This window comes from Propionivibrio limicola, assembly GCF_009469695.1.
Classification (GTDB): domain Bacteria; phylum Pseudomonadota; class Gammaproteobacteria; order Burkholderiales; family Rhodocyclaceae; genus Propionivibrio; species Propionivibrio limicola.
Genome location: NZ_SSSR01000002.1, coordinates 171,524 through 284,942, shown reverse-complemented (window position 1 = coordinate 284,942; position 113,419 = coordinate 171,524). Strand labels below are relative to the sequence as shown.

General features: G+C 61.1%; 110 protein-coding genes and 2 tRNA genes (2 of these 112 cut by a window edge). 65 read left to right on the top strand and 47 right to left on the bottom strand.

Features of this window, described 5'->3' with window-relative positions; translation table 11 throughout:
- Both secD and secF read left to right on the top strand, forming a co-directional pair.
- Positions 1 to 859, top strand: the 3' portion of a protein-coding gene (gene secD / locus GH659_RS03310; protein ID WP_153109319.1) for a protein translocase subunit SecD. 1,013 nt of this gene lie to the left of the window's left edge; the window shows 859 of its 1,872 coding nt (coding positions 1,014–1,872); the start codon falls outside the window, past its left edge; its stop codon occupies positions 857 to 859.
- A gap of 11 nt (positions 860 to 870) precedes the next feature.
- Complete coding sequence (gene secF / locus GH659_RS03305) at positions 871 to 1,815, top strand: protein translocase subunit SecF (RefSeq protein ID WP_153109318.1); 945 nt, start codon at positions 871 to 873, stop codon at positions 1,813 to 1,815.
- A gap of 99 nt (positions 1,816 to 1,914) precedes the next feature.
- Here the strand turns inward: secF and GH659_RS03300 are convergent, their stop codons facing one another.
- Together GH659_RS03300 and purB are read right to left on the bottom strand one after the other, a co-directional pair.
- Positions 1,915 to 2,235 carry a DUF2322 family protein gene (locus GH659_RS03300; RefSeq protein WP_153109317.1) on the bottom strand — a complete coding sequence of 107 codons (321 nt, stop codon included), beginning with the start codon at positions 2,233 to 2,235 and terminating at the stop codon, positions 1,915 to 1,917.
- 125 nt (positions 2,236 to 2,360) lie between these two features.
- On the bottom strand, positions 2,361 to 3,728 hold the full coding sequence (gene purB, locus GH659_RS03295) for an adenylosuccinate lyase (RefSeq protein WP_153109316.1): 1,368 nt from the start codon (positions 3,726 to 3,728) through the stop codon (positions 2,361 to 2,363).
- 171 nt (positions 3,729 to 3,899) lie between these two features.
- On the opposite strand from purB, the gene GH659_RS03290 reads away from it, so the two are divergent.
- Positions 3,900 to 4,508 carry a glutathione S-transferase gene (locus GH659_RS03290; RefSeq protein WP_153109315.1) on the top strand — a complete coding sequence of 203 codons (609 nt, stop codon included), beginning with the start codon at positions 3,900 to 3,902 and terminating at the stop codon, positions 4,506 to 4,508.
- Between the two features lie 81 nt (positions 4,509 to 4,589).
- On the opposite strand, the gene mnmA is transcribed toward GH659_RS03290, so the two are convergent.
- From mnmA to GH659_RS03275, 3 genes are read right to left on the bottom strand one after another with little or no spacing between them, the layout of a single operon-like run.
- Positions 4,590 to 5,702 (bottom strand): tRNA 2-thiouridine(34) synthase MnmA, encoded by a 1,113-nt coding sequence (gene mnmA / locus GH659_RS03285; protein ID WP_153109314.1) that lies wholly within the window; start codon positions 5,700 to 5,702, stop codon positions 4,590 to 4,592.
- Positions 5,689 to 6,270 (bottom strand): hypothetical protein, encoded by a 582-nt coding sequence (locus GH659_RS03280; RefSeq protein WP_153109313.1) that lies wholly within the window; start codon positions 6,268 to 6,270, stop codon positions 5,689 to 5,691. The genes mnmA and GH659_RS03280 overlap by 14 nt, the downstream gene beginning before the upstream one ends.
- Entirely contained in the window at positions 6,267 to 6,713 is a 447-nt protein-coding gene (locus GH659_RS03275) for an NUDIX hydrolase (protein ID WP_153109312.1), read from the bottom strand. Before GH659_RS03275 ends, GH659_RS03280 begins: the two co-directional genes overlap by 4 nt.
- 168 nt (positions 6,714 to 6,881) lie before the next feature.
- Here GH659_RS03275 and GH659_RS03270 point away from each other — a divergent pair, with 168 nt between their 5' ends.
- The 4 genes from GH659_RS03270 to GH659_RS03255 all read left to right on the top strand — a co-directional run bounded on the left by GH659_RS03270 (position 6,882) and on the right by GH659_RS03255 (position 9,988).
- A complete protein-coding gene (locus GH659_RS03270; RefSeq protein ID WP_153109311.1) occupies positions 6,882 to 7,067 on the top strand; it encodes a zinc-finger domain-containing protein in 186 nt (61 codons plus the stop codon).
- Positions 7,068 to 7,139: 72 nt separating this feature from the next.
- Positions 7,140 to 8,183 carry a lipopolysaccharide heptosyltransferase II gene (gene waaF / locus GH659_RS03265; RefSeq protein WP_281349705.1) on the top strand — a complete coding sequence of 348 codons (1,044 nt, stop codon included), beginning with the start codon at positions 7,140 to 7,142 and terminating at the stop codon, positions 8,181 to 8,183.
- Positions 8,180 to 8,626 (top strand): YybH family protein, encoded by a 447-nt coding sequence (locus GH659_RS03260; protein ID WP_153109309.1) that lies wholly within the window; start codon positions 8,180 to 8,182, stop codon positions 8,624 to 8,626. Before waaF ends, GH659_RS03260 begins: the two co-directional genes overlap by 4 nt.
- Before the next feature lie 99 nt (positions 8,627 to 8,725).
- Complete coding sequence (locus GH659_RS03255) at positions 8,726 to 9,988, top strand: EAL and HDOD domain-containing protein (protein ID WP_153109308.1); 1,263 nt, start codon at positions 8,726 to 8,728, stop codon at positions 9,986 to 9,988.
- 46 nt (positions 9,989 to 10,034) lie between these two features.
- Here GH659_RS03255 and queD read toward each other — a convergent pair whose 3' ends face one another.
- Positions 10,035 to 10,478 (bottom strand): 6-carboxytetrahydropterin synthase QueD, encoded by a 444-nt coding sequence (gene queD, locus GH659_RS03250; protein WP_153109307.1) that lies wholly within the window; start codon positions 10,476 to 10,478, stop codon positions 10,035 to 10,037.
- A 95-nt stretch (positions 10,479 to 10,573) separates the two neighbouring features.
- Between queD and GH659_RS03245 the strand changes: the two genes are divergently transcribed.
- Positions 10,574 to 11,407, top strand: coding sequence for a radical SAM protein (locus tag GH659_RS03245; protein WP_153109306.1), 834 nt, complete (start codon positions 10,574 to 10,576; stop codon positions 11,405 to 11,407).
- Between the two features lie 42 nt (positions 11,408 to 11,449).
- Here the strand turns inward: GH659_RS03245 and GH659_RS03240 are convergent, their stop codons facing one another.
- Positions 11,450 to 11,755, bottom strand: coding sequence for a helix-turn-helix domain-containing protein (locus GH659_RS03240; protein WP_153109305.1), 306 nt, complete (start codon positions 11,753 to 11,755; stop codon positions 11,450 to 11,452).
- A 286-nt stretch (positions 11,756 to 12,041) separates the two neighbouring features.
- Between GH659_RS03240 and GH659_RS03235 the strand changes: the two genes are divergently transcribed.
- Together GH659_RS03235 and GH659_RS03230 are read left to right on the top strand one after the other, a co-directional pair.
- Complete coding sequence (locus tag GH659_RS03235) at positions 12,042 to 13,268, top strand: aspartate kinase (protein WP_153109304.1); 1,227 nt, start codon at positions 12,042 to 12,044, stop codon at positions 13,266 to 13,268.
- A 49-nt stretch (positions 13,269 to 13,317) separates the two neighbouring features.
- Positions 13,318 to 13,411: transfer RNA gene (locus tag GH659_RS03230), tRNA-Ser, on the top strand.
- Positions 13,412 to 13,775: 364 nt separating this feature from the next.
- On the opposite strand, the gene GH659_RS03225 is transcribed toward GH659_RS03230, so the two are convergent.
- Positions 13,776 to 14,384, bottom strand: a complete 609-nt coding sequence (locus tag GH659_RS03225; RefSeq protein WP_153109303.1) for a trimeric intracellular cation channel family protein — start codon at positions 14,382 to 14,384, stop codon at positions 13,776 to 13,778.
- Positions 14,385 to 14,926: 542 nt separating this feature from the next.
- Here GH659_RS03225 and amrB point away from each other — a divergent pair.
- The 10 genes from amrB (at position 14,927) to GH659_RS03180 (ending at position 27,862) form a co-directional block, all read left to right on the top strand.
- On the top strand, positions 14,927 to 15,751 hold the full coding sequence (gene amrB / locus GH659_RS14765; protein WP_343030083.1) for an AmmeMemoRadiSam system protein B: 825 nt from the start codon (positions 14,927 to 14,929) through the stop codon (positions 15,749 to 15,751).
- A complete protein-coding gene (gene amrA, locus GH659_RS14760; RefSeq protein WP_170285809.1) occupies positions 15,741 to 16,289 on the top strand; it encodes an AmmeMemoRadiSam system protein A in 549 nt (182 codons plus the stop codon). The genes amrB and amrA overlap by 11 nt, the downstream gene beginning before the upstream one ends.
- A complete protein-coding gene (gene amrS, locus GH659_RS03215) occupies positions 16,286 to 17,386 on the top strand; it encodes an AmmeMemoRadiSam system radical SAM enzyme (protein ID WP_153109302.1) in 1,101 nt (366 codons plus the stop codon). Before amrA ends, amrS begins: the two co-directional genes overlap by 4 nt.
- Positions 17,387 to 17,390: 4 nt before the next feature.
- Complete coding sequence (locus GH659_RS03210) at positions 17,391 to 18,128, top strand: dienelactone hydrolase family protein (protein WP_153109301.1); 738 nt, start codon at positions 17,391 to 17,393, stop codon at positions 18,126 to 18,128.
- Entirely contained in the window at positions 18,073 to 19,443 is a 1,371-nt protein-coding gene (locus tag GH659_RS03205; protein ID WP_246167673.1) for an NAD(P)/FAD-dependent oxidoreductase, read from the top strand. The genes GH659_RS03210 and GH659_RS03205 overlap by 56 nt, the downstream gene beginning before the upstream one ends.
- Before the next feature lie 11 nt (positions 19,444 to 19,454).
- Positions 19,455 to 19,847, top strand: coding sequence for a DUF5368 domain-containing protein (locus tag GH659_RS03200; RefSeq protein WP_153109300.1), 393 nt, complete (start codon positions 19,455 to 19,457; stop codon positions 19,845 to 19,847).
- 43 nt (positions 19,848 to 19,890) lie between these two features.
- A complete protein-coding gene (locus GH659_RS03195; RefSeq protein ID WP_153109299.1) occupies positions 19,891 to 22,434 on the top strand; it encodes a diguanylate cyclase domain-containing protein in 2,544 nt (847 codons plus the stop codon).
- Positions 22,435 to 22,597: 163 nt separating this feature from the next.
- Positions 22,598 to 26,029 (top strand): transcription-repair coupling factor, encoded by a 3,432-nt coding sequence (gene mfd / locus GH659_RS03190; RefSeq protein ID WP_246167691.1) that lies wholly within the window; start codon positions 22,598 to 22,600, stop codon positions 26,027 to 26,029.
- 167 nt (positions 26,030 to 26,196) lie between these two features.
- Positions 26,197 to 27,438, top strand: a complete 1,242-nt coding sequence (locus GH659_RS03185) for a DUF1015 domain-containing protein (protein ID WP_153109297.1) — start codon at positions 26,197 to 26,199, stop codon at positions 27,436 to 27,438.
- Positions 27,439 to 27,460: 22 nt separating this feature from the next.
- Positions 27,461 to 27,862: a DUF4186 domain-containing protein gene (locus GH659_RS03180; RefSeq protein WP_153109296.1), complete on the top strand. Its 402-nt coding sequence runs from the start codon at positions 27,461 to 27,463 to the stop codon at positions 27,860 to 27,862.
- Positions 27,863 to 28,026: 164 nt separating this feature from the next.
- Here GH659_RS03180 and GH659_RS03175 read toward each other — a convergent pair whose 3' ends face one another.
- Positions 28,027 to 28,812: an energy transducer TonB gene (locus GH659_RS03175; protein WP_153109295.1), complete on the bottom strand. Its 786-nt coding sequence runs from the start codon at positions 28,810 to 28,812 to the stop codon at positions 28,027 to 28,029.
- A gap of 231 nt (positions 28,813 to 29,043) precedes the next feature.
- Between GH659_RS03175 and GH659_RS03170 the strand changes: the two genes are divergently transcribed.
- Together GH659_RS03170 and GH659_RS03165 are read left to right on the top strand one after the other, a co-directional pair.
- Entirely contained in the window at positions 29,044 to 31,128 is a 2,085-nt protein-coding gene (locus GH659_RS03170; RefSeq protein WP_153109294.1) for a ferrous iron transporter B, read from the top strand.
- A gap of 5 nt (positions 31,129 to 31,133) precedes the next feature.
- Entirely contained in the window at positions 31,134 to 31,694 is a 561-nt protein-coding gene (locus GH659_RS03165) for a hypothetical protein (protein ID WP_153109293.1), read from the top strand.
- 13 nt (positions 31,695 to 31,707) lie between these two features.
- On the opposite strand, the gene GH659_RS03160 is transcribed toward GH659_RS03165, so the two are convergent.
- The 4 genes from GH659_RS03160 to GH659_RS03145 all read right to left on the bottom strand — a co-directional run bounded on the left by GH659_RS03160 (position 31,708) and on the right by GH659_RS03145 (position 37,466).
- The gene (locus tag GH659_RS03160; RefSeq protein WP_153109292.1) at positions 31,708 to 32,430 is read right to left on the bottom strand and encodes a hypothetical protein; all 723 of its coding nucleotides are present in this window, start codon (positions 32,428 to 32,430) and stop codon (positions 31,708 to 31,710) included.
- Positions 32,427 to 33,608, bottom strand: coding sequence for a response regulator (locus GH659_RS03155; RefSeq protein ID WP_153109291.1), 1,182 nt, complete (start codon positions 33,606 to 33,608; stop codon positions 32,427 to 32,429). Before GH659_RS03155 ends, GH659_RS03160 begins: the two co-directional genes overlap by 4 nt.
- 69 nt (positions 33,609 to 33,677) lie before the next feature.
- Entirely contained in the window at positions 33,678 to 36,812 is a 3,135-nt protein-coding gene (locus tag GH659_RS03150; protein WP_153109290.1) for a hybrid sensor histidine kinase/response regulator, read from the bottom strand.
- Positions 36,813 to 36,995: 183 nt separating this feature from the next.
- On the bottom strand, positions 36,996 to 37,466 hold the full coding sequence (locus GH659_RS03145; protein ID WP_211364083.1) for a CreA family protein: 471 nt from the start codon (positions 37,464 to 37,466) through the stop codon (positions 36,996 to 36,998).
- Positions 37,467 to 37,603: 137 nt separating this feature from the next.
- On the opposite strand from GH659_RS03145, the gene msrP reads away from it, so the two are divergent.
- Both msrP and GH659_RS03135 read left to right on the top strand, forming a co-directional pair.
- Positions 37,604 to 38,587: a protein-methionine-sulfoxide reductase catalytic subunit MsrP gene (gene msrP / locus GH659_RS03140; RefSeq protein ID WP_153109289.1), complete on the top strand. Its 984-nt coding sequence runs from the start codon at positions 37,604 to 37,606 to the stop codon at positions 38,585 to 38,587.
- Positions 38,588 to 38,771: 184 nt separating this feature from the next.
- A complete protein-coding gene (locus GH659_RS03135; protein WP_246167671.1) occupies positions 38,772 to 39,398 on the top strand; it encodes a protein-methionine-sulfoxide reductase heme-binding subunit MsrQ in 627 nt (208 codons plus the stop codon).
- Between the two features lie 15 nt (positions 39,399 to 39,413).
- Here the strand turns inward: GH659_RS03135 and GH659_RS03130 are convergent, their stop codons facing one another.
- The 4 genes from GH659_RS03130 to parC form a co-directional block, all read right to left on the bottom strand.
- Positions 39,414 to 40,517: an EAL domain-containing protein gene (locus GH659_RS03130; protein ID WP_153109288.1), complete on the bottom strand. Its 1,104-nt coding sequence runs from the start codon at positions 40,515 to 40,517 to the stop codon at positions 39,414 to 39,416.
- 83 nt (positions 40,518 to 40,600) lie between these two features.
- Positions 40,601 to 41,440, bottom strand: a complete 840-nt coding sequence (gene serB, locus GH659_RS03125) for a phosphoserine phosphatase SerB (protein WP_153109287.1) — start codon at positions 41,438 to 41,440, stop codon at positions 40,601 to 40,603.
- Between the two features lie 21 nt (positions 41,441 to 41,461).
- A complete protein-coding gene (locus GH659_RS03120) occupies positions 41,462 to 42,004 on the bottom strand; it encodes a cytochrome b (protein WP_170285808.1) in 543 nt (180 codons plus the stop codon).
- Positions 42,005 to 42,147: 143 nt separating this feature from the next.
- Entirely contained in the window at positions 42,148 to 44,520 is a 2,373-nt protein-coding gene (gene parC / locus GH659_RS03115; RefSeq protein WP_153109285.1) for a DNA topoisomerase IV subunit A, read from the bottom strand.
- 189 nt (positions 44,521 to 44,709) lie between these two features.
- Here parC and GH659_RS03110 point away from each other — a divergent pair, with 189 nt between their 5' ends.
- The 7 genes from GH659_RS03110 (at position 44,710) to GH659_RS03080 (ending at position 52,312) form a co-directional block, all read left to right on the top strand.
- Positions 44,710 to 44,952, top strand: a complete 243-nt coding sequence (locus GH659_RS03110) for an AbrB/MazE/SpoVT family DNA-binding domain-containing protein (RefSeq protein ID WP_153109284.1) — start codon at positions 44,710 to 44,712, stop codon at positions 44,950 to 44,952.
- Positions 44,952 to 45,287 (top strand): endoribonuclease MazF, encoded by a 336-nt coding sequence (mazF, locus tag GH659_RS03105; RefSeq protein ID WP_153109283.1) that lies wholly within the window; start codon positions 44,952 to 44,954, stop codon positions 45,285 to 45,287. The genes GH659_RS03110 and mazF overlap by 1 nt, the downstream gene beginning before the upstream one ends.
- Positions 45,288 to 45,333: 46 nt before the next feature.
- Positions 45,334 to 46,449, top strand: a complete 1,116-nt coding sequence (locus GH659_RS03100) for a hypothetical protein (protein WP_153109282.1) — start codon at positions 45,334 to 45,336, stop codon at positions 46,447 to 46,449.
- Complete coding sequence (locus tag GH659_RS03095; RefSeq protein WP_153109281.1) at positions 46,374 to 47,177, top strand: DNA methyltransferase; 804 nt, start codon at positions 46,374 to 46,376, stop codon at positions 47,175 to 47,177. Before GH659_RS03100 ends, GH659_RS03095 begins: the two co-directional genes overlap by 76 nt.
- Complete coding sequence (locus tag GH659_RS03090) at positions 47,168 to 50,269, top strand: DEAD/DEAH box helicase family protein (RefSeq protein ID WP_153109280.1); 3,102 nt, start codon at positions 47,168 to 47,170, stop codon at positions 50,267 to 50,269. The genes GH659_RS03095 and GH659_RS03090 overlap by 10 nt, the downstream gene beginning before the upstream one ends.
- A 17-nt stretch (positions 50,270 to 50,286) precedes the next feature.
- Complete coding sequence (locus GH659_RS03085; protein ID WP_153109279.1) at positions 50,287 to 51,342, top strand: PDDEXK nuclease domain-containing protein; 1,056 nt, start codon at positions 50,287 to 50,289, stop codon at positions 51,340 to 51,342.
- Between the two features lie 211 nt (positions 51,343 to 51,553).
- Entirely contained in the window at positions 51,554 to 52,312 is a 759-nt protein-coding gene (locus GH659_RS03080) for a YoaK family protein (protein WP_153109278.1), read from the top strand.
- 57 nt (positions 52,313 to 52,369) lie between these two features.
- On the opposite strand, the gene parE is transcribed toward GH659_RS03080, so the two are convergent.
- On the bottom strand, positions 52,370 to 54,319 hold the full coding sequence (gene parE, locus GH659_RS03075) for a DNA topoisomerase IV subunit B (RefSeq protein WP_153109277.1): 1,950 nt from the start codon (positions 54,317 to 54,319) through the stop codon (positions 52,370 to 52,372).
- Positions 54,320 to 54,708: 389 nt separating this feature from the next.
- Between parE and GH659_RS15090 the strand changes: the two genes are divergently transcribed.
- The 6 genes from GH659_RS15090 to GH659_RS03045 are packed head-to-tail and all read left to right on the top strand — an operon-like array spanning position 54,709 to position 61,316.
- Positions 54,709 to 55,104 carry a type IV pilin protein gene (locus GH659_RS15090; protein WP_153109276.1) on the top strand — a complete coding sequence of 132 codons (396 nt, stop codon included), beginning with the start codon at positions 54,709 to 54,711 and terminating at the stop codon, positions 55,102 to 55,104.
- 4 nt (positions 55,105 to 55,108) lie between these two features.
- Positions 55,109 to 55,570 (top strand): GspH/FimT family pseudopilin, encoded by a 462-nt coding sequence (locus GH659_RS03065; protein ID WP_170285817.1) that lies wholly within the window; start codon positions 55,109 to 55,111, stop codon positions 55,568 to 55,570.
- 9 nt (positions 55,571 to 55,579) lie between these two features.
- Positions 55,580 to 56,143: a type IV pilus modification protein PilV gene (gene pilV, locus GH659_RS03060; protein WP_153109274.1), complete on the top strand. Its 564-nt coding sequence runs from the start codon at positions 55,580 to 55,582 to the stop codon at positions 56,141 to 56,143.
- A gap of 8 nt (positions 56,144 to 56,151) precedes the next feature.
- Complete coding sequence (locus tag GH659_RS03055) at positions 56,152 to 57,225, top strand: PilW family protein (RefSeq protein ID WP_153109273.1); 1,074 nt, start codon at positions 56,152 to 56,154, stop codon at positions 57,223 to 57,225.
- Complete coding sequence (locus GH659_RS03050; RefSeq protein ID WP_153109272.1) at positions 57,222 to 57,818, top strand: pilus assembly PilX family protein; 597 nt, start codon at positions 57,222 to 57,224, stop codon at positions 57,816 to 57,818. The genes GH659_RS03055 and GH659_RS03050 overlap by 4 nt, the downstream gene beginning before the upstream one ends.
- Before the next feature lie 45 nt (positions 57,819 to 57,863).
- Positions 57,864 to 61,316 (top strand): pilus assembly protein, encoded by a 3,453-nt coding sequence (locus tag GH659_RS03045; RefSeq protein WP_153109271.1) that lies wholly within the window; start codon positions 57,864 to 57,866, stop codon positions 61,314 to 61,316.
- Between the two features lie 17 nt (positions 61,317 to 61,333).
- Here GH659_RS03045 and aroE read toward each other — a convergent pair whose 3' ends face one another.
- Together aroE and GH659_RS03035 are read right to left on the bottom strand one after the other, a co-directional pair.
- Entirely contained in the window at positions 61,334 to 62,170 is an 837-nt protein-coding gene (gene aroE / locus GH659_RS03040) for a shikimate dehydrogenase (protein ID WP_153109270.1), read from the bottom strand.
- A 140-nt stretch (positions 62,171 to 62,310) separates the two neighbouring features.
- The gene (locus tag GH659_RS03035; RefSeq protein ID WP_153109269.1) at positions 62,311 to 63,333 is read right to left on the bottom strand and encodes a TRAP transporter substrate-binding protein; all 1,023 of its coding nucleotides are present in this window, start codon (positions 63,331 to 63,333) and stop codon (positions 62,311 to 62,313) included.
- A 147-nt stretch (positions 63,334 to 63,480) separates the two neighbouring features.
- Here GH659_RS03035 and GH659_RS03030 point away from each other — a divergent pair, with 147 nt between their 5' ends.
- Entirely contained in the window at positions 63,481 to 63,666 is a 186-nt protein-coding gene (locus tag GH659_RS03030; RefSeq protein WP_153109268.1) for a hypothetical protein, read from the top strand.
- A gap of 28 nt (positions 63,667 to 63,694) precedes the next feature.
- On the opposite strand, the gene GH659_RS03025 is transcribed toward GH659_RS03030, so the two are convergent.
- The 4 genes from GH659_RS03025 to GH659_RS03010 all read right to left on the bottom strand — a co-directional run bounded on the left by GH659_RS03025 (position 63,695) and on the right by GH659_RS03010 (position 66,005).
- Positions 63,695 to 64,843 (bottom strand): Fic family protein, encoded by a 1,149-nt coding sequence (locus tag GH659_RS03025; RefSeq protein WP_153109267.1) that lies wholly within the window; start codon positions 64,841 to 64,843, stop codon positions 63,695 to 63,697.
- Positions 64,844 to 65,011: 168 nt separating this feature from the next.
- Positions 65,012 to 65,344, bottom strand: coding sequence for a nucleotidyltransferase family protein (locus tag GH659_RS03020; protein WP_153109266.1), 333 nt, complete (start codon positions 65,342 to 65,344; stop codon positions 65,012 to 65,014).
- Positions 65,331 to 65,759, bottom strand: a complete 429-nt coding sequence (locus tag GH659_RS03015) for a nucleotidyltransferase substrate binding protein (RefSeq protein ID WP_153109265.1) — start codon at positions 65,757 to 65,759, stop codon at positions 65,331 to 65,333. The genes GH659_RS03020 and GH659_RS03015 overlap by 14 nt, the downstream gene beginning before the upstream one ends.
- Positions 65,760 to 65,931: 172 nt before the next feature.
- Positions 65,932 to 66,005, bottom strand: a tRNA-Thr gene (locus GH659_RS03010).
- A gap of 109 nt (positions 66,006 to 66,114) precedes the next feature.
- Between GH659_RS03010 and GH659_RS03005 the strand changes: the two genes are divergently transcribed.
- The 11 genes from GH659_RS03005 (at position 66,115) to GH659_RS02955 (ending at position 76,255) form a co-directional block, all read left to right on the top strand.
- The gene (locus GH659_RS03005) at positions 66,115 to 67,899 is read left to right on the top strand and encodes a GGDEF domain-containing protein (RefSeq protein ID WP_153109264.1); all 1,785 of its coding nucleotides are present in this window, start codon (positions 66,115 to 66,117) and stop codon (positions 67,897 to 67,899) included.
- 318 nt (positions 67,900 to 68,217) lie between these two features.
- Positions 68,218 to 70,227 (top strand): flagellin N-terminal helical domain-containing protein, encoded by a 2,010-nt coding sequence (locus GH659_RS03000; RefSeq protein WP_153109263.1) that lies wholly within the window; start codon positions 68,218 to 68,220, stop codon positions 70,225 to 70,227.
- 79 nt (positions 70,228 to 70,306) lie between these two features.
- Positions 70,307 to 70,711 carry a flagellar protein FlaG gene (locus tag GH659_RS02995; protein WP_170285807.1) on the top strand — a complete coding sequence of 135 codons (405 nt, stop codon included), beginning with the start codon at positions 70,307 to 70,309 and terminating at the stop codon, positions 70,709 to 70,711.
- Between the two features lie 37 nt (positions 70,712 to 70,748).
- A complete protein-coding gene (gene fliD / locus GH659_RS02990; protein ID WP_153109261.1) occupies positions 70,749 to 72,278 on the top strand; it encodes a flagellar filament capping protein FliD in 1,530 nt (509 codons plus the stop codon).
- 9 nt (positions 72,279 to 72,287) lie between these two features.
- Positions 72,288 to 72,749, top strand: coding sequence for a flagellar export chaperone FliS (gene fliS / locus GH659_RS02985; RefSeq protein ID WP_153109260.1), 462 nt, complete (start codon positions 72,288 to 72,290; stop codon positions 72,747 to 72,749).
- The gene (locus GH659_RS02980) at positions 72,749 to 73,072 is read left to right on the top strand and encodes a flagellar protein FliT (RefSeq protein WP_170285806.1); all 324 of its coding nucleotides are present in this window, start codon (positions 72,749 to 72,751) and stop codon (positions 73,070 to 73,072) included. The genes fliS and GH659_RS02980 overlap by 1 nt, the downstream gene beginning before the upstream one ends.
- A 34-nt stretch (positions 73,073 to 73,106) precedes the next feature.
- Complete coding sequence (fliK, locus tag GH659_RS02975; RefSeq protein WP_153109258.1) at positions 73,107 to 74,276, top strand: flagellar hook-length control protein FliK; 1,170 nt, start codon at positions 73,107 to 73,109, stop codon at positions 74,274 to 74,276.
- Positions 74,263 to 74,589 (top strand): EscU/YscU/HrcU family type III secretion system export apparatus switch protein, encoded by a 327-nt coding sequence (locus tag GH659_RS02970; RefSeq protein ID WP_153109257.1) that lies wholly within the window; start codon positions 74,263 to 74,265, stop codon positions 74,587 to 74,589. The genes fliK and GH659_RS02970 overlap by 14 nt, the downstream gene beginning before the upstream one ends.
- Entirely contained in the window at positions 74,586 to 75,398 is an 813-nt protein-coding gene (locus GH659_RS02965; protein WP_211364082.1) for a flagellar brake protein, read from the top strand. The genes GH659_RS02970 and GH659_RS02965 overlap by 4 nt, the downstream gene beginning before the upstream one ends.
- A 78-nt stretch (positions 75,399 to 75,476) precedes the next feature.
- Positions 75,477 to 75,758, top strand: coding sequence for a type II toxin-antitoxin system TacA family antitoxin (locus GH659_RS02960; protein WP_153109256.1), 282 nt, complete (start codon positions 75,477 to 75,479; stop codon positions 75,756 to 75,758).
- On the top strand, positions 75,755 to 76,255 hold the full coding sequence (locus tag GH659_RS02955; protein ID WP_153109255.1) for a GNAT family N-acetyltransferase: 501 nt from the start codon (positions 75,755 to 75,757) through the stop codon (positions 76,253 to 76,255). Before GH659_RS02960 ends, GH659_RS02955 begins: the two co-directional genes overlap by 4 nt.
- An 11-nt stretch (positions 76,256 to 76,266) precedes the next feature.
- Here the strand turns inward: GH659_RS02955 and fliE are convergent, their stop codons facing one another.
- From fliE to GH659_RS02940, 3 genes are all read right to left on the bottom strand, one after another.
- Positions 76,267 to 76,596 carry a flagellar hook-basal body complex protein FliE gene (gene fliE / locus GH659_RS02950; protein ID WP_153109254.1) on the bottom strand — a complete coding sequence of 110 codons (330 nt, stop codon included), beginning with the start codon at positions 76,594 to 76,596 and terminating at the stop codon, positions 76,267 to 76,269.
- A gap of 66 nt (positions 76,597 to 76,662) precedes the next feature.
- The gene (locus GH659_RS02945; protein ID WP_153109253.1) at positions 76,663 to 78,051 is read right to left on the bottom strand and encodes a sigma-54-dependent transcriptional regulator; all 1,389 of its coding nucleotides are present in this window, start codon (positions 78,049 to 78,051) and stop codon (positions 76,663 to 76,665) included.
- The gene (locus GH659_RS02940) at positions 78,052 to 79,260 is read right to left on the bottom strand and encodes a two-component system sensor histidine kinase NtrB (RefSeq protein WP_153109252.1); all 1,209 of its coding nucleotides are present in this window, start codon (positions 79,258 to 79,260) and stop codon (positions 78,052 to 78,054) included.
- Between the two features lie 107 nt (positions 79,261 to 79,367).
- Here GH659_RS02940 and fliF point away from each other — a divergent pair, with 107 nt between their 5' ends.
- The 13 genes from fliF (at position 79,368) to fliR (ending at position 90,410) form a co-directional block, all read left to right on the top strand.
- Complete coding sequence (fliF, locus tag GH659_RS02935) at positions 79,368 to 81,131, top strand: flagellar basal-body MS-ring/collar protein FliF (RefSeq protein WP_153109251.1); 1,764 nt, start codon at positions 79,368 to 79,370, stop codon at positions 81,129 to 81,131.
- Positions 81,121 to 82,116 carry a flagellar motor switch protein FliG gene (gene fliG / locus GH659_RS02930; RefSeq protein ID WP_153109250.1) on the top strand — a complete coding sequence of 332 codons (996 nt, stop codon included), beginning with the start codon at positions 81,121 to 81,123 and terminating at the stop codon, positions 82,114 to 82,116. Before fliF ends, fliG begins: the two co-directional genes overlap by 11 nt.
- Positions 82,117 to 82,129: 13 nt before the next feature.
- The gene (locus GH659_RS02925) at positions 82,130 to 82,870 is read left to right on the top strand and encodes a flagellar assembly protein FliH (RefSeq protein WP_153109249.1); all 741 of its coding nucleotides are present in this window, start codon (positions 82,130 to 82,132) and stop codon (positions 82,868 to 82,870) included.
- 26 nt (positions 82,871 to 82,896) lie between these two features.
- Complete coding sequence (fliI, locus tag GH659_RS02920) at positions 82,897 to 84,303, top strand: flagellar protein export ATPase FliI (RefSeq protein ID WP_153109248.1); 1,407 nt, start codon at positions 82,897 to 82,899, stop codon at positions 84,301 to 84,303.
- 52 nt (positions 84,304 to 84,355) lie between these two features.
- Positions 84,356 to 84,805, top strand: a complete 450-nt coding sequence (fliJ, locus tag GH659_RS02915; RefSeq protein ID WP_153109247.1) for a flagellar export protein FliJ — start codon at positions 84,356 to 84,358, stop codon at positions 84,803 to 84,805.
- Between the two features lie 65 nt (positions 84,806 to 84,870).
- Positions 84,871 to 85,914: a flagellar hook-length control protein FliK gene (locus GH659_RS02910; RefSeq protein ID WP_153109246.1), complete on the top strand. Its 1,044-nt coding sequence runs from the start codon at positions 84,871 to 84,873 to the stop codon at positions 85,912 to 85,914.
- 85 nt (positions 85,915 to 85,999) lie between these two features.
- Positions 86,000 to 86,539 (top strand): flagellar basal body-associated FliL family protein, encoded by a 540-nt coding sequence (locus tag GH659_RS02905; protein ID WP_153109245.1) that lies wholly within the window; start codon positions 86,000 to 86,002, stop codon positions 86,537 to 86,539.
- Positions 86,540 to 86,554: 15 nt separating this feature from the next.
- Positions 86,555 to 87,559: a flagellar motor switch protein FliM gene (gene fliM, locus GH659_RS02900; RefSeq protein WP_153109244.1), complete on the top strand. Its 1,005-nt coding sequence runs from the start codon at positions 86,555 to 86,557 to the stop codon at positions 87,557 to 87,559.
- Positions 87,552 to 87,995, top strand: coding sequence for a flagellar motor switch protein FliN (gene fliN, locus GH659_RS02895; RefSeq protein ID WP_153109243.1), 444 nt, complete (start codon positions 87,552 to 87,554; stop codon positions 87,993 to 87,995). The genes fliM and fliN overlap by 8 nt, the downstream gene beginning before the upstream one ends.
- 152 nt (positions 87,996 to 88,147) lie before the next feature.
- Positions 88,148 to 88,594, top strand: a complete 447-nt coding sequence (fliO, locus tag GH659_RS02890) for a flagellar biosynthetic protein FliO (RefSeq protein ID WP_153109242.1) — start codon at positions 88,148 to 88,150, stop codon at positions 88,592 to 88,594.
- Positions 88,581 to 89,360, top strand: coding sequence for a flagellar type III secretion system pore protein FliP (fliP, locus tag GH659_RS02885; RefSeq protein WP_153109241.1), 780 nt, complete (start codon positions 88,581 to 88,583; stop codon positions 89,358 to 89,360). The genes fliO and fliP overlap by 14 nt, the downstream gene beginning before the upstream one ends.
- Positions 89,357 to 89,626: a flagellar biosynthesis protein FliQ gene (gene fliQ / locus GH659_RS02880; protein WP_153109240.1), complete on the top strand. Its 270-nt coding sequence runs from the start codon at positions 89,357 to 89,359 to the stop codon at positions 89,624 to 89,626. The genes fliP and fliQ overlap by 4 nt, the downstream gene beginning before the upstream one ends.
- 7 nt (positions 89,627 to 89,633) lie before the next feature.
- Positions 89,634 to 90,410 (top strand): flagellar biosynthetic protein FliR, encoded by a 777-nt coding sequence (fliR, locus tag GH659_RS02875; protein ID WP_153109239.1) that lies wholly within the window; start codon positions 89,634 to 89,636, stop codon positions 90,408 to 90,410.
- Between the two features lie 22 nt (positions 90,411 to 90,432).
- Here fliR and GH659_RS02870 read toward each other — a convergent pair whose 3' ends face one another.
- From GH659_RS02870 to flgB, 12 genes are all read right to left on the bottom strand, one after another.
- Complete coding sequence (locus GH659_RS02870; protein WP_153109238.1) at positions 90,433 to 90,771, bottom strand: hypothetical protein; 339 nt, start codon at positions 90,769 to 90,771, stop codon at positions 90,433 to 90,435.
- Positions 90,772 to 90,848: 77 nt separating this feature from the next.
- Positions 90,849 to 92,360 (bottom strand): flagellar hook-associated protein FlgL, encoded by a 1,512-nt coding sequence (flgL, locus tag GH659_RS02865; protein WP_153109237.1) that lies wholly within the window; start codon positions 92,358 to 92,360, stop codon positions 90,849 to 90,851.
- A gap of 11 nt (positions 92,361 to 92,371) precedes the next feature.
- A complete protein-coding gene (gene flgK / locus GH659_RS02860) occupies positions 92,372 to 94,558 on the bottom strand; it encodes a flagellar hook-associated protein FlgK (RefSeq protein WP_153109236.1) in 2,187 nt (728 codons plus the stop codon).
- 58 nt (positions 94,559 to 94,616) lie between these two features.
- On the bottom strand, positions 94,617 to 95,582 hold the full coding sequence (flgJ, locus tag GH659_RS02855; RefSeq protein ID WP_153109235.1) for a flagellar assembly peptidoglycan hydrolase FlgJ: 966 nt from the start codon (positions 95,580 to 95,582) through the stop codon (positions 94,617 to 94,619).
- A 90-nt stretch (positions 95,583 to 95,672) separates the two neighbouring features.
- Positions 95,673 to 96,797, bottom strand: coding sequence for a flagellar basal body P-ring protein FlgI (locus tag GH659_RS02850; RefSeq protein ID WP_153109234.1), 1,125 nt, complete (start codon positions 96,795 to 96,797; stop codon positions 95,673 to 95,675).
- A 22-nt stretch (positions 96,798 to 96,819) separates the two neighbouring features.
- Complete coding sequence (locus tag GH659_RS02845) at positions 96,820 to 97,491, bottom strand: flagellar basal body L-ring protein FlgH (RefSeq protein ID WP_153109233.1); 672 nt, start codon at positions 97,489 to 97,491, stop codon at positions 96,820 to 96,822.
- A 9-nt stretch (positions 97,492 to 97,500) separates the two neighbouring features.
- A complete protein-coding gene (gene flgG, locus GH659_RS02840) occupies positions 97,501 to 98,283 on the bottom strand; it encodes a flagellar basal-body rod protein FlgG (protein WP_153109232.1) in 783 nt (260 codons plus the stop codon).
- Between the two features lie 19 nt (positions 98,284 to 98,302).
- Positions 98,303 to 99,043, bottom strand: a complete 741-nt coding sequence (flgF, locus tag GH659_RS02835) for a flagellar basal-body rod protein FlgF (RefSeq protein ID WP_153109231.1) — start codon at positions 99,041 to 99,043, stop codon at positions 98,303 to 98,305.
- 43 nt (positions 99,044 to 99,086) lie between these two features.
- A complete protein-coding gene (flgE, locus tag GH659_RS02830) occupies positions 99,087 to 100,397 on the bottom strand; it encodes a flagellar hook protein FlgE (RefSeq protein WP_153109230.1) in 1,311 nt (436 codons plus the stop codon).
- A gap of 23 nt (positions 100,398 to 100,420) precedes the next feature.
- Positions 100,421 to 101,113 carry a flagellar hook assembly protein FlgD gene (locus GH659_RS02825; protein ID WP_153109229.1) on the bottom strand — a complete coding sequence of 231 codons (693 nt, stop codon included), beginning with the start codon at positions 101,111 to 101,113 and terminating at the stop codon, positions 100,421 to 100,423.
- Between the two features lie 24 nt (positions 101,114 to 101,137).
- Positions 101,138 to 101,542, bottom strand: a complete 405-nt coding sequence (flgC, locus tag GH659_RS02820) for a flagellar basal body rod protein FlgC (RefSeq protein WP_153109228.1) — start codon at positions 101,540 to 101,542, stop codon at positions 101,138 to 101,140.
- Positions 101,543 to 101,544: 2 nt separating this feature from the next.
- A complete protein-coding gene (gene flgB, locus GH659_RS02815; protein WP_153109227.1) occupies positions 101,545 to 101,949 on the bottom strand; it encodes a flagellar basal body rod protein FlgB in 405 nt (134 codons plus the stop codon).
- A gap of 26 nt (positions 101,950 to 101,975) precedes the next feature.
- Between flgB and flgA the strand changes: the two genes are divergently transcribed.
- The 3 genes from flgA (at position 101,976) to GH659_RS02800 (ending at position 103,797) form a co-directional block, all read left to right on the top strand.
- Positions 101,976 to 102,893: a flagellar basal body P-ring formation chaperone FlgA gene (flgA, locus tag GH659_RS02810; RefSeq protein ID WP_246167666.1), complete on the top strand. Its 918-nt coding sequence runs from the start codon at positions 101,976 to 101,978 to the stop codon at positions 102,891 to 102,893.
- A gap of 94 nt (positions 102,894 to 102,987) precedes the next feature.
- Complete coding sequence (flgM, locus tag GH659_RS02805; RefSeq protein WP_153109226.1) at positions 102,988 to 103,272, top strand: flagellar biosynthesis anti-sigma factor FlgM; 285 nt, start codon at positions 102,988 to 102,990, stop codon at positions 103,270 to 103,272.
- A gap of 57 nt (positions 103,273 to 103,329) precedes the next feature.
- Complete coding sequence (locus GH659_RS02800) at positions 103,330 to 103,797, top strand: flagella synthesis protein FlgN (RefSeq protein ID WP_170285805.1); 468 nt, start codon at positions 103,330 to 103,332, stop codon at positions 103,795 to 103,797.
- Positions 103,798 to 103,821: 24 nt separating this feature from the next.
- Here GH659_RS02800 and motD read toward each other — a convergent pair whose 3' ends face one another.
- The 8 genes from motD to GH659_RS02760 all read right to left on the bottom strand — a co-directional run.
- Complete coding sequence (gene motD, locus GH659_RS02795) at positions 103,822 to 104,601, bottom strand: flagellar motor protein MotD (protein WP_153109224.1); 780 nt, start codon at positions 104,599 to 104,601, stop codon at positions 103,822 to 103,824.
- Positions 104,602 to 104,613: 12 nt separating this feature from the next.
- Entirely contained in the window at positions 104,614 to 105,354 is a 741-nt protein-coding gene (locus GH659_RS02790; protein ID WP_153109446.1) for a flagellar motor protein, read from the bottom strand.
- Positions 105,347 to 106,093 (bottom strand): RNA polymerase sigma factor FliA, encoded by a 747-nt coding sequence (locus tag GH659_RS02785; RefSeq protein ID WP_153109223.1) that lies wholly within the window; start codon positions 106,091 to 106,093, stop codon positions 105,347 to 105,349. The genes GH659_RS02790 and GH659_RS02785 overlap by 8 nt, the downstream gene beginning before the upstream one ends.
- 15 nt (positions 106,094 to 106,108) lie before the next feature.
- Positions 106,109 to 107,002 carry a MinD/ParA family ATP-binding protein gene (locus tag GH659_RS02780; RefSeq protein ID WP_153109222.1) on the bottom strand — a complete coding sequence of 298 codons (894 nt, stop codon included), beginning with the start codon at positions 107,000 to 107,002 and terminating at the stop codon, positions 106,109 to 106,111.
- Positions 106,995 to 108,329 (bottom strand): flagellar biosynthesis GTPase FlhF, encoded by a 1,335-nt coding sequence (flhF, locus tag GH659_RS02775; protein WP_153109221.1) that lies wholly within the window; start codon positions 108,327 to 108,329, stop codon positions 106,995 to 106,997. The genes GH659_RS02780 and flhF overlap by 8 nt, the downstream gene beginning before the upstream one ends.
- Positions 108,326 to 110,413, bottom strand: a complete 2,088-nt coding sequence (flhA, locus tag GH659_RS02770) for a flagellar biosynthesis protein FlhA (protein ID WP_170285804.1) — start codon at positions 110,411 to 110,413, stop codon at positions 108,326 to 108,328. Before flhA ends, flhF begins: the two co-directional genes overlap by 4 nt.
- Complete coding sequence (gene flhB / locus GH659_RS02765; RefSeq protein WP_153109220.1) at positions 110,406 to 111,545, bottom strand: flagellar biosynthesis protein FlhB; 1,140 nt, start codon at positions 111,543 to 111,545, stop codon at positions 110,406 to 110,408. Before flhB ends, flhA begins: the two co-directional genes overlap by 8 nt.
- Positions 111,546 to 111,713: 168 nt before the next feature.
- On the bottom strand, positions 111,714 to 113,419 hold the 3' portion of the coding sequence (locus GH659_RS02760) for a chemotaxis protein CheA (RefSeq protein WP_211364081.1). Its footprint extends 262 nt past the window's final position; the window shows 1,706 of its 1,968 coding nt (coding positions 263–1,968); its start codon lies off the right edge, out of view; it ends in the stop codon at positions 111,714 to 111,716.

Here is a 113,419-nt window from a genome sequence, read left to right as displayed (position 1 = left end):
ACCCGGCTTCGATAGCCAAACGCACGAACCCGCTGTCCACCTGTCACTCGACTCGACTGGCTCGCGCATTTTCAAGGAACTGACGCGTGACAACGTCGGCAAGCGCATGGCCATTCTGCTCATTGAAAAAGGCAAGGGCGAAGTGGTCACAGCCCCCGTCATCCGCACTGAAATCGGTGGCGGCCGCGTCCAGATCTCAGGCTCTATGAACACCGTGGAAGCCAACGACACCGCCCTGCTGTTGCGCGCCGGCTCGCTGGCAGCGCCGATGGAAATCATCGAAGAGCGGACGATCGGACCGAGCCTCGGCGCCGACAACATCACGAAAGGCTTCCACTCGACGATGTGGGGCTTTGCCGCCATCTCCGTGTTCATGATCGCCTACTACATGCTGTTCGGTCTCATCTCGGTAACGGCGCTGGCCTCCAACCTCCTCTTCCTCGTTGCCCTGCTCTCCTTGCTGCAGGCCACGCTGACGTTGCCGGGGATTGCGGCTATCGCGCTGACGCTCGGCATGGCGATCGACTCCAACGTGCTGATCAACGAGCGCATCCGGGAGGAACTGCGTAACGGCGCGTCGCCACAGGCCGCCATTCGCGGCGGTTACGAGCACGCCTTTGACACGATTCTCGACTCGAACATCACGACACTGATCGCAGGCGTTGCGTTGCTGATCTTTGGCTCCGGCCCGGTACGCGGATTTGCCGTCGTGCATTGCCTTGGCATCCTGACATCGTTCTTCTCGGCCGTTGTCGTGTCCCGCGCACTGGTTAATCTGGTCTACGGAGGCCGCAAGATTCAGTCGCTATCGATCGGTCAGATCTGGAAGCCGGGCAACAGTACCGTTGCCTCGAAATAAGGAAGAGCACCATGGAATTTTTCCGCATCAAGAAAGACATCCCCTTCATGCGCCATGCGCTGGTATTCAACGTCATCTCGTTGATTACCTTCCTGTTGGCGGTTTTCTTCCTTTTCAGCCGCGGCTTGCATCTCTCGGTCGAGTTTACCGGCGGCACCCTGATCGAGGTCGCCTACACGCAAGCGGCTGACCTCGGGAAAATCCGGGAAGGCTTGGGCAAAGCCGGCTATACGGACATCGCCGTGCAGAACTTCGGCTCCAGCCAGGACGTGATGATCCGGTTACCGCTCAAGGAAGAACAGAGCTCGGCCAAGATCGGTGAATCCGTCATGGAGGTGCTGAATGCAGAAGCACCAGGTGCCACGTTACGCCGCGTCGAATTCGTCGGCCCGCAGGTCGGCAAGGAACTCGCCGAAAACGGTTCGCTTGCCCTGCTGCTCGTCATCCTTGGTATCGTGCTGTATCTTGCCATGCGTTTCGAGTGGCGCTTCTCGGTTTCAGCCATCATTGCCAACCTGCACGACGTCATCATCATTCTGGGATTCTTCGCCTTCTTCCAGTGGGAATTCTCGCTCTCGGTGCTGGCCGCCGTACTGGCCGTGCTCGGCTATTCAGTCAACGAATCGGTGGTCGTCTTCGACCGCGTCCGCGAGACATTCAAGAAAGTCCGCGGCCTGACCACCCCGCAAGTGCTCGACCACGCCATCACCACCACCATTTCCCGCACCATCATCACCCACGGCAGCACGCAACTGATGGTGTTGTCGATGCTGATCTTCGGCGGCGAAACCTTGCATTATTTCTCGCTCGCTCTGACCATCGGCATTTGCTTCGGCATCTACTCGTCGGTCCTGGTGGCCAGCCCGCTGGTGATGTGGCTTGGTGTCTCGCGTGAGCACTTCGTCAAGCCGAAGAAACAGATTGAAGGCGCCAACGAAGAAGGTGCGGTTGTCTAAACGCTGATAAACCGGCAACTACAAAAAACGGCATGGCCACCTTTCGGTCCCATGCCGTTTTTGCGTCGACAAACGGCTTAACGCCGGCCTTAACGCCGATCAGACGGCAAAGACGTGCTTGATGCGCAAGGTCCTGTTTTCTTCGACCAACTTGAACAGGCGATCAATATTCGGATGCTTGCCCGGATTGGCGCGGGCATCTTCGGTATGCTCGGCATAAAGCTCCAAACCTTTCCTTGCCGCATCCGGCGTAATCGCGCCATACGTTTGCGCAAGATGATTGAATACGGCCAATGAACCTTGGCTACCCGCCTTGTTCTCAATCGTCGCCACCACGTTACCTTCGGTATCGAGCAGATTGATGGCAGCCAGATGCGAGATACCCGGCATTTTCTTCAAGTTATCGACAAATCGCGTCATGGAACAATCCTCCGAAATAGCACGCGTGTTACCAATAACAAACGCTGGATCGTCCAGATACCGGACACGATCCAGCGTCGTCGTCGCGAATTTCCAAAGACCCGCGACCCGCAGTCAGATTTTGATCAGATCCGGCGCGCCAACTCGGCCGCCTTGCCGGTGTAATCCCACGGCGTCAGCTTGAGCAGTTCCGCTTTGGCCTCGGCGGGAATCTCCAGGGTTTGCACGAAAGCCTGCATTCCGTCGCGGGAAACACGATTGCCACGGGTCAGTTCTTTCAGCTTTTCATAGGGATTGGCAATGCCATAGCGGCGCATCACGGTCTGAATCGGCTCGGCCAGAAGCTCCCAATTAGCATCAAGATCGGCATGCAGACATTCGGCATTGATTTCGAGCTTGTTCAATCCGCGCAAGAGCGAATCGTAAGCAAGCAGCGCATAACCGAACGCCACGCCCATATTGCGCAGCACTGTCGAGTCGGTCAGGTCACGCTGCCAGCGGGAAATCGGCAACTTCTCCGAGAGGTGCTTGAGCACCGCATTCGCCAGGCCGAGGTTGCCTTCCGAATTTTCGAAATCGATCGGATTGACCTTGTGCGGCATCGTCGAAGAGCCAATCTCGCCGGCCTTGAGCTTCTGCTTGAAGAAGCCGAGCGAAATATACGCCCACACATCACGATCGAAATCGATCAGGATGGTGTTGAGGCGGGCAAACGCATCGAACAGTTCGGCCATCGAATCGTGCGGCTCGATCTGAATCGTGTAGGGATTGAATTCAAGACCGAGTGATTCGACAAAGCGCTTGGCGAACGACTCCCAATCGAACCCCGGATAGGCAGCAAGATGGGCGTTGTAATTGCCGACCGCGCCATTGATCTTGCCCAAGAGGCTGACGGCAGAAATACGCGAGACGGCACGCTCGATACGTGCGACGACGTTGGCCAATTCCTTGCCAATCGTCGTCGGCGTCGCCGGCTGGCCGTGCGTACGCGACATCATCGGCACATCAGCTAGCGCATGCGCAAGTTCGCGAAGCCGGCCGCTGACGCGAGCGAGCACAGGCAACATCGCCTCGTCCCGGGCGGTTTTGAGCATCAAGGCATGCGACAGGTTGTTGATATCTTCCGACGTGCAGGCGAAATGGATGAATTCCGAAACGCGCATAACCTCAGGGTTATTCGCCAGTTTCTTCTTGATCCAGTACTCAAGCGCCTTGACGTCATGGTTGGTAACCGCCTCGATTTCCTTGACCTCGGCCGCCTGTTCCGGGCCGAAGCTGGCAACCAGTTGATCCAGTTCCGCCACAGTTGCCGGAGAAAATGCCGGAATCTCGGCAAAATGCGGTTCAGCGGCCAGCGCCTTAAGCCATTCGATCTCGACCTGAAGACGACGACGAATCAGGCCGAACTCCGAAAACTGGGAACGCAACGCATCGACTTTGGCGGCGTAACGGCCATCCAGGGGCGAAAGGGCTGTAAGTGTTGAATGCGACATGAAAATGACCCTTGTAAGTCTTTCCGAACGATTGAAAGAGTCCGGCATTCTAACCGCCGAGCAAATGCACCAGCAAATGAAACCACGTACTGTACGAAGTCACGGACAAGGCGGCTGTTGCGGCAGTGCTATAATTCGCCCGGTTTGGAATCACTGACCGCCAGGAAGCCAATGAAGCTCATCGGATCGCTTACCAGCCCATTCGTCCGCAAGGTACGCGTGGTTTTGTCTGAAAAGAAAATCGAATACGAATTCGGACTCGACTCCCCGTGGTCAGGGGACACGCAGGTTCCCGATTTCAACCCGCTGGGCAAAGTGCCGGTTCTGCTCCTCGACGACGACACCGCCCTCTTTGACTCGCGCGTTATCTGCGAATATCTCGACAACGTTGCGCCAAACAACAAATTGATGCCTGCCACCAACCGGGAACGCACCGAGGTCAAGCGCTGGGAAGCCTTGGCCGATGGCGTGTGCGAGGCCGCAGGCAACATCTTCCTCGAAAGGAAGCGCCCCGCGGAACAGCAAAGCGCCGACTGGATCGTCCGGCAAGAAAGCAAGATCATCCGCGGACTCGACTACATGTCGGACGAACTGGGCGAAAACGCCTGGTGCATGGGCACGCATTTCACCCTGGCCGACATCGCCTCCGGATGTGCGCTCGGTTATCTGGCTTTCCGCTCCCCGGAAATCGACTGGAACGTCAAACACCCCAATCTCTCCCGCTTCTACGACAAGATCATGCAGCGCGCGGCGTTTGTGGAAACAATCCCGCAAGGCTAATTTCCGGCCCCAGAACAACGGGGAAAAACAAAAAAAGCACGGAGCGAAACGCCGTGCTTTTTTTGCCTCCAAATCAGGCCGTCAAACGATGATGCCACCCCCAAGACAGACGCGGCTTTCGTAAATAACGACCGACTGCCCGGGCGTCACCGCCCATTGCGACTCGGCAAAGCGGATCTGGCAACCCTTTTCGTCAACGTGCTCGATCTCGCAAGGCGCGTCTGCTTGCCGGTAACGGGTCTTGGCGCAGTAGACCCAATGCGTATGCGGCGCAGCACCGGACACCCATGAGAGTTGATCAGCCCTGAGCTCATCGGACAACAGCGCCGGATGGTCATGCCCCTGCACCACATACAACACATTGCGCGCCATATCCTTGCGCGCCACAAACCACGCGTCATGATCCCCGGAAGCGCTTCCCTTGCCGCCTTTCACGCCGCCGATCTGCAGCCCCTTGCGCTGACCGATCGTGTGGTAAGTCAACCCATCGTGCTCACCGAGCACGCGGTCGTCGTCCAGGCAGCGGATTTCGCCTTTCTTCGGCGGCACATAGCGCATCAGGAAGTCCTTGAACGGCCGCTCGCCGATGAAACAGATGCCGGTCGAGTCTTTTTTGAGCGCTACGTGCAATCCGGCTTCCTCGGCCATTTTGCGCACATCGCGCTTATAGAGATCGGCCAGCGGGAACAACGCTTTTGAGAGCTGTTGCTGGTTCAAGCGGTGCAGGAAATAGCTCTGGTCCTTGGTGCCGTCTTCCGCCTTGAGCAACTGGAACTTGCCGTCGAACTCGCGCACGCCGGCATAATGGCCGGTCGCAATCCGCTCGGCCCCAAGCTTCAGCGCGTGATCCAGAAAAGCACGGAATTTGATTTCCGAATTGCACAGCACGTCCGGATTCGGCGTGCGGCCGGCTTGGTATTCCTTGAGGAACTCGGCAAAAACACGTTCCTTGTATTCTTTGGCGAAATTCACCACCTCGACGTCGATACCGATCTTGTCGGCAACGCTCATCACGTCGATCAGATCCTGCCGTGAGGAACAATATTCCTCGGTATCGTCGTCTTCCCAATTTTTCATGAACAGGCCGACCACGTTCCAGCCCTGCTGCTTCAACAGCAGCGCAGCAACGGACGAATCAACGCCGCCGGACAAACCGACGACCACCGTCTTACCTTTATTCTCATTCGTCGACATTCGGACTTTCTCCTGCAAACCACTCCGTGAGCGGCATTACCACGGCCGGACGGCCGTTATCAAAAAACCATGAATCAACCGCAAACCTTTGAGCGGAGTCAGCGTTTTCACCTGGCACTGTCATTTCCTCGATCCGGGCGGAAAAATGCTGAAAAAACAAGAGCCGCGTTCGCAAGGCCGGTTCCAGCACACGATGGAACTTCAACCAGCCGCGGCCTTCCAGAAGGCGCAACAGACGCGTCGTGGTTGTCGAATGATCGATGCAGTCCATCCGGCCATAAACACCGTCATCGGCAAGATTGCCGCCCTTGTCGGCAGAAATGGGCGACTGCTGGCCGGCCCATCCAAGCAGATAACCGATGGACATCCCAAGCATCGCCCGCTCATGCAAGGCATCCGGCGCAGTGACGAGCATCTGCCGAATTTCTTCCAACTGGCGCTCGTTGAAGACAACTTCCGCTTCCGCAAGGCAGCCATAGTTGTAGCAAACCTTGACGTGCTCGACGCCCGAGGCCAGCGCGGGCAACAACATCGCGACGCAAAGCAGCAGCGCTCTCAGACCGCTCATTCGTAATGGGTGATCAGTTCCAGCGGGTAGCGCTTTCCGTCCAGCCAATCCTCGATACAGCGCAGAATCAAAGGACTCCGGTGCTGCGCCTGATTGGCGCGTATTTCATCCAGGGTCAGCCAGCGCGCCGCGATAATCCCATCGTCAAGCGGACGATCGATGTCGTGGCCGGAAATGTCGCCACCGAACGCAAAACGCAGATAGGTGATGTCCTTCCGTTCATGGCGCCAGTTGTACACACCGACGAGATACTGCGGAACGAAGTGATAGCCGGTTTCTTCCAGCGCTTCGCGCACGCTGGCCTCGGTTAGCGCTTCAAAGCACTCCAGATGGCCGGCCGGCTGGTTGAAACGGACGCCCTCCTCGGTTTGCTCTTCGACGAGCAGGAATTTCCCATCCCGCTCAATGACGGCCGCAACGGTGACATGAGGCATCCAGACCATGTAATACGCCTTGTACTCGGATAAAAACGGATATTTTACCGCCATCCGGCAGACGAAATCGGCTAGAATTTGGCTCGTTTTTTTGCTGGAAACGCCGTCCGCTGGCCGAATCAGCGCGATGCCACCGCGTCCCCACTCAACCATCACGACGCTTACAGGATACCCATCATGGCCGACAAGCTGACCGTTGAAATCACCGCCCAGGACCTGCCGCTGCACTGCCCCATGCCGAACACACCGGTCTGGAACATGCACCCGCGCGTATTCCTCGATGTAATTCACACCGGCGAAGCCGTGTGTCCGTATTGCAACACCCATTACGTTCTCAAGGGCGAGGCCCCGAAAGGGCATTAAAGCCATCACGACAGACAAACGCGGAGAAACGACGTGAGGAGCAAAGCCCCCGAAAAAAACGCGACCGCTTCTATCCCGCCCTCCGCCCACTTCAAGCATCGTACACTCGTCGTCGCCCCCTCCTGGATTGGCGACACGATAATGGCGCAGCCGCTTTTCATGCGCTTGCACAAGAACATCCCCGACTCGCAACTCGATGTCCTGGCACCGCCTTGGGTTGCGCCCGTTTTGAGGCGCATGCCGGAAGTCAGCGAAATCGTCGACAATCCTTTCGCACACGGCGAACTTTCGCTCCGCGCGCGTTACCGCTTGGCGCGGCAACTGGCGCAAAACAAATACGAGCGCGCCTACGTTCTGCCCAATTCGCTCAAATCGGCGCTGATTCCGTTTCTCGCCGGTATCCCCGAACGCATTGGCTTTACCGGCGAGTCGCGCTACGGACTGATCAACAGCCGCCACTCACTCGACAAGGCGGCATTACCGCAAATGGTCGAGCGCTTCGCCCAACTGGCACAGGCACCGGGCACTCCATTGCAGCGCCCGGTCGAGCAGCCACGCCTCGTCTCAACACCTGAACAGCAGGCAGAAACTCTTGCTGCGGTAGGCACGGAGCGTCCGACCAAGGTGGCCGTATTCTGCCCGGGTGCCGAATACGGTCCGGCCAAACGCTGGCCAGCGCGCCATTTCGCGTCACTGGCCGATGAACTTGTACAACGCGGTTACATCATCTGGTTGCTTGGTTCGGGGAAAGACAAGGCGGTTGGCGATGAGATCATCCGGCTCGCTCGCTCCCAACCGGGTGCGTTGCGTAATTTTTGCGGTGAAACATCACTCTCGCAGGCGATTGACCTGATCGCCGTTGCCACGCTCGTCGTCTGCAACGATTCCGGCCTGATGCACGTAACGGCCAGCCTCGACCGGCCCCTCGTCGCCCTCTACGGCTCATCGTCTCCAGGATTCACGCCGCCGCTCTCGGATCAAGCGACGATTCTGAGTCTCCAACTCAAATGCAGTCCGTGCTTTAAACGCGAATGCCCGCTTGGGCACCTCAACTGCCTGAACAAGCTGGAACCACAACGCGTACTTGAGGCCTGTTTGAAGGAAATCACGCCATGACCTTCGTTTTCGCCACCGCCGAAGACGCTGAAGAAGCATTTTATGAAGCGATTGGACGATCCGATCTGGATACGCTGATGAGCGTCTGGGCGGACGATGAGGAAATCGTCTGCATTCATCCGACCGGTCAGCGCCTAAGCGGCGCAACAGCCATCCGCGAAAGCTGGCAAAACATCTTCGCCACCAATCCGTCTTTCAATGTCCGCGTCACGCACCAGGTACGCTGGGAAAGCGTGTTGATCGCCGTGCACAGCATCGTCGAGACATTATGCCTCGGCGACGACCCGAGCCAGCACGGCCCGATGCTGTCTACCAACGTTTTCATTCGCGGCGCAAACGGCTGGCGACTTCTCTCCCGCCACACCTCGGCGGCGGCAGACGCCCTTGGGGACGACACCGCCGCATTCGAGCCGCACAGCAGCAGTCGCCATACACTGCACTAGAATCCGGGGCAGCACTGCTGCTCGCCTGGGCCAACAATCTGGCCCGGGAAGTCTCATGACGTTTTGCTTGTTCGCCACTCGTTACCACACCGATAAAAAATGCCAGACCCACAAAGTTCGCACGTATTCCTTGGCCGCCAACCGATTCTCGGACGAGAACAACAGCTGCTTGCCTACGAATTGCTTTTTCGCGACGGCATGATCGTCACCGGCAATCGGGCCGACGTCATGGACGCGACCCAGGCAACCGCAACAGTCATCGCGAACGCTTTCAGCGAGCTATCCACACAGGACGTACTGGGCCCCTATCGCGGCTTCATCAATGTCGACACCGAACTCTTGTTCAGCGACCTGATCGAAGCCCTGCCGCCACAACTCGTTGTCCTCGAAATTCTTGAAAGCGTCGATCCGGGTGAGGCATGCATCGAACGCTGCCGGCAACTGCGCGAGAAAGGGTTTTCGCTGGCGATCGACGACGTGGTCAATTTTGAGGAACGATATCGGCCGCTCCTTGAGATCGCCGACATCATCAAAATCGACCTTCTGGAGCAAGATGAACCACGCCTGCGCGAACTCGTTGGCCATCTCAAGAAATTCGGCAAAAAATTGCTGGCAGAAAAAGTCGAAACAGCCGAACAGTTTGCACTCTGCCAGGAGCTCGGATTCGACCTCTTTCAGGGCTACTTCTTTGCCAAACCTAAAGTCATCGTTGGCAAGAAACTAACGCCTTCGCAGCAAACCCTGCTCCGGATCCTCGCGCTCGTCATGGAAGACGCCGATACCAGCGAGATCGAAAACGCCTTCAAGCTGGAACCCGGCCTTACCGTCAACATGTTGCGCCTGACGAACTCGGTCAGCAGCGGATTACAGACTCACATCACCTCGTTGCGCCACGCCATCACCATCCTCGGTCGCCGTCAGCTGCAGCGCTGGCTGCAATTGCTGATCTTCACCGACCCGAAAGACAAAACACAGAGCATCACCCCATTGATCCAGCTCGCCGCCACACGCGGCCGTCTGATGGAACTGCTCGCTGAGCGGATCGCGCCGCGTAACCGCGAGTTTGCCGACCAGGCATTCATGGTTGGCATCATGTCGCTGATGCCGACACTTCTGTGCTTGCCAATGCCGGATATTCTTGCCCAACTCCCCGTCGCACAACGCGTCCGGATGGCCCTTGAAAACCGGGCCGGGCAGCATGGTCTGTTGCTCTGCATCGCCGAAGCCACGGAAGCAACTGATCCGACGGAGGTCGGTACAGCGCTCAAGCGCCTGCCGGGGATCAGCGTCGAACAACTTGAAACCAGTCTCGCCCAAGCCCTCGCCTGGGCCAACAGGCTGGGTACCGAGAAAGATTGCTGAAACCAGAGAAGGCCAGCGATACGCATCCAGCCGGAAGAGAGCGAACCTATTTGCGGACCGCATCCACCCAGCAATTAGGCGTCTCGAACAGACGCACCCGCTCCAGACGCAAGTAATTGCCGTAGGAATCGTGGTAGACCTCGTCGAGGATCGCGAATGCCTTTTCGGCCAGATTCTCAGCCGTGGGAATACAGTCGAGGACAACCGTCTTGTGGCCCGGCATCGAGCGCAAAAACTCGACAACCGGCGTATCCCCCTCATACACCAGGAAAGAATGATCCCAGAGATCAACAAGATGCCGCTGTGCCAGCGACTTGATCTCGGAGAAGTCCATTACCATGCCATTCGCCGGATCGCCGGGCACAGCGATGATATTTCCTTGAAGGGTGATTTCGATCGCATAGCGATGTCCATGCAAATGCCGGCACTGACTCAGATGGTCGGGGATGCGATGACCCGCATCGAATTCAAGGCGGCGAGTGACGAACATGTGAAAAAAATCCAGAAGAAAGGCAGCGCTGGATTATATCATTCCCATCGGCCGCCTTTTTTTGCACACAGCACCGCCACCTCCGAACGTCGATCATGCTGAATACCCAAAACCATAGCCGCGACAGCGCAGGACTCAAATACATTTACCCGGTCGTTTCTCGACGCGCCGGTGGATTGTCGATCGGCATCAACCTGAACGTCAATAACGCCTGCAACTGGGCGTGCATCTACTGCCAAGTCCCCAATCTCACCCGTGGTGGCCCTCCCCCGGTCGATCTCGACCTTCTGGAGAACGAACTCAGACAGTTCGTCAGCCAAGTCATCAACGGCGACTACCTGTCCATCAACACCCCTCCGGAATACCGGCGACTTGTTGACATTGCCTTTTCAGGCAACGGCGAACCTACGAGCGCATGCGAATTCCCCGAAGCGGTCGAACGCGTTGAAAGGGTCATCCATGAATTCGGACTACAGAAACAACTGCCAATCCGCCTGATTACCAACGGCAGCCTCGTTCACCGCCCCGCAGTGCAAGCCGGCATTTCGAGAATCGGCGCCATGGGAGGAGAAGTGTGGTTCAAACTGGACCGCGCCACACCGGCCGGGATCGAAACCGTTAATGGAATTCGCGTCTCGGTCGAAAAAACAAAGAAATCGCTCGAACAGTGCTGTGCGTTGGCGCCGACGTGGATACAAACCTGTTTGTTTGCCATTGACGGCAACGCGCCGAACGAACACGAAATTGCGGCTTACCTTGACCTGCTCTCCACCTTCGCGGGAAAGATTCAAGGCGTCCACCTCTACGGACTCGCCCGCCCCTCTATGCAACCACAAAAAGAAAGGCTATCCGCATTGCCTGCGGATAGCCTCGAATGTTTGGCACGACAGATCAATCAGTTGGGCATCAAAACAACCGTCAGTCTCTAAGCCACATTCCCAACATAAAAACTCAGCGACGACTTACGCCGCTTAAACCGTCTTCCGCCAAGCCTTCGCACTCTTCTTCAAGCTCTTGAAAAGCTCAGGATCCTGGCTCTTCAGATACTCGACGACATCCACGTCATCACGCTTGATCTTCTGAATATCAACTTGTTCGACATGGACAAGACGAAGCAACTCGCGAACGGGACGTGGCATATTTCGCCCGCTTTCATAACGCGATCCGCCACTTTGGGTCACGCCGATCTTCGACCAGAATTGTTGTTGATTCAAACCAAGTTTGCGCCGAATCTCGCGCGGTTCGATCTTCTCTGCAGTTTTGGTAGTGGTGTTCATGTCAGTCCTTTCAAGGAGTTTCGCCGTCGACGGCTTGCTTTAATGCAACAATTTCGCCCCAGATTCGTTCGCAGAAACACCTGATGAACCCCGGTCTCCACGACTTTCTATATATAACTTTCGTTATAGCAGAAGAAGTATAGAATAATCATACGAGCAATTGCAAGTGGCATTTAATAAGACTGAATGACTACTTCACCGTGCTCTTCGAATCCCTGAAAGACCTTTACGTTTCAAGCCCATGCTGTAAAATCTGGCTCCTTCGTAATCAACACTTGGATTTTGAATGGCTCTGATAGTTCAAAAATTCGGCGGGACGTCGGTCGCAACGACAGAACGTATCAAGAACGTCGCCAAAAGGGTTGCCCGGTGGAAAGCACAAGGCCATGACATCATCGTCGTACCCTCCGCCATGTCCGGCGAGACAAACCGCCTGATCGCCCTGGCCAAGGAAATTTCGCCCTCCCCCGCGCCTCGCGAACTTGACGTCATTGCATCGACCGGCGAACAAGTCACTATCGGGCTCCTCGCCCTGGCCTTACAGGAAGAAGGGCTAAAGGCGAAAAGTTATACCGGCCCTCAAGTCAAGGTTTTGACAGATAGCACCTTCACCAAAGCACGCATCCTTCAAATTGACGACAAGCGAATTCGTGACGATCTCGCCGACGGCAACGTTGTCGTCGTCGCCGGTTTTCAAGGAGCCGACGAGTGGGGAAACATCACCACACTTGGCCGCGGCGGCTCCGACACTTCAGCCGTAGCCTTGGCCGCCGCGCTCAAGGCCGACGAGTGCCAGATTTACACCGATGTAGACGGTGTTTACACAACGGATCCCCGGGTTGAACCGGACGCACGCAAGCTCGACAAAATTACCTTTGAAGAAATGCTCGAGATGGCCAGCCTTGGCTCAAAGGTCCTGCAAATCCGCTCCGTCGAGTTCGCCGGCAAATACAAAGTCAAACTGCGTGTGCTCTCCAGCTTCCAGGATGAAGGCGAAGGCACACTGATAACCGTTGAGGAAGACAAGCAAATGGAACAACCGATCATCTCCGGCATCGCCTTCAATCGTGACGAAGCCAAGCTTACCGTGCTCGGCGTCCCCGACCGCCCCGGCATCGCTTACCAGATTCTCGGCCCGATCGCCGACGCCAATATCGACGTCGACATGATCATCCAAAACATCGGCCATGACGGAACCACGGACTTCTCCTTCACCGTCAATCGCGGGGAATACGGCAAAGCTGAAGCCATCCTGAAAGAAACAACCTCCAAGCTGGGAGCACGAGGCGTCACCGGTGACAGCAAGATTTGCAAGGTTTCCGCCGTTGGCGTTGGCATGCGCTCCCACCCAGGCGTTGCCAGCAAAATGTTCAGCGCACTCGGCGCGGAAGGTATCAATCTTCAGATGATTTCCACGTCCGAAATCAAGATTTCCGTTGTCCTTGAGGAAAAGTATCTTGAACTGGCCGTTCGTGTCCTGCACAAAGCCTTCGGCCTTGAGAAAGCCAACTGACGTTTTTATTTGACCGGACAAAAAAGAAAGGCTATTATCGCGCCCTTCCGGAGACGTGGCCGAGAGGTCGAAGGCACTCCCCTGCTAAGGGAGCATACGCGCTAAAACGTGTATCGAGGGTTCGAATCCCTCCGTCTCCGCCAAAACAACAAAAAAGCCCTTGTTTATCAAGGGCTTTTTTGTTTTTGACGCGTCATCCATCAAGCAGCCCGTCATTCTGAAAAGGCTAAGCCCGGTACAACCCAATCCAGCCCCGCTAATTTGGGCAGGCTTTCGACGCAGCCCATCGCTTGCCTCCACGCCACCCTGTACAAGTACAAATCCTCGGCGGTCCGGCAGAAGCCACACAACAACGCTGCCCATTTTTCAGGCACCACAAAAAAACCTTTTCGCGACAATGAGCTACGCGAGTTATCCACGCGTTGCTAACAGCCTTGCCCAAGGGGACTGGGGAAAGACTCACAAACGGCTGAACGGGCGGGCGACAGCCCCCCATTGGCGTTTCAATCAATGCCGGGAAACAGGTAGAACCCAGTTCCAGCGCACGGACGCCAGACGGAGCGCGGTAATGCCGGCAATCGTGATCCACGCGGCGGCATCGCCGGGCAGCGGCAAATGAGAGAGCCAGAAATAGAAATAGCAGCCGACAAAGGCGCAGGTCGCATAGAGGGGCGTTTGCTGAAACAGGGACGGCAGCTCGTTGCATAGCACGTCGCGGATGACGCCGCCAAACGTGCCCGTGATGGTTCCCATCAACGCGGCGATGAATGTCGAGGTGCCGGCCTCCAGCGCATAGCCTGCGCCGGCAATGCTGAACAAGCCAAGCCCGAGCGCGTCGGCAATGAGCAGAAAGCTCTGTGGAAACCGTCCCGTGGCAGGGACAAGCGCAAAAAACGTCGCCAATCCCAGGATCGCAATGGCGTAGATATCGTGCTCGATCCAGAAGAGCGGCGTTCGATCGAGCAGCAGGTCGCGCAGCGTTCCGCCGCCAAAAGCGGCCACCAAGGCGACGACAAACAAACCGACCAGATCCATGTCGCGCCGTCGCGCCTCGATAAGGCCGGAAAGTGCGAAGGCGAAGACACCGACCGCCTCGACCAACTTAAACAAGTTCATATTTGCAGGCACTCATAAGGCCGTCTGGCGGAAGAAACAAGGCGACTGCGCTGCAAATGCGCCAAATCAATGAGCGGCAACAAGGGGATTTGTCGCGCCGCCCACTACTCACCGGCTCACCTACTTTGCATCGACAACGAACACCGTCATCCCGACGGTGCGAAAAACGCCATATCTTGCTCTATGCCTGTCCATCCAGGAATCAACGGCATCCAAGGTCAGATTTTTCGCCAAGACTTCTCCGGTCCATCGGCTTACAACTGAGTACATTATTTGCGCCTTCCAATAATCCCAAAGAACAACCAACAATTCTGATGGAAACCACGCCCGGCCATCATCGGCACGGGACATCAAGGCAGAAATTTTATGGCGTGGGATGCATGCAAACTGTTACATACGTTCAGTTTTTTCGTAACCGTTTGTAGAAAAATATTTACCTGCGATTACCCGTCGGCGGAACCACGAGGATGCAACAAGCGATGTGCCTTGTTTTGCCCTCCCCCGTTTCATATATTGAGCCGAGGAGGGACCACGTTATGGCCATGCATATTCGACCTGCCGCCGTGGCAGGGCTGTTCTATCCCGACGCAAGTGGCTTTCTGAGTGGTGAAATCACCCAACTGTTTGCGGAATCCGGGCAAAAGGCTGCGAAATCGCGGCTCCGCCCGAAAGCCATCATTGCCCCGCATGCCGGCTATGTTTATTCGGGACCGATCGCGGCCAGCGTTTACGCCACTCTGGAAGGCGTGCGCGACGTTGTGCGGCGCGTCATCCTGCTCGGCCCCACGCACCGGGTCGCCGTCGATGGTCTGGCGGTGCCATCGTACGACGCCTTCTCGACCCCCCTCGGAACCGTCCGCATCGACAAGGCCGGCATCAAGGCGATCTCTGACCTGCCGCAAGTCGTGCTGAGCGACGAGGCACACGCGCTGGAACATTCGCTGGAGGTTCAGCTGCCCTTCCTGCAGTCGGTGCTCGACGATTTTTCGCTCGTACCGCTCGCCGTGGGCCAAGCCTCGCCGTTCGAAGTCAACGAAGTCATCGAACGACTCTGGGGCGGCGACGAAACACTGATCGTCGTCAGTTCCGATCTCTCGCACTATCTCTCGTACGAGGATGCACGCCAGATCGACACCCAGACGGCGCAGCGTATCCTCAACTTCTGCCCGACGATCAACCACTACCAGGCGTGCGGAGCGACCCCGGTCAACGGGCTTCTGCTGGCCGCCCGCCAACACGGTCTGCGTGCTGTCCAGCTCGACCTGCGCAACTCCGGCGACACCTCGGGAGACAAATCGCGCGTCGTCGGCTACGGAGCTTTTGCCTTTGTCGAACCCGCGCATGGAGGCAACCAACATGCCCATTGACCCGCTTGGACATGCCTTGCTCACCATCGCCCGCAACGCCATCGAAAAAGCGTTCGGCATGAAATGCCAGACAGTGACGCCGCATCCCGATCTGTCGCAGCCGGGCGCAACCTTCGTGACGCTGATGGAAAACGGCGAGTTGCGCGGCTGCATCGGCAGCCTTGAAGCGCACCGGCCGCTGGCGACCGACGTCGCCGAAAATGCGTATGCGGCGGCTTTTCAGGACCCGCGCTTCGAGCCGCTGCGCCAGGACGAACTTCCCCAGACGCGGGTTGAAGTCTCACTGCTCGAAACTCCCCAGACGCTGCAATTTGCCGACGAAACGGAAGCCCTCGCCCAGTTGTGCCCGGGCGTCGACGGCCTGATTCTCTGCCTTGGGCGTCGCCGCGCCACTTTTCTGCCGCAAGTCTGGGAGACGTTACCGGAACCGTGTCAATTCATGGCCTATCTAAAGCGTAAGGCCGGATTACCGCCTGATTTCTGGGACAACCGCATCACCCTTGCCCGCTACGGCGTGCAGAAATGGAAAGAGAAATGAAAACGCCCGAATCAGCGCACCCCGGGCGCTGGTGGCATCCTCTGCCCATCGAGGAAGGCAAGCCCGTCCGCATCCAGTGCGATCTCTGCCCACGTGACTGCAAGCTGCACGAGGGGCAACGTGGCGCCTGTTTCGTCCGGCAAAATATCGGCGGACAAATGGTGCTGACCACCTACGGCCGCTCGTCGGGCTTCTGCATCGACCCGATCGAGAAAAAGCCGCTGAATCATTTTTACCCGGGTTCGTCGGTCCTCTCGTTCGGCACGGCCGGCTGCAATCTGGCCTGCAAGTTCTGCCAGAACTGGGACATCTCCAAATCGAAGGACATGGACCGGTTGATGGACGCCGCGACCCCGGAAGGCATCGCCGAAGCGGCCGTCGCGTATGGTGCGCAATCCGTGGCATTCACCTACAACGACCCGGTGATCTTCGCCGAGTACGCCATCGACACGGCCGAAGCCTGCCACCTGCGCAACATCAACACGGTTGCCGTCACCGCCGGCTACATTCACGCCGAACCGGCCAAGGAATTCTTCGCCGTCATGGATGCCGCCAACGTCGATCTCAAGGGCTTCACCGACGAGTTTTACGTCAAGCTGTGCGGCGGACACCTGCAACCGGTGCTCGACACGCTCACCTACATCCACCACGAAACCGACTGCTGGCTGGAAATCACCACCCTGTTGATTCCCGGCCAGAACGACTCGGCTGCCGAAATCAAGGCGCTGTCCGACTGGGTGGCGCACGAATTGGGGCCGGACGTGCCGCTGCATTTTTCCGCGTTCCATCCGGACTGGAAAATGGACGAGCTGCCGCCAACACCGCCGTCGACGCTGACCCTCGCGCGCAACATCGCCATGGACGCCGGGCTGCACTACGTTTACACCGGCAACGTGCACGACACCGAAGGCGACACCACGTTTTGCCCGACCTGCGGCGCCGCGCTGATCGTGCGCGACTGGTACGTAATCCGGCGCTACGACCTGCCCGAAGACGGCCGCTGCCCGCACTGCCAGACGCCGATTGCCGGGCGCTTCGGCAAGTTCGGCAAGCCGTTCGGCTCCCGGCGCATTCCAGTCTGGCTGGCGCGCCGCTAGGAAAATGTTCGATTTCACCACCGACAGCGCCGGCAGCCCGGTATCGGTTCCCTCCGAACACGGCCTGCTGCACGGGGAATTGGCGCTGCTGCCGCAGGCGCCGGGGATTGTCGTTCTCGCCCACGCGGGGCTTTCGCTCGACCGGCGCGAGAAGATCCTGGCAAGCGTTTTGCGGCACGCCGGGCTGTCGACGCTCAACCTCGACCTGCTCGCCCGTCAGGAAGAACATTTCCCCGACATCCACAACAACGTGCCACTGCTCGCCCGCCGCCTGCTCGACTTTCTTGGTCTGCTCAAGCACCAGATGCTGCTCGGTGGAATGGAACTGCAACCGGTCGGCCTGTTTGCCGCCAATTCGACCACGCCGGTCGTCATCCGGGTCGCCGCCCTGCGCGACCACGACATTGCAGCCATCGTCTGCCGCGGCGGACTGATCGACCTGGCCGGCGTGCTCTATCTGCGCTCGCTCGAATCGCCACTGCTCCTGCTGCACGAAGAAAGCGACGCGCAACACATCACCAGCAACCGCCGCGCCTTGCGCGAAATCCACGGCCGCAAGGAAATCCGCACCATCCCCGAAATAGGCTTCGACTACGCCATTTCGCGCGGTTTTGCGGCCTGCGCGCAAGAGGCGTCATCGTGGTTCAGGACTCACTTCAAAAACAATCTTGGGCAGGGAGAATGCCATGACGTTCAGCGAACGAAAGGAATCCAGCAAGGAGAAGAACCTCCAATCCAATAGTTGCAAGGACTGCTCACGTCGGGACTTTCTGAAGCTGTTCCCGCTGCTGGCGGGAACAGCGCTCTGCATGCACGCGCAGCAAAGCGAGGCGAGCGAACCGACAAAGACGAAGGCCCGCATCGTTATTGCCGGGGCCGGCGCCGCTGGACTGGCTGCGGCAGCGCAACTGGCAAAACGACTCGACGGAGCCGAAATCGTCCTCTGCGATGCCCGCAAGGAACACTATTACCAGCCCGGATTCACACTCGTGGCCGCCGGACTCAAACCGCCGGGCTATACCGTCTCCGCGACGGCCGATTACATTCCCCCCGGCGTCAAGTGGATTCCCGAATCGATCGTCGAATTCGATCCGGCCGGCAACCGGGTCGTCACGGATAAGGGACAGATCGTTCGCTACGACTTCCTGATCGTCGCCACCGGACTCAAGCTCGACTTCGCGGGAATTACCGGCATGGACCCGGCCCTGATCGGCAAGAACGGTCTGGGCTGTGTCTATGCCGGACCGGACGCCGCCTACGCGACCTGGAAAGCCATTTCCGACTTTGCCGACAAGGGTGGCGTCGGCCTCTTCGGCCGCCCCAAGACCGAAATGAAATGCGCCGGAGCGCCGATCAAACACACGTTCATCACCGACGATCACCTGCGCCGGCGCGGCAATCGCGGCAAGGCGGAAATCATCTACGCCGCCCACAACAAGACGCTGTTCAGCATACCCATCGTCTCCGAAAAAGTCCGCATGCTTTATGAAGACCGGGGCGTCGACATTCGCCACGAGCATGTGCTGACCGCAATCGACCCCGCCAGACGCCGCGCCACCTTCGCCACACCGACGGGCAACGCGGAAATCGGCTACGACTTCATCAACGTCATCCCGCCGATGCGCGCCCCGGACGTCGTGCGCAAAAGCCCGCTCGCCTGGCGGGACGGGCCATTCGCCGCCGACGGCTGGATGGAAGTCGACAAAGGCACCCTGCGACACAAACGCTTCGCCAACGTCTTCGGCGTCGGCGATGTGGCTGGCGTCCCCAAGGGAAAAACAGCCGCCAGCGTGAAATGGCAGGTGCCGGTCGCTGTCGACCACCTCGTCGCCACAATCGCCGGCACGACGCCGGAATTGATCTACACCGGCTACACATCCTGCCCGCTGATCACCCGCCTCGGCCGCGCCATGCTCGTCGAATTCGATTATAAGGACAATCTGGTGCCGTCGTTCCCTGGCGTCATCGCCCCACTCGAAGAGTTGTGGATCACCTGGGTCATGAAAACCATCGCCCTGAAACCAACCTACATCGCCATGCTGCGCGGCAAGGCTTGAGGAGAGCAGCCATGAAAGCACTCGACCCAATGGTTTTTTACGCTGTCCTCGTTGAAATGATGGGCCCGTGGCTGTTCTGGTCGCTGATTCTTCTGACCGCTTTCGGCCTCGGCACCTTCGCCTGGGTCATCTTCCGGGAAAAAGGCCTGTCGAGCCGACGGCTCGTTCGCTGCGAATTGATCGGCGTTGCCGGCGGATTCGGCGCGCTGTGGCTGATGGCTTATGTCACCGTTTCCGGCTTTACGGATGCCGGTGGCCCGGTCGACTGGCTGCTCATCGGGCTCATCTGGGGCGGTGGTCTGGTGGGCACGACCATCCTCAGCTATGCCAGCTTCGGGCTGAGGGACCGCTTCCGCTGGCAAAAACGCATTCGGACTGACGAAAAAACATGGCCTGGAGGATAATCGCCACGTCACGCCCACCTGCCCGCTGCGGAAACCGGTTTTTATGCTTTCTGACAATGCCTCGCGCTCCCGCTTCCGTCATTTGGTCTCCGCAATGGCCCAGTTGGCATTTCTGGCCATCATGGCCGCCTTCGGCCCGTCATCAGCCCTGGCCGACCATCTCACGCCGGTCACGTTGCAACTGAAATGGCAACACCAGTTCCAGTTCGCGGGCTACTACGCCGCGCAGGAGAAGGGGTTCTACCGCGAGGCCGGGCTGGACGTTCGCCTCGTTGAGGGTACGCCGACAACGAATGTCGTCGATGAGGTATTGAGCGGCCGCGCCAACCATGGTGTCGGCAACAGTTCGCTACTGCTCGATCGCCACCTGGGCAAGCCCGTTGTCGCGCTGGCCGTCATTTTCCAGCACTCGCCGCTGATGCTGTACGCGCACGTCTACTCGGGCATCAGTTCGGTGCACGACCTCAAGGGCAAGCGGGTGATGCTTGAGCCGCATTCCGAAGAACTGCTCGCCTACCTGCGCCGGGAGAATGTGTCCGTCGACACCATCCGCTGGGACACGCACTCCTTCTCGCCCGACGACCTCATTCTCGGCCGCGTCGATGCGATGAGCGGCTACAGCACGACCGAACCGTTTTATCTCGACAAGAGTTACACGCCCTATATCGCCCTCTCGCCGCGCTCGGCCGGCATCGACTTTTACGGCGACAACCTGTTCACCTCGGAAACGGAAATCCGCAAGAACCCGGCGCGGGTCAAAGCGTTCCGCGAAGCGAGTCTGAAAGGCTGGGAATACGCGCTGGAACATCCGGAGGAGATCGCCAGCCTCATCCGGGAAAAATACCACTCGCCGCACAGCCGGGAATTCCTGCTGTTCGAAGCCGGACGCATGCGTCCGCTGATCAGCCATGACCTGATTCCGATGGGCTACATGCACACGGACCGCTGGCGGCAGATCATCAAAACCTACGCCGAACTCGGCCTGCTCGCGAAGGATTTCTCGCTCGAGGGGTTCCTCTATATCGACAACGCGAAAGAGGAAATGAACGGGGAGCGCCGCCGCTGGCTGATCGGGCTGGGCATCGCGGCGGCGGTCAGCGCGCTGGCGCTTCTCATCGCCATGTCCATGGTGCGTCTCAACCGCCGCTTGAAGCGCGAAATGACGGCCCGCGAAGAAGCAATGGCCGCCCTCCGCGAAAGCGAAAGCAAGTTCCGCTTCCTCGCCGAAAACACCGGCGACGTCATCTGGATTCTCGACATCGCGAGCGGACGCTTCACTTACGTCAGCCCGACCGTCTTTGAACTGCGCGGCTACACCGCGGAGGAAGTCATGGCCGAACCGATGTCGGCCGCCGTGACGCCCGAATCAGCCGAGCGCGCCATGGCCGCCCTGGCGGACACCATCGCCCGCTGGAACGCCGGCGACCGCGGCAACACACTGGTCGTCACCGAAATCGACCAGCCGCACAAGGACGGCCACATCATCCACACCGAAGTTGTGAGCACGCTGCATGCCGACGCCACCGGCAAGCCCGCCTACGTCATCGGCGTCACGCGCAACATCACGCAGCGCAAACGCGCCGAGGAAGCCATTCGCCAACTGGCGTTCTATGACCCGCTGACCCGCCTGCCCAACCGCCGCCTGCTGCTCGACCGCATTCCGCAACAGATCGCCCGCGCCAAGCGCGACCATTACCGGGTGGCCTTGCTGTTCATCGACCTCGACCAGTTCAAGCCGATCAACGACCAGTTCGGACACGATACCGGCGACTGGCTGCTCAAATCCGTCGCCGAACGCCTGCATGGCAGTCTGCGCCAGTCGGACACGTGCGCCCGCATCGGCGGCGACGAATTCGTGGCCCTGCTGCCCGATGTGCACGAGATCGGTCACGCGTTGCAGGTCGCCGAAAAAATCTGCGGCGAGTTGCAACTTCCCTTCATCACCGCGGAGGGAACTACCCTGCAAATCTCATCGAGCATCGGCGTCGCGCTTTACCCGGATCACAGCGACAACGAGCAGGATCTGCTCCGCCAGGCCGACGAAGCGATGTACCGCGCCAAGAAAGCGGGACGCAACCGCGTCGTCCTGTACTCGCCAGCGCCGCTGGCCGCGGAAAACGAAACGCTCGACAGCGGGGCGTTCGGCGACGACCGGCACCACATCATCCATCTGCGCTGGAAACACGGCTTCAACTGCGGCCAGTTGCTGATCGACCAGCAACACCGTGAACTGTTCCGGCTGTCGAATGCCCTGCTCGACGCCACGCTGACCCGCGCCGAACACCCCGAGGCGTTCGACCACGCCTTCGACGCGCTGCTCGGGCACGTCATCAAGCACTTCGCCGACGAAGAGGAAATCCTGCGCGACGCGCATTACGACGGGCTGGAACACCACGTGCGCGAGCACCAGAAGCTCGTCAAGGAGGCGATCGCCCTGCGCCGCCGCTACGAACAGGCGCACGTCCCCATCGGCGAACTGATCGAATTCCTCGTCAATACGGTAGTCGCCAAGCACATGCTGCACGAAGACCGGCTGTTCTTCCCGCTGTTTGCCCGGGACGAGGAAAAAAGCACGGCGCCATCCTGACTGGTGGCCGGGCGACAAGCCCTGCGACGGATGCGAGGACTATAATCCCGGAAACCTTGTTTTAACCGCATTCGATGCAGAGGAACTCTGCGTTGAATGCGGTTTTAATCTTTGACCGCCAAGCCTCCCGACCGTGACTCCAACCGCCCAGCCCACCGCCGACATTTCCCTTCCACATTTCCCCTTGCCCGCCCGAAAAAGCGGCGAACGCGTCCAGTTGCCGCCGGTCGCCGGGTCATCCGACGCCCTCGTGCTGGCGCAACTGGCACACGAGCGCAAGGGCATGCTGGCCGTCCTCACCGCCAGCGCCGGCGATGCGCAGCGCCTGCTCGACGAAATCCCGTGGTTCGCGCCCGGCCTCAAAGTGCGCCTGCTGCCCGACTGGGAAACGCTGCCCTACGACAGCTTTTCGCCGCACCACGACCTCGTTTCGGAACGCCTTGCGACGCTCTACAGCGTCACGCGCGGCGAGTGCGACGTGCTGCTCGTGCCGGCGTCGACGGCGGCCTACCGCTTCGCCCCGCCGGCCTACCTCGCGGCCTACACCTTCTTCCTGCAGAAGGGCGAGACACTCGACGCCGACGCTTTCCGCGCCCAACTGACGCTGGCCGGCTACACCAACGTCTCCAACGTCGTCTCGCCCGGCGAGTACTCGATTCGCGGCGGCCTCGTCGACCTGTTCCCGATGGGCTCGGCGCTGCCTTTCCGCCTCGACCTCTTCGACGACGAAATCGAAAGCATCAAGACCTTCGACGTCGACACGCAGCGCACCCTCTACCCGGTGCCGGAAATCCGCCTCTTGCCAGCGCGCGAATTCCCGCTCGACGACAAGGGCCGCGCCCGTTTCCGCCAGCGTTTCCGCGAAACGTTCGAGGGCGACCCGGCCAAGTCGGGCATCTACAAGGACATTTCGAGCGGCATCCCGTCGGCCGGCATCGAATACTGGCTGCCGCTCTTCTTCGACGAAACGGCGACGCTGTTCGACTACCTGCCGCAGGACGCCACGCTCTGCCTGCACGGCGGTGTTCCGGAAGCCTTGCGCGATTTCTGGCGCGACGCGCAATCGCGCTTCGACATGCTTTCCGGCGAGAAAAGCCGGCCGCTGTTGCCACCGTCCGACCTGTTCCTCAACGAGGAAGCCTTCTTCACCGCCGCCAAGCCCTACACGCGGCTGGTGCTCGCCAAGGGCAGCGACGGCCCGACCGCCGCCGTGCCGCCGGTGGCTGTCGACCGCCGTGCCGACGATCCGCTCGCCAAGCTGAAGTCGTTCGTCGACACGCATCTCAGCCACCCCGCCGGGCGCATCCTGCTCCTCGCCGAATCGGCCGGCCGGCGCGAAACGCTGGCCGAACTGTTCGCCGAATACGGCCTCCGGCCGGAAGCCAGCGCCGATCTGTCCGGCTTCCTCGCCGGCGAGGCCAAGCTGTCGCTCGGCGTCGCGCCGCTGCACGAAGGTTTCGTGTTCGACCAGCTCGCCTTCATCACCGAAACGGAGCTTTACGCCGGCAGCCCGACCCGCCGCACACGCCACGCGGCGCAGAAAAAAGCCTCGCTCGACAACTGGCTGCGCGACCTGACTGAACTGAAAGTCGGCGATCCGGTCGTGCACGAGCAGCACGGCATCGCCCGCTATCAGGGGCTGATCCACATGGACCTTGGCGAAGGCGACATGGAGTTTCTGGAGTTGCATTACGCCGGCGACGCCAAGCTCTACGTGCCGGTGTCGCAACTGCACGTCATCTCGCGCTACTCGGGCGCCGACCCGGACGCCGCGCCGCTGCATTCGCTCGGCTCGCAGCAATGGGAAAAGTCCAAGCGCAAGGCCGCCCTGCAGGCACGCGACACGGCCGCCGAACTGCTGGCGCTCTACGCCCAGCGGGCCGCACGACAAGGTCACGCCTTCGAATTCACCACGCACGACTACGAAGCCTTCGCCGACGGCTTCGGCTTCGAGGAAACCGTCGATCAGGCGGCCGCCATCGAAGCCGTCATCAACGACATGAAGTCGGGCAAGCCGATGGACCGCCTCGTCTGCGGCGACGTCGGCTTCGGCAAGACCGAAGTCGCGCTGCGCGCCGCCTTCTGCGCCGTCGCCGGCGGCAAGCAGGTCGCCGTGCTGTGCCCGACCACCCTGCTCTGCGAACAGCACTTCCAGACCTTCAGCGACCGCTTCGCCGACTGGCCGGTGAAAGTCGTCGAACTGTCGCGCTTCAAGACCGCCAAGGAAACGACGCAAGCCTTGAAGGATCTGGCCGAAGGCAAGGTCGACATCGTCATCGGCACGCACAAGCTGTTGCAGAAGGACGTCACCTTCACCCGCCTCGGCCTCGTCATCATCGACGAGGAACACCGTTTCGGCGTGCGCCAGAAGGAAGCGCTGAAGTCGCTGCGCGCCGAGGTCGATGTGCTGACGCTGACCGCGACGCCGATCCCGCGCACCTTGGGCATGTCGCTCGAAGGGCTGCGCGATTTTTCGGTGATCGCCACCGCGCCGCAGAAGCGGCTGGCCATCAAAACCTTCGTTTCGCGCTTCTCTGACGGCATCATCCGCGAAGCGCTGCTGCGCGAATTCAAGCGCGGCGGCCAGGTGTACTTCCTGCACAACGAGGTCGACACGATCGAGAACATGCGCGAGAAGCTCACCAAGCTGCTGCCCGAAGCGCGCATCGTCGTCGGCCACGGCCAGATGAACGAGCGCGAACTGGAGCGCGTGATGCGCGACTTCACGCAGCAACGCGCCAACCTTCTCTTGTGCACGACGATCATCGAGACCGGCATCGACAACCCGCACGCCAACACCATCGTCATCAACCGCGCCGACAAGTTCGGTTTGGCGCAGCTGCACCAGTTGCGCGGCCGCGTCGGGCGCTCGCACCACCAGGCCTACGCCTACCTGCTGACGCATGGCGACGCAGACGGCACCACCGGATTGACCAAGCAGGCCAAGCAGCGGCTGGAAGCGATCCAAATGATGGACGAGCTCGGCGCCGGTTTCTATCTCGCCATGCACGATCTGGAAATCCGCGGCGCCGGCGAAGTACTCGGCGAGAACCAGTCCGGTGCGATGCAGGAAATCGGTTTCAACCTGTTCACCGAGATGCTCAACCGCGCCGTCAGCCAGCTCCGGCAGGGCAAGGAGCCCGATCTGCTGCAGCCACTCGCCGTCACCACCGAAATCAACCTGCACACGCCGGCGCTGCTGCCCGACGACTACGCGCCGGATGTGCATGAACGCCTGACGATCTACAAGCGCCTCGCCAACTGCAACTCACTCGACGAGGTAAGCGACATGCAGGAGGAACTCATCGACCGTTTCGGCGAACTGCCGCCACAAGCCGTTTCGTTGCTCGAAAGCCACCGCCTGCGCCTGCTGTGCAAGCCGCTCGGCATCATCAAGCTCGACGCCACCGGCGCCGGCGTCACCGTGCAGTTCGAACCGAACCCGCCGGTCGAGCCGATCCGCATCATCGAACTGATCCAGAAAAACCGGAACTACAAGCTGGCCGGACAGGACAAGCTGTCGCTCGCGCGTAGCTGCCCGACGCTCGCCGAGCGCGTCGCGGCCGTCAAGGAACTCATCAAGAAGCTGCAGTGATTTGAAAATCGAAAATGCAAACCACCAAGACTCCAAGGGCACAAAGTAACACCAAGAAATTCGAGAGGTTTTTCTTGGTGCCTCTTGGTGATCTTGGCGTCTTGGTGGTTCGCTTTTTCTTGGCGTTTCGCTTTTAATTTTCCCCGGACCTTTCAAGGAGAGCCAAGATGACCTCGCCCCGCCCGCTGATCCGCCCCTTCACCGGTCTGCGTCCGCGCAGCGAATACGCCACCGCCGTCGCCGCACCGCCCTATGACGTGCTCTCCAGCGAGGAAGCGCGCGAGCGTGCCGCTGGCAAGCCGTATTCGTTCCTGCACATTTCCAAGGCCGAGATCGACCTGCCACCGGATGTCGACCACTACGCGCCGGCGGTCTATGCCAAGTCGGCCGAGAACCTGAAGAAGCTGATCGACGCCGGCATCCTCTTCCGCGACGCCAAGCCCTGCTACTACGCCTACCGCCTCATCATGGGCGAACATACGCAGACCGGACTGATCGCCGCCGCCTCGGTCGCCGACTACGACAGCAACCGCATCCGCAAGCACGAATTCACCCGCCCGGACAAGGAAGACGACCGCGTGCGCCAGATCGAGGCCTTGAACGCCCAGACCGGCCCGGTACTGCTCGCCCACCCGGATTCGGATGAGGCCGAACGGCTCGTCGCCGCTGCCACGACCGGCACGCCGATTGCCGATATCACCGCCGAGGACGGCATCCGCCATACCGTCTGGCTGATCGACGACGAGACGGCCATCGTTCGTATCAGCGCCGTCATCGACGCCATGCCCAACCTCTACATCGCCGACGGCCATCACCGCTCGGCCGCCGCCTCGCGCGTCGCCGCCGCACGCCGTGGCAAGGGAGCGCCCGATTCTGCCGAATACTTTCTGTCGGTCATCTTCCCGGCCCGCCAGATGCGCATTCTCGACTACAACCGCGTCGTGCGCGATCTCAACGGATTGTCGCCCGACGCCTTCCTGAAGGCCGTCGCCGAACGCTACACGGTCACGCCAGCGGACAGGCCCGTGCATCCGGAGCGGACCGGCGTCTGCGGCATGTACCTCGCCGGCCGCTGGTACCACCTCGCCGTCAGGCCGGAACTCGTGCCGGTCGCCGACCCGGTGCGCCGTCTCGACGTGTCGATGCTTTCCGAACAAATCCTCGGCCCGATCCTCGGCATCGCCGACCTGCGGCGCGACACGCGTATCGATTTCGTCGGCGGCATTCGCGGCCTGGGCGAACTCGAACGCCGCGTCAACAGTGGTGAAATGGCCGTCGCCTTCGCCATGCACCCGACGCAGCTTTCCGAATTGATGTCGGTCGCCGACGCCGGCGAAGTCATGCCCCCGAAATCGACGTGGTTCGAACCGAAGCTCGCCGACGGGCTGGTCTCGCACGTACTCGACTGAGTATTCGCATTCGTTGATTGATATGCGCGACCTTGACGAGCTGTTCGCCGCGCTGCCCCAATCCCGCTTCCGCCAAAGCTTCTCGCTGAAGCGGAAGGAACGCGCCTATTTCATCGCCAAGGAACGCGAAATGGTCATGGAACATGCACGGGCTTTTGTCGCGCAACGACTCGCGCCGGCGGAGCCAAAAAATGACGGCCGGCAAACACCATTCCGCGGGCACCCAGTGTTCATCGCCCAACATGCCACGGCGACGTGCTGCCGGGGCTGCCTGGCGAAATGGCACGATATACCCGCCGGCCATGCGCTAACGCCCGAAGAGCAAGCGCACGTCGTGGCCGCCATCATGCGCTGGCTCGATGCCCAGGCCATGCCAATCCCTGCGGCACAGCCAGACGCCGCCGCGCAGCCTTCGCTTTTCTAAACATCCCACTTGCCAGACAAATTGACCGCTCAGGGCAATCGCATGAAAACAAAATCCACCACAGAGACACCGAGGCACAAAGATTACGCAGAGAAAAACGATCTATTTTGCTTCGCTTCTCCCGCTTCTCTCCGCGCAAACTCTGTGTCTCTGTGGTGAAAGATTCAGAATGACTCGTCCAGACTGAACCTGACCGGCAACTCAATGCGGAAATTGCGCGCCCTGAGTCTCGGCGGCAGGGGAATGGCGCGGGCGGCCTGCGTCAGCATGTTCACCGCCTGCTCATCGAGCAGCGCATGGCCGCTCGACTGCAGCAACACGGCTTCGGGCGACGCGTTGGCGCGGATATCCAGCCCCACCTGGGCCGTACCCTCCCAACCGCGTTCGCGCGCCAACGGCGGGTAGCGCTTGAAGCGCCGCGCCGCTGTGGCCAGCGCGATCTTGTAGTGACGCACGTCGTCGGCGCGCACGCCGTCGCTGGCCGCGCCTGCTGCCGGACTTCCTCCGTCCGCCTCCTTTCCTGCGTTTCCGCCGGCCGCGACGCCATGGCTCTCGCCGGCCGGATTTCGGGCATTTGCGCCACTGACCTTGCCAGCTTCATGCACCGGCACGTTCGCCGATTTTTCCCCGACCGCCTCCTCCGCCGCCCCCAGGCTGACAGGACGCGTGACCGGTTCCACACTTTCCGTCGCGACACGCGCTGCGCTTTCCGGCGGCTTCGTCGTCAGCACCGGTTTTTTCTCGCTGACCCGAGATCGGCTAGGCGCTGGCGCTGGCGTCCGCGAAGCGGTCTCTGGCGGCGCACCCCGGCCCGCCGCAGGCGCTCCACGTCCGGTAACGCCGGCCGCCCCCATCCTGACGCTGATCGCCGCTGGCGCTTCGAACTGGATCGGAAGCAGGATCGTCACGCCAACGCCCAGCAACAGCACCGCGTGCAGCAGCAGCGACACGAACAGCGCCCGGATCAATGGACGGCAGCAAAAGGAAGTTGTAGAACGATCGGAGGCTGGCAAGAGGCGGGCTTTCCGTTTGATTCGCGACGCTGATGCGTGCGGTTGATTCGCATTTGATGGTAAATTTCCCCTGATCGGGGAAGCCGGAGTTTATCACCGTGACGGCACGCCGCCGCGCCCTGCCCGGCGACGGCGCCTCTCCCATCACAAGAACTATCAGGTAGCCCAATGATCTTTGCCGGAAAACCGACCGCGACCGCCGTTACAACCATCCCCTTGCGCGGCCCGCTGCTGCGCGGCAGCCGGCGTCCGCGGGTGGCGCTCGTTGGTCGCTACGGCGTCGGCAAGACGACCATTTTCACGAGTGCCGCCAGTCCGGCGGTGCACCAGGAACGGCTGGCCGGCTTCGCCGGCGAGGGGGAAGGTTATCTGGAATGCGTGGTCAATGTCGGCCTCGACCAGATCACGCTCGTCGACCTGCCGGCGATGGATTCGCTGCACCACCTGAGCGCGCATGACCGGGCGCTGCTGATGTACATCCTGTGGGGCAGCGACTGGCCCTTCGCCCTGCCGCCGGAGGGAACCGAGGCCGGACCGGAATTTGCGGCGCCGGATGTGCTGGTGCAGGTCGTCGACGCGACGACGCTGGAGCAGGATCTGGAATTGACCCTCGAACTGAGCCTGCTCGGTCGCCCGCTCGTCATCGCGCTCAACCGCATCGACGAGGCACGCCGCAAGGGGCTGTTCATCAATGTGCCGGTCCTTGAAGAACGGCTCGGCGTGCGCGTCGTTCCGACCATCGCGCACATGGGCAAGGGGCTGTCGGCCCTTTTCGAAGCGGTGACCGATGCCGTCCGCGCCGATGCTTGCCCGTTGCCGCAGCCGCCCGCCCGCCACATCGACGAGAGCCTGCACGCGCTCCGCGCCATCGCTGCCCGCCCTGAGATCGAAGCCGGCTTCGGCGTGCCGCGCACACTGCTCGTGCAGCAACTGGCGGTGAATGACGATTATTTTCTGGACATCGTCGGCACGCGCTTTCCCGAACTCCTGTCCGAGATCGCCGCAGCGCGCGCCACCGCTGAAAAGACGTTGCCGCGCCTGCTGGAGGAGGAACTGCACGCCGACCGCCATCACCGCGCCGCGCTGCTGCACGAGGCCGTCACCCGGCCGCACGGCATCGGGCCAAAGACTGGCTGGCGGCACTGGCTTGACGGGATCTTTCTGCATCCGCGCTGGGGCCTGGTCGGAACGCTGCTCGTATTCGCGCTCGTTCTCTTCATGGTGTTCGAGATGAGCGCCTTTCTCGACGGCCTCACCTCGGCCCGTTTGATGGCGCACATTCAGGAATGGCAGCCGGCGTCGACGCTCGAAGTCGTCGGCCGCGCCGTGGCGGAAGGGCTGACCGGCCTCGTCGGCATCGTCATTCCGTACATGCTGCCGCTCGTGCTGCTGCTCGTGGTGCTCGAAGAGTCCGGTGTCATGCACCGTGTCGCTTTCGTCGTCGACCGCGGCTTTCACTACCTCGGGCTGCACGGCGGCGTTGCCGTGCCGTTCCTGATCGGGCTCGGCTGCAACGTGCCAGCGATTTCGGCCGCCGCCATGACCGGCTCGCGGCGCGAGCGCACGATCGCCGCCATCCTGATTACCTTCGTCCCGTGCTCGGCGCGTTCGGCCATCATTCTCGCCATCGGCGGCAAGTATCTCGGCGGCCTCGGCGTGTTCGCCATCTTCGCGCTGACGCTGACCGCCATCGCCGTGCTCGGCAAGCTCCTCGCCCGCCGCTACGCCGACAGCGCGCCGGGTCTCGTACAGAGCATCCCGCCCTACGCGTTGCCGAAATGGAACCGCGTCTGGCGCAAGACCTGGGAACGCACGAGCGACATCGTCACCATCGTCACGCCACTGCTCGTCATCGGCAGCATCGTGCTCGCGCTGCTCAGCCACTTCGGCGCCGACGCTTTCATCAACATGCTGCTGACGCCGATCACCTCCTGGTGGCTCGGCTTGCCGGTCGTCCTCGGCGTGCCCATCCTGTTCGGCGTGCTGCGCAAGGAACTGTCGTTGCTGATGATTTATCAGGCGCTCGATTCGCTCGAAATCGCGCCGCTACTCTCCGACACACAGATTTTCACCTTCCTGATTTTCCTCACCTTCTACGTGCCCTGCCTGTCGACGTTTGCCGTCATGGTGAAGACGCTCGGACGCAAGGAGGCGGGCTTTTCGGTGCTGGTTTCGCTGGTCAGCGCGCTGCTCGCCGCCGGCGCGGTTCGGCTGGTGATGGAACTGCTGCACGCCATCCGGTCGCTGACCTGAACCCCATGGATCATCTGATCAAGGACTCCGCCCCGCTTGAACTCTACGCCTGGCTCGCGCCCGACGCCGCACTGCCCGGCTGGGACATCCTGACCGGCAACCCGTTCGGCACCGCCTTGCCCGAAGATCAGTTCAGCACCGTGCAGAACTACTTTGCCGAATACCATCTGGAGTATTACCGGCAACGCCTGTTCGGCGATTTTCCGAGCCGCTTGCATGCGCTGCTGCTGTTCGCCACGCGCGTCGATGCCGAAACGTTCCAGCGCAAGCATCCGGGTCGGGTCGCGGAGAAAAACCTCGTCAAACTGCACAGCCAGGGCGCTTACACCGTGTCGTTCCACGACGCGAGCTGGCTCGATTATCTGCGTCTGCCGCACAGCCTGAGCCTGAGCGCCCTCGACGAGGTTTCGCAGCATTACTGGCAGGGGACGCTGGTCGAGGAAGCCGGTCTGACCTTCATGAACGAGCGCTGGCAGGAGCCACCAGTGATCGAAGCGCTGTTTCAGGGCCGCCTCGAACCGACACCGGCGCCGATGCTCTCGGCGCGTTTGCCCGGCTTCGCCTGACCGACTCTGCTCCTCACTTCGACGGAGCCGCCATCCCCCGGCGCGGCGGCGTCGATGGCGGCGGCACGACGATCGGTGGTATCGGGCGCGGACGCCACAGCCGGGCATGGCGCAGATAGAAGTTCACCGGAGCGGCGTCCATGAGCACCCGGCCTTCCGCGTCAATGATGCTTGCCGCGAGCGTCATCCGCTGATTGGGCGGCGGCAGCACGTCGCCCCAGAATTCCGGCGGAATCATGAATTCGGTGGCGGTGAAGCGCTGCTCCACCCAACGCCCATTCACGCGAACGACAAAGGCATGCCCCTCGTCGACTTGCAGCGCCGGATCGACAGCCACGCGCACCTCGAAGACGGCCGTATTGGCGACGACGCTTCCGTTCTGTTCGGGAAAGACGATGGCAAAACGGCGATAGGATTCGGCCGCAACGTCGTCCCGCGACCCGGACTGCGCCGCCGGGCCGCCGCCTGACGAAACGGTCGGCGCGGAATCAGCCCCCCCGCTTCCGTTTTGTGTGCTGCGGCCAGAAGCGGGCGCCTTCACGGCGGGCACAACGCTGAGCGGCTTGAGCGGAACCTCCTTGGCGCCATCCCCCGGCTTGTCGGAAAAGACCGGACCGCTCTCACCCGGCGTCACATACACGCTCTGCGCTACCGCCTCCGCGCCCGCCAACATGGCCAGCGCCAGCAGCCCGCAGCGAGCGGTACGTCCACCAATACACCCGATTCCCCGAATCACGTTCTTCCCCCTCCCTCCATCAGCACCGCCCGCTCCATTTCACGTGCGAGCATCGCCGGCCCGGGCGACGTATCCTGATAATGCCGCGCGATGGCATCCATCGCCTCGCTGATCGCCAGCATCGCGTCGATCACGTCGGGATCGAAGTGCGTACCGCGCTCGGCAAGCATCATCCGCATCGACGCCTCGTGCGAACACGCCTCCTTGTAGATGCGGCGCGAAATCAGCGCATCGTAGACGTCGGCCACGGCCATCAGCCGGGCGCTGACCGGGATCGCGTCCCCGGCCAGGCCGCGCGGGTAGCCCTTGCCGTCCCAGCGCTCGTGGTGGTTGTAGGCGATCTCGGCGGCATGAAAAAGGAAGGCGCTGTCGCCCTCGTCGAGCTGATGCGCGGCAGCGGCGATGGCATCGCGCCCGGCCACGCAATGATGTTCCATGACCTTCCGCTCCTCGGCCGTAAGACGCCCCGGCTTGAGCAGGATGGCGTCGGGAATCGCCACCTTGCCGACATCGTGCAGCGGCGCCGATTTGAAGAGCAGCTGGATGACCTCGTCGTTCAGGTAAGGCCGAAAACGCGAATGCGAGCGCAACTCCTCGGCCAGTACGCGCACGTAGTGCTGCGTGCGGCGGATGTGGTTGCCGGTCTCGTTGTCGCGCGCCTCGGCCAGCGCGCAGAAGGCGGTGATGGTCGCCGTCTGCGCGGCAATCAGTTGCTCGTCGCGGCGCAGAATCTCGCGCGTGCGCTCGGCGACCATCTGCTCGAGCCGCTCGTTGTGACGCTTCAGCTCGCGCGAGGCCTTGGCCAGCGACAGGTGGGTACGCACGCGCGCCAGCACCACCGGAGGCGACACCGGTTTATGGATGAAATCCTCGGCCCCAAGCGACAGCCCGTGTTCCTCGTCGACGGCGCTATCGAGGCTGGTCAGGAAAATCACCGGAATGCCGCGCGTCGCCGGGTTGGCCTTGAGGCGACGGCAAACCTCGAAGCCATCGATACCGGGCATGACGATATCGAGCAGCACCAGATCGGTCGGCAGACGCATGGCGAGGTCCAGCCCCTCCGAACCGTTCGACGCGAAGCTGACGACGTAGTCGGCGCTGAGAATATTGCCGAGCAGTTCGACGTTGTTCAGCGAATCGTCGACGATCAGGACACGCGGGCGGTCATCTTTGTTCATTCTCGTTACCACCTTCGGTGCACGCCTTTTCTCACACGCCGGGAGCCCGCCAAACCGCCCCCACTCTTTTTACCCTAACGCGGCCCTCAATGCCGCAAGCCCCGCCAAGGCTGGTTCATAACGCAACTGCAGCACGTCCTGCGAGACCTTCTCCCATTCGACGGCCAACGCCGTGCCGGCGAGTTCTCCGTCCAGCGCTTGCGCCAACTGCCGCGCACCGAAGTCACGCGCCTGCAACAGCGCATCGAGGCGCTCCAGACACGGCATCAGTTCTTCGACCGGAACGGGACGGCCAGGTTCAGCGACGACCACGGGCTCTTCCTTGTCTCTGTCGCCCGCACGCGCCAATGACGAACCGTTGGCGACACCGGCCACCGGCAAATCCTGCTCGAGACTTCGCAGCGTGAGCAGCATTTTCTCGTACTCGCCGATGAGTGCCTCGGTCAGCTCGCTGACGTGGTCGGCCTGGCCCGCCTTGAGGTGCTGGGCCAGAAGATCGGCGGCGAGACGCACGGAATCGAAGCCGAGATTGCCGGCCTCGCCTTTCAGGTTGTGCGCCTCCAGATACAGCGGCTCGCGCTCGCCGGTTGCCAGCAGCTCGCGCAACCTGCCGGCACCATCGCGCCGACGCTTGTAGAAGGCTTGCAGGAGGTGCCGGTACAGGCCGACGTCACCGCCCATCCGCGCCAGGCTGGCCTTGACCGAGACGCCGGGCAGAATCCGTTCGAGCATCGCGATCTGCCGGTCACGCGCATTCGCTGCGGTGCTTGCGGTACCCGCCCCATGCGCCGGCGCCACCGGCTGGCCGACGCCTTCCGCCGAAGCGCCCATCAGCCGCGAGCGCGGCTTGATCCAATGCACGAGGAGGTCGGTCAGCTCCTTCGGATCGATCGGCTTGGCGAGATGCGCATTCATGCCGGCGGCGGCGCTCGCCTCGCGGTCCTGTGGCATCGCCGCCGCGGTCATGGCGATGATCGGCAGCTCCTTGCCGTCGGGCAGTGCCCGGATGAGGCGGGTCGCCTCGAAGCCGTCCATCACCGGCATGTGCAGATCCATGAACACGAGGTCGTAATTGTCTTTCTGGACGAGGTCGAGCGCCTCCAGCCCGTTGTTGGCAACGGTGACCACCAGTCCGCCCTTGGTCAGGAATTCGTAGGCCACCTGCTGATTGAGTTCGTTGTCCTCGACGAGCAGGATGCGCGCACCGTGAATATTGCCCAGCGTATTGAGCGTCGCGCCGAACACGTCGGCCGTCTGCTCAGGCTGGAACGGCCCGTGCTGCTGCAGGCGGAGCAGCGTATCGAACAGCCCGGACTGGGTAACCGGCTTGGTCAGCACGGCATCCAGACTGGTGCCGCGCGCCGCCTCCAGCAATTCCTCGCGCCCGTAGGCCGTCACCATGACGACGACGGGCGGCCGGGTTCCCCGCAGGTCGGCCGCCTCGCTGAAAATCGCGCGCGTCGTTTCCAGCCCGTTCATGCCCGGCATTTTCCAGTCGATGATCAGCAGATCGAACGGCTCGCCGCGACTGACCGATTCCTGAAAGAGACGCACGCCCTCCTCGCCGCTCTGCGCCGTTTCCACGCTGAAATGCCAGCTCTCGAGAAGATGGCGCATGATCGTCAGCGATGTTTCCTGATCATCAACCACCAGCGAACGCATGGCGTGCAGATCGTGCAGCGTCGGCCGCGGCTCCGGCGTCCGGGCGGCGCTGACCAGCGGCACGCCGAAACACGCCGTGAAGGAGAAGCTGCTGCCGCGTCCCGGCTCGCTGTTTAGCGAAATCGAGCCGCCCAGCAATTCGACCAAACGCTTGCTGATCGCCAGCCCAAGGCCGGTACCGCCAAACCGCCGCGTCACGCTGGCATCGCCTTGCACGAAAGGCTCGAACAAGCGGTCAGCCTGTTCGGTCGCAATCCCGATGCCGGTGTCGCGGACCGAGACGCGCAGGACGACGCTTGCCGCCACCCCGTTGGCCTCTCTTTCCGCCACCTCGACACGCACCACCACTTCGCCTTGTTGAGTGAACTTGACGGCGTTGCCGACCAGATTGTTGATAACCTGCCCCAGCCGCAACGGATCGCCAACCAACCGCTCCGGAACATCGCGCGCCATGTCGATGAACAGCTCCAGCCCCTTCTCTTCGGCCCGCACCGAAAAGAGGTCGCCGGTCGTGCGCAGTATCTCTTCCGGCGAGAACTCGGTCGCCTCCAGCTCGATCCGCCCGGCTTCGATCTTCGAGTAATCAAGAATGTCGTTGAGGATGCCGAGCAGAGCGCGCGACGACACCAGCACCTTGTCGAGATAGTCGCGCTGCCGCTCGTTGAGGTCGGTATCGAGCGCCAGCTGGGTCATGCCGATGATCGCGTTCATCGGCGTGCGGATTTCGTGGCTCATGTTGGCCAGAAAGTCCGACTTCGCATGATTGGCCGCATCAGCCACCGCCCGCGCTTCCTGCAGCTCGTTGGTACGCGCCTCGACCAGCAATTCGAGGCGATCACGATACTGCTCCAACTCGGCCTCGACCTTGAGCCGTTCGTCGATTTCGAGGCGCAGCGACTCGATCGCCTCGTTACGTTCGGCATCGCGGCGCAGGACGGCACGAATCGTCAGCACCCCGACGACGATCACGCACAGGCCGCACACCACGGCCGCCACGAGCAGGCCAAGCTGACTCAGGTCGTACTGGCGACCGATCTCGCCAGTATCCTGCTTGGTGCGCAGGCTGTTCAGATCGACCAGCTTGCGGATCGTCTGCTCCAGCCGGCGCTCGTTTTCGCTGTGCAAGGCCAGATCGAGCGCCGCCCTTTCCTGCCGCGACTCGCGCAACTCGGCGATCCGCCGGAAATCCCGCTGGTAAAGCTCCGCATAATCGCGGGTCGTCGCCAGCAAGCGCCGTTCTTCGTCGCTCAGCGGCCCGGTGCCGGTGTAGGCGTCGAGCAGGTCGCCGACCATCTGCATCTCGACAGCAAAACGGTCGCCATCGAACGCCTCGTTGCGCACCAGCCGGTGGTATTGCAGCGTCGCGTAGCCGAGATGCTGCGAGCTGCGCATCATCACCTCGTTGCGCTGCGCGACCACCGTCGATATTTCGCTCCAGCGCACGATCAGTTGGGAGAGAAGCAGGAAGGCCAGAACCACGACACCGAGCACGCTGGCCAAAGTCACGCCAAATCCGGTCGCCAGCGCATATTTGAGTTTCATGCATCCCCCTGTAAGCCTTGCCCGCTATCGGCTGATCGTCTGAACGGCTGCAAGAATTTTCTCGCCAACCTATGACATGTCATAAGCCGGCGCCGCACCTAATTCTAGGCGCTCAAATCAGCTTCTCAAGAAAAATCGGGCGGCATACATCTCTCGTTGCCGGCGATAAGCGGAAAAGGCCGGCTAACGCCCGCCCCACGGCATGACCGGCACGGTCGAAATGCTGTTGGCCGGGGCGCCCTCGATCAGCTTGCGGCTGATCGCCAGATAGACGAGCGTCCGGTTCGCTGCGTCCCACATGCGGATGACGCGCGTCTCCTTGAACAGCACCGAGGTGTCCTCGGTGAAGATGGTCGCCTCTTTCGGCAGTTTGTCCGGCAAGGTGATCGGCCCGGTCTGGCGGCAAGCCAGCGAGAATTGCGACGGGTCCTGCGCCAGTCCGAGCGAACCGCTGATGCCGCCCGTTCTCGCTTGGCTGACGTGGCAGGTCACGCCGGGAATTTTGGGGTCGTGTAACGACTCGACGCAGACTTTATGGTTGGCGCCGAGCAGTTTCCAGGCGGTCGTCACACAGCCCACTGTTTCCGCCTGCGCGGGAACGGCCAGCACGGCGAGAAAAATGGGAAGTGCGGCGAAAGCGGTTTTGGCGATCATGACGGAATCCTTGTTCCTGAAAAGTTGACAGCAGTGCCGGCAAGCGTATTACCGCCGCCGATTCGGCGCAATGCGCCCGGAACCAATGGCCTGTTGCGCCGGCCTAAATAGCGTGTGATCACGGACGGAGGCGAACAATGAACCGGCAACGTGACGAACTGGGGCCGGCGATTCCGGCCAGCGAAATTACCCCGCGCGCCGTTTTCGAACAACGCCGGACAATCATCCGCGCGGCCGCCGCCGGCGTCTTTGGCGCCGCGCTGGCGCCGTGGTTTGCGCGGCAGGCGTTCGCGCAAACCGCGGCAGGAGGCAAACTCGCCAGCCGCCCCAACCTGCAATTCGTGCTGCCCGACAAGCTCACGTCATACAAGGACGTCACGGGCTACAACAACTTCTACGAATTCGGCACCGGCAAGACCGACCCGGCCCGCAACGCCCACACGCTGCTCACCCGGCCGTGGACGGTCAGCGTCGACGGACTGGTCAAAAGGCCGAAGGTGTACGACGTCGACGAACTGCTCAAGCTCGCGCCGCTCGAAGAGCGCATCTACCGCCTGCGCTGCGTCGAGGGCTGGTCGATGGTGATCCCGTGGATCGGCGTACCGCTCGCCGAGCTCATCCGCCGCGCCGAACCGACCGGCAACGCCAAATATGTGGAATTCACCACCCTCGCCGACCCGAAGCAGATGCCCGGCCTCTCGGTGAAGGTGCTCGACTGGCCGTACGTCGAGGGGCTGCGCCTCGACGAAGCCATGCACCCGCTGACCCTGTTGACCTTCGGCCTCTACGGCGAGGTGCTGCCCAAACAGAACGGCGCCCCGCTGCGCATCGTCGTGCCGTGGAAATACGGCTTCAAGAGCGCCAAATCGATCGTGCGCATCCGCTTCACGGAACGCGAGCCGGAAACGAGCTGGCACCGCGCGGCGCCGGACGAATACGGCTTCTATTCGAACGTCAATCCCGCCGTCGATCATCCGCGCTGGAGCCAGGCGACCGAGCGCCGGATCGGCGATGGCGGCAATGCGCTCTTCCCGCCGCGGCGCAAGACGCTGCCGTTCAACGGCTACGCCGAGCAGGTCGCCCCGCTCTACGCCGGCATGGACCTGCGGAAGTTTTTCTAGGAGCCTGGTCATGTTAAAGAGCATGAATAAATGCCTCACCACCAAGACACCAAGAACACAAATATTCACCAAGAAAACAGGGGGTTAACTTGGTGCTCTCTTGGTGTGCTTGGTGCCTTGGTGGTTCGCTTTTTTCGTTGTCTGACTACTCGGTGCGTCCGTGAAGATGGGCCGCAAACCAGCGATGACACCCTTCAACCTTCTCCGCCTCGGCGTCTTTCTCGCCAGCCTGCTGCCACTGCTGCGCCTCGTCTGGCTCGGCATGAGCGACGGGCTCGGTGCCAATCCGGTCGAGTTCGTCACGCATTCGACCGGCACGTGGGCACTCGTCTTCCTCTGCCTGACGCTGTCGATGACTCCGGCCAAACGCCTGACCGGCTGGTCGCGGTGGATGAGGTTCCGGCGCATGCTCGGCCTCTACAGCTTCTTTTACGCCGTGCTGCATTTCGCCATCTGGTTCTGGCTCGACCACAACCTTGATTTTGCCGCCATGTGGCAGGACGTGCTCCGACGCCCCTTCATCGCCGCCGGCTTCACCGCCTTCGTCCTGCTCATCCCGCTCGCCGCCACCTCGACGCCGGGCATGATGCGCCGCCTCGGCCATTACTGGGTGAGCCTGCACCGGCTTCTCTACCTCATCGCCGTCGCTGCGATCCTGCATTATTGGTGGCACAAGGCCGGCAAGAACGACTTCGGCACTGTCGCCCTTTACGCGATGTTAGTCGCCGGCCTGCTCGGCGTGCGGCTATGGTGGGCCGTGAAAGCCGCCGTGGACAGACGGCGGGAAATGGCACCGCAGAATGAACGATAAGGCGAACAACGCCGCTCAGAGCGAAGCGGCGGAAACCGGTTTGCCGGTCAGATAGCCCTGAATCAGCTGGAAGCCCATGTCAACGCAGGCGCGCGCCTCGTCCTCGTCTTCCACGCCCTCGGCCAGCGGCACCGACCCCGTCGCCAGGACCATCTGCACCAGATCACGAACGACCTTCTGCTTGCGCGGGCTGGCTTTGTGCAGGCCGCGGATGAGCGACATGTCGAACTTCACGAAGTGGGCGGGAACATCGGCCAGTTCGAGCAGCCGCGCCTGCCCGGCGCCAAAATCGTCATAGGCGAAGCGGATGTCCAGCGCTTCAAGACGGTGGGCCAGCGTATGCAGTTGCGCGACGTCGGTGACCGCCGATTCGTGGATTTCGACCACGATGCCCAGTCGCGGCGACGCCCGGCGGATGCGCTCGAGATTGGCGAAAAACACCTCGCTGAAGGTCTCTTTCGGGTGCGCGTTGAGGAACAGCGTATGCCCGGCGAGACGCGGCGCAAACTCACTGATACCAAACTCGCGGAAAGCCAGGCTCAATTCGACTTCGCGATCCATCGCCCGCGCCATGCCGAACAGCTCGATCGGCGATTTGGGCAGCTGCGGATGATTGGCGCGGCCGAGCAGTTCATAGGCGACGACCCGCCGCGTTTGCGCATCGACGATCGGCTGCGCCGCGCCGGACAGGCCACGGCCCATGATCAGCTCGTCGAACTCGGCTTCATTGGGCAGGAAATGTTGCGGCAAGACCATGTCCGGCGACAGCACCATCGTGCCCATCTCGTCGAATGCCAGCACGCTCGATTGCTCGGCCCAACGACAACGCAACCTGAATTCGGCGCTGGCGAAGTGGATGATGTCGTTCTCTTTGAGCAGACAGTAGCCGTCGATCCGCTGCCGATTGACGAAGGTGCCGTTCGTGCTGTTTTCATCGACTAGGCGGAGCTGGCCGGTGATATCCCGCGTCAGCACCGCATGAACCCGACTCAAGCCCGGATTCGCGACCACCAGATCGTTCTCCTTGCCACGGCCGATGCTGCACGGAAGCCCCGGGATCACCAGCTCCACGCGTGCGCCATCCGTGCCAACCGACTCCAGCGACCATTGTTTGTCCAAGGTCTCGCTCCCGACGTTCAATGCTGTAATTCTATGTGAAGGCCGTCAGAAAAGATGCCATCGCCCATCAAGCGCCCACGCACTCAAGCAAACAGATTCAGCACCGCATCCAGTCCGCCGAAATTGATCGCCACATCCGCCTTGGCGCGCGTCGCCGGCTTGGCGCGGTAGGCCACCGATAGGCCGGCTTGCGCCATCATCATCAGGTCGTTGGCGCCGTCGCCGATGGCGATGACCTGCTCCTTGTGCAACCCCAGCTCGTCGGTCAGCCGCGCCAGATGATGCGCCTTGGCCGACGCGTCGACGATGTCGCCGACGACCCGCCCAGTCAGCTTGCCGCCGGAAATTTCCAGCTCGTTCGAGGTGGCGAAGTCAAAACCCAACTCGATGCGCAAGCGCTCGGTGAAATACGTGAAGCCACCGGAGAGAATCGCCGTCCGCAAGCCAGCCTCCTGCGCCGCGGCCAGGAGTTCGCGCGCCCCCGGCGAGAGCAGCAGACGCTCGCCATACACACGGGCGAGCACCCGCGCATCCAGCCCGGCCATCAGCGCCAGCCGGCGGCGCAGGCTTTCGCGATAGTCCATTTCGCCACGCATCGCGGCTTCGGTCACCGCCGAAACTTCCGCCTTCTTACCGGCGAAATCGGCCAGTTCGTCGATGCACTCGATCGTGATCAGCGTCGAATCCATGTCGAAACAGATCAAACCCAAGTCCGACAGTTTCCGCCCGGCTTCGACGAAGGCCCAGTCGAGCTTTTCCGCCTCGATCAGCGGAATCAGCGCGTCGAACTCGGCGGTACGCTCGGCCTCGTGCAAACAAACCACCTGTGGCGGTCGCGGCTCGACGCGGCTGGCGCCGGTCGCCGCCACCACCCGATCAAGAAGAAACGTCGGCATGGCGCCGCTCTGGATGATGAGATTCATGCTGTTATCTTCTTCAAGCCGTTAGCCGTTTTGATTCTTCCAGACCATCGGCGACATCCGCGAAAGCAGCCGGTCGCGGAGCACAAACTGATGGTAGAAGGCCCCGCAGACATGGAGCGCGAGGAAGCCGCCAAGCGCGCGTGCAACATAAACGTGGATCGTATGCGCGGTCACCCCGGCAAACCCCTCGGGGAGCGCTTCGCCACGCCACAAAATCCCGAGCAGATCGACGTGAATCGCAATAGCGACGCCACTGGCGATCATCCCGAGAACCAGGACATCGAAGATGCGATGAACGAACGGAACGATCCAGTCGGCCATCTCGATCCCGGAATACACGGGCGGCGGCCGGCGCGTCTTCGGCCGGACAAAAATCCGGGCCAACGTAAGCCCGAGGATAGCGAAGCCAGTCAGCATGTGCTTGACGAGCATGAATTTCTTGGACGGATCAATGTTCGGCGTTTTCGCCATCACAAAGGTACCGAGGATGAGCGCTGCAACGATCAGAACGGCGATCATCCAGTGGAGCACACGGAGCGCGGGGTGGTAACGATTGGGTGTCACTTTCAGCTTTCCTGACGAGTTCTTTCGGAAGGGGCGCCATTTTAAAGCATCGGCGTGCCGAATCCGGTTTTTTGCACCGCCATTTCGCCTCGTCATCATCGCGCCCCACCCCGATGGGCTACCGCGGTGAACAGCGCCACCTCCTATGACACCGCTGCCTCCGCCGCCCCAGCGACCAGCGAGATCACCGGATTATTCACCAGCCCCACCGCCGCGCCGCGCCGCGCGCGCTGGCCGAGGTGCTTCTCGTCCGAGAGCAGCGCCTTGGGCTTGTTGCGGAAAACGCCCTTGATGTTGACCACCGGGCCTTTCACCGCAATCGCAGCTTTCAACGTTTCTTTGTCCTTGAGGCCGATGATCTGCACGCCCTTGCCGCCGGAGAGGCGCTTCATCTGGTCGAGCGGGAAGACGAGCAAGCGACCGTCGTCGGAAAGCGCCGCGAGATGATCCGCGCCGGCCACACGAGCCGGCGGCAGGATGGACGTGCCGTCCTCCACCGTCAAAAATGCCTTGCCCGCCTTCTGCCGCGAGAGCAGGTCGCCGTAGGTGCAGATGAAGCCGTAACCGGATGTTTTGGCGACGAGCAATTCGTCCTCCGGCTTGCCGGTAAGCACGTGCGCAATCTTGCTGCTGCCCATTTCCACGAACGAGGCGAGCGGCGCGCCCATGCCGCGCCCGTCGGGCAGCGCGGCGACCGGCACGGTGAAAGCACGACCTTCGTTCGACAGGATGACCAGCGAATCGACCGAACGGCATTCATGCGTCGAACCGGGGCCGTCGCCGTCCTTGTAGGCAACGCCGGAGAGGTCGAGATTGTGGCCCTGGCGCACGCGCGCCCAGCCCTTGGCCGAGACAATCAGCGTCACCGGCTCGTCGGCCACCGCCGCCACTTCCGAGCGCGACGCCATCGTGGCCGGCTGGATGACGGTGCGCCGCGCGTCGCCGTGTTTGGCGGCATCGGCCTTGATTTCCTTGATGACCAAGCGGCGCATCAGTGTGTCGCTGCCGAGCAGCTTTTCCAGCGCTTCCTTCTCGGCGCGCAGCTTTTCCAGTTCCTGCTCGATCTTGATGCCTTCGAGGCGGGCCAGCTGGCGCAGGCGGATTTCGAGGATGTCGTCGGCCTGCCGCTCCGAGAGGTTGAAACGCGCCATCAGCGCGGGTTTCGGCTCGTCCGACTCGCGGATGAGGTGGATCACTTCGTCGATGTTGAGGAAGACGATGTGCCGGCCTTCGAGGATGTGGATGCGGTCGTTGGCCTTGCCGAGGCGGAATTCGCTGCGCCGGCGCACGGTGGTCAGGCGGAACTGGCACCACTCGCCAATCAGGTCGGCCAGCGTTTTCTGGCACGGACGGCCGTCGATGCCGACCGCGACGAGGTTGATCGGCGCGGTCGTTTCGAGGCTGGTATGCGCCAGCAGCAGGGCGACAAACTCGTCGCGGTCGAGGCGCGAACTGACCGGCTCGAAGACGAGCCGCACGTCGTCGTCCTTGCCCGACTCGTCGCGCGCGCGTTCGAGGTGCGCGGCGAACAGCGCCTTCAACTGCGCCGCCGACTGTTCGATTGTTTTCTTGCCTGGTTTGGGCTGCGGGTTCATCAGCGCGCCGATTTCGGACAGCACCTTGGCAGTCGAGACGCCGGGCGGCAGTTCCTTGATGACGAGCTGCCAGGCGCCGCGCGCCATTTCCTCAAAGTCGTAGCGGGCGCGCACGCGCAGGCTGCCGCGACCGCTGGCATAAGCGGCGGCGATCTCGGATTCGCTGGAAATGATCTGCCCGCCGCCGGGGTAATCCGGGCCGGGAATGTGTTGCATCAGGTCGGCGAGGCCGGCCTGCGGATTCTCGATCAGGCAGATCGCCGCGTTGGCGACCTCCTGCAGGTTGTGCGGCGGCATTTCGGTGGCCATGCCGACAGCGATTCCGGAAGCGCCGTTCAACAGCGAGAAAGGCAGGCGGGCCGGCAGGAAGGCCGGTTCGTCGAACGAGCCGTCGTAGTTCGGCTGAAAATCGACCGTGCCTTCGTCGAGTTCGCCGAGCAACAGTTCGGCGATCGGCGTCAGGCGCGCTTCGGTGTAGCGCATCGCCGCCGCATTGTCGCCGTCGCGCGAGCCGAAGTTGCCCTGGCCGTCGACGAGCGGGTAGCGCAGCGAGAACGGCTGCGCGACGCGCACCATCGCGTCGTAGGCCGACGAATCGCCGTGCGGGTGGTACTTACCGATCACGTCGCCGACGACGCGCGCCGATTTCACCGGCTTGGCGCCGGCGGCGAGGCCGAGTTCGTGCATGGCGAACAGCACGCGCCGCTGCACCGGCTTCTGCCCGTCCTTCACGTCCGGCAGCGCGCGGCCCTTGACCACGGCGACGGCGTATTCGAGGTAGTCGCGCGCGGCGGTTTCATGCAGCAGGATGCTGTCGCCGTCTTCGTCCGCAACGGCATCAGAGGCGGGCGGCACGGGTGGCGCGGGAGGCGCGGCCACAGGAAGGTCGGCGAACAGGTCGGGCGTTTGGGTGTCGTGCATAGGGAATCGTCCAGAACGGCAAAGGCCGGAGGGAACCGGCCTGAGCGAGAGGGCGAAGTCTACTACCGTTTCCCCTGCCGTTGTCCTCACAACGTCAGGTGTTCTCCATCGCGAAGGTATCAACAATGTTGCAACGTTCAAATTGCGCTGCTAAAGTCCCCGCTTTGAAGATTCTCAAGGAGACGTGCCATGCAAGTCTTGGTCAAGAAATGGGGAAACAGCGCCTCCGTGCGCATTCCCGCAGCCATCATGGAAGCCGCGCACCTGAACGTGGACGACCCCGTCGATGTGCGTGAGGAAAACGGGCGGATCGTGATCGACCCGGTGCGGCCCAAGGCCTACGACCTTGCCAATCTGCTGGAAGGCGTCACCCCGGACAACCTGCACGGTGAAGCCGACTTCGGCGAAGCCGTCGGCAAAGAGGTGTTTTGATGGCGACCGGCTACGTTCCCGAAGCCGGCGACATCGTCTGGCTGCAATTCAACCCGCAGGCCGGGCACGAACAGGCGGGGCACCGGCCCGCACTGGTGCTCAGTCCCGCCGCCTACAACAACAAGACGGGTCTCATGCTGTGCTGCCCGCTGACAACGCGCATCAAGGGGTACCCGTTCGAAGTCACGCTTTCAGGCAAGCCTGATAGCGTGGCTCTGGCCGATCAGGTCAAGAGTCTCGACTGGCGTGCGCGGCAGGCCACACACAAAGGGCTGGCGACCGCCGGCGAACTCGCCGAGGCGCGGGCCAAAATCGCCGCCTTGCTCGGCATCTGAAGCCGCCCACCGCTAACAAAAACACAGAGAACACCGATGAGCACCCTTGACACACCCTTCGCCCAATTCCAGCACCCTGTTTCACTGGAAGCACAAGGACTGCTACTACATCAAGACGGCCAACAGCTTTCCCGAAGTGCGGGCGAGCATCCTCGGCCGTGACGTCGTCTTCCGCCTGCAGGCGGGTGGCGACAATGAGACCGCCGCGCAGAACAACAACAAGGAAAGCGACATCAAGCACTACCGCTTGGCCGGTATCGAGGAAGATAAGGGAGCGAACGGCGAATGCCTCGTTATCGTTAACTTCCAGCTCGCCCGCGAAGGCACGCCGAAAAGCGAAATCTACCCCGCGCTCTTTGCCCTCCTTGCCCCGCAACAAGACGTTTCCCCCTACCTGCTGGACAAGGACGGCGGCGCGATCTTCAAGGAACTCGGCAAGGACTACGCCAAGGCCGAAGGCGGGCAGGTCAAGGGCATCAACCAGCTGCGCCTGAGTGAAGACAACTACTTTGAAACCATCGCCAAGCACGACGCTTTCAAGGCGCTCGGGCGCAACGCCGAAGCGCGAATCGAGGCGCTGAAGGGCGATCCGCTCGCCGCCGCCGTGTTCGCGACCGACAAGAAACTCAACCTCTTCTACGTCGGGCAGGACGCCGACTACTTCATCCACAAGGACTTGCGCGCCTTCCTTGGCCGCGAGAAGGACCGCTTCATCAAGAACGTCATTTTCAGCGACCTCGATTCGCTGCTCGACCTGCGCGGCGACGCCGCCACCCGCGTCATCGCCCGCGCCTTCAACGGCGTGGCGACGCGCATCATCGAATTTCTCGACGCCACCGAAACCTTTCAGCGCAACCTGTTTACGCTCAAGAAAAAGGTCATCGACACCCACTGGCTCATCTCCGTGGGCAAGATTCCCGAAGCCTACTGGCCGCGCCTGCTGCAAAACCCGCGCCTGATCGACTATTTCCAGCGCGAGTTCAAGCAGACGGTCACGAGCGTCGACGACCTCAAAGCCAAGCCCACGCTGGTGATCGACACCAGCCTGTTCGTGAGCGACGAGGAAAAGGCGCTGATCTTCGCGCCATGTTCCCCGGCGAACAGCGGTTCAAGAATCCGAAGGCATCTGCATTGCTGGAGTCGATTTTTCCGTTTGCGGTAGACGAAGGCGACGTCTTGATGGATTTCTTCGCCGGGTCTGGAACAACGGCACAGGCTGTCCTGGCATTGAACAGAAAAGACGGAAAAAAGCGGCGATTCGTATTGACCGAAATGGGCAGCTATTTCGATTCCATTCTCAAGCCCAGAGTCTCCAAGGTGATGCACGCTGCGAAATGGAAGGATGGCCAGCCTGACGCAATCGGTGATTTGCAGGGCATCGTCAAGGTGCAACGCTTCGAGCAATACGAAGACACCATCGCCAACCTCGAAACGGCGTGGGATGACAAGCAACTCCCCGAGGGCGTGCCGGTGCGCTACCTGTTCCGCCCGGAAGAAAACCGGGTACGCCAGTCGCTCGATCTGACGCGCCCCTTCGCCAACACCCAGCGCGTCGGGCAGCGCGGCGAGACTTGCATGGTCGATCTGCTGGAAACCTGGGCCTTGCTGCAAGGCTACTGGGTACGTTCGCGGCGCGTGTTCGTCGAGGCCGGGCGGCGCTATGCGGCGCTGGAAACGGAGTGCGGCTGCCTCGTGCTGTTGCGTGACATCAACGAGCCGGAGGACGACAGCGCGGCGCTCAATGCGATTGCGGCGCGCTATGTGAATGAAGACGGTTCATCGCGCGTGCAACGGCTGGAGGTCAATCACTGGGCCGATCTGCGGAAAGTGAAATTGCCGTGCACGCTGATTTCGGCGGTGGATTTCGACCGGGGCGCGGCATGGAACTGAGGCTTTACCACCGGCTGAAGACGGGGCTGCTGAAGGGCTTGGCCGCCGCGAGCGAGCGACACGATCCGGCGTATCAAAAGGCCGTCGAGGGCTATGCACCGGAAGCGGAGTCCGGCGTGGCGAAATGGGGGCGCGACGCGATTCAGGGCTGGCTGGCGCGTTATAACGCGTTGGTGAGTCGGCCGGTGCAGTTGCGCTATTACCAGATTCTGGCGCTTTACTTCACCGAGGCAGCGCTGCGCGAGCGGCGCGACGGCAACGCCGAGGCGCCGGGCAACCTGCTGGCCTACTGGATGGCGACGGGCAGCGGCAAGACGCTGCTGATGCATCTCAACATCCTGCAATACCTCGACCACATCGGTGGCATGCAGGCGTTCGACGAGTTGCAGATCATCGTGACGACGCCGGGCGTGAATCTGATCGAGCAGCACCGGCGCGAGTTGTTGCCGCTGGTCAATGCGCTCAACCGGCAATGCGCCAACCGCATCCGCCTGACGGTGGAGTCGACCGGGAGCTTGCTCAATCAGGAGCCGGGCTATTTCAAACTGCCGCCGTCGAGCCGGGTGTTCCGGCTGGTGCTGGTGGACGAGGGGCATATCGGCCTCGCGGGCGGCGGCAAGGACGCCGGGGCGTTCAAGCAGTTGCGCCATGCGCTGGCCGATTTCCCCAACGCGTTTCTGTTCGAGTATTCGGCGACCTACCACGGCATCAGTGAGAAGCACGTCGAGGAATACGGCGGGCAGATCGTCTATGACTACAACTATTACCGCTTCTACAAGGACGGCTACGGCAAGGATTACAGCATCCATCGCAAGGGCGCGGATGCCATCGCCGTCGGCGAGGAGGCATGGGAGAACTTTCAGGCGGCCTTCGAGGCGCTGGCCGACAAGCTGACCGTCTTCGACGAGCTGCGTTTGCGCGAGGACGGGAGTTTGGGCTTTACGTCGGCCTTTGCCGACAAGCCGCTGATCGCCTTCATGGGCAACACGGTTGAGGACAAGAAGAAGGAAGGCAAGGGCGGCGACGATGAGGTTTCCGACATCCGCAAGCTGCTGGCCTTTCTCGCCAAGCTGCCGCCCGCCGAGCGGGCGCGGCTGGCGCCAGTGTTCAACGGCCAGGTCGAGGGCGTGCTGACGCTGACGCGCTGCGCATCGGTGGCGGACGAGATTTTCCTGTCGTGGGGCGACGGCGGGTATTGGGGCATCGTTAACGTCGGCAACGGCGACAAGTTTTTCAACGATTCGGACGGGCATCCGGAGTTGAAGGATGCCGCCGGGCAGCCGCTGGTGCGGCTCGCCAAGGCGCCCATCGTGGAAAAGCGTTTCCAGTTCAGCGACATCGACTTGCCGGCTTCGCCGATCAACGTGCTGGTGGGCAGCCGCAAGTTCGCCGAGGGGTGGAACTGCTTCCGCGTGTCGGTCATCGGTCTCGTCAATCTCGGGAGCAGCAAGGGCAACAAGATCATCCAGATTTTCGGGCGCGGCGTGCGCCTGAAGGGGTTGAAGTCGGACGGCAAGCGCAAGTTCATCGACCATGTGGGTGATTACACGGCGCTGGCCGACAGCGATTCCGCGGATGACCGGCTGCGGCGGCTGGAGACGCTGAATATCTTCAGCCTGAAGGCGACGTATCTGGAAACCTTCCTCAAGGCGCTGGATCGGGAGTTGCCGTCGTTCGTGGTCGAGCGGCGCGTGCCGGTCGAGGCACAAACGCTCAAGCTCGGGCGGACGCGGGAGTCGTTCGCGGCGTATGCGGAAAAGCTGCCGGTCTTCAAGGTTGGGCGTGAGGACACGGAACCGCGTTTGCAGGCGGTTTTGCAGGCGAACAACAAGTGGCGGTGGTCGTATTTCGACGGGGCGGAGGAAACGTCAGGCGAGCTTTCGCGCTGCGTGATCCAGCTTGATTACCTGCCCGATGCCTTGGCGGAGTCACACAATCTGGCGCAGAACCTGCGGAATTTGTGGAAGGGCGAGGAATCGGCGTTTGCGGCGGGATCGGATTTGCAGCGGCGGATGGAAACGCTGGTGCGCGGGCGGGCCATGCAGTTGTTGCGGGAAGTGTCTGGCGGACGGCGTCTGCTGGCACCGGGCGATTTGCTCGATTGCGTCGATGGAGTGGCCTATCACCGGGAATGGGGCGAGGTGGGTTTCGCGCATCGCGAGGAATTGCTGTGGCAGACCGTATCCGATGCCGTGGCGCAACTGCATCACAAGTTGATCTACGACATCAACAAGCGTCGCTACCGTTTCGACGAGCCGTTGCGGCAGTCGGAAGCCGGACAATCGGGCGATTTCATCGATCACTACGATGTGCGGATCGAGTTCGAGAAGGAGGCGCAGAAAGCGCAATTCGAGCACGCGTACCCGTCGCCCGAGTTTCCGGAGCAACTGCGCTTGGAACTCAACGAGTCGCGGCATATCTACGCGCCCTTGCTCAAGGATGCGGCGGACAAGGCAGTGGCAAAGCTCAAGTTCAAGTCGATGGCAATCAGCCCCGATGCGCTCAACCCCGGCGAGCGGAAGTTTGTCGAGGACTTGCACGCATTTTTTGAAACGCCATTCAATCAGGCGCGGCTGAAGGGCTTCGATTTTTACCTGATGCGCAACGTCGAAAGCCTGCGCTCGGTGGGGGTGTATCTCGATACGGAAACCCGCGCCTATTTCCCGGATTTCGTGCTCTGGGCCGTGGGCAAAAAATGCACGCATATCCTGCTGGTCGATCCGAAAGGGCAGTCGGGAATCCACGACTGGAATTCGCTCAATGCCTTCAACGCCAAGGTGGATCTGGCAACGAACGGCGATCTTGTCGATCTCGCGAACCGCCTGACGGCGCGGCATGGCCGGAAGTTCAAGGTCGATTCGTTCATCCTGTTGCGCAACTCGTCGCCGCTCGGGCGCGCAATCGGCGGGGCGTACAACTCTGACGACGTGGCCGGGATGGAGAAGCGCCATATCTTCCATCTCGATTGGGTGCCGGCATGGGATACGCACAGCGTTAACGAGGCGGGCGAGTCCGTGCCGCCTCCACCGGAGGAGATTTGCTACGTGACGCGGATGCTCTATTGCGCCGGGATTCTGGCGGAAAAGCGCTGACTAACCGGAGACACGAGATGACTACCCCGGTTGATTCTTCCCTTACCCACACCTTGCTGTCCGCCCTGCGCGAGCTGATCCAGCAAGGCCGGCAGCGGGCGCTGCGGGCCGTGGATGTGGTGCAGGTGCAAACCTGCTGGCAGATCGGCCGGCATATTGTCGAATTCGAGCAGGGCGGCGAGGCGCGCGCAGCGTATGGCAAGCGGCTATTGCCGCAACTGGCCGAGGCGCTGACGCGGGAATTCGGCAAGGGGTTCGATGCGTCCAATTTGCGCTACATGCGGCTGTTTTTTCAGGCGTTTCCGAATTGTGACGCGCTGCGTCACGAATTGAGCTGGACGCATTACCGGCTGTTGTTGCGGGTCGAGGATTCCCGTGCGCGGGCGTGGTACATGGACGAGGCGGCCGGGCAGAACTGGAGCACGCGCGCGCTGGAGCGGCAGATCGGCACGCTTTATTACGAGCGCTTTCTGGCAAGTTCCGACCGCGAGAGTGTGGCGGCCGAGGCGATGCAGAATCTCGCCGCCTTGCCCGTGACACCGCGCGAGTTCGTGCGCGACCCCGTGATGCTGGAGTTCCTTGGCCTGCCGGACACCGGCCGTTTGCTCGAATCGAACCTCGAACAGGCGTTGATGGACAAGCTGCAACATTTCCTGCTGGAACTCGGCAAGGGCTTCGCCTTTGTCGCGCGGCAACAGCGCATCAGTACCGAGACGCAGGATTTCTACGTCGATCTGGTCTTCTACAACTATCTGTTGAAATGCTTCGTGCTCATCGACTTGAAGATTGGCCAACTCACGCATCAGGACATCGGCCAGATGGATATGTACGTGCGCATGTACGACGACCTGCGCCGCAACGAGGGCGACAATCCGACCGTGGGCATTCTTTTGTGCGGCGGCAAGGATCAGTCGGTGGTGCGCTATTCCGTGCTGCACGAAAGCGAACAGCTCTTTGCCAGCAAGTACCGCCTCGTTCTGCCGAGCGAGGAAGAATTGCGCCGGGAAATCGAGCGGGAACGGGCGGCAATCGACGATGCACGCACGCTGTCGGAAAGCAACAAAGCTGATTGAGGACACCCACTGTCAGATAGGTCCGTGTTACACCCCGTTACAAACACGGGGCCAGTCAGACTCCTAAAATGCCCGGCTTTCCTTTTTCATATTTCTCAGGACACGGACGCATTTGTCGGTCGGGGAAGCGCCAGAAAATGGCAGAGAACGGTTCCCCCGCCGGCGGCAATAAGGGCTGCGCCCGCCCCTGACTGCCGGAGCCGTGCCAGTCATGCCAATCAATTACTCCCGGAAGCTTGTCGGAAGAAAACGCAATCCCGACATCAACCGGCACCTCGGCTTCCTGCTAACCCTTGTGGCGGGCGCCATCAACGCCGGCGGCTTCCTGGCCGTCAAGCAGTACACCTCGCACATGACCGGCATCGTGTCGGCGATGGCCGACAACCTGGCGCTCGGGGCGTATGACCTCGTGCTGACAGGGCTGGGCGCCCTGCTCTCCTTCCTGCTCGGGGCCATGTGCACGGCGTTCATGGTGAATTACACCAAGCGGCGCACGATGCACAGCACGTACGCACTCCCCCTCCTGCTGGAAGCCAGCCTGTTGCTGTGTTTCGGTTTGCTGGGGCCACGGCTGTCGGAAATCGACGGGCTGTTCGTGTCGCTCACGGTCATGCTGCTGAGCTTCATCATGGGGCTGCAGAATGCGCTCATCTCCAAGCTTTCGCATGGGGTGATCCGGACGACCCATATCACGGGAATCGTGACCGACATCGGGATCGAGCTCGGCAAGCTCGTCTATTGGAATTGCTCGCCGTTCGACGAAGACCGGAGAGTCGTGGCGAACCGGGACCGGTTACGGGTGCTGGGCCTGTTGCTGGCGTGCTTCTTCGTCGGCGGTGTGGCCGGCGCGCTGGGCTTCAACCGCCTCGGCTATGTGTCGACCGTGCCGCTCGCGCTCGTGCTGGTGACGCTGGCGATCGCCCCGGCCGCCGATGATGCGATCGTTTTCTTCCGCTGGCGCTTTCGCTGACTCTGCTAGCTCTGCGCGCTGACTGACAAACTGCCCGCTTTCCGGGCGGAGTCGTTTCTACAGTTCCGCCCCAACCAGCGCGCCGTTCGCTTCCATCCAGGCGCGCCGTCCGGCGGATTCGTTCTTGGCCATCAGCATGTTCATCACCGGCTTCGCTTCCGTTTCCTGCGGCAAGCGCACGCGCATCAGGCGGCGGGTATCGGGCGACATGGTGGTTTCCCAGAGTTGTTCGGGATTCATTTCGCCCAAGCCCTTGAAGCGGGAAATCGCCACCGCCTCCGGCTTAACGCCTTCCATCTGCAACCGGTCGAGCAGCGAATCGCGCTCGTCGCCGTCGAGCGCATAGAGCTTGCGCGGCGGGCGCTTTTTGCCCTGCGCCGGCACGTCGAGGCGGTAGAGCGGCGGCTGGGCGAAATACAAGTGTCCATGTTCGATCAGCTTCGGGAAGTGGCGATAGAACAGCGTGCACAACAAAACCCGGATGTGGCTACCGTCGACGTCGGCGTCGGTCATGATCACGACCTTGCCGTAGCGCAGGTTGTCGAGCACGGCATCGGACGCTTCGGGCAGATGCGGGTCGATGCCGAGCGCGACAGCAATGTCGTGAATTTCGCGGTTGGCGAACAGGCTGCCCGGGTCGACTTCCCACGTATTGAGCACCTTGCCACGCAATGGCAGGATCGCCTGCACTTCTTTATCGCGGCCGGATTTGGCTGAGCCGCCCGCCGAATCGCCTTCGACGAGGAAGATTTCGTTGCGGTTCAGGTCCTCGCTCTGGCAGTCGGAAAGTTTGCCGGGCAGGATGGCGACGCCCGACTGCTTCTTTTTCTCGACTTTCTGGCCGGCACGCGAGCGGGCCTGCGCCGCCTTGATCGCCAGTTCGGTGATTTTCTTCGCGTCGTCGGGATGTTCGTTGAGCCACAGTTCGAGCGGGTCGCGCACCATGCGGGCGACGAGTGCCACCGCATCGCGCGAATTCAGCCGCTCCTTGGTCTGCCCCTGAAACGAGGGATCGAGCACGCGCGCGGCGAGCACGTAACTGGCACGCGAGAAAACATCGTCGGCCGCCAGCTTGATGCCCTTGGGCAGCAGTGCGTGATGCTCGGCGAAGCTCTTGATGGCATCGAAGGCGGCCTGGCGCAGGCCGGTTTCGTGCGTACCGCCGGCCGGCGTCGGGATCAGGTTGACGTAGGACTCGCGCGCGAGGTTGCCTTCGGCGCTCCAGCAAATCGCCCAAGCGGCGCCGGCGCCAGCCGGGAAATTTTCGTCGCCGGCGGCCGCGTATTTCTCGGCGGTGAAGATCGGGCTCGCCAACTCGCCGTCAACCTGCTCGGCGAGGTATTGCTGCATGCCATTTTCGAAACGCCACGTTTTCGTCTCGCCCCCCTCGATGGCGAGCGAAATTTCCAGGCCGGGCAGCAACACGGCCTTGCTGCGCAGCAGGCGTTCGAGTTCGCCGAGCGGGATGTTCGGCGAGTCGAAAAATTGCGCGTCCGGCCAGATGCGCAGGCGCGTACCGCTGGCGCGCTTGGCCGTATCGCCGACGCGTTGCAGCGGTTCTATTACGCTGCCGCCGGAAAAGGTAAGGCGATGACGCCCGCCGTCGCGCACGACTTCGACTTCCAGCCGCGTCGACAGCGCGTTGGTCACCGAGACGCCCACGCCGTGCAGGCCGCCGGAAAAACGGTAGGCCGAGGTGCCGTCGCCCTTGTTGAACTTGCCGCCGGCGTGCAGTTGCGTGAACACGACTTCGACCGTCGGCACGCCTTCGACCGGGTGGATTTCCACCGGAATGCCGCGCCCGTCGTCCTGCACGGTCACCGAGCCGTCGGAATGCAGCGTCACGGCAATGCGCTTGCAATAACCGCCGAGCGCCTCGTCGGCCGCGTTGTCGATGGCTTCCTGGATGATGTGCAGCGGATGGTCCGTGCGCGTATACATGCCGGGACGGTGGCGAACGGGCTCCAGCCCTTTCAATACGGAAATGGATTCGGCGGTGTAGGTCATCGGCGTTTGAATCGGTTATTCCAGAAACAACAAAGGCCAGACGAGTCTGACCTTGTGCGGTGGCGATGGCGCAGTTTACTACCGAACCGGCTGGCAATGGTGGCCCGATGGCACGGCCGGCGGGGAGTGATATCAGACATCGCCTGGCGCCGTGGGATTACGTGCAAACACGTATTTCAGAGAATCCCACCCCTGTAACTGCCGCTCGTCAGAAAAAGGACACCGTTCGTCGCAACGGAATTGGCGCCTTGCTCCCAGAGCCATTACAAACGTAATAGAACCAAAGTAATATAGCCAGCGCACTTAACACATCTTTACACACATGAATCCGGACGCCGGCTCCGTTCAGGGCGGAAGCGGCAAAGCGGCCAGAACAGACAGGAGGAATCATGCGCTGCAACACGTTGAAGGATTTGTGCCGCGGCTTCACCTTGATCGAGTTGATGATCGTGGTCGCCATTGTCGGCATACTGGCCTCAATCGCCTATCCGAGCTATCAGGAATACGTGCGCCGGGGCCATCGGGCCGATGCGCAGGCCTACCTGATGGACGTGGCGCAACGGCAGCAACAATACTTTACGGACAACCGCAGCTACGCCGGCGATGTAGCCACGCTCAACGCAGCGGCACCGAGCAGCATCACACCGTACTACACGATCGCGATCGTAACGGGAGCGACACCGCCGTCATTCAGCGTAACGGCCACCGCCATCGGCACCCAACTCGCCGATGGAAACCTCTCCATCGACAACACCGGCGCCAAGACGCCTTCCGGCAAGTGGTGACGCCATGACCATAACGCCGCGTCGAGTCGCCGGAGTGACGCTGGTCGAGATGATGGTCGTGATTGCCATTGCGGCAATCATCTTGGCCATCGGCGTGCCCTCCTTCCAGCAGTTGATTGCCAGCGAACGGATCAAGTCGGCGGCGTCCACGCTCCAGTCCGCCCTCCTGCTGACCCGCTCCGAGGCGCTGAAGCGCAATGCCAACGTCACGTTGTCCCCGATCACTGATGGGGACTGGGACAGCGGATGGAATGTGACAGCGGCGGACGGAACCATCCTCTCGACCTACGACCCGATTAGCGGGGCCAGCATCAGCGGTGGCCCGGACGAAGTGGTGTTTCAGGGCGCCGGCCGTGTCAGCGGCAATGCCGCGACATTCAAGGTTTTCTCGGCCAGCACTTCGTCTATCCGCTGCCTTGGCATCAGCCTGAGCGGCGTCCCTTCCGTAACTTCTTCCGGCTGTTGAGGTGGCAACATGAAGCCATTGCCCATTGCCTGCAGCAAAAAACATCGTCAATCCGGCTTCCTCATGCTCGAGGTGCTGATCACCATCGTGATTCTGGCCTTCGGCCTGCTTGGGCTGGCCGGCCTGCAGACCAAAATCCAGACCTCGGAAACCGAATCCTATCAACGCGTCCAGGCCCTTCTGCTGGTCGAGGACATGGTCAACCGCCTTTCCGCCAACCGTACCAACGCAGCTGATTTCGTCACCGACGCACCGCTTGGCATGGACGACGAGCAACCCGACTCGTGCGCCGACTTGACCGGCGTGGCCCTTGACCAGTGCGAATGGAGCCGTGGGTTGAAGGGCGCGGCGGAAAAACAATCGAGCAACCTTCTCGGCGCGATGGCCGGTGCACGCGGTTGCATCGAACAGATCGCCGGCTCCAATCCGCCCGTCTTTCGTGTCTCCGTCGCCTGGCAGGGAATGACGAAATTGAGTGCCCCGAGCCTGACCTGCGGCCAGGGGGAATACGGCGCCGACGGCTTCCGGCGCGTCATCGCCGGCTTCGTCACGATCGCCGATCTGGACAGTTGAGTATTGCCATGAACGCCCACCCTCTTCTCCCAAACTCTCCGGAACGGCCATCAAGCACGCCGCGACAAAGCGGGACGACCCTTATCGAACTGATGGTGGGCATGACGCTCGGCCTGATCATCACGGGATCGCTGGGGCTGATCTTCCTCAACAACAGCCGGGCCCGGCAGGAGATCGAAAAGACCAGCCAGCAGATCGAGAACGGCCGTTACGCGACACAGTTGCTGCTCGATGACCTGCGGCTGGCCGGATACTACGGCGAATTCAGCCCCGCCAATGTGGCGACGCCGAGCGATCTGCCCGATCCGTCGCAAACCGATGTCAACGAACTAGCCGAAGCGATTGTCTTGCCCGTCCAGGGATACAACAACGGCGCGTCCATGCCGTCTGCCCTCACCGCCCTGCTTGCCGACCGGCGCTCGAACACCGACGTGCTCGTTATCCGCCGCACCAGCACCTGCGTCGCCGGAGCGGCCGGATGCGGCGCTGTCGATACGACGCGCAACACTTATTTCCAGACAACGCTGTGCAACAACCAGCTCAATGTGCTGCCGGCGACCAGCCAGTTCCTGATCGGCACGACGGCAAGCCAGTTCACGACCACCAATCCGGCCGTGACCGGCTCCGCCAATCCGCCCGCCTTTCTGGCACGGAAAGATTGCCTGACGGCCGCCGCGTTGCGCGCCTACTACACGCGAATCTATTTCATCAGCAACAACAACCAGTCCGGGGACGGCATACCGACGCTCAAGATGGCCGAACTCGGCGCCGGCAGCTTTTCGCTCACCCCGCTCGTCGAAGGCATCGAGCAGATCCAGTTTGACTATGGCGTGGACACCAACGGCGATGGGACGCCCGAAAGCTATACCGCCAGTCCGGCCGACACCGCGGCATGGCGGCAGGTCACGGCGGTGAAGATTCATCTGCTGGCGCGCAATACGCGGCCGAGCGCCGGTTTCGTCGACAGCCGGACCTACACCCTGGGAGCCGGCAACGACTTCGGCCCGTATAACGACGCCTACAAGCGCCATGCCTACACAACGCTGGTGCGACTAAACAACGTGGCTGGGAGGCTCGAATGAACAAGCGACTCCAGTGCATCAGCGGCCATTCGCGGCAAGGCGGTTTCGTCCTCGTCATGGGACTGATCATGCTGGTGCTGCTCACCGTGATGGCGGTACTCGCCTTCCGCCTCGGCGCCAATCAGACGATCATCGTCGCCAACGCCCAGCACCGCAACGAAGGGCTGGATGCCGCCCAGCAGGCCATCGAAACCGTCGTCAACTCGAGCAACTTTACCCAGAATCCGGCCGCTTCCATCGCCAGCAGCAACTGTAGCGACGGCAGTTCGAACACGCATTGTGTCGATAGCAACGGCGACGGCAAGAGCGATTTCAGGGTAACGCTGACGCCGCAACCCGGCTGTGTTCTGGCCGCCCCGATTCCGGCCAGTCAGCTGGATTTCACGAACCTCGACGATCTGGCCTGCTCCGCCGAAACACAGCAGACGTTCGGCGTTTCCGGCGCGTCGCCGTCGGGGAATTCGCTGTGCGCCAATTCGACCTGGGAAGTCAATGCCGAAGCGGTCGACACCGCCACCGGAGCAACCGTCAATGTCGCTCAAGGCGTCGCGGTTCGCATTGCCGCGACCGACATGGCGACCAACTGCCCCTAAGCATTGCCACCTCGCCACATGTGCTGCCAGAAGTAGGAGAACACCATGAGCTCGACGAAGAAGCAAAAATCCCTCGCCAAACTACTGGCACGCAGCCTGGTTCTTTCGCTCAGTCTGCCCGTTGTGCCGTGGACCATCGCACCGGCGCGCGCCATGGATACCGACATCTTCACGGCGCAGAACAGCCCGGGCGCAGCACCCAACGTTCTGATCGTGCTCGACAACACCTCCAACTGGTCGCGCCAGAACCAACATTGGCCGGGCGGCGTCCAGCAGGGCCAATCCGAGGTCAACGCCATCAAGACGGTGATCCAGAGCCTGCCCGGCAGCATCAACATCGGCCTGCTCGAACTCCCGGCCAAAGGCAATGCCAACGACAACGGCGGTTATGTCCGCTTTGCCGTCAGTGCGATGGGGGAGGCCCAAGGGAGCACAGCGACCGCTAACAAGGCAAGTTTTTCGGCCGAGCTGACGACCATCTACAACGACATCAACGGCACGACGGAAAAGCAGAATTCGAACATGGCGTACGGCAACCTGATGTACGACGCCTACAACTACTTCGCGGGCGCGTCGCCCTTTGCCCTCAGCGCCGACGTCCAGGCGACCGGACATGCCGATTCCAACGGTTACCTGACCAATTACACCCAGTTCAAGTCACCTCTCTCAGACGGCACGAATTGCGCCAACAGCTACATCATCTTCATCGGTAACCCGAATGCCAGCGGCCCGGCCGCCGACGATGCCGCCAACACGGCGGCGCTGAACGCCCTGGCAGCGGCCGCCCAGCCGACCGGCGTGGGCGCAACACCGCAATTGAAGCTGCCGCTTTATACGGAAACGACCCAGACCATTACCGACAATCTGGGCTATTCGTCGACCTGCTTCAAGAACGCGCCGAGCAAAAACACCAAGCTAACCGATGCCGACGCCGCCAAGTGCTCAACCTCAATCTATGAGTCGTGCTCCTACAGCACCACCGACAGCGCGTCGGAAGGCTGCCCGACCGGTGAAGCGAAGTATCAGGTACAGGGCAGCTACACAAAGATAACGACGACACCGACCGGCACCTTCGGCACCGACAGCAAGCCGCTCAATGCCGACGAATGGGCGCGCCTCATGCACCAGACCGGCGTGCCGATTCCCGCCGGCCAAACCAGCAACTACCAGAAGATCAACACCTACACGATCGACGTTTACAACGCCCAGCCCAACACCAGTCACAGCGGCCTGATGGCCAGCATGGCCCGGCACGGCGGCGGCAAGTATTTTTCGGCCAACAACGAAGCGGCCATCATCACGGCGCTGCAATCGATCTTCGCCGAAATCCAGGCCGTCAACTCGACCTTCGCCTCGGCCTCGCTACCGATTTCCGCCACCAACCGGTCGCAGAACGCCAACCAGGTGTACATCGGCATGTTCCGCCCTGACCCGACGGCACATCCGCGCTGGTTCGGCAACCTGAAGCGCTACCAGCTGTCGGTGTTCAACGGCTATACCGATTTGGCGGACGCCAATGGCACGCAAGCCGTCAGCACCGCCACCGGCTTCATCACACCTTGTGCCGTCAGCTGGTGGACCCACGATTCCGGCAGCTATTGGTACGACACCACCAACCAGCAGAGCCGCATTTTCATTACCGAAGCCTCGTCCCCCGGGCTGATCTGGCAGACGGCCGGCGACGACACCAACTTCGCACGCGGCCTGTGCGGCACGACCGGCATCTACTCCGACTCGCCGGACGGCCCGACGGTGGAAAAGGGCGGCGTTGCGCAGATGCTGCGCGAGCAGACCTCCCGCACCGTGAAGACCGAAGCCGGCGGCAGTCTCGTCGAATGGAACGCGACCAACGCCAGCGCGCTGTCGGCCAACTCGGCGATCAACGCCAATATCGTCAATTTCATCCTCGGCCAGGATGTGACTGGCGAGATCGCCGGTACTGCCTCGACGAGCGCACGGCCGACCATCCACGGCGACGTCGTGCATTCCCGGCCGCTTCCCGTCGATTTCGGCGGCACGACCGGCGTGTATGTGTTCTACGGCGCCAACGATGGCGTCTACCGCGCCGTCGAAGCCTCGTCCGGGCAAGAGAAATGGTCCTTCGTCGCACCGGAAAGCTACGCCGGTTTGCAGCGCCTGCTCGACAACACACCCTTGATCCAGACGCCGTCGCCGACGCCGCCCTCCGGCACGGCGCTGGCCGGCACGACACCGAAGCAGTTCTTCTTCGACGGCTCGACCGGGCTGTATCAAAACGCCGACAACACCAAAGTCTGGATCTACCCCGCCATGCGCCGCGGCGGGCGAATGCTCTACGCGTTTAACGTCACCACCCCGGCCAGCCCCGTCCTGAAGTGGAAAGTCGGTTGCCCGAACCTCGGCAACGACACCGGGTGTTCGACCGGTTTCTCGGGAATCGGCCAGACCTGGTCTACGCCGAACGTCGCCACCCTCAACGGCTACTCGACCACGACGCCCGCCGTCATCGTTGGCGGCGGCTACGACACCTGCGAGGATACCGATAGCGCCACCTCTTCCTGCTCGAATCCGAAAGGTGCGCAAATCTACGTGCTGAATGGCGACAACGGCGACCTGGTCAAATCCTTCTCGACAGAAAGAAGCGTCGCCTCCGACATCACGCTGGTCGACATCAACCAGGACGGCGCCGTCGATGCCGCCTACGCGGCCGATACCGGCGGCAACATCTACCGGATCGACTTCGCCGACGCCGGCGGCAACTTCGTTGCCCAAGAGCCGGCCAACTGGACGATCACCAAGGTTGCCTACACGACCAGCAGTTCGCGCAAGTTCCTGTTCGCGCCGGCGGCGCTCGCTTACAAGAACAAGGTCTATCTGGCGATCGGTTCCGGCGACCGCGAGCATCCGCTCGCCGCCAGCTACCCCTACACCTCGCCGGTGACGAACCGCTTCTACGTTTATCTCGACGATCCCACCCGTACGACGCCGACCGCCACCGATGTTGCCACCGACCTCGACGGCAGCAACATGCTCAACTACACCACCACGACCTCCTGCGACGCAGCGGGCGTTTTGCCGGGCGGAACGAAATACGGTTGGTACATGGACCTCAACGCCTATGGAGTCGGCGAACAGACGGTAACCTCGGCGCTGATCATCGGCGGCATGGTCACCTTCAGCACCAATCGCCCGGTCGTCAGCGCCAACGCGTGCACCAACGTGCTCGGTGAAGCGCGGGGTTACTGGGTCAACCTGATCAACGGCTCGGGAGCGATTGGCTCATCAGGCATTTGCGGCGGCAGCCGTTCGTCCATCTTCGTCGGCGGCGGACTTCCGCCATCGCCGGTCGTCGGCCGGGTATCCATCAGCGGCCAAACACAAGTTGTCGTCATCGGGGCAGTCCAGCGTGATGGCAGCGGCAGTCAGGCCAGTTCTCCGCTCTCCGGCCAGCAAGTACGCCCGCCGATCACCGGCAAGCGCACCCGCGTTTATTGGCGGACACCGAACGACACGCGGTAAGCCGCGGGCCGCGCACTTCAGGCGGTGATGGAGCAAACGGCTCCATCACCCACCTTCTCGAGCAGATCACTGCAATCCGGCCGCACACCCCGCCACAGGAAAAACGACTCGGCGGCCTGCTCGACGAGCATGCCCCAGCCGTCGACAGCGAACTCAGCGCCGTGCTGACGGGCATGGTCGAGAAACGGCGTATCGAGGTGGCCGTACATCAATTCGTAGGCGAGACTGCCCGGTCGGTAGATGCCATCGGGCAGCGGCGGCAGTTCGCCATCAATGCTGGCCGAAGTCGCGTTGATGACGATGTCGAACGATTCGCCGGCCAGCTCCGGATACGACGCCCCGAGAATCGGGCCCAGCGCGCCGAACGAGCGGCCCAGCGACACGGCCTTCTCCTTGGTGCGCGTGGCGACAGCCAGCACCTGCGGCTCGGCATCCAACAACGGACCGATGACACCGCGCGCGGCACCACCCGCCCCGAGCAGCAGGACGCGCCGGCCGGACACCGGACAGCCGAGATTTTCCGTGATGTCGCGCATGATGCCGACACCGTCTGTGTTGTCGCCCCGGATGCCGTTCCGGGTCACGATCAGGGTATTGACCGCCCCGGCCAGCGCCGCCCGCGCGCTTACTTCATCGACAAGCCGGTAGGCCTCTTCCTTGAACGGCAGGGTGACATTGGCGCCGCGACCACCCGCCGCGACGAATTCCATGACGCTCTCGCGGAACCCCTCAAGCGGCGCCAAGGTGGCGGCGTAGCTAATATCCTCGCCGGTCTGCCGAGCAAAGGCCGCATGAATCACTGGGGACTTGCTGTGGCCGATGGGGTTGCCAAAAACGCAATAACGGTCGGTCATGGTTGCCTTTCGAAAAGCGTGAGCAATTGATATTCGATCAATCCCCCGAATATTGGTTCAGGCGAGCAATCGAACGGGCCTAGAAAAAAAACGGGCCTGCCGAATGAGCAGGCCCTTGGGGAACGGCAAAAGTCAGAGAATCACTTGATCGACTGCACCCGCGCCGTTTCCGAGGCAAACAGTTTCTGGATGGCCGGATCATAGCTGGCGAGGAATTTCTCGATCGTCGGCTTGACCGCCTGCCGCATCCGTTCCTGCTCGGCCGGAGAGAGGTCGTTGTACTGCATGCCGCCGGCTTTCAGCTCGTCGACCGCTTTATGCGCGGCCTCGACGCTGATCTTGCGCTGATAGTCACGCGCTTCGACAAACGCCTCTTTCAGGATTTTCTGCTCGGTCGTCGAAAGCTTGTCCCAGAATTTCTTGCTGACCAGGATGACGTTGGCCGAGTAGACATGGTTGGTGGCACTCAGGTACTTCTGTACTTCGTAGAACTTGTTGGAACGGATCACGGCGAACGGATTTTCCTGCCCATCGACGGTTTTCGTTTCGAGCGCCGTATAAAGTTCGCTGAAGCTCATCGGCACCGGATTGGCCTTGAGCACACCGAAGGTCTCCAGATAAACCGGGTTCGGAATCACGCGCAGCTTCAAGCCCTGCCAGTCCTCCAGCCGCGCCACGGGTCGCTTGCTGTTGGTGACGTTGCGGAAGCCAAGATCCCAGTAGCCGAGACCGACCAGCCCCTTTTCCGGCAACTTCTCAAGCAGCGCCGAACCGAGCGGCCCATCGACCAGCGAGAACGCTTGCGAATAGTTGCTGACCGAGAAGGGGAAGTCGATCACGCCGTAGTCCTTGACCAGCCCGACGAGCGAGGTCGTGGCCGGCGACTGCATTTCCTGCACGCCGCCCTGCAGCGCCGCCGTTTGCTGCTGCTCGGTGCCAAGCTGATTGGAGGGGAACTCCCTGACCTGCATCTTGCCGCCGCTCTTTGCCGCGACGAGTTCGCCAAATTTCTTCACGGCCGCGCTGATCGGGTGATCGGTGTTGTTGAGGTGGCCGAACTTGATCGTCCGCGCCTGGATGTCTTCCGCGCTATTCGATACTCCCGGAGCCAACAATGCGACAGCCATCGTGAGCGACAAAATGCTTAACGATCCGACTTTCATAAGAACCTCCTGTTGGTTTTCTTCATGGAAGAGTGGCGACCGATTGTTCGGTCATGCGCCGGTAACCACCCTACAACTTCCTCGCATCAGGCTCAAGGAAAAACACTATGCTGAAAGGAAGTTCTACTCACCGAAAGGGAAATAGCCATGAGCGACGAATCCGACAACTATGTTTATGCACTGGTCACTGAGGACGACCTGATCGGCCTGTTTTCATCGCCACAACAGGCCAGGGAATGGGCGGAAACGAACCATGTCGCCTGGAACGGCGTCACCCGCATCCTGCATCGCTCGAAGACCTGCACGCCGCGAACGCCGGGCGAGGAGACTTGAATCGCTGACGCGGCGATCTACAAAAGCATCAGCGTGTCAGCAGATCGATATACGTTTGGTAACTGTAGCTCCGGTTTTTCTTTTGCCCGGTCAGCTCAGTCACGATACCAAGCTCCTCCAGCACCTTCACCGCAGCAGTCGCCGTCGGGAAAGTGGTGTTAAGGCTCTGGCGCACGCGCTCGATGGAAAAGCGCGGCATCATCGGCAACATCTCGAACAGGCGATAGCTCGCTGGCGTCGCTTTCGGCTCGGCCAGCAGGCGGCGGCGGTCTGCCGCCACCAGACTGGCAATCGCCACAATGCCACGTTCCGCCTCGGTGGCCGCCACGGCCACGCCTTCCAGGAAGAAGGCGATCCAGCCTTCCCAGTCACCATCCGTGCGGATCGCCGAAAGACGACGGTAATACTCGGCCTGATGCTGTTTCAGGTAGCCGCTCAAATACAGCAGCGGTTCATTCAGCAGCGCCCAATGCTCCATCAGCGCCGCGATCAACAGGCGCCCGATACGTCCGTTCCCGTCAAGAAAGGGATGGATGGTTTCGAACTGCGCATGTACCAGCGCGATGCGTACCAGCGGTGGCAATCCACCCTCTGGCTGGGCATGAATAAAGCGCTCCAGATCGGAAAGCAACTCTGGCACCCGCTCGGGCGGTGGCGGCACGAAAGCCGCATTACCCGGCCGCGTCCCGCCGATCCAGTTCTGCGAGCGACGCAATTCACCCGGCTGCTTGTTGTGACCACGCACGCCGTCGAGCAGCAGACGATGCGCCTCGCACAAAAGGCGCACACTGACGGGCAGACCGGCCGGATCGCGCAAGCTGCCCTGCACGAAACGGAAAGCGCGCAGGTAGTTGGTCACTTCCTCGACATCATCGCTGTTGCTGACCGCAAAACCCGCTTCTTCATCGAACAGGTCAGCGAGCGAAGCCTGCGTGCCCTCGATTTGCGAGGTCAGCAGCGCCTCCTTGCGAACCGCGCCATAAAGCAGCCAGTCGACGGACGGCACCAATCCGGAAACGCCCGCGAGACGCGCCAGCGCCAGTTCGGCCTCTCGATTCGGCACGACAAATGATTCCGGCGAAAGCGCCGGCGCCGATGGCAGCAAGGCATTCGGCACAAAGGCCCGGACAGACTCGCCCAAGGTCGTCGAAGTAACGTAGGTTCCGGTGCTACGCATCGTTTGAAAGCTTTCTTTTATTGGGTGAACGGATATTCAAGAACACTTTAATACATGATCACGCAATGAAAGTAGATTTTTATTCGATCCGTGCCCCCCCCTCAGGATTACAGCGCGTTCGCTACGACCGCTCTGCCATTTGCCCCCATCCCCTCCGCAACCCTTAAATCACCTTCCCCCCGCCTGCACGACCACATACGCCCGCTCGATTTCGGCATGAAAACTGGCGGGCAGGTGCGGCCAGAGGTGGATTTCCACCAGCATCGGCAAGGCACTGTCCTGCAAGGCCTCCTTGAGTTCGATCCAACCTTCTGTCTCTTTCGACAGGTCATGCGGATCACGCAGCACGAGGTCGAGGTCGCTGCCTTCGTGTGCGCCACCGGTAACGCGACTGCCGTAAGCCCAGACGTCGGCAGCCGGCACATGGCGCGCAAGCAGGTTCTGCAACGTGGCAAGGTGGTGTGACGCAAGATGCAGCCGTGCAAGCTCAAGCCGCGGCATCGAATACCTCTTGCAACTTGACGGCAAGCGTCCGCACGTCCTCAAGATAGTCAGGCAGAAGGATGAGCGTTTCGTTGGCAAAACTTTCACCGTAGTCGTGCGCAGTGTTGTTGCGGTTGGCTCGGTAGGCCAGCCAGCGTGTAACCGCCGCCTCGTCAAAAATGCCATGTTTGCCGGCATGGCGCAGCACGTCGTTGAAAACCAGCGCATCGACGCTACGCGGCGCGCCCCCATAAGCTTTGAGCGCCTTGCGCAAGAGCTTGCCGGCAGTTTCGAGCGAAAGTTCAAAGCTCTTGATCGCGGCATTGCGATAAAGATCGAACAAGACCTCCTCATGCGGTGTCTTGTTCAGCGCCAACAGAGCTTGTTCGAGCGTAGCGGCAGTCCGCAACAGGTGTTCAACGTTCAGAGCCATGGTTGCAATCCTCAGAAGTCGTAACCGATTCCGGCGAGTTTAGCCCGGATCAGCCGATCCGCGCCTCGCCCCCTTCGACATTGGCTCCAGGACAAAAGCGCCAAATTGGCTAAACGGAGCGCAAAAAAACAAAAAGGCCACTCCGAAGAATGGCCTAACTGTTTGATTTCTTTGGTGCCCCCGAACGGAATCGAACCGCTACCTGATGATTACAAATCAACTGCACGACCTTCATGCTACGGGGGCAAAGGGCTGTGAGGCGCGCATTATAACGAAAGCTGATGAAGGCCGCACGCAGTAAATAGAGTTTTGCACATAAACTACGCCTGTTCACCGCGACCCATCTGCAGACACCATGAGCACGCCCACCAATCCATCCGAAATCGCCCGCGAAACGCTCAAACAATTGCTGACGCGGCGCATGCCGCCTTCGCCGGAAAACTACCGGGCCATTTACAACGAAATCGCCGGATTGGCGAACAACGAAGCCGCCGGCTTCCCCGAGCGCGACCTCAAGGCGCTGCTCCAGCTGCTGCCGCGGGAAACGCCCTCGCAACAACGGCTCGCCCGCCAGATCGAGCAAGCCATCAAGAGCGAAAACTGGGACGAACTCCGGACAACGCTCACCGACTTCATCAAGGAACACTCCGCCGAAACCGACCTCGCCTGGGGCGAACTGATCGCCGACATCATCCGGCAGTGGGAAGTCAAGCAAAGCGGCCTCACCCCCGCACGCAAGCGCGAATCGCTCGACCGCGTCCTCGGCACGAGCACCAAGAACACCGAGCTGCTGTTCAACCGCCTGCAAAACCTCGTGCGCGGCTGGTCGAAGAACGAAATCGCCGACGACACCATCGAGACGGCAGACTCTCCCGCCGAACAGACCGCACCGACCACGCCGACCAGCTCCGCCTCGCCCTCCCCCTTCAGCCGCGCCAGCGAAGTCCTGCCCGAACTGCGCGACCTCTTCGCCTACACGCTGGAAGCCGTCGTCGCCGTCCAGCTTGCCGACGCGCCGGAACTCGCCGCGCAAGCCAAAAATCTGGCCGCCGCCGCCCGCGGCGCCACCACCGTCAAGGCCGTGCAAGACCTCCTTGCCAACATCAAACGCCTCGCCTTCCGCCTCGAATTCGTCGCCGAAGACAACGCCGAGCTCAAGGGTGGCCTGCTCAAGCTGCTGCAACTCATGGTCGACAACATCAGCGAACTCGTCGTCGACGACCGCTGGCTGACCGGCCAGGTCGACATCGTGCGCGACATCATCGCCAAACCGCTCAACCCGCGCACCCTCAACGACGCCGAACAGCACCTCAAGGAAGTCATCTTCAAGCAAAGCCAGCTCAAGCAGGGGCTGATGGAAGCCAAGGAAGCCCTCAAGCAGATGCTCGCCGGCTTCGTCGACCACCTCGCCGACTTCGCCGACAGCACCTCCGACTTCCACGACAAGATCGAAACCTGCGTCGCCAAAATCAGTCACGCCGACAACATCACCCAGCTCGAAGACGTGCTCGCCGACGTGATGAACGCCACCCGCGCCATCCAGCTCAACGCCCAGCGCTCGCGCGACGACCTGCGCGCCGCACAACAGCGCGTGCAGGAAGCCGAGCAACGCGTCAACGAACTGCAGGCCGAACTCGACAAAGCCAGCCTGCTCGTCCGCCACGATCAGCTCACCGGCGCCCTCAACCGGCGCGGACTCGAAGAAATCTTCGAAAGCGAATCCGCACGCGCAAACCGCCGCCAATCGCCGCTCTGCGTCGCCCTGCTCGACATCGACAACTTCAAGAAACTCAACGACACCCTCGGCCACGATGCCGGCGATGCCGCCCTCATCCACCTCGTCACCGTCATCCGCGACACCCTGCGCCCGCAAGACACCGTCGCCCGCTTCGGCGGCGAAGAATTCGTCATCCTGCTCCCCGACACCCCGCTCGAAAACGCCAACACCGCCCTCGTCCGCCTGCAACGCGAACTCACCAAGCGCTACTTCCTCAACAACAACGAGAAATTGCTCATCACCTTCAGCGCCGGCCTGACGGAATTCGGCCCCGACGACTCATTCGCCAGCGTCACCAAGCGGGCGGACGAAGCGATGTACTCCGCCAAAAAAACCGGCAAAAACCGCGTCGTCTGCGGCTAAAAAACACCGATTGATTCACCACACCGCTCCGATTGACTCGTCACACCGGCGAAAGCCGGTGCCCAGTCCCTTGATTTTTCTCGATTCCGGCATTCGCCGGAATGACAAATCCCGTTTTGCCCAGCGCCTCCCTAAAGTTCTCCGCCGCCCCGCCGTAAGAACACCTACGCGGCAAGCAGAAATAAATCCCTAAAGTTTCTCGCCGGCCCGCCGTAAAAAAAAGTGTAAGAAGCAAAACGCAGCACAGGATGGGCCGGCAGAACGCCTTGGTGGCAAGTAAAACGGCAACCCAACGTCAATCAAGACACGGAGATAAAAATGGCACAAGTCATCAATACCAACATGGCCTCGCTCAATGCGCAACGCAACCTGAACAAGTCGCAGAGCGCGCTGAACACCGCGCTGACGCGCCTGTCCTCGGGCCTGCGAATCAACAGCGCCAAGGACGACGCCGCCGGCCTTTCGATCGCCACCCGGATGTCCGCCCAAATCGGCGGCATGGAACAAGCCGCGCGCAACGCGAACGACGGCATCTCGATGACGCAAACCGCCGAAGGCGCGATGTCAACAATTGGTGACACACTGCTCCGGATGCGCGAACTGGCCGTGCAAGCCGCCAACGACACAAACAGCGCCGAAGACCGTGCCGCGATCCAGAACGAAATGGATCAGCTGACCTCCGAAATCGACCGGATTTCGTCCTCGACCGAATTCAACGGCGTCAAGCTGCTCGACGGCACTGGCGGAACGCGCACCTTCCAGGTCGGTGCCAACGCCAACCAGACGATCTCGGTCAACATGACCGAGCTGTCGACCCAGTCGCTCCGGCTGAATTCCAACGTCGCCACCGGTGACCTCAATTCCGGCCGCATCACGGCAGGCGCTGCGACTGATGGCGATCTGATCATCAACGGCACCGCAGTCGATTTCGCCGGCGCTGGCGCAGACAATTCGATCGAGGAGTTCAAGGACGCGATCAATGCCGTCGCCGGAACCACCGGCGTCACGGCAACCGCCTACAACCTCGTCGAAGGCGCCGCCGGCGCGACCGGCAAGACGGACGGGACGCTGACAATCACGGTAGATGCTGCTGACGGAACGGCAGGTTCGGCAGTGACCATCGATGCATCGGCCAACATGGATGAGCTCGTCGATAACATCAACAAGCAGGTGGGCGGCATCACGGCCTCGGTCGGCTCCGACGGGCAACTGGTTCTGAGCAACGAGACGGGCGCGACAATCACCGTCGGCGGCACCGTCGGCGGATCCGGACTGACGGCTGAGGCAAGCCAGGGTTACCTGAGTCTGACGAGCGGCACGGGCGAGGCGATCGAGCTGACCACCGCCGACGGCACCGCCGCATCCGCGCTGAACAAGTTCGGCTTCAACCTCAGCACCGGCAATTCGAGCATTTCCAGCGCGGAGACGATCTCCGCGTCCAGCGCCGACCTCGCCACAGCCATGGCTGACCTCGACACCGCAGGACTGGGAGCGATTGATTCGTCCGACATCATTTCGATCAACGGCGTCAAGATCGGCACGGCGGGGGCCAGCGCTTCGGACAAGGCGGCCGCGATCAATGCCGTTTCCTCGCAGACCGGCGTCACCGCGTCGGCCGAAACCAAGGCCTACTTGGACGTTGATTTCAGCACGGCCACCGCGCTGTCGGTCAATGGAGCCTCCATCGCCATCGCCACGACCGATGACGTCGACAACCTGGTGACGGCGATCAACGCGACAGGCGCGGGCGTCACCGCCTCGACCGACGCCACCACCGGTCGTCTGGTGCTGACGAGCGCTGGCTCCGACATCAGCTTGGAAGTTACCGGCGGCGGTATCAGCGTATCCGACAACGCAGCAGGAACAGGCGCGACAGCAATTGCCGACACCGAGTTCGCTGTCGTGCGCGGCTCGCTGACGCTTGAAGGCAACGACGGCGCATCGGTTCGCCTCGAAGGTACTGCCGCCAGCGTTGCCAAGCTCGGCCTCGTCGCACAAGGCGGCAACTCCGAAGCCATCGGCGGCAAGCTCTCGGTGACCACTGTTGCGAACGCCAACGCCGCGATCGAGCGCATTGACGACGCGATCCAGATGGTCTCGGAGCAGCGTTCGACGATGGGTGCCGTGCAGAACCGCTTCTCGACGACGATCTCCAACCTCGAATCGTCGGTGGAAAACCTGTCGTCCTCGCGCAGCCGGATTCAGGACGCCGACTTCGCCGCGGAAACGTCGAACCTGACCCGCGCCCAGATCCTGCAACAGGCCGGCACCGCGATGCTGGCTCAGGCCAAGTCGCTGCCGCAACAGGTTCTGAGCCTGCTGCAGTAAGCAGGCCGGGTAGCGGTAACGCTCAGTCAATTGCCCCGGCCGCTTGGCGGTCGGGGCATTGCCACATAAGGAGTGTATGATGCAGATCCAATCGATTCTCGCCGGCGGACCACCACAGACCCAACCGACTAATGTCTCGGCGCAGCAGAACGCGGCGACCACGTCGACCGTCGGGTCGGGGTATTCGGCGATCAACACGGGAACGATCCAGAGCAACGCCGTCTCGGCCACCGGCCAGACGGAAAAACAGCCCCAAGCGTCGCGTGAAGACGTCAACAAGGCGAGACAAAAGATCGAAGAAACGGTTCAGGCATTCAGCCAGAAACTTGAGTTCTCGGTCGACGATGAGACCGAGGCGTTCGTCGTCAAGGTCGTCGATAAGGAAACGAAGGAAGTGATCCGCCAGATTCCTTCCGAAGAGTTGTTGAACATTGCGAAGGCGCTCGACTCGCTGCAAGGCCTTCTGATCAAGGATCAGGCCTGAGCGGCGAAAGGAAACCCAAAGCGGCAGGAGGTTTGAGATGGCAGGCATCACCGCAACCGGAACAGGCTCCGGAATCGATATCGAGAGCTTGATCACCAAGCTCATGGACGCGGAGAGCACACCGCTCACCAAGCTCGACACCAAAGAAGCGACGATTGAGAGCAAGATCAGCGCTGTCGGTCAGTACAAGAGCCTCGTCTATGATTTGAAGGCCGCCGGAACGGCCCTCCAGGACATCGAAAACCTCAACGGCATCACCGCGACGGTCGGGAACACCGACGCGCTGGCGGTGGTGACGGAGAACGACGCGGCAGTCGGCAGATATTCGGTCGAGGTCAAGCAACTCGCGCAAAACCAGCAGATCGTGAGCGACGCCGGAACCTATACGTCGGCCTCGGACGCGCTTGTCGAGAGCGATTCGGGCGTGGCCAAAGCGGTAATCTCCGTCAATTTCGGCTCGGTCATCGAAACCGAGGGCGTAAAAAGCTTTAGCGCCGATTCGACCCGCCTGCAGGAAATCACCATTTCGGCGGGATCGGACGGCGAAATCACGCTGCAAGACGTCGCCGATGCGATCAACGACGGCGACTACGGCGTGACAGCCAGCCTCATCAGCGACGCGGAAGGCAGCGTTCGCCTCGCGATTTCGGGAAGCAAAACCGGCGCAGAGAATGCGTTCTCGATCGATGTCGCGTATCTGGATTCGGCCGGCGAGAGCGTCACCCCGGCAACGACGCCGGCGCTTTCCGATCTCGAATTCGATCCGTCGCAAACGACAAACACGGCCTTCTCCCTTTCGGAAAACGGCACGGCGCAGAACTCGATCATGAAGCTCAACGGCGTCGAGATCACTCGCGACAGCAATACGATCGACGATGCGGTCGAGGGGATGGCGTTCGACCTCAAGGAAGTCACGACGTCGGCGATGACCGTCAAGATCGCCCGCGATTCGAGCAACATTTCCACGCAGTTGCAGAAATTCGTGGACGCCTATAACGCGCTCTCATCCCAGATCAAGACCGACACGGCCTACAACGCTACGACGGGAACGGCAGGAAAGCTCCAGGGCGAAGGTTCCATCCGTTCCCTGCAAAGCCAGTTCCGCTCGCTGCTCGGCCAAGCTTTCGGCGACGGGAGCGGCAGTATCCGGACGTTGACCGACCTCGGTATTTCTTTCCAGGACGACGGTACGCTGAAACTCGACTCGTCCAAGTTGAAAAATGCGGTCAACAACAACCTGGATGGCGTCATCGAGTTCATCGGCGCGTTCGATCAGTCCGTATCAACCTCCGCACCGACGGCTAGCCAGGATGGCTTCGCCTACAAACTTGAACAATTCTCAAAGAACCTGCTGGCAGACGGCGGCCTGATCGACGGAAAACTCGACAGTCTCAACAACAGCATCGACGACATCGACACCCAGCGCGAGCGGATCAAGCAACGACTCGAAGACATCGAAGCGCGTTACCGGGCAAAATTCACTGCGATGGATACGGCTGTCGCCAGCTTGCAGAGTCTTAGCACCTATGTCGAACAACTCCTGGAAATGACTTCATCTTCGTCCTGAGGCTAATCAATGAACTACGCGATGCGCAATACCGCAATGAACGCCTACGGCAAGCAGAGCCTGGCCATCGAGGTCGAAGCGGCCAGCCCCCACCGTCTCATTCTGATGCTTTTTGAGGGTGCAGTGACGGCCTGCCATATGGGCAAGCTGCACATGCAAAATGGCTCCGTCGCCGAAAAAGGAATGGCCATTTCCAAGGCTATCGCGATTATCGAAGAGGGGTTGCGCCTCTCTCTCGACAAGGAAGTCGGGGGAGAACTGGTCAACAACCTCGATGCGCTTTATGCGTACATGGGGCAGCGCCTTCTTCAAGCAAACGTTAAAAATGATCCGGCATTGATTGATGAAGTACTTGGCCTGCTGACAGGACTGAAGGAGGCATGGGCACAAATCGACCCGGCCCGCGCGGCAACCTCGCAATCGGCACCACAGCCGGACCGCTCGACACCATTGACCTACGGGCAAGTGTAATGACTGAACTGGTACCTTTTCTCTGCCTGCGTCAGACGTTGGCGGCAATGCAGGCCGCGGCCAATGAGGAGGATTGGGACCGATTCCTGCGGTTGCAGGAGGAATACCAGTCCGTCGCCCCGCCGCTGCCGCCGCTCAATCGGGTTAGAGTCCCGACCAATCAGCGCTCGCAATTCATCGCTTTGCTGCAAGACATTCACGCCGGGTTGAATACGATCCTGCCGCTGGCCCAGACGCAAAGGCATTTTCTCTCCGGCGAATTGGCCGGACTTCGCAATTCGGCCAAGCTGAACAATGCCTATCTGGGTGGCCGTTTGGGCTAAGGTTGCCGCCTCCAAGTAACTCGCTAACCACCTCATGATCCCCGCCGACGTCGTCAGCCGCCTGCAGACTCAAACCACGGCCGATGCGACGTTGCAGCCGGCCGCGCCGGCGCAGGCGCTTACCGACAAGCTTTCCGACCTCGTCGCCGGGCAACGGGTGATGGCGGAAATTCAGGCGGTGCTGCCGAATGGTACTTACCGCGCGCTGATCAACCAGCGCAGCATCACACTCGCCCTGCCCTTCTCGGCGCAGACCGGTGACAGCCTCGAATTGCTGGTCACCGAGTCCGATGGTCAGGTGGCGCTGGCCGTTGTCTCGCATAAGCAGGGGGAAAACGCCTCCGCAGCCAAAGACGGCGCCGTCGCCACGACGCTGAGCCGCACCGGCCAGTTCATCGGCCAGTTGTTGGGTAATACGCGGCAGGCCAAGGACGACGCGCCGGGCCTGATCCTCAACGGCAACCGCCCGATCGCCGACGCGCCACCGACAACGGCGCAGGACATCCTGCCGCAACTCAAGCAGGCGCTTACGCAAAGCGGCATGTTTTACGAGTCGCACCAGGCAAGCTGGGTGGAAGGTCGCGTCGCGAAAAACGTTTTGCTTCAGGAGCCGCAGGGCAAATTGTCGTCCCCCGCTGCTTTTGCCGCCGCAGCCGAAGAGGCCGCACTCCCGCCCAATGTCGCATCGCCCAATGTCGCTTCACCCGCCTCGACAACGCCCGACGCCGTTGAAACACCTCCCCAAACACTCACCCCCACGGCAACGCGTGCGCCGACCGATTCGGCCGTTCCGGCCGGTCAGCTGATCGCGCCGCAAACGCAGCCGGTGGTGCAACAGCAACTGGTCGCGCTCGCCTCGCAGAATTTCGTCTGGCAGGGGCAAGTCTGGCCCGGTCAGGACATGCGCTGGGAAATCGAAGAGGATGCCAGTCACCGCCAGAGCGACGGCGGAGAAAGCGCCGACAACTGGAACACCCGCCTGCAACTGTCGCTGCCCAATCTCGGGGGAGTCAACACCCGCTTGCAGCTGCACGGCAACGAGCTGGTTCTCGCGATTACGGCCGATAGCACATCGGCGCGCACGCTGATGCAGACGGAGAGCGAAACCCTGCGCCAGCAACTGCAAGCCGCGGGACTGGCGCTGACCTCCATCGGCATCAGCGAAGAAGCCGAACCGACGGCGCAAGAAAATGCCGAAGAATAGGGATTTGAAGAGCGCCGTCGCGCTCACCTACGCGCAGACCGACGCGGCTCCGCGCGTCGTCGCCAAGGGGCGCGGCGTGATTGCCGAACAGATCATCTCGCGCGCCCGCGAACATGGCGTGTATGTGCATCAATCGCCCGAGCTCGTCTCCCTGCTCATGCAGATCGACCTCGATCAACGCATCCCGCCGCAGCTGTACGTCGCCGTTGCCGAGCTGCTCGCTTGGCTGTACCGGCTCGAAAGCGGCCAGAACGCCGGCGCACCGCCCGCGTTCGTGCCGCCCCCCGAATCGGCGGCAGGACTCGAAAAATGATTGAGGCTGAAAATCAACCAATGGCCAACCCCGCTGGCGATACCGCACCGCGCTTCGAACCTTTGCCGGACGACGACTACCGGCAATACCTGCTGCATTCGCAACCGGAGATTCTGTCCGTCCTGCGCTCGCTGATCCAGAAAAACGCCCTGATCACGATCCACCTCGACGCCGGCCGCTCGTTCCTGCTCAGCGCGTTGGTCGCTCTCTCCGACGACAACCGGCACCTGATTCTCGACGTTGGCGGCGACGAGACGATGAACCGGAAGGCGCTTGCGGCCGTCAAGCCGGTCCTCACGACGCTCGTCGACAAAGTCAAGGTTCAGTTCAGCCTCGAACAGTTGTCGGCAACGCAATATCAGGGCCGGCCGGCGTTTGTCGCGGCGGTACCGGAAAAGCTGCTCCGCTTGCAACGACGTGAATTCTTCCGCTTGGCGACACCGGTGGCCAACCCGGTCAAACTGACGACCACCCTGACGCTCGGCGACCAGCGCCGGCACCCAGTCGAAATTCCGCTGCTCGACATCAGCGGCGGCGGCGTGGGCCTGATGTTCGCCCATGAACTGCTGCCGCATATCCGGCGCGGCGACACGCTGGAGAATTGCCGGATTCAGTTAGCCGGCGAAGGATTGCTGGCCTGCACGCTATACGTACGCAACCTGTTCGAAGTGGCGACACGCAGCGGTTCGCGCTTCGTCCGCGGCGGCTGTGAATTTGCCGATTTCACGCCGCAAAAACTGACCCTCGTCCAGCACTACATTACCCGCATCGAACGCGAGCGCAAGGCGCGGCTGAGTGGCCTTGGCTGAAGCGGCCAGCCTACCCCACCACTTGAAACGTACTCACAAACGGCGCACAATAAAACCTCTGGTTTCAAGGAGTCTCACATGGAAAACACGCACCTCAAGGAAAGCCGCCTCAATATCCGTTGCGATGTTCACGCGCGTGAATTGCTCGACAAAGCGGCAACCTACACCCATGTGAGCGTTTCAGAATTTGTCTTGTCGCATGCGCTAGCGTCAGCAGCACAGGTCGTGCAGGCCAATGAACAAATCACGCTGAAGCCAGAGGATTTTCATGCTTTCCTGGCTGCCCTTGACGCACCCACAAAACCAAACGCAGCCTTGGAGAAAGCGATGAGGCGGCATGCCGAGCAGGTCGTTGTGTGAACGCCTACCGCATTCGTCCTCTCGACAAGGCTGTCGATACAACAGCTTTTCAGTGTGGGCAACCGTCACTCGACGAATACATCCGTCGCTACGCGTCACAAGACGCTCGACGAAATGTAGCACGCGTCTTTGTGGCAACGCCGGCGAGCGATGATAGCCATCTCGCCGGCTTCTTTACGTTGAGCGCCGGCAGCATCGCCTGCACCGAACTACCCGAAGCACTGGCAAAAAAACTGCCGCGTTACCCTGTGCCCGTCGCCCTAATCGGTCGCCTTGCCGTAGATGTCGGCTTTCAGGGAAAAGGTCTTGGATCAATCTTGCTGGTGGATGCGTGCCAGAAAGTTGCCAACGCAAGCGCGGTTCTGGCAATGGCCGGAATCGTTGTCGAAGCGAAAGACGATTCGACCGCAAGTTTTTACCAACACTTTGGCTTTCAGCACTTACCTGGGTCCCCTACCCGCTTGCTGCTCCCTGCCGCTGCTTTTTTCGCCTCGTAGTTTTGAATTGTTTAGACCTGCATGTTCATCACGTCGTTGTAGGCCGAAACGAGCTTGTTGCGCACCTGCACCATTTCCTGGAACGACAGGTCGGCCTTTTGCAGCGACAGCATCACTTCGTGCAGATCTGCCTTCGTATCGCCGGCGGCAAAATTTGCCGACAGCGACTCCGCTTCTTGCTGGGTCTGATTGACCTGCTGAATCGAATTCTGCAGAACCTGCGCGAAATCCACGCTGCCGCTCGACGCGCTCGATGACGCCGGCGCCTGCGCGCGCCCGCTGGCTTGCGCCGCCGTCGCCCGCATCATGCTTAACATCTGGTCAATGCCTTTGGTGTCCATCTACTTCTCCAAACAATCTTCGACCAACTACACGCAATTTCTGCGCCAGAAATACATAGCCGGCCGTCAGCCGTTGAACAATCCCGCATCCCGGTATTGTTTGAGCTTGTGGCGCAACGTTCGTTCCGACATGCCGAGTTTTTCGCCCGCCAGCTTGCGCGAACCGCCCACCGAGGACAAAACATCGAGGATATGTTCGCGTTCGAGGTCACGCATGTTGTTCGTCTTTCCCTCTGCCAGCACGGGCGCGGCAGCCGACTCGCCGCTTGGCACGCGGGAAACGATCGGAGCGCACGATTCCAGTATGGGTGCCGATGCCGACCGGGGCAAGGCGGAAAGATGCAGGGCGTCCACCTCGACGACATCGCCGGCAGCCAGAATGACCGCCCGCTGGATGACGTTTTCCAGCTCCCGCACGTTCCCTGGCCAGCCGTAGTCGCGCAACGCCTGCTCGGCCGGAGGCGACAGGCGCAAACCGGGACGTCCGGCGCGGCCGCCGTGCTCGGCGAGAAAATGCCGGGCGAGCGGCACGATGTCCTCGCGCCGCTGCCGCAGCGACGGAATCAGCAACGGGAAAACGTTGAGCCGGTAATAGACATCCTCGCGCAAGACGCCCTTGGCCACGGCTTCCGCCATATCCCGGTTGGAGGTGGCAATCAGCCGGATGTCGAGCGGCACCGGCTTCTTGCCGCCCACCCGTTCGACCTCGCGCTCCTGCAGCACGCGCAACAGTTTGGCCTGCAGACCCAGCGGCATTTCGGTCACTTCGTCGAGCAGCAGCGTGCCGTTCTGCGCCTGTTCGAACTTGCCGGCCTGCGCCTGTTGCGCGCCGGTAAAGGCGCCTTTTTCGTAGCCGAACAGCGTCGCTTCGAGAAGACTGTCGGGAATCGCCGCGCAGTTGATGGCAACGAAAGGCCCGTCGCGCCGCGCCGAGTGGGTATGGATGTAGCGGGCGACGACCTCCTTGCCGACGCCGCTCTCGCCGGTCAGCAGGACCGTCGTATCGGTCTGCGCGACGCGCGCCGCCAGCGCGAAAAGATTGCGGCTGGCCGGATCGTTGGCAACGACGCGGTCGTCGTCCATCGCTTCGGGCAAACGGTAACGCGCCACGTGTTCCAACAGCGCCTTCGGCTCGAACGGCTTGAGCAAAAAATCGCACGCCCCGGAACGCATCGCCTCGACCGCCCGATCGACGTCGGCGTAGGCTGTCATCAGCACGACGGGCAAGTGCGGGAAACGCGCCCGGATTTCCTTGAGCAGCGTGATACCGTCCATCGGCATCATGCGCACGTCGCTCACCACGATCGCCACGGCCTGTCTTTCGAGCAGCCGCAACGCCGCCTCGCCGCCATCGGCGGAAACCACCGCCTGCCCGGCCAGTTCGAGCGTATCGCATACCGCCTCCCGTAAATTCGGATCGTCCTCGACGACCAATATCGGCAATCCCTGCGCCATTCAAAAACCCTGTTCGTTAGTTTTATTTGCCGCGCCGGCCGGCAGCCACAGGACGAACTCCGATCCTTCGCCCGGCCGTGAGCTGACGTCGATCGTTCCGCCATGCGCGCGCGCCACACCCAACGCGATGGCCAGTCCCAGGCCAGTTCCCTGGCCGCGCGTTGTGAAAAAAGGCTCGAAAATCCGCGCCTGCACGTCCGGTGAAATCCCCCCGCCGGTATCGCTCACGCTGACGCGAACGCGCGCCCCATCATGCACAACCCGAAGCTGGACTCGCCGGACCGACCGCGAGTTCTCACACGCCTGCAACGCGTTTTCCAGCAGGTTGAGCAGCGCGCCGCCCAGTGCCTTGCGGCTGCCCGTGATTATAGAGTCGCCCGTTTCCGCCTCGACGCAAAAAGCCACGCCCTTTTCGGCACACAGCGGCTCCATCGTTTGCGCGGCCTCGGCAATCAACGTCGCGACCGGAATGACATCGCGCCCGATACTCTCGCCGCGCGCGAAGAGCAGCACGTCCTGAATCAACCGTTCGAGGCGCTGCAACTGCGCCGTCGCCTTGCCGGCGAAGCGCTGGCGCGCCGCATCGGGCAGCTCGGGTTGGGAAAGATTGGCGCTGTACAGCAGGGCGGTCGCCAGCGGCGTGCGCAACTGGTGCGCCAAAGAAGCGGCCATTTCCCCCATGGCCGCCAGCCGCTGGTTGCGCTCGGCGTTGGCCTTGAGCTCGTGCGCCGCCGTGATGTCGTGGATCAACAGGATGCGCCCGCCGGCCGAATCAAGCGGACTCTCGGCCATCGAGACACGGTGGTTTTCCAGCTGCCATTCGTCGGGCGCATCGGTGGCGGACAAGCGCTCCCGAACGACAAGCGGCCACGCGCTACCGACCAGCGTTTCGCCGAACATCGTCCGCGCCGCCGGGTTGGCCTCGCTGACGACGGCATCGCTGTCGAGCACCACGACGCCAGCCGGCAGCGCGTTAAGCAGCAGCGACAGACGCTCGGAAAGCGCCTCCTTTTCCTGGTACTGGCGGAGCAGTTCGCCATTCGCCACGGCCAGTTCGGCGGTCAGCGACTCGACCCGCCCTTGCAGGGCCGTATAAGCCTGCGTCAACTCAAGCGAAACCTGGTTGAAAACATCGAAGGCGCGCTGGAGCTCCTGCGCCTTTATTTCTGGCGCCGCATCGGGAACCGATGGTTGAACCGCTTCGCTCATGCGATAAAGAATCCCGTCCAGTTAACAGATACAATAGTAAGATAAATTCTTAGCTATTATCGCCTTTTAGCTGACTTACCACGGATCACGCATCGAACATCGCAAGCATGGCGGCAATAGGAACCGAGACTAATACGGCAGCGGGTGCAGCAAACCCCGCAGCAAACCCCGCAACAAGCCCCGGCACCCTGCCCGAGCGCTTGCGCGCCATGCTGGGCCGATTGACCAGCCAGCAGAAAATCCTCCTGATGGTGGCGATTGCCGCCATCATCGCCCTCATCGTTGCCGGCAGCACGTGGATCAAGCAGGCCGATTACCGCATCCTCTTTTCCAACATTTCGGAACGCGACGGCGGCGCCATCATCACTGCGCTGGAACAGCTGAACGTTCCCTACCGCTTCAGCGAGAGCGGCAACGCCATCCTCGTTCCCAGCCCCAAGGTGCACGAAGTGCGCCTGCGCCTGGCCACGCAAGGATTGCCCAAGGCGGGCGGCGTCGGCTTCGAGCTGATGGAAAACCAGAAGTTCGGCATCAGCCAGTTTGCCGAACAGGTCAACTACCAACGCGGACTCGAAGGCGAGCTCGCCCGGACCATCCAGTCGGTCAGCGCCATCCAGGCGGCGCGCGTACATCTGGCGATTCCGAAGCCGACCGTTTTCGTCCGCGAGGAATTGAAGCCGTCAGCCTCCGTCCTGCTCAATCTTTATCCGGGCCGTGCGCTCGACCCGTCGCAGATCGCCGGTATCCAGAATCTGGTCGCGGCGAGCGTCCCCAGCCTGACGACAGCCAACGTCACGATCATCGACCAGTCAGGCGCGATGCTCTCGCAACTGAAGAGCAAACTGATGGAACTCGGCCTCGACCCGACCCAGCTCAAGTATGTGCAGGAGGTCGAAGCGATCACCGTCAAGCGGATCGAAGAGATCCTGTCGCCGATCGTCGGGCGCGACAACGTCCATGTGCAGGTCGCCGCCGACATCGATTTCTCGCAAACGGAACAGACGGCGGAAACCCACCGGCCAAACGCGACACCGCCCGAAATCAGCATCCGCAGCCAGCAGACGAGCGAATCGGTCAACGCGGCCGCGACTGCCCAGGGCGTCCCCGGCGCGATCAGCAATCAGCCGCCTGCTCCGGCGACCGCGCCGCTCACGCAACCGGCCGTTCCCGGTGCCGGCGCACCAACGGCCGCCGGGCAACCCATCCCGGGACAGCTCAACGCCGCCGGCGTACAGGCGCCGATTTCCAACGTCGGCCAGCCGATCAGCTCGCGCAAAGACTCGACGATCAATTACGAGCTCGACAAAACGATCCGCCACACCAAGCAGGCGCTCGGCGCCGTCAAGCGGCTGTCGGCGGCGGTGGTCGTCAATCACCGCAAGGACGCCAAGGGGCTGGTCAAGCCGCTCGGCGATACCGAGCTCAAGCAGATCAACGACCTCGTCAAGGAGGCGATGGGCTACAGCCGCGAGCGCGGCGATACGGTTTCGGTCGCCAATGCGCCGTTCTCGACGGTCGACAAGAGCGCCACCGAAATTCCGCTCTGGAAAGATCCGGAGATCCTCGCCCTGCTCAAGGAAGTTTTCCGCTACGGTGCGATTGCCGCGATCATTGCCTTCCTGATGCTGAAGATCGTGATGCCACTGATCAGGACGATGATGCCGCCTCCGCCCGAGCCTGAACCCGCTACGGAAGCGGCCGGTGGTCTGGGCGGCAACATCGATATCGTCGCTGGCGAGGAAGAAGAACGGCCCCTGACGCCGGAAGAGCTTTTTGCACAGAAACTTGGCAAGCTGCGCGAACTGGCGCAACAGGACCCGAAGGTCGTCGCCAACATAATCAAGAACTGGACGGGCGCCAATGGCGGATGACGGAATCGAGAAAAGCGCGATCCTGCTTATCGCGATGGGTGAAGAATATGCCGCCGAGGTACTCAAGCACCTCGGCCCGAAGGAAGTCCAGAAGCTCGGCCACGCCATGGCGGCGCTCAAGTCGGTGCCGCGCAAACGCGTCGAGGAAGTGATCGACGATTTCGACACAACGGCGCGCGATTCGGCTGCCGTGCTGGTCGATACGGACGCTTACGTGCGCTCCGTGCTGACCAAGGCGCTGGGCGACGATAAGGCGGCGAACCTGATCTCGCGCATCCTGCAGGGCGGCGACACGAACGGCATCGAGGGACTCAAGTGGATGGACGCGCCGACCGTCGCCGATCTCATCCGCAACGAGCACCCGCAGATCATCGCCACCATCCTCGTCCATCTGGAGAAGGATCACGCCAGCGACATCCTCAACCACTTCACCGAGCGGCTGCGCAACGACGTGGTGCTGCGGATCGCTACGCTCGAAGGCATCCAGCCCGAAGCGCTGAAGGAGCTGAACGACGTCATGCTGCGCCTGCTTTCCGGCTCGGCCAACATCAAGAAGTCGGCGATGGGCGGCGTGCGCACCGTGGCCGAAATTCTCAACTTCATGGGCACGGCCAACGAAACCACGGTCATCGATTCGATCCGCGAATACGACCCGGAACTCGCCCAGAAGGTGCTCGACGAAATGTTCGTCTTCGAGAACCTGCTCGACATCGACGACCGCTCGATCCAGCTGCTCCTGCGCGAAATCCAGTCCGATTCGCTGATCCTGGCAATGAAAGGCGCCTCCGAAACGCTGCGCGAAAAAATCTTCAAGAACATGTCGCAGCGCGCCGCGGAAATGTTGCGCGAGGATCTCGAATCGCGCGGTCCGGTCCGCCTCTCCGAAGTCGAGGCCGAACAGAAGGAAATCCTCAAGATCGTCCGCCGTCTGGCCGACGAGGGCCAGATCGTGCTCGGCGGCGCGGGCGGCGAAGAAATGGTCTGAGCACCGTTAGCCTATGACTGCCATCATCCCCAAGGGGCAACTCACCGCCTATCAGCGCTGGGAAGTCGCGGCCTTCGACGAAGAAGAACAACGCGCGGCGCGCGAGGCCGAAGCCGCCGCCCAGGCTGAAGCAGCGGCCGCCAACGCCGAATCTTTGACAGCCCCCCCGATCCCGGAGGCCGTCGAGGTCTTTGAAGGCGAGATCGACATACCGGAAGAACCCGCGGTCGTCCTGCCGACCGCCGCCGACATCGAACGCATCCACAACGAGGCGCATGAGCAAGGCTACTCTGCCGGACTCGCGGAGGGGCTGGCCGACGGCAAGGAAAAACTCAAGCGCATCAACGCCATACTGAGCAACCTCGATCAGGCGCTCGTCGCCCTTGACCAGCAGGTGGCCGACCAACTGCTCGCCACCGCCGTCGAGATTGCCAACCAGATGGTGCGGCAAAGCCTGCGCATCAAGCCCGAAGTCTTGTTGCCAGTGGTCAGGGAAGCAGTCAATACCCTGCATCCGTCGAGCGGCCATCCGGCGCTCTTCGCCCACCCCGGCGACGCGGCACTGATCCGTACCCATCTCGGCGAACAACTGGCGCACCACAACTGGCGCATCATCGAAGACGACACGCTGACGCCCGGCGGTTGCCGTGTCGAACTCGGCGCCAGCGAGATCGACGCCACCTTTGAGACGCGCTGGCGGCGCATCATCGAATCCATCGGGATCAATCAGGACTGGCTGGATAATCAGCCTTGATTTCCCCAATCGCCTCGTAACGCACCATGGACAGCACGACGCCGAATCCTCACGCCGAAACCTGGTGCAAATTTCTCAACACCTGCAGCGATGCCGCGAGCCAGGCGGCGCCGTTGCTGCCGAGCGGCCACCTGACGCGCATCAACGGCCTGGTCATGGAAGCGGCCGGACTCAAGTTGCCGCTCGGCAGTTCCTGCCGCATTTTGCCGGCCGGCGGCACCCCGGTTGAAGCCGAGGTCGTCGGCTTCAACGGCGAGCGCCTGTTCCTGATGCCGATCGAGGATGTTTACGGCCTCTCGCCCGGCGCCAAGGTCATGGCCCTCGAAACGCCCGCGCCGCCGCCGCGCCTGGGGCGAACGCTCACTCCGAAGCGACGCGCCGTCGATCGCGCCAAGGTGCTGCCGGTCGGCCACGCGCTGCTCGGCCGGGTGATCGATGCCGCCGGACGACCACTCGACCGCCACGGCCCGATCGTCGCCGAGGAATTGCGGCCGATCCAGGGGCGGCCGGTCAACCCGATGTCGCGCGCACCGATCGACCATACCCTCGACGTCGGCGTCCGCTGCATCAATTCGTTGCTGACCGTCGGGCGCGGCCAGCGCATGGGCCTGTTCGCCGGCTCCGGCGTCGGCAAGAGCGTGCTGCTCGGCATGATGGCGCGCTATACCGAAGCGGAAATCATCGTGGTCGGCCTGATCGGCGAGCGGGGACGCGAGGTCAAGGAATTCATCGAACAGATTCTCGGCGAAGAAGGCTTACGCCGCTCGGTCGTCGTCGCCGCCCCGGCCGACGTCAGCCCGCTCATGCGCCTGCAGGGCACTGCCTACGCGACGGCCATTGCCGAGTATTTCCGCGATCAGGGACACCATGTCCTCCTGATCATGGACTCGCTGACCCGCTACGCGATGGCGCAGCGCGAAATCGCCCTGGCCATCGGCGAACCGCCCGTCACGCGCGGCTATCCGCCTTCGGTGTTCGCTCGTCTGCCGCAACTTGTCGAGCGCGCCGGCAATGGCGCTGATGACGGCGGATCGATCACGGCCTTCTATACGGTGCTTGCCGAAGGCGACGACCAGCAGGACCCGATCGCCGACTCCGCCCGCGCCATTCTCGACGGGCACATCGTTCTGTCGCGCTCTCTGGCCGATGCCGGCCATTACCCGGCCATCGACATCGAGCAGTCGATCTCGCGCGCCATGGTCAGCCTAGTGACGCCGGAACATCTGGACAAGATCCGCCACTTCAAGCAGATGTATTCGCGCTACCAGCGCTCCCGCGACCTGATCAGCGTTGGCGCCTACGCAGCCGGCTCCGACCCGATGCTCGATCAGGCGATCAAGCTCTTCCCGAGCTTTGAGAAATTCCTGCAGCAGTCGATCAGCGAGTGCTCCGACTTCGACAACAGTCTCGGCCGGCTCGGTGCCCTGTTTTGATGTCCGCCAGGCCCCGGGCGCGGTAGAATCGCCGCTCAAAAACTGACACATCATGGCAAAACCTTTCGCCCTGCAGCCCATCCACGAGCTGATGCAAACGCGTACCGACGAGGCAACGCAGCATCTGGCACGCCTCATCGCGTCCGAGCGCGATGCCCGGAACAAGCTCGATATGCTGACGCAGTTCCGCGACGAATATGTCGATCGTTTCCGGCAGGCGACGCAGAACGGCATCACCCAGCGTGAATGGCAAAACTACCTGGAATTCCTCAACCGCCTCGACGACGCGATCAATGCACAACGCCAGGCCGTTGCCGTGCAGGAACGGAATACGGCGGCCGGCAAAGAACACTGGCAACAGCAGCGGCGCAAACTGAAAGCGTTCGACACGCTCGCCAACCGTCACCTCACCAAAGAAAACGCCGCGGAACTCAAGCGCGAACAGAAGATGCTGGACGAATTCGCGGCGCGCAACTCCGGGCCGGGCAAAGAAGATCAATAACCCGCCATCGCGGTGGTGGCACAAAGATTGCTGTTCTTGACACAACTTGCCGACAAGGAACAGCCATGCCGTCCATTTCCGCCGTTTCAACCCTCCCGTCCGCTCCCACTGCGAGCCCCAGTGGCACAGGCGAAGCCATCGCCGGCCTGGATTTCGCCGCCCTACTCCTCGGGCAATTTGCCCCGACGTCGGGCACCGGTCTCGCGGAGCAAATCGTCGAACTGGACGGCGCATCCGCCTCATCCGACCCATCCGGCGACGACGTTGACACCAGTGACAATGCCGGCATCGCTGCTGAATTGTTGGCCACGCTCGGCCTGCTGACACAACGCCCGCCCGCAACAGCACCGGTCAATGCGGAAGCGCCAGCGGCTAACGGCGAGGACAGCGCCGCTTCATTAGCCCCATTGGCCGGCTCGACACTCAAGGCTCTGCCCGAGACGAGCCAGACGCTCGAGGCAAGCCAAACGCTCGAAACGCCGGACACCACCCCGCAACCGCAGCTCCGCCCCGAAACATCGGCCGTCACGCTGCCGGAATCGGCAAAATTTGCCGTGACCGAGAACGTCGTCACCACCACCGAAACGGACACCGGCATGGCATCGCCCACCCACGCGATTGCCGGACACACTGTTCATGCGCCACAGCCGCAACATCAGGAACCCACGCCACTCACCGTCAGCACCCCGGTGTACGCTGAGGAATGGAGCGGAGATTTCGGCCAGAAAATCGTCTGGATGACCAAAAATGATCAGCAGACCGCCCAGATGACCCTCAACCCGCCGCAGATGGGGCCGATAGAAATATCGTTGAGCGTGGATAACAACAACGCGACGGCCTCGTTTGTTTCAGCCAGCGCCGACGTCCGCGAAGCCATCGAGAACGCGCTGCCCCGACTGCGCGAAATGCTGGCCGGCGCGGGCATCGAACTCGGGCAAGCGAACGTCAGCGCCGAGTCGTTCAGGCAACAACAGAACAACAGCAACGGAGCCGCCGCGCCATCCACGTGGCGCGACGATAACGCTATACTTGCCGCCGCACATGAGGGAGAAACCAGCCCGGCCAAACGCATGCAGCTTGGCAACGGACTGGTTGATCTTTTCGCCTGATTCAGGCCTGCGCGACACGCCTGACGGCGCTGTTGTTTAAACGCTTCAAGCAATCTGAAACGATCGATTAGGGAAGGGATCATTTATGGCCAAGGATGCCAAAGCAGGAACTGATGAGGCCGCGCCAGCACCGAAAAGCAAGAAGATGCTGATCATTGTCGCCTCGGCCCTTGTCCTGGTTCTGGCGATTGGTGCCGCGGCCGCCATGTTCATGCTCACGGGACATGACGAGGAGGAGGGAGACGAAGAGGAAGTCGTCACCCAGAAGGCCAGTTCGAAAAAGAAAAAGGACGAGAAGGAAACGCCTCCGATCTATGTTGCGCTCGACACCTTCACCGTCAATCTCGTGCCAGAGAATGGCGAACAATTCCTGCAACTCGTCATTTCGGCCGAGGTGGAAGACATTCCGACCGGCGACAAACTCAAGGTTTACACCCCGAAACTGCGCAATAACGTGATGATGTTGCTCTCTTCGAAACGGGCCTCCGAACTGCTGACGACGGAAGGCAAGGCGGCGCTGGCGGAGGAACTGCGCGACCTGATGAACGAGATCCTGGCCCCCAAACAGAAGAAGGGCGAAGGGCCGATCAAGGAAGTCTTGTTCACGTCCTTCATCATCCAATAACGACGCGCAACGGCGATGGCCAGCGACTTTCTCTCCCAGGACGAGGTGGATGCCCTGCTCAAGGGCGTCACCGGCGAAGTTGACGAACCGGAAACCGCCGACGATGGCTCTGGTGGAGTCCGCGCCTACAACCTCGGGACGCAGGAGAGAATTGTCCGCGGCCGGATGCCGACGCTCGAACTCATCAACGAGCGTTTTGCGCGTTATTTGCGCATCGGCCTGTTCAACTACATGCACCGCACGACCGAAATTTCGGTCGGTCCGATCCGCGTGCAGAAATACAGCGAATTCATCCGCAACCTGGTCGTGCCGACCAACCTGAACCTGGTCGCCGCCAAGCCGCTGCGCGGTACCTCGCTCTTCGTCTTCGACCCCAACCTGGTCTTTCTGGTCGTCGACAACATGTTCGGCGGCGACGGCCGGTTCCACACCCGTGTCGAAGGCCGCGACTTCACCGCCACCGAACAGCGCATCATCCAGGGCCTGCTCAGCGTTGTATTCACCGAATATTCGCGCGCCTGGAAACCCGTCTTCGAGATCACCTTCGAATACATCCGTTCGGAAATGAATTCGCAATTCGCCAACATCGCGACCCCCTCCGAAATCGTCGTCTCGACGACCTTTTCCATCGAATTTGGCGGCACGGCGGCCGACATGCACGTCTGCTTCCCCTACTCGATGGTCGAACCGATTCGCGATCTGCTCTACAGCGCCATGCAGAGCGACCAGCTGTCGACCGACCACCGCTGGATTCTCATGCTGCGCAAACAGCTCAAGGATGCGGAGGTCGAACTCACCGCCGAGCTGGCTACCGCGACGGTCACCCTCGGCCAGATTCTGAAGATGAAAGCCGACGACATCATTCCGATCAACATTCCCGAAAAAATCATCGCGCGCGTCGACGATGTGCCGCTGATGGAATGTAGCTACGGGCAACAAGGCGGGCAATACGCGCTGAAAGTCGGTCGCTTCATCACGCTCGGCAGCGAAGAAAGCACGTCAGGAGAAAAAAATGACTGAAGAAACGGAAAACAACGAAAGCCTCGAAGGAATGGAAAGCGCCATGGAGGACGATTGGGCGGCGGCAATGGCCGAGCAGGCGTTGGCCGAGGCGGAAACTGTGCCACATGCCACCACCCAGGCCGCCAATATCTTTCCGTCGTTCGACCAAGGCGGGGGCAAAGCGTCGATGATGAACGAGCTCGACATGATTCTGGACATTCCGGTCCAGATTTCGGTCGAGCTTGGGCGCACGAAGATCTCGATCAAGAACCTGCTCCAGCTTGCCCACGGCTCGGTTGTCGAGCTCGACGCCATGGCCGGCGAGCCGATGAGCGTCTACGTCAACGGCACGCTGATCGCGCAGGGCGAAGTCGTCGTTGTGAATGACAAGTTCGGCATCCGCTTGACGGACATCATCACCCCAGCCGAACGCATGCGGAAAATCGGCCGCTAGGAAAGTTGCTGTTGCGGCCATCGGCCGCGCCCTGACTTACGTAAATTCCCGCGTAGTCCTGCGTTGCCGCCCCCGACGGCGGGATGAAAGTTCCGCCGCGCGCCGGGTTGCTTTAAGATAGCGGCCACCCAATTACCTCGGCCCCCGCTTTGATGTTCCCATCCCGCTCCATTCGCCCGTCACCCGCCTTGGCGCTGCTTGTGCTGCTTTTCTCGAACTATGCACCGGCGCTCGCGCAGACCAACGTAGTCGAGACACCGGGCGTCTCGGCTTCGGCCATCGCCCAGATGCTGCTCGGACTCGGACTGATCGTCGCCGTGCTCTTTGTCGGCGCCTACTTCATGCGACAGCTCAACGGTGGTCGCGCGTTCGGGCACACCGGACCGCTGAAGATCGTGGGAGGCCTGATGATCGGCACACGCGAGCGGATCGTATTGCTGGAAGTCGAAAACACCTGGATCGTGGTCGGCATTGTTCCCGGGCAAATCAAGACGCTGCACACCTTGCCCAAGGGCGAACTCCCTCCCGGCGAAAAGGGCGAGATGCCGTTCGGCAAGTGGCTGAAACAGATGAGTGAGCGCAAGCATGAGCCACGCTAAACAGGTTGCACGTTCTGCCTCGTGGCGACCCGCCGCCATCTCACTGGGATTGCTTCTTCTCCTGCCGTTGTCGGTCTGGGCCCAATCGGGCGGCCTCCCCGCCTTCACCAGCACGCCGGGACCGGGCGGAAGCCAGAATTACACGCTGTCGATCCAGACGCTGCTCACCATGACGGCGCTGACGTTCATCCCCGCCGCGATCCTGATGATGACCAGTTTCACCCGCATCATCATCGTTCTTTCGTTGCTGCGTCAGGCGATCGGCACGCAATCCTCGCCGCCCAATCAGATACTCGTCGGCCTGTCGCTGTTTCTGACGTTCTTTGTCATGTCGCCGGTGCTGGAGAAGATCTACGTCGATGCCTACCAGCCGCTCTCCGAGGACCGGATCACCTTTTCCCAGGCGCTCGACCGCGGTAGCGTGCCGCTGAAAGCCTTCATGCTCAAGCAGACGCGCGAATCCGATATCGGGCTCTTCGCCCGCCTGGCCAACACGCCGAAGCTCGAATCGCCGGACGACGTGCCGATGCGCGTGCTGATTCCGGCCTTTGTCACCAGCGAGCTGAAAACGGCTTTCCAGATCGGCTTCATCATCTTCATTCCCTTCCTGATCATCGACATGGTCGTCGCCAGCGTCCTGATGTCGATGGGCATGATGATGATGTCGCCGATGATGGTTTCGCTTCCGTTCAAACTGATGCTTTTCGTCCTTGTCGATGGCTGGCACCTGATCATGGGTTCGCTGGTCATGAGTTTCTCGCCATGAGCCCTGAATCCGTCATGAACATCGGCCGTCAGGCCATCGAAGTCACGCTGATGCTTTCCGGGCCGCTGTTGCTTTCGGCGCTGGTCATCGGTCTCATCATCAGCATTTTTCAGGCGGCCACGCAGATCAACGAAGCGACGCTGTCGTTCATCCCGAAACTCATCGGCACGTTCCTCGTGCTTGTCCTGGCCGGCCCGTGGATGCTGCAGGTGATGGTGGAGTTCATGCGCCAGCTTTTCGAAAGCATCCCGCAGTTCATCGGCTGACGCGCCCATGATCAGCCTCAGCTCGACCGAACTGAATGCATGGCTGGCCGCCTATTTTTTTCCGCTCGCCAGAATACTGGCTCTACTCGCGGCCGCGCCGCCCTTTTACTACACGGCCCTGCCGCGGCGCGTCCGGCTGATGCTCGGGCTGGCGATCACCATCGCCATCGTCCCGGCGCTTGGAACGCCCTTCCCCGCACCGCCTTCGTCCGGCCAGGGCCTTCTCATTCTCGCGGAGCAATTGCTGATCGGTTTTGCGATGGGGTTCTCGATGCGACTCGCTTTTAGCGCCATTGACCTTGCCGGGAATATCATCAGCTTTCAGATGGGACTGGGCTTTGCCACAAGTTACGACCCATCGAACGCGTCGCAAACGCCAGTCATTTCAGAGCTGATCGCCGTTCTTGGACTCTTGCTGTTTCTGGCAATCGATGGCCACCTCATGGTTATATCGACCCTCGTCCAGAGCTTTAGGGCCTTGCCCGTCGGCACGCTGCCTGGCCGTGATTCCTGGATGAACATCGCGCAAGCCGGCGGAATCATATTTTCGTCCGGCCTGCTGCTGACCTTGCCAATCATCGTCGCGCTGCTGATCACGAATACGGCACTCGGCGTACTCGGACGGGTTGCTCCCCAGCTCAACCTGATCGTCATCGGTTTTCCAATCACGATCACCCTCGGCTTCACGACACTCTACGTTACCCTGCCGTACCTTAACGTTCCGCTCATGCGCCTTTTCGAAACGGGGTTGCAAGCCATGCTGGGCAATTTTGTTCTCAAATAAGAGTGGCTCGTTGCCAGAGCAGTCACATCCCGAACTGGGAAAATGGATTCGGTTTTCCGACCAACTGGATGGTTCCCTCGGCCACCTTCTGTGAGAAGAACCATCCAGATTCGACACGCTCCGCGTAATCGACGACCTGGTATCCGCTGAACCCCTTCTCGCGCTGAAGCGCTGCAGCACGCCGCTTCAGCAACATGAGGCTCTCGCCGTCACCGCCACTGCGGAAAACCCGGGCACGCATCGAGAGGAAATAGACGTCATTGCCAAGCGGTGTTTCCTCAAGCGACCAGTTCGGTATGCTCGGTTCGGAAACGGAGTAGGTTTCTCTCCGAGACTCTTTCTGCTGCATATCCGCGGCCACCACAGCACTCCCGAACGTAAGCAGCCCAATGACAGCCGCCAAAGGAAGCCGCGCAAAAAATGAACGCATGGTGAATATCACAGGTAGTTGAAGAGGCTCAGACCGGAAATTTTGGAGAAGGAGCTCTGTGCCGCCTCAAGCTGCAATTGCTGCTTCGCGAACCGGGCAATCGCTTCGGCATAGTCCAGATCACTGAGGTTCGATATTCTTTCCTGATAATGGATATCAAGTGCCGACGAAACACTCTGGAGCGATTCGACCTCGTTCATCCGGGAGCCGACCGTCGACTGGACGCCCGAGATGTTCGTAAGCGCCTTGTCCAGGTTCTGCAATTCGGCGTTGATCGTGTTCTGGAGCTTCGTTTTCGCCGCATCGTCGCCCGAAACACCCGTGCGGAAGGCGGTAATCAGGTTCTGCAGCGTCGTGAAAACGCTCTGCTCGGTGCTCGGCTCGATCGCGAACGTATCGCCGTTCGCCGGCTCGCCGCTGATCGAGAAGGAGACGCCGGGAACCGCGGCGATCGAAACGCCCTCCTCGTACTCGACATCACTGACGACTGCAGCACCATCGGCATCCGTGATGGTATAGGTGGCGGCATAAGGCGTAACCGAAGAATCGCTCGTGAAGGCGATCTGGTAGGGAGGATTCGCGGCCGACCAACTCTTCAGATTCGTCACCGACCCCGAATCGATGACCCCGGTCCCGGCATTGTCGGAATATTCGATCGTGAACGTATCGCCATCGGCCGGCACCCCGCTGATCGAGAACGAGACGCCGGGGATCGTCGTGATCGGATCACCAGCCGTGTAGGTAGCGGCGGCAACGACACTGTTTCCATCGGCGTCGGTAATGTCATAGGTTGTGCCACCGCCGGCGAATGTAACCTGATACGGCCCGTTCGCGCCGGACCAGTCGGAGAGATTCGTCACCTTCGTCGACGCCGAATCGACGGCACCGGTCCCGGTATTGGCCGAAGCAGCCGCGGTGGTCATCGTGCCGTTCGACACCGTGTACGTGCCGTTCCCGGAGCTGATGCCGACGAAAACGTCGTGGCCCGAATCGCTGACCGCGATCTGGCGTTCCGAATCGACCTGGAGCAGGCGCTTGCCGTTGTCGCCCTGGTAGGCGATCGTCCCGTCGGTCTGTTTTGCGAATGGCTGCGTGTTGCCCTGATAGCCCGAGAACAGGTAATAACCGTTCGAATCGGTGCTGTTGGCGAGGCCGTACAGGAGTTCGAGCTGGCTTTCGAGTTCGTCGGCGATGTAGCCGCGTTCGGCGTCCGTGTAGCTCGCATTGCCCCCGGCAATCACGTTCGTCCGCGCGTCCTGAAGCGCATCAACGACGGCCTGCAAGCGGTCCTCTTCGAAAGCAAGCTGCGAGAGCGCGTTCCCCTGGTTGTCGGCGAACTGCGAATTGACCGCGAGCGCCTGCGTGTCGAGCATCACCTGCGCAGCGGCGACCGGATCGTCCTGCGCCGACAGGAACTGCTTGCCGGACGACAGCTGGTTCTGCGTCCGGTACAGGCTGCTCTGCCCGTCCATGATGCTGCGCGCCCCGGCGCCGTAAATCTGACTCGTGCTGATACGCATGTAACTCTCCTTCAGCGGATATTGAGGACGGCGTCGAACATCTCGGACGCGATCTGCAGCATCTTGGCGGAGGCCTGGTACGCCTGCTGGTACTTGAGCAGGTTCGCCGCCTCCTCGTCGAGATTGACGGCCGAGAGCGAATCGCGCGTATCCTGCGCCTCGGTCAGCAACGTCGTCTGCGCGTCGAGGATCGTCTCGACCTCGCCGCCCTTGTTGCCAGCGTTGCTGACAAGCTGCGAATAGACCGTCGAATAGCTCGCCGAGTTGCCCGACATCGTCTTGCCGGTCTGCATCCCACCGAGCAGCAAGATGTTCCGGTTGTCGGAAACGCCGCCCGTGTTGGGCTCGATAACGAAGCTGTCGCCGTCGGCGGGCGCTCCGCTGAGCGTGAAGGAAACGCCGCCCGACGTGTAGGTTGCGCCGCTCGTGTAGGGAATCGTGTCTGTGGAATCGTAGTCCGTTTTCACACCATCGACCGTCACCGTCACCGGGAAGCTGTCGAACCCCGAAAGGCTCTTGCTGGCGGAGTCGTAGGCCACCGTCACCGGAGAATCTTCGATCTCGAAGGTCGTTCCATCGGCCGGCGAAGCGCCGCCACTGACCACGAACGAAATACCGCCCGTGGCATACGTCGCTCCGTCGACATAAGGAACGTCCGGCCCGGCGTACTGGGTCGTTACCCCCCCCGTCGTCACCTCGACCGGGAAGGCCGGGAAGCCCGAAAGGCTAGTACCGGCAGAGTCGTAGGTCAGTTCGACCTTCGCAATGTAGCCGGGAGAAACGCTTCCGGCCGAAATCGTCGCGTTGCCGGTGTTGGTCGAGGTCGCCGAGGTGCGGATCGGCGCGGCGGCGGCGATTTGGCGAACATCGGCAACGATCGTTGCATTGACCCCAATGTCCGAAGCCGCGCCGCGCGTCGGCTGAATCAGGTAGCTGGTTCCGGCCGCAATCGTTCCCGTCGTGGAAATCGTGAACCCCTGCGGATCATTCTCCAAAGCCGTATTGAGCGCCGTGAGATCCGCACCGCTCCACTGCGTGTTGTCGGAAAGACGCGTCAGGGAAAATTCCGTTCCATCGTACTGGAGCCGGTAATCGCTGGCGGTCAGGTTGGTATAGAACGTACCGTCTTCCGCCTGCTCGACCTGGTACTGGATATCAAGATCAGGAGCGGTGGGATCGCTCGAAAAGGCCGTCGCCTCGCCGATCGTGAAGAAGTCGGCAACGTCGCTGCCGGCATTGCCAAGCAGATCCTGGCCAAGGTCATGCTGGGCGTTGAACGTGAGCGCCATCGAGACGGCAAGCTGGCCGAGACGGTTCGAGACGTCGTCGAGCACTTCGGAGCGGTATTCCAGGACGCCGGAAAGGCTGCCGCCGGTGATCACCGACTCGGGCAGTTCGATATCGTTGCTGCCCGTTTCGATGCCGACCACGACGCGCGTGGGGTCTTGCGACGAGTTCATCGTCGTGAGCCGCGTTACCTGCGTCCCGGTGACGAGCGGCTGGCCGTTGCCGAAATAGACGTTGTACGAACCGTCGGTGTTCGTGACGACCTTGGCGCCGACGAGTTCGTTGAGTTCGTTGACCAGTTGGTCACGCTGGTCGTAGAGGTCGTTCGGCGGCTGGCTGTTGGCCGATTCGGCGACGATGATCTGCTTGTTGAGGGTCGCGATCTGCTCGGAGTACGAGTTGACCGAGGTGACATAGCCCTGAATCTGCGAGTTGATGCTTTTGTACTGATCTTCGACCAGCGTGTTAAGACTCTGGAAGCGCGAGGTCATCGCCTGCGCGGACGAAACGAGCGTCTGCCGCGTCGTCAGCGACGACGGATCGGAACTGACCTGGTTGATCCCTTCGAAAAAGGTGTTGATCGCCGGGGCAAGCCCCGCGTCGGTGTCGGAAAGGACGTTGTTCAGATAGGTCAGTTCCGTCGAATAGGCCTCCAGCGAGCTTACCTTCGCCTGCGCGCTGTTGATCTGAGCAGTCATGTGGCTGCTATACACGCGCTCGATGGTCGTCACATGCATGCCCTGCCCGACATACCCCGCCCCGGTTGCCACGCCAATGTTCGACGCCTGAAGGATGCGCTGGCGGCTGTATCCGTCGGTATTGGCATTGGCGATGTTGTGCGAAGTCGTCGCCAATCCGAGTTGCGCGCCCTGGAGCCCCGAAACGCCAATGCTGTAAATCCCTGATCCCATCGAAATCTCTCCTCTTGCTGCCTTTACGGCATTTTTGCCGAATTATTAAGCAACCGAATTACCCGACAAGAGCCTGCCGCAACGTATTGCCATTGATGATCCGGCCCAGTTTGTCGGCGTACTGCGGGTCGGTGGCATAACCGGACTGCTGCAGCGAGCGCGCAAAGCCGGTTCCTTCCTGCTGGCCAAGAACGCCGGCAAAGCGCGGATTGTTCTTGAGCAGCGCCGCATAATCCTGAAAGGCTTCGCCGTACGAGGCGTACGCCCGGAACTTCTCGCGGACGGTCTGCGCCACGCCATTCACGTACTCGGTCGTCGGCACCTCGACTGTCGCCCCCTGCCAGCTTCGCCCGGCCTTGATGCCGAAAATGTTGTAGGTGGAAGAGCCGTCGGTCGCCTTGATTTCACTCCTGCCCCAACCACTTTCCAGCGCCGAATGCGCTACCAGAAAATGCGGCGGCACGCCCAGCGAATTGGCCGCAGAAACAGCGTGCGGCCAGACACGATTGACGAAATCGCGGCCGCTTGCATTCGCACCGACAACACCGCTTGCACTCTCGGTGACCGGCACCTGACTTCCCTCACCCCGGCTGCGAATCCGCGCCGCGCCACCGGCAACCGACGTTGTGGCCGGCAAAGCGGCAGAACTTGCCGCCTGCGACTCCAGCAAGGCCTGGTGTGCCGAATCGAGCGACGCCGTAGTGGCCTGACCGGCGGCCAGCGTCCGCCCGAGCTGCTGCTCGATCTGTTTGGCGAAGCCGAGACTTCCCTTGGCGGCCAGATTTTGTGCCAGTTGCTGGTCGAGGATGCCGGTAAAGAACCGCGTCTGCTCGCTGTTCAGCAGCCCGTCTTGCGAGGTCGCCTCGCGCATGCTCTTCAGCATCATCTGTAGCAGCATGCCCTCGAACTGCTGCGCGGCCTGCTTGAGACCGGCCTGCGGATCCTGTTTCATTTTCAGGCGCAGGTCCGCGCTGTTCTTGAGATCGAGAACGAAACGGTTGGCGTTGAGGTCATCGGCTTTCATACCCGGAACACAGCAAATTCCGGGCCCGAAAACCGTCGCTTCCGGAAGCGGCGCAAGATCAACCGCAAGTCGAGCCGCTCAGACCGATCGTCAGATCACTTCCAGCTCGGCGCGCAGGGCACCCGCCGCTTTCATCGCCTGCAAGATGGAAAGCAGATCCTGCGGGTTGGCACCGAGGGCGTTGATGGCTTTGACTACCTCCGACAGGTTGGCCCCGGCCTTGACCTGCATCAAGGCGCCGCCGCCCTGTTTGATCTCGATGTCCGACTGCCTGGTGACCACCGTCTGGCCGCCGGAAAGCGGGTTCGGCTGACTGACCTGATTCTCGGTATTGACCACGATCGACAAGTTGCCATGCGCCACCGCGCAGGGTTCGAGCGTTACCGTCTGGTTCATCACCACCGACCCGGTACGCGGATTGACGATCACCTTGGCCGGTGCTTTCATCGTCCGCACTTCGACATTTTCGATCCGCCCCATGAAGGCAACCCGCGCATTCGCCTCCTCCGGCGCGGCCACACGGATCACACGACCGTCAATCGCCTGCGCCGTCCCGGCCCCCATCTCCCGATTGATCGCTTCGACCGCTCTCTGGGTCGTGCTGAAGTCCGTCGCCCCCATTTCATAATGTACGAACGGCCCCTGCCCGAGCATCGTCGGCACTTCGCGCTCAACTGTCGCCCCGCCAGCGATCCGACCGGCCAACAGGTGATTGACCACCGCCTTGCTGCCGCCGGCCGATGCCCCGGCCCCGCCGACCAGCAGGTTGCCTTGCGCCTGGCCGTAAATCTGCCCGTCCGCACCTTTGAGCGGCGTCAAAACGAGTGTTCCACCCCGCAAACTCTTGGCGTTGCCCATCGACGACACGGTCACATCGATCTGCTGGCCGACGCGGGCAAAAGGCGGCAACGTGGCAGTCACCATGACGGCCGCCACATTCTTCAGTTGCAACGTTTGCGTCGTCGGCAACGTCGTACCGAGCTGCGCCAACATGTTGATGATGCTTTGCGTCGTAAACGGCGTCTGCGTCGTCTGGTCGCCGGTTCCATCAAGGCCCACCACGAGGCCATAGCCGACCAACTGGTTGTTGCGAACCCCCTGCACTCTGGCGAGTTCCTTGATCCGCTCGGCCGATGCGTGGCCGCTGAAGAGCGGCAACGCGCCGCAGGCAATTATTGCCAGACAGCGTAAAAATTTGCCGGAAAGATTGTTCATGACGACTCCTCGGCGCAAACGCTTAGAACGGCAAGATGGACATGAAGAAGCGCGACAGCCATGCCATCGCCTGCGCCTCGCTGATGGCGCCGCTCGCCTTGTATTCGATGCGTGCATCCGCCACGTTAGCCGAACTGATCGTGTTCGCCGTGCTGATGAAGTAGGGATCGACGACGCCCGACAGGCGGATGTATTCGGTGCCATGCCCGACCGAGACCTGCTTTTCCCCCGAAACCAAAAGGTTGCCGTTCGGCAGCACTTCGATCACGGTCACGGTAATGTTGCCGGTGAACACGTTGTTGGCCGCCGAATCGCCACCCCCAGCCAACGAATTCGAGCTTTGACCGGACAACGCTAGCCCTTGCAAAGACTTGCCAGGCAAGCCGCTGATCGTCGGCACGGAAGCGCTAATGCTGGACGAGCGGCTGACGTTGGTATCCGACTCGGTCGACGCCGACGTTCTCTCGCTGATCAGGATCGTCATCGTATCGCCGACATAGCGCGCGCGCCGATCCTCGAACAGGGTGCGCGACACGCCCGGCTGGTAAATGCTGCCATTCGCAACGACGCCTTCGCCGCGTGCGGACGGACGAACCGTCATCGGCTGATGCACATTCGTCGCCGGCACGGTATTGCAGGCGGTCACCGCCACGAGCGATGTAACGAGAAGCAGTTTGGGCAAAGACGTGTTCATCCGCCCTCCTTACATCTGGGTAAGGGCCGCCAGCATCGAGTCGGACGTCGACACCACCTTCGAGTTGAGCTCGTAAGCGCGTTGCGTCTGGATCATGCTGACCAGTTCTTCGGCCACATTGACGTTGGACGTCTCGACATAACGCTGATAAAGCTGGCCGGCGCCGTTGCTGCCGGGATCGCTGGGGGTCGGCGTGCCGCTCGACGCGGTTTCCAGAAAGAGGTTCTCACCGACGCTCTGCAAACCGCCTACGTTGATAAACGTCGCCAGCTGCAGGTTGCCGATCTGCGTCGTCGCCGTCGTTCCCGACTGGGTAATACTGACGACACCGTCATTGGAAATCGTAACGGTCAGCGCATCGGCCGGAATCGTGATATTCGGCTGCACCGGATAACCGCTCGAAGTCACCAGCTGACCCTGATTGTCGCGCTGGAACGAACCGTCACGCGTATAGGCGGTCGTGCCGTCCGGCAACAGCACCTGGAAGAAGCCGGCACCATCAACCGCCACATCGAGATCATTGCCGGTCTGCTGCAACGCGCCCTGCGTATGAATGCGGGCCGTCGACACCGGGCGCACGCCGGTACCCAACTGCAAGCCGCTCGGAATCTGCGTCGACTGCGACGACTGCGCGCCCGGTTGGCGCAGCGTTTGATAGAGCAGGTCTTCGAAGACCGGACGGGCCCGCTTGAAACCGTTGGTGCTGACGTTGGCCAGATTGTTGGCGATGACGTCCAGGCTTGTTTGCTGGGCATCCAGGCCGGTGCGGGCAATCCACAGGGAACGGATCATGGTTTCTTATTTCCTGTCATCAATTCATCGAGAGAATCTGGCTGGCCTTGGCGGCGTTGGTATCCGCCGTTTGCAGCATCTTCATGTGCATTTCGAACTGCCGGGCGATGCTGATCAGGCTGACCATCGAATCCACCGGATTGACGTTGCTGCCCTCCAGCGTCTCGGGGGCCAGCCGCACGTCGGCATCAGCTTCGGCTGGCTGTCCGTTGGTCGTGCGAAAAAGGCCGTCATCGCCGCGAACCAACTCGTTTTCCGGCGGATTGACGAGCTTGATGCGACCAACTTCGTTCGTGTTGTTTGGCGTACCGAACAGCGGCACGACGGAGATCGTCCCGTCGGGCGCAATCGTGATGCTGTTGTCGGGCGGGATGGCGATCGGACCGCCATCGCTGAGCACATTGAGACCGCTCGCCGTCTGCAGCTGGCCGTTGGCGTTGATCTGGAGATTGCCGGCACGGGTGTAAGCCTCCTGCCCGTTAGCCCCTTCGACCGCGATCCAGCCCGCGCCCCGCACCGCCACATCGAGCGGCCGCCCGGTCGCCATCATCGGCCCCTGGTCGAACGTATCGGCAACCGAGGCATCGACGACGAAGGCGCGTGTCGCCTCTCCCGTGCCCTCCACGGGCACAGAACGGAACTTGTGTTCCATGGCGCGAAAGCCGATCGTCGACGCGTTGGCCAGATTGTTCGCCACGCCCGATTGTTGCAGGAAGGCGTGCTTGGCGCCGGTCATCGCGGTGTAGATCAAACGGTCCATGTTCCCTAACCTTTTTTTGTTTTGTTCTTAAGCTTCAGGAAAATCAGCGCAGATTGACCAGCGTCTGCATGATCTGGTCCTGCGTCTTGATCGTCTGCGCGCTCGCCTGATAGTTGCGCTGCAGCGTGATCATGTTGACCAGTTCGGCGGTCAGATCGACGTTCGACTCCTCAACCGCGGCCGACTGGAGCATCCCGCGTACTCCTTCGCCGGGAACGCCGTACTTCGCCTCGCCCGAGGTCGAGGTCGCCTGCCAGAGGTTGTTACCCATGTTGCTCAGGCCGTTCGAGTTGGCGAATGTTGCGAGCGAGACCTGCGCGAGCGCCTTCGACTGGCCGTTGCTGTAGTTGCCAAGGACTGTGCCGTCCGAGCTGATGCTGGTCCCCGTCAGCGTCCCGGTCGCAAATCCGCCCTGCGTCATCGAATTGACCGTGCTGTCGCCGTTGAAGTTGGTCGTTCCGGAGAAGTCGATGGAAAAAGTGGTACTGGTGCCATCACCGAGCGTGGCCCCCGAAAGCGAATCTTCCCATAGGGTTGCTGTCGCAGCAGGCACCGTCAATACGTTGACACCCGCAGGAGTGGTCGGAAGAGCCCCGTTCGAATCAAACGAGAGCGGCGACCCTGTCCCTTCAAGCTCTACGGCATCAGAACCATCGAGAGACGCACTGACACTCCATTCTTCCGAATCCGACGTTGCCGAGTCCGACTTGACGAAGTAAAGCGTCATCTTGTGGTCGTTGCCCTTCGAGTCGTACACCGTCATCGACGTCGAATAGTTGTAGGACAGCGGATTCGTCGTATCGACGGTCGGGTAGGTAGCGGAGTCGATCGCGTCCTCGCTCGAATCGAGGTTCAGCACCATCTTCGGATCACTGACATCCCCCGCCCAGGTTGCCTGCGGCTCGATGTTGGCCGTCGAGATCTGGATTTCCTCTGGGCGCTCGCCCGACGAATCGATGACTCCCGAGGCGTTGGGCAGGTAGCCAAGCAGCTTGTAGTCCTGGTCGTTGACAATGTAACCCTCGTTGTCGAGGTGGAACTGGCCATTGCGGGTATAAGCGTCGGTGCCGTCGCGGCTGACGACGTAGTAACCGCTGCCGTTGATCGCAACGTCGAGCGTGTTGTTGGTCGTCGTGATGTTGCCTTGGGTGAATTGCTGGAAGACGGAAGAAAGCGCGGTACCGATACCGACCTGCGAGGCACCGCCACCGCCGAGCGACGCGGCATAAACGTCCGCAAAGTGCGCCGACGACGACTTGAAGCCGACGGTGCTGCTGTTGGCGACGTTGTTGCCGACCACGTCGAGTGCCTTGGAGGAGGCGTTAAGACCGCTCAAACCTTGTTGAAATGCCATTTTCTACCCCTTGACCTGGAAGACTAGAAGACCTGCTGCACGTCATCGAACGCGTACGTTCCGAGCGAGCCAAGATCCAGTTGGAAACCGCCGCTTGATGAACGAACAAGAGCAGAAACCGTGCCAATCTGCATTGCCTCAGAGGTGACCGAAGCGCCGTTCTTGGTCGCCGTAACCTTGAACGTGTAGGCACCATCGCTTGCGGTCGAACCGGAACTCGTCGATCCGTCCCATGAGAAAAGGACGGTTCCCGCGTCATTCGCGCCGAGCGTTTGCGTCTGAATAACGCTTCCGCTCGAATTGAGGATATCAACCGTCACCTGGTCGGCCGCGCTTGCAAGCGTCAATCCGCCGTAGGCCGCGCCGTCCGAGAGCGTGAGGTTATTGCCGGAAACGAGGACGGAATTGCCGATCAGCGCGGCGGCCTGCATCGATTGAGTCTCGGCCATGCTATCGACGAGCGACGAGAGCGTCGTGTTGAGTTCTTCGATTCCCTGCACCGTGCTCATCTGCGCGAGCTGGCTCGTCAGTTCGGTATTTTCCAGCGGATTGAGCGGATCCTGATTCTGAAGCTGCGTTACGAGCAGCGTCAGGAAGCGGTTCTGGGTATCGTCGATCTCCGACGTGCTCGACGAGGACGTCGATCCGCCCGCATTGTTCGCATTGATCGTGGAAAATAGACTGCTCGTGGTGTTGTTTGTCGTCACGCTGCTCATGCCTGCCTCCTTAATGTCCGGTTATCACTGCCCAAGCGTCAAAGTCTTGAGCAACAGTTGCTTGGCGGTATTCATCACTTCGGCGTTTGTCTGATAGGAACGCGACGCCGAAATCATGTTGACCATTTCGTCGACCGGGCTGACGTTCGGCATCGTCACATAGCCGTTTTCGTTGGCGGCGGGGTTACGCGGGTCGTAAACCATTCGCCCGGGGCTGGCATCCTCGACGACCTGCTTGACGCGCACTCCCTGTGCCGCCTGGCCGTCGAGCGCCACCGCCTCGAAAACAACCTGCTTTGCCCGATAAGGCTTTCCATCCGGCCCGGCGATACTGTCGGCATTGGCGAGATTGCTGGCCACCGCATTGAGCCGCATCGACTGCGCGGTCAGCGCACTACTCGAAATGTTGAAAACATTAAAGACGCTCATGATTATTGCCCTTGAATGGCCGCCCGCATGGTCTTGATACGGCCGGAAATGAACGTCAGCCCGGCCTGATACTGCAGGGCATTCTCGGCAAACTCGGCTCGCTCCACATCCATCTCGACCGTATTGCCATCAACACTGCCCTGTACCGGTACGCGGTACATCAAACTGGCAGCCGCACCACTGCCGCCGCCCGCTATATGCCCGGAAGAAGTCCTTGCCATGGAAAGAGCCCCGTCTCCACGACCAGCGACGGCCGACTGCAAAGCGGAAGAAAAATCGAAATCGCGGGCCTTGTAATTCGGCGTATCGGCATTAGCGATATTTCCGGCCAGCACTTGCTGCCGGTAAGCACGCAGGGCCAGCGCCTGCTGCTGAAATGAAAAGGCATTGTCGAGTTTACTGGTCATGATTTTTCCCTGAATGTCTTGCTTTGATGGGCAGTGTGCAAATCCCATGCCATGCACAGAGAGGCCTTCTGCCCGAAGAACAAACAACTGCCACAGGCCTATCGCCGGCAATTATTGCCGAGCACGTAAACAACGGAGGAAAATACCGGCCGCTTACCGGCAAACCACCGGCAACAGGCGCGCGACCGCATGAAGAGTTTCGCGACCGCCTGATGATCGGGCACAATATGGCCATGCACCCGCTTCTTCCCAGTTGGCTCCGCCAGAGGTTCATCAGTTTTTTCTGGCTCTTCTTGCTGCTGCCTGCCGCTGCCCCCGCGCAAGACACGGCAAGTTCGCTCCACAGCGCTCTCGATCACTTTCTGGAGGCGCAAACCCGCGGTTTGCCGGGCAAAGTCAATTACAAGGTCACGCCGCTCGACGCGCGTACAAATCTTGGTCCATGCCACGCATTCGAGCCCTTCCTGCCGGGCAATAGCAGGCTGTGGGGCAAGTCGACGGTCGGCGTACGCTGCCTCGGTCCTTCCAACTGGACCATTTACGTTCAGGTGCACGTTTCCGTCACCGGCAACTATCTCGCCTCCTCGCGCCCGATGGCTTCGGGCCAAGTCATCGGCGCCGGTGATCTCACCCTGCGCAACGGCGATCTAACGACGCTGCCCGCCACCCTTCTGACCGACCAAACCCAGGCGATTGGCAAAACCGTCCGGCTGGGCTTTGCGGCAGGCCAACCCATTCGCAGCGATCAGTTGATTTCTCCACCCGCTGTGCAGCAGGGACAGACCGTTCGGACCATTTTCAAGGGCGACGGATTCAGCGTCAGCAGCGAAGGCAAAGCGCTGAACAACGCGAGCGACGGACAGGTCGTTCAGGTAAGGACGCCATCCGGCCAAGTGCTGAGCGGCATTGCGCGTGACGGCGGCACCGTCGAAGTTTCTTACTGATTTCTTTTGCCGCGATCGAACCTGCGGAAAATGCTAAAGTTACTGGCAAACAAGCCGATATAACGAACAAGAAAATTTCATTCGAGGCTCTGCCATGAAAATCGACAATTTGGCCAAGACAAGCGGGACGACTCTTGTCAAAGAGACGCGAAATCAGGCCGCCACAAAAGCATCGCCGTCCGCCAGCGATGAAGTTCAGTTGAGCAGCCTGTCCACGCAGCTCCGCGCAACAGATGACGAGCCGGCTTTCGACGCGGCCCGCGTCTCTGAAATCAAAGCCGCCATCACCGAGGGCCGCTTCAGCATCAACGCGGGCGCGATCGCTGACCGCCTGATCGCTGACGCCAAGGAACTGGTGGATTCTCAGCGCAAAGCCTGATGACCATCGCCCCAAGCCGCAATGCCAATTGAAGCACGTAAAACAGGCAACAATTCCATGGCCGACACGCTACAGCAGGCGCTTTCCGCCGAGCTTGAGGCCGTTCGCCAGTTCTCCGACCTGCTCCGTCGTGAGCAGCAAGCACTGAGCACAGGGGACACGAACTCCCTGCCCGGCCTGGCAGAAAAAAAGGACGTATTGATCGAAGGCATCAATGCGCTGACCAGCCGGCGAAACCAACACCTCGTAGCGTGCGGATTGGGGATCGATCGTCCCGGCATCGATAGCTGGTGCGCCACCCATCCGGGCGAAACCGCCGTCGCCGCCATCTGGTCAGAAATCCTGGAAGCCGTTGCCAAAGCCCGAGACTTGAACCGCCTGAACGGCGAGCTCATTCAGATGCGCCTGCAATACACAAACAAGGCGCTGGGCGTCCTGCTACGCAGAGAAGACGCGCTCGACCTTTATGGCCCCGACGGCCAGTCCACTACTGGCGGCAGCCGGCGCATCAACGACTCCGTATAACAACGCTTACTCCGGCCCGGGAGGCTATTTTCGCCCGTCGACTCCGACGTCCTGCCCTTTTTCAGGCGAGGCGGAATCAATCAGAATCGAAACGCGCCGGTTCCTTGCCCGCCCATCCGCAAGGAAATTTGGCTCCACTGGCCGAGTATCTGCATAACCAATCGCTGTCAGTCGCGTTTGATCCACTCCGGCATCGGAAAACAGGCGGAGAACGGTTGTCGCGCGTACGGCGGAGAGTTCCCAGTTGGACGGGAATTGTGGCGTACTGATCGGGATATTGTCGGTGTGTCCTTCGATCGTGATGGGGAAATCCGTCGGAACGAGCACATCCGCTACCGCCCGCATGGCCTTGACCACGGCCGGATGAAGTTGAGCCTGCCCCGGGGCGAACAGAATGCTGTCGTTGATTTCGATCGTAACGCCGCGACTTGTCTCCAGAACCCTGACCTTGCCCTGTTCGATCAGCGGCGCCATCACGGCCAGGATATCCTTCGCCACGTTGCGCATCGTATCGCGCTGCTTCTGCTTTGCCGCCCCCTCGCTTTTGGCTGAACCCCCCGGCTTTTGCAGCGGCTGGTTGGGAACTGTCACGAGAGGGGGAACAACCGCAGCACTTCCGGTTTGAGTACTCCTAAACGCCGACATCAGGGAGTCGCTCAACACACGATATTTCCCTTCATTAACGCTTGAGAGTGCGTACATCACCACAAAAAACGCAAAGAGCAAGGTGATGAAATCGGCATACGAGACGAGCCAACGCTCGTGATTTTCATGCTCATCGTCGTGAATCTTCCGGCGCGCCATAGACTTATGTGCTTAAAAAATATAGCCTTTTAGCCGGCTCTCAATGATTCGAGGATTATCCCCGTTGGCAATCCCCACCAGACCATCGACGATCATCTCGCGCTGAACCACCAGCCTGTTGATGTGCGCCTTGAGTTTATTGGACATGGGAAGAAAAACGAGGTTGGCCAATCCCACGCCATAGATCGTCGCCACAAAAGCGACGGCAATCCCCGCCCCCAGGCGCGAAGGATCGGATAAATTTTCCATCACGTGGATCAGGCCGAGCACGGCGCCGAGAATACCGATCGTCGGCGAATACCCGCCGGCCGCCTCCCATATGCGCGCCGAGAGTTTCAATTCTTTCTCGTAGGTATCGATCGCGACCTCCATCACCTCGCGCAATCTTTCGGGTTCCGCACCATCGACCAGCAACTGCAGGCCCTTGCGTGAAAAATCATCTTTCAACTGACTCATCGCATTCTCCAGCGAAAGCAACCCTTCTCGCCGGGAAACCTGGCTCCAGGCCGTTATCTGCTTGATTACCTGGACGTAATCGACGGCCGGTGGCAACCACACCCAGCGGACCATTTTTATCCCGCGGACGAAGGTGGCATAGGGACTCTGCAACATGACGGCCCCCATTGTGCCGCCAAAAACGATCAGCAACGCCGTTGGCTGTGCCAACGAGGCAACATGTCCCCCCTCGAGCATCTGCCCGCCGACAATGGCGACAACCCCGATGAGCAGCCCCAGCACACTGATCTTATCCATTCTTTGCCGCTCTCTTCTTTCCGGACGATGCGCCGCCGAAGATTTTCGCACGCAACCTGGCGACGGCCTGACTATGCAACTGGCAGACCCGCGATTCCGTCACCCCCATCACCTCGCCGATTTCCCGCAGATTCAGATCTTGTTCGTAGTAGAGCGCCATCATCAGCTTCTCCCGTTCGGGCAGTGATTCGATCCCCTGAATCAATGAACGGCGCAGATTGTCATCCTCAAGGAGCTTTGACGGCTCGTTCGATTCATCGGCGAAATGCCGTTCAAGATAGTCGTCATCCCCCTCCTCGACAAGGTCCTCAAACGAAATCAACTGGTGCCCGCGCGCTTCCTGCAGGGTTTTTTGGTAATCGGCCAGCGACATGCCCATCGCGTCCGCCAGCTCTTTCTCGCTGGGTGACCGCCCATAAGACTGCTCCAGCTGTGCGATCGCCTCTTCGATCCGGCGGAAATCGCGCCGCAGACTGCGGGGCAGCCAGTCGTTTTCCCTCAGGCCGTCCAGCATGGCGCCACGTATCCTTTGCGCCGCATAGGTCTCGAACTGCGCCCCCATGCCAACTTCAAAGCGGCCAATAGCGTCCAGAAGGCCAATCATGCCGTTCTGGACCAAATCCTCAACCTGAACACTGGCGGGCAATCGGGCCATCAGATGGTACGCGACCCGCTTTACAAGCGGAGCATAGCTCTGCACCAGCTGATCTTTGTTAATTTGACCAGCAGCGTTATACATAGACAAATGGAAAGGTCAGGCGTAAATAGCAACAGGGTCAATATGTTGGCTCAAGTGTAACAGTTGCTGCACGAACTGCTCGACCCCCCCCAAATTGTTTTCCGGGCACGGCCACTCGAGCAGATCGGCGCCGATCTGCTGAAATGCCTTCGCCGACGGACTTTCCGGAAAAAGGGCGCTGACCGGCTGACACAGCTTGGCGGCCTGCACCAAACGTGGATCTTGCGGCATAAATCCGGCATAGTCGAGCGTCGCCACACCGCGCGTACGTGCAACACGGGCGATCGTCTCATAGATGGACTTTGCCTCTCTGGGAGTGCGAACCTTATTCACCAGAATCCGGAAGCGCTTGTGTGCATACGCGAGAGCAACCTTCTTGATCAACGCATAGCATTCAGTGATAGCGGCACTCGTCGCGGGAACAACGACAATCGTATCGTGCGACGCCAGCCCAAGCGGCGAAAAACCAAGGGGGTGCTCATCGGAGGCGTCGACCAGAATAACATCGACGGGACGATCAATGCCCCGAAAGCATTCGTGCAACGCTTCCTGTTGCCGGAAGCCAAACTTGCCAAGTTTCCGTACCGCTTGGGCGGCCGGCAAAACACGCACGCCGGGCGCCACGCTCAACAAGACGTCCGAAACGGAGCGCTCCCGATTAATGACGTCGAGCAAGTCGTAACAGGCAACAGCCCCAAAGCTGGCGCTAACGTTGCCCTTTGTATTCTCATCCAGCACCAGAACTTGTTTTCCCTGTCGCGCCAACAACGTCGCCAGGTTCGCAACAAACACGGTCTTTCCAGACTTCTCACACCCGGAAGCAACGGTTATGACTCTTGTCTGTTCGCGGCAAAAAAGACGGCGCAACCCGGCCGCCTGATCTCCCCGGCGATGCTCAAACTCAGCCACGATAGCCCCCGGCGGCGGCCACACCGACGCCGGCACTTGCCATCATCAGGCCTGGCTCCGTGCCTTCGAGACGATGCGCCGAAGCTTCCGGCACATCCTTGAAGGCGCGATGCAGGAGATAGGCACGGTTCGGCAGATGCAAATCCTCGGGAACACGCTGACCATTCGAAACATAGTGCAAGCGCAGGTTGTTGCGAATGATGACATCAAGCGCGGTTGCCAGGCTTGCCGCCTCGTCGACCTTGCTCAGGATGCATCCCGCCAGATCCTGCCCGCCGTACGCACGAACCACGTCGTCGAGCGTATCGCCGCGCCCCGTCGCGGAAAGAAGCAGGACCCGCTTGGCATTGCTACTATCGAACATCGCCACCTGCTCTTCGACCTGACGGTCACGCTGGCTCATTCCCATCGTATCGATCAGCACCATGTGCTTGTGCTGGAGATCAAGCAAGGTCTGCTTTAGCTCCAGAGCATCCTTGGCAAGATGCACCGACACGCCGAGAATCCGGCCATAAATGCGCAGCTGTTCGAAGGCGCCGATCCGGTAGCCGTCTGTTGTAATCAGCGCGACCTTTCCTGCGCCGTGACGCAAAACGCAGCGAGCCGCCAGCTTTGCGGTTGTTGTCGTCTTGCCTACCCCGGTCGGTCCGACAAGCGCATAAATGCCGCCGCGATCGATAATGTCGGCTTCCGAACCAAGGGTCTGCAACGAGCGATCCGCACGCGCCTTGACCCATGCCAGGGCACGCGCCCGGTCGAGTTCCCGCGGCAGTTGCGCGAGCAGCTCTCTCGACAGGCTTGGCGAAAAACCGGCATCAAGCATCTGGCGGAGTATTTCAGTCTTGACCGGCTCCATCCGGGCTGACTCGCCCCACGTCGCTCCCGCAATATGCTGTTCGACCATTTTGCGCAAGGCGCGAATTTCCTCCATCACCTCGGACGACACGACCTCCGCCGGCGGCCGTTGCTGGGACGGTGGAGTCGTCACACGCTCAATTTGCGGTGCAGGACGCGGCGATAGCGGCGGCACGGCAGAGGCCACCGGCTTCAACGGTGGCGGCGCAAACTGCGGTGCACGGGACGCATCAGGCGCCGGGGCTGAAGACAATCTAACGGAGTAATCGCCCGGCTCGCGCGTCTCGTTCGTACGCTTGTTTTCCGGACGTGTCGGCACAATCATTTCCATATCACTGGCGGCCACCGCCATGATCTCAACCCCGCCGGGGATGGCACGGTTGGACAGGATGATGGCGTCTGGGCCAAGAAGTTCCTTAACCTTGCGCAAGGCATCCCGTGCCGTGGCCGCTATGAATTTTCTGACATTCATGTTCTACCCCCAATTATCGAGGTGACTTTAATTATTTTGTTTTCTGGCACTTCGCTATGGGCCAGCACTTTTAGTTGAGAGATTCCCCGCCGCAGGAAACGGGAAAGCAGGGAGCGCAGATTTCCCGACACCAACAAGACTGGCGGCATCCCTATTTCTTCCTGGCGCTGAACAGCAGTAGCGGTTTCGCGCAGCAATGTATCGGCCAGCCCCGGTTCGATGCTGGCGTTTTCGCCACCACCGGCAATCGCCTGCAGAAGGACGCGCTCGAGCTGCGGATCCAGCGACATGACCTGCATTTCATTTCCGGCCGGATACAGTTGCTGCACAATCGACCGGCCGAGCGCCATACGCACTTGCGACGTCAACACTTCGGCGTCCTGCGAACGGGGCGCCGTCTCGGCAATGGTTTCAATGATGGTCCGCATATCGCGAATGTGGACGCCTTCTTCGAGCAAGTTCTGGAGAATCTTCTGCAACACGCCGAGTTGCACGACTTTCGGCACCAGGTCTTCGACAAGCTTTGGCATCTCCTTGGCGAGATGATCGAGCAACGCTTGTGCTTCCTGACGCCCCAGCAATTCGGCCGAATGCGTCAATATCAAATGGTTCAGGTGCGTTGCCGTGACCGTACTGGCATCAACGACGGTGTAGCCAAACGCCTGCGCCTGCTCGCGCAACCCGGAATCGATCCAGATGGCCGGCAAGCCGAAGGCGGGATCCTTCGTCGCCGTACCAGGGAGCTGACCAGCGACGCGACCGGGGTTGATCGCAAGCAGGTTGCCGGGAAACGCTTCTCCGCGACCGATTTCGACGCCCTTCAGAAGAATCCTGTAGGCATTCGGTTTGAGCTCAAGGTTGTCCCGGATATGTACAGGCGAAACGAGGAACCCCACCTCCTGCGCGAATTTCTTCCGGATACCACGAATTCGCCGTAACAATTCGCCGTCCTGCGCCTTGTCGACAAGCGGAATCAAACGATAACCGACTTCCAGCCCGAGTACATCGACAGGCGCGACATCGGCCCACGTTGCCTCCACGGCTTCCTGCACCGCAGCCGGTGCAACAGTTACCGGCACGGGCTTGACCACCTTCTGCCGCCGCTCCAATTCCCAAGCCAGAGCACCGAGCGCGCCCGCCAGCACGAGAAAAACAAAATTCGGCATTCCCGGAATCAGGCCGAGCATTCCCACAATCGCAGCCGACAAGCCAAGCAGGCGCGAATTGTTGAACATCTGCACGATGAACTGCTGCGAAAGATTCTGGTTATCGCCGACGCGCGTCACCACCATGCCAGCCGCAATCGAAATGATCAGCGCAGGAATCTGCGCGACCAACCCGTCGCCGATGGTCAACAGCGTGTATGTTTTCGCCGCCGTGCCGATATCCAGACCATGCTGCAACATGCCGACAAATAGCCCGCCCACCACGTTGAGGAACATGATCAAAATGCCGGCGACGGCATCGCCCCGCACGAATTTCGAGGCACCGTCCATGGAGCCAAAAAAGTCGGCCTCTTCGGCAATAATCCCCCGTCTCTTCCGGGCCTCATCCTCCCCGATAAGCCCCGCATTCAGATCGGCGTCGATAGCCATTTGCTTACCGGGCATGGCATCCAGCGTAAAACGGGCCGCCACTTCCGCCACGCGGCCGGCGCCTTTGGTGACTACCGCAAAATTGATGATCACCAGAATAGTGAAGACAACGATACCGACAGCGTAATTGCCTCCAACCAGAAAGTGCCCAAACGCCTCAATCACCTGCCCTGCCGCCCCCGGACCCGTATGCCCTTCGAGCAAAACAACACGGGTCGAGGCAACGTTAAGCGACAGACGCAGCAATGTCGTCACCAGCAGCACAGTCGGAAAAACAGAAAAATCCAACGGCTTCGTCACATTGATGGCGACCAGCATGACAATGATCGAGATTGCGATATTGAACGTAAAAAAGAGATCCAGCAGAAACGGCGGAAGTGGCAACACCATCATCGAGAGGATCAGCAGGATCAGGATCGGACCTGCCAACTGCTGCAGCCCCCCCATCCGGCCGAACAACGACTTAAGCTGCATGCTCGCGCTAGCCATACGCCACCTCCACCTTCATGTCATCGGGAATGCTGATTTCCCGCGGGGGTATCGGATACTGCCCCCCTACCTTGCGCCAATTCGCGAGTTGATAGACATAGGCAAGGACTTCTGCCACTGCCGCGTAAAGCGAAGACGGAATCTCCTGATCGATATCCACATAACGGTGCAATGCCCGGGCCAATGGCGCCGCTTCGAGCATCGGGACGCCATGTGCGGCACCAATCTCCCGGATTTTCAGGGCGACATTTCCCATCCCTTTGGCCAGGACCTTCGGCGCCGGCATTCCGCTCTTGTACGCCAAGGCAACCGCAAAATGGGTAGGGTTGGTCACGATCACGTCCGCCGTCGGCACGGCGGCCATCATCCGACGACGCGCTGCCTCCCGCTGAAGCCTCCGGATACGACCTTTGACTTCGGGATTCCCTTCCATTTCCTTGCTTTCCTGCCTGACTTCTTCCTTGGTCATTTTTAGCTTGTTGTGGAATTGCCATAGCTGGAACGGCACGTCGGTCGCCACGATGACCAGCATTGCGAGGACAATCATTAGAAAACTGAAGTTGATCAAATGTCCCGCCGAATACAGGCCAGCATCAATGGTCTGACTGGAAAGAGCCACGATATCGTTCCGCTCGCTCCACAGAACCCAGACGGCAACACCACCGACCAGCAACGACTTCGCCACAGCCTTGAAGAGCTCCGCCAAGCCACTCCAGGAAACCATACGTGACAGGCCACTCATCGGGTTCATGCGCGCGATATCCGGAGTCAGCGCTTTCAATGTGAAATTCCAGCTTCCCAGGAAAAAAGGGGATATCAGGGCGGCGACCACAAGCGCCGCCAGGAACGGCGCAAACGAAATCAACGTATCAAACGAAATATCGGCAAGACGAATCAGAATGAAGTGAGGATCACGAAGCTGTGCCTCCTCGAACGACAGGCCACGCCTGAGAACGGCAGACACACGTTCGATCATCCAAGCCCCCATCAGCCAAAATGCCATTGCGGAGACGAACAAGATCAGGAAAGCGCCGATCTCGCGCGACCTCGGCACCTGCCCCTCTTCGCGCGCCTGCTGGAGGCGCCTCGATGACGCAGGTTCCGTTTTTTCGAGATCGCTGTCTTCAGCCATATCCGCTTCCGGTTAATCTCGGCGAATTATATAAAATATCTTTAAAAAAGAAAGCAGTATGGCGTTTTATTTACACAAACTCTTAGAAGCGCATTAGTACCCCCAAAGAAAGTGCAAAAAAAACAGGGGGCCAAAGCCCCCTGCACACGTAACAATGAAAAAAGCAGATCAGACGGACAACTCGAAAGCCTTGGCGTGGCGGAGCCCCAACTCCTTATCGATATGGGCATTCAAATCCGTCAGCAACTCCTTCATATCCAGAATCAGGACAATTTGCCCATTGGACAGTGTCGTCACCCCGGCAACTCCTCGCGGACGGAAATCGTCGAGCGACTTAATCACCGCATCATCGCGCCCGGCGAAGCTGTCGACAGAGAGAATGAAGCTGCGCTCGGCCGTCTGCATCAAAACGCCGTACTCCGGCGTCTGCAACTGCGGCCAGCCGAGCAAACGCGATAGCGCGACAACCGGCAGGACTTCGCCGCGCACAACGAGCGTTTCCTTGCCTGCCACCTCCTGCATCTTGCCTTTTTCGATCGGGAGAATTTCACGCACCATCGAGAGCGGAAGAGCAAACGGCTGATCCCCGAGCAACACGAGCAGCACGGGCAAAATCGCCAAAGTCAGCGGCAGAGAAATAATGAAAACGGACCCTTTGCCCGGCTCGGAGCGAATATCCACCGACCCGCTGAGTTTCTGGATGTTCGTTTTAACGACATCCATCCCGACACCGCGCCCGGACACCGGCGACGCCTGCGTCATCGTCGAAAAACCGGGCAGGAAAATCAGATTCAGACTCTGACGATCGTCGAGCGTATTGGCTTCTTCTTCCTTGATCAGCCCTTTCTCAACGGCCTTGGCGCGAATTCTTTCCGGACTCATGCCACGCCCATCGTCGGCAATGATCAGGAGGATGTGATCCCCCTCCTGACGAGCCTCAAGACGAACGATGCTCTTTGGCGGCTTACCTGCGGCAATACGCTCCTCCGGCGATTCGACACCATGATCAACCGCATTCCGGATGAGGTGCACCAGAGGATCGGCGAGATCCTCGATCATCGTCTTATCGACTTCGGTTTCTTCACCGACGAGGGCAAGCTCGACATCCTTGCCCAACTGCCGGGCCAAATCGCGCGCAATCCGAGGATATTTCTGGAACAGCCGTCCAATCGGCTGCATGCGGGTCTTCATCACCGAATTTTGCAGATCCGAAACCAGAAGATCCAACTGACTTACCGCCTGATCAAGGGCATGCAGCGTGTCCGCATCATTGCGCCCAGCCAAAATGTCGGCGCGAAGGCTTGTCAGGCGATTCTTGGTCAGACCAATCTCGCCTGACAAATTCAGGACCTGATCGAGACGAGCCGTATCAACGCGAATCGTCGATTCACGACCGGCCGCCGCTTTATCTTCCGTCCGCCGCCCGGAAGTGGCACCTGTTGCCACCGCACCGGGCTTGTCACTCGCCCGCCGCCCTTCGGGAGGGAAATGCGGAGCCACCACCACGGGAGCCTGAACAGCGATGTCTTTACCTCCCGCCTCGTCTTTTTCCACCACGGCATTCGGGCGAGAAACCACCTGTTCTGCCTCAAGGCCCGCCACAGCGGCATGCAAAGCCCGCCAGTCAGGCTCTGACGATTCCGTCGGTGACGAAGAAGGACCGGAAGCGCAATCTTCCGCCCCCCCCCCGGCGACAGGCGCCTGAACGAATTCAGCCCCCACGTCCAAGTCATCAGCACCGCCTTCCCCGTTGAGCGCCGCATTTAACGCCGAAATGACCTCATGAGGGGCCGGACGGGGCTGCACGGCCTGCCCAAGTTCGCTGAACATCACGCGAACTCCTTGCGTCGCCGCCATGATCGTATCCATCAACT

Excerpts from the sequence above, each read along its gene's own strand:
- fliE (WP_153109254.1), bottom strand. The coding sequence starts at position 76,596 with ATGGACACCAAAGGCATTGACCAGATGTTAAGCATGATGCGGGCGACG.
- GH659_RS02800 (WP_170285805.1), top strand. The coding sequence starts at position 103,330 with ATGGCCGACACGCTACAGCAGGCGCTTTCCGCCGAGCTTGAGGCCGTT.
- amrA (WP_170285809.1), top strand. The coding sequence starts at position 15,741 with ATGCCCATTGACCCGCTTGGACATGCCTTGCTCACCATCGCCCGCAAC.
- secF (WP_153109318.1), top strand. The coding sequence starts at position 871 with ATGGAATTTTTCCGCATCAAGAAAGACATCCCCTTCATGCGCCATGCG.
- parE (WP_153109277.1), bottom strand. The coding sequence starts at position 54,319 with ATGACCTACACCGCCGAATCCATTTCCGTATTGAAAGGGCTGGAGCCC.
- GH659_RS02995 (WP_170285807.1), top strand. The coding sequence starts at position 70,307 with ATGCAGATCCAATCGATTCTCGCCGGCGGACCACCACAGACCCAACCG.
- fliR (WP_153109239.1), top strand. The coding sequence starts at position 89,634 with ATGATCAGCCTCAGCTCGACCGAACTGAATGCATGGCTGGCCGCCTAT.
- flhF (WP_153109221.1), bottom strand. The coding sequence starts at position 108,329 with ATGAATGTCAGAAAATTCATAGCGGCCACGGCACGGGATGCCTTGCGC.
- GH659_RS03185 (WP_153109297.1), top strand. The coding sequence starts at position 26,197 with ATGACCTCGCCCCGCCCGCTGATCCGCCCCTTCACCGGTCTGCGTCCG.
- GH659_RS03180 (WP_153109296.1), top strand. The coding sequence starts at position 27,461 with ATGCGCGACCTTGACGAGCTGTTCGCCGCGCTGCCCCAATCCCGCTTC.
- GH659_RS03200 (WP_153109300.1), top strand. The coding sequence starts at position 19,455 with ATGAAAGCACTCGACCCAATGGTTTTTTACGCTGTCCTCGTTGAAATG.
- flhA (WP_170285804.1), bottom strand. The coding sequence starts at position 110,413 with ATGGCTAGCGCGAGCATGCAGCTTAAGTCGTTGTTCGGCCGGATGGGG.
- GH659_RS03225 (WP_153109303.1), bottom strand. The coding sequence starts at position 14,384 with ATGAACTTGTTTAAGTTGGTCGAGGCGGTCGGTGTCTTCGCCTTCGCA.
- GH659_RS03065 (WP_170285817.1), top strand. The coding sequence starts at position 55,109 with ATGACCATAACGCCGCGTCGAGTCGCCGGAGTGACGCTGGTCGAGATG.
- GH659_RS03080 (WP_153109278.1), top strand. The coding sequence starts at position 51,554 with ATGCCAATCAATTACTCCCGGAAGCTTGTCGGAAGAAAACGCAATCCC.
- GH659_RS03275 (WP_153109312.1), bottom strand. The coding sequence starts at position 6,713 with ATGGTCTGGATGCCTCATGTCACCGTTGCGGCCGTCATTGAGCGGGAT.
- fliP (WP_153109241.1), top strand. The coding sequence starts at position 88,581 with ATGAGCCACGCTAAACAGGTTGCACGTTCTGCCTCGTGGCGACCCGCC.
- GH659_RS02965 (WP_211364082.1), top strand. The coding sequence starts at position 74,586 with ATGATTGAGGCTGAAAATCAACCAATGGCCAACCCCGCTGGCGATACC.
- flgJ (WP_153109235.1), bottom strand. The coding sequence starts at position 95,582 with ATGAAAGCCGATGACCTCAACGCCAACCGTTTCGTTCTCGATCTCAAG.
- GH659_RS03165 (WP_153109293.1), top strand. The coding sequence starts at position 31,134 with ATGGATCATCTGATCAAGGACTCCGCCCCGCTTGAACTCTACGCCTGG.
- flgB (WP_153109227.1), bottom strand. The coding sequence starts at position 101,949 with ATGACCAGTAAACTCGACAATGCCTTTTCATTTCAGCAGCAGGCGCTG.
- fliO (WP_153109242.1), top strand. The coding sequence starts at position 88,148 with ATGTTCCCATCCCGCTCCATTCGCCCGTCACCCGCCTTGGCGCTGCTT.
- GH659_RS03025 (WP_153109267.1), bottom strand. The coding sequence starts at position 64,843 with ATGCGTAGCACCGGAACCTACGTTACTTCGACGACCTTGGGCGAGTCT.
- GH659_RS03155 (WP_153109291.1), bottom strand. The coding sequence starts at position 33,608 with ATGAACAAAGATGACCGCCCGCGTGTCCTGATCGTCGACGATTCGCTG.
- GH659_RS03145 (WP_211364083.1), bottom strand. The coding sequence starts at position 37,466 with ATGATCGCCAAAACCGCTTTCGCCGCACTTCCCATTTTTCTCGCCGTG.
- GH659_RS03260 (WP_153109309.1), top strand. The coding sequence starts at position 8,180 with ATGACCTTCGTTTTCGCCACCGCCGAAGACGCTGAAGAAGCATTTTAT.
- fliN (WP_153109243.1), top strand. The coding sequence starts at position 87,552 with ATGACTGAAGAAACGGAAAACAACGAAAGCCTCGAAGGAATGGAAAGC.
- GH659_RS03050 (WP_153109272.1), top strand. The coding sequence starts at position 57,222 with ATGAACAAGCGACTCCAGTGCATCAGCGGCCATTCGCGGCAAGGCGGT.
- GH659_RS03135 (WP_246167671.1), top strand. The coding sequence starts at position 38,772 with ATGACACCCTTCAACCTTCTCCGCCTCGGCGTCTTTCTCGCCAGCCTG.
- queD (WP_153109307.1), bottom strand. The coding sequence starts at position 10,478 with ATGTTCGTCACTCGCCGCCTTGAATTCGATGCGGGTCATCGCATCCCC.
- fliF (WP_153109251.1), top strand. The coding sequence starts at position 79,368 with ATGGCGGCAATAGGAACCGAGACTAATACGGCAGCGGGTGCAGCAAAC.
- GH659_RS03090 (WP_153109280.1), top strand. The coding sequence starts at position 47,168 with ATGGAACTGAGGCTTTACCACCGGCTGAAGACGGGGCTGCTGAAGGGC.
- GH659_RS03030 (WP_153109268.1), top strand. The coding sequence starts at position 63,481 with ATGAGCGACGAATCCGACAACTATGTTTATGCACTGGTCACTGAGGAC.
- fliM (WP_153109244.1), top strand. The coding sequence starts at position 86,555 with ATGGCCAGCGACTTTCTCTCCCAGGACGAGGTGGATGCCCTGCTCAAG.
- GH659_RS03170 (WP_153109294.1), top strand. The coding sequence starts at position 29,044 with ATGATCTTTGCCGGAAAACCGACCGCGACCGCCGTTACAACCATCCCC.
- pilV (WP_153109274.1), top strand. The coding sequence starts at position 55,580 with ATGAAGCCATTGCCCATTGCCTGCAGCAAAAAACATCGTCAATCCGGC.
- GH659_RS02825 (WP_153109229.1), bottom strand. The coding sequence starts at position 101,113 with ATGAGCAGCGTGACGACAAACAACACCACGAGCAGTCTATTTTCCACG.
- GH659_RS03000 (WP_153109263.1), top strand. The coding sequence starts at position 68,218 with ATGGCACAAGTCATCAATACCAACATGGCCTCGCTCAATGCGCAACGC.
- GH659_RS02980 (WP_170285806.1), top strand. The coding sequence starts at position 72,749 with ATGACTGAACTGGTACCTTTTCTCTGCCTGCGTCAGACGTTGGCGGCA.
- GH659_RS02925 (WP_153109249.1), top strand. The coding sequence starts at position 82,130 with ATGACTGCCATCATCCCCAAGGGGCAACTCACCGCCTATCAGCGCTGG.
- GH659_RS03290 (WP_153109315.1), top strand. The coding sequence starts at position 3,900 with ATGAAGCTCATCGGATCGCTTACCAGCCCATTCGTCCGCAAGGTACGC.
- GH659_RS03210 (WP_153109301.1), top strand. The coding sequence starts at position 17,391 with ATGTTCGATTTCACCACCGACAGCGCCGGCAGCCCGGTATCGGTTCCC.
- GH659_RS02960 (WP_153109256.1), top strand. The coding sequence starts at position 75,477 with ATGGAAAACACGCACCTCAAGGAAAGCCGCCTCAATATCCGTTGCGAT.
- GH659_RS03110 (WP_153109284.1), top strand. The coding sequence starts at position 44,710 with ATGCAAGTCTTGGTCAAGAAATGGGGAAACAGCGCCTCCGTGCGCATT.
- purB (WP_153109316.1), bottom strand. The coding sequence starts at position 3,728 with ATGTCGCATTCAACACTTACAGCCCTTTCGCCCCTGGATGGCCGTTAC.
- flgA (WP_246167666.1), top strand. The coding sequence starts at position 101,976 with ATGGGCAGTGTGCAAATCCCATGCCATGCACAGAGAGGCCTTCTGCCC.
- GH659_RS03020 (WP_153109266.1), bottom strand. The coding sequence starts at position 65,344 with ATGCCGCGGCTTGAGCTTGCACGGCTGCATCTTGCGTCACACCACCTT.
- GH659_RS03240 (WP_153109305.1), bottom strand. The coding sequence starts at position 11,755 with ATGAACACCACTACCAAAACTGCAGAGAAGATCGAACCGCGCGAGATT.
- GH659_RS02905 (WP_153109245.1), top strand. The coding sequence starts at position 86,000 with ATGGCCAAGGATGCCAAAGCAGGAACTGATGAGGCCGCGCCAGCACCG.
- GH659_RS03055 (WP_153109273.1), top strand. The coding sequence starts at position 56,152 with ATGAACGCCCACCCTCTTCTCCCAAACTCTCCGGAACGGCCATCAAGC.
- GH659_RS03095 (WP_153109281.1), top strand. The coding sequence starts at position 46,374 with ATGTTCCCCGGCGAACAGCGGTTCAAGAATCCGAAGGCATCTGCATTG.
- parC (WP_153109285.1), bottom strand. The coding sequence starts at position 44,520 with ATGCACGACACCCAAACGCCCGACCTGTTCGCCGACCTTCCTGTGGCC.
- GH659_RS03035 (WP_153109269.1), bottom strand. The coding sequence starts at position 63,333 with ATGAAAGTCGGATCGTTAAGCATTTTGTCGCTCACGATGGCTGTCGCA.
- fliD (WP_153109261.1), top strand. The coding sequence starts at position 70,749 with ATGGCAGGCATCACCGCAACCGGAACAGGCTCCGGAATCGATATCGAG.
- GH659_RS02845 (WP_153109233.1), bottom strand. The coding sequence starts at position 97,491 with ATGAACACGTCTTTGCCCAAACTGCTTCTCGTTACATCGCTCGTGGCG.
- flgE (WP_153109230.1), bottom strand. The coding sequence starts at position 100,397 with ATGGCATTTCAACAAGGTTTGAGCGGTCTTAACGCCTCCTCCAAGGCA.
- fliG (WP_153109250.1), top strand. The coding sequence starts at position 81,121 with ATGGCGGATGACGGAATCGAGAAAAGCGCGATCCTGCTTATCGCGATG.
- fliK (WP_153109258.1), top strand. The coding sequence starts at position 73,107 with ATGATCCCCGCCGACGTCGTCAGCCGCCTGCAGACTCAAACCACGGCC.
- fliQ (WP_153109240.1), top strand. The coding sequence starts at position 89,357 with ATGAGCCCTGAATCCGTCATGAACATCGGCCGTCAGGCCATCGAAGTC.
- GH659_RS15090 (WP_153109276.1), top strand. The coding sequence starts at position 54,709 with ATGCGCTGCAACACGTTGAAGGATTTGTGCCGCGGCTTCACCTTGATC.
- GH659_RS03300 (WP_153109317.1), bottom strand. The coding sequence starts at position 2,235 with ATGACGCGATTTGTCGATAACTTGAAGAAAATGCCGGGTATCTCGCAT.
- mazF (WP_153109283.1), top strand. The coding sequence starts at position 44,952 with ATGGCGACCGGCTACGTTCCCGAAGCCGGCGACATCGTCTGGCTGCAA.
- amrB (WP_343030083.1), top strand. The coding sequence starts at position 14,927 with ATGCATATTCGACCTGCCGCCGTGGCAGGGCTGTTCTATCCCGACGCA.
- fliJ (WP_153109247.1), top strand. The coding sequence starts at position 84,356 with ATGGCAAAACCTTTCGCCCTGCAGCCCATCCACGAGCTGATGCAAACG.
- flgG (WP_153109232.1), bottom strand. The coding sequence starts at position 98,283 with ATGATCCGTTCCCTGTGGATTGCCCGCACCGGCCTGGATGCCCAGCAA.
- amrS (WP_153109302.1), top strand. The coding sequence starts at position 16,286 with ATGAAAACGCCCGAATCAGCGCACCCCGGGCGCTGGTGGCATCCTCTG.
- GH659_RS03245 (WP_153109306.1), top strand. The coding sequence starts at position 10,574 with ATGCTGAATACCCAAAACCATAGCCGCGACAGCGCAGGACTCAAATAC.
- mnmA (WP_153109314.1), bottom strand. The coding sequence starts at position 5,702 with ATGTCGACGAATGAGAATAAAGGTAAGACGGTGGTCGTCGGTTTGTCC.
- flgL (WP_153109237.1), bottom strand. The coding sequence starts at position 92,360 with ATGCGTATCAGCACGAGTCAGATTTACGGCGCCGGGGCGCGCAGCATC.
- aroE (WP_153109270.1), bottom strand. The coding sequence starts at position 62,170 with ATGACCGACCGTTATTGCGTTTTTGGCAACCCCATCGGCCACAGCAAG.
- GH659_RS03270 (WP_153109311.1), top strand. The coding sequence starts at position 6,882 with ATGGCCGACAAGCTGACCGTTGAAATCACCGCCCAGGACCTGCCGCTG.
- GH659_RS02970 (WP_153109257.1), top strand. The coding sequence starts at position 74,263 with ATGCCGAAGAATAGGGATTTGAAGAGCGCCGTCGCGCTCACCTACGCG.
- flhB (WP_153109220.1), bottom strand. The coding sequence starts at position 111,545 with ATGGCTGAAGACAGCGATCTCGAAAAAACGGAACCTGCGTCATCGAGG.
- flgC (WP_153109228.1), bottom strand. The coding sequence starts at position 101,542 with ATGAGCGTCTTTAATGTTTTCAACATTTCGAGTAGTGCGCTGACCGCG.
- fliI (WP_153109248.1), top strand. The coding sequence starts at position 82,897 with ATGGACAGCACGACGCCGAATCCTCACGCCGAAACCTGGTGCAAATTT.
- GH659_RS02785 (WP_153109223.1), bottom strand. The coding sequence starts at position 106,093 with ATGTATAACGCTGCTGGTCAAATTAACAAAGATCAGCTGGTGCAGAGC.
- msrP (WP_153109289.1), top strand. The coding sequence starts at position 37,604 with ATGAACCGGCAACGTGACGAACTGGGGCCGGCGATTCCGGCCAGCGAA.
- flgK (WP_153109236.1), bottom strand. The coding sequence starts at position 94,558 with ATGGGATCAGGGATTTACAGCATTGGCGTTTCGGGGCTCCAGGGCGCG.
- GH659_RS03085 (WP_153109279.1), top strand. The coding sequence starts at position 50,287 with ATGACTACCCCGGTTGATTCTTCCCTTACCCACACCTTGCTGTCCGCC.
- GH659_RS03235 (WP_153109304.1), top strand. The coding sequence starts at position 12,042 with ATGGCTCTGATAGTTCAAAAATTCGGCGGGACGTCGGTCGCAACGACA.
- flgM (WP_153109226.1), top strand. The coding sequence starts at position 102,988 with ATGAAAATCGACAATTTGGCCAAGACAAGCGGGACGACTCTTGTCAAA.
- GH659_RS03005 (WP_153109264.1), top strand. The coding sequence starts at position 66,115 with ATGAGCACGCCCACCAATCCATCCGAAATCGCCCGCGAAACGCTCAAA.
- GH659_RS03280 (WP_153109313.1), bottom strand. The coding sequence starts at position 6,270 with ATGAGCGGTCTGAGAGCGCTGCTGCTTTGCGTCGCGATGTTGTTGCCC.
- GH659_RS03205 (WP_246167673.1), top strand. The coding sequence starts at position 18,073 with ATGACGTTCAGCGAACGAAAGGAATCCAGCAAGGAGAAGAACCTCCAA.
- serB (WP_153109287.1), bottom strand. The coding sequence starts at position 41,440 with ATGAATCTCATCATCCAGAGCGGCGCCATGCCGACGTTTCTTCTTGAT.
- GH659_RS02945 (WP_153109253.1), bottom strand. The coding sequence starts at position 78,051 with ATGGCGCAGGGATTGCCGATATTGGTCGTCGAGGACGATCCGAATTTA.
- GH659_RS03045 (WP_153109271.1), top strand. The coding sequence starts at position 57,864 with ATGAGCTCGACGAAGAAGCAAAAATCCCTCGCCAAACTACTGGCACGC.
- GH659_RS02910 (WP_153109246.1), top strand. The coding sequence starts at position 84,871 with ATGCCGTCCATTTCCGCCGTTTCAACCCTCCCGTCCGCTCCCACTGCG.
- motD (WP_153109224.1), bottom strand. The coding sequence starts at position 104,601 with ATGGCGCGCCGGAAGATTCACGACGATGAGCATGAAAATCACGAGCGT.
- fliS (WP_153109260.1), top strand. The coding sequence starts at position 72,288 with ATGAACTACGCGATGCGCAATACCGCAATGAACGCCTACGGCAAGCAG.
- GH659_RS02790 (WP_153109446.1), bottom strand. The coding sequence starts at position 105,354 with ATGGATAAGATCAGTGTGCTGGGGCTGCTCATCGGGGTTGTCGCCATT.
- flgF (WP_153109231.1), bottom strand. The coding sequence starts at position 99,043 with ATGGACCGTTTGATCTACACCGCGATGACCGGCGCCAAGCACGCCTTC.
- GH659_RS03195 (WP_153109299.1), top strand. The coding sequence starts at position 19,891 with ATGCTTTCTGACAATGCCTCGCGCTCCCGCTTCCGTCATTTGGTCTCC.
- GH659_RS03255 (WP_153109308.1), top strand. The coding sequence starts at position 8,726 with ATGCCAGACCCACAAAGTTCGCACGTATTCCTTGGCCGCCAACCGATT.
- GH659_RS03015 (WP_153109265.1), bottom strand. The coding sequence starts at position 65,759 with ATGGCTCTGAACGTTGAACACCTGTTGCGGACTGCCGCTACGCTCGAA.
- GH659_RS03150 (WP_153109290.1), bottom strand. The coding sequence starts at position 36,812 with ATGAAACTCAAATATGCGCTGGCGACCGGATTTGGCGTGACTTTGGCC.
- GH659_RS02850 (WP_153109234.1), bottom strand. The coding sequence starts at position 96,797 with ATGAACAATCTTTCCGGCAAATTTTTACGCTGTCTGGCAATAATTGCC.
- GH659_RS02940 (WP_153109252.1), bottom strand. The coding sequence starts at position 79,260 with ATGAGCGAAGCGGTTCAACCATCGGTTCCCGATGCGGCGCCAGAAATA.